This is a genomic window from Micromonospora sp. WMMD1076 (assembly GCF_029581475.1).
Taxonomy (GTDB): Bacteria; Actinomycetota; Actinomycetes; order Mycobacteriales; family Micromonosporaceae; genus Micromonospora; species Micromonospora aurantiaca.
In genome coordinates this window covers 446,153-558,036 of the sequence record NZ_CP120862.1, presented here as the reverse complement: position 1 = coordinate 558,036, position 111,884 = coordinate 446,153, and the positions used below count along the sequence as shown (strand labels likewise).

The 111,884-nt window shown below is 73.3% G+C and carries 108 protein-coding genes and 1 tRNA gene (2 of these 109 running past the window's edge); 69 read left to right on the top strand and 40 right to left on the bottom strand.

Annotated elements, in window-relative coordinates:
• Positions 1–2,351, bottom strand: the 5' portion of a protein-coding gene (gene eccCa / locus O7622_RS02865; RefSeq protein WP_282311734.1) for a type VII secretion protein EccCa. Its footprint begins 1,588 nt before the window's first position; only the first 2,351 of its 3,939 coding nucleotides appear in the window; it begins with the start codon at positions 2,349–2,351; its stop codon lies off the left edge, out of view.
• 105 nt (positions 2,352–2,456) lie between these two features.
• On the opposite strand from eccCa, the gene eccD reads away from it, so the two are divergent.
• Complete coding sequence (eccD, locus tag O7622_RS02860; protein ID WP_282311733.1) at positions 2,457–3,839, top strand: type VII secretion integral membrane protein EccD; 1,383 nt, start codon at positions 2,457–2,459, stop codon at positions 3,837–3,839.
• A gap of 55 nt (positions 3,840–3,894) precedes the next feature.
• Here eccD and O7622_RS02855 read toward each other — a convergent pair whose 3' ends face one another.
• Positions 3,895–4,401 carry an inorganic diphosphatase gene (locus O7622_RS02855; RefSeq protein WP_013288994.1) on the bottom strand — a complete coding sequence of 169 codons (507 nt, stop codon included), beginning with the start codon at positions 4,399–4,401 and terminating at the stop codon, positions 3,895–3,897.
• A 490-nt stretch (positions 4,402–4,891) separates the two neighbouring features.
• Between O7622_RS02855 and dacB the strand changes: the two genes are divergently transcribed.
• From dacB to tilS, 3 genes are all read left to right on the top strand, one after another.
• Entirely contained in the window at positions 4,892–6,322 is a 1,431-nt protein-coding gene (gene dacB, locus O7622_RS02850; RefSeq protein ID WP_282314014.1) for a D-alanyl-D-alanine carboxypeptidase/D-alanyl-D-alanine-endopeptidase, read from the top strand.
• Positions 6,323–6,388: 66 nt separating this feature from the next.
• Complete coding sequence (locus O7622_RS02845; protein WP_282311732.1) at positions 6,389–7,456, top strand: zinc-dependent metalloprotease; 1,068 nt, start codon at positions 6,389–6,391, stop codon at positions 7,454–7,456.
• A gap of 91 nt (positions 7,457–7,547) precedes the next feature.
• A complete protein-coding gene (gene tilS, locus O7622_RS02840) occupies positions 7,548–8,477 on the top strand; it encodes a tRNA lysidine(34) synthetase TilS (protein WP_282314013.1) in 930 nt (309 codons plus the stop codon).
• Positions 8,478–8,510: 33 nt separating this feature from the next.
• Here tilS and O7622_RS02835 read toward each other — a convergent pair whose 3' ends face one another.
• Positions 8,511–8,639 (bottom strand): hypothetical protein, encoded by a 129-nt coding sequence (locus O7622_RS02835; protein ID WP_282311731.1) that lies wholly within the window; start codon positions 8,637–8,639, stop codon positions 8,511–8,513.
• A 68-nt stretch (positions 8,640–8,707) separates the two neighbouring features.
• Entirely contained in the window at positions 8,708–9,667 is a 960-nt protein-coding gene (locus tag O7622_RS02830; protein WP_282311730.1) for a helix-turn-helix domain-containing protein, read from the bottom strand.
• 150 nt (positions 9,668–9,817) lie between these two features.
• On the opposite strand from O7622_RS02830, the gene O7622_RS02825 reads away from it, so the two are divergent.
• The 4 genes from O7622_RS02825 to folE all read left to right on the top strand — a co-directional run bounded on the left by O7622_RS02825 (position 9,818) and on the right by folE (position 13,777).
• Positions 9,818–9,955, top strand: coding sequence for a hypothetical protein (locus O7622_RS02825; protein ID WP_018786602.1), 138 nt, complete (start codon positions 9,818–9,820; stop codon positions 9,953–9,955).
• Between the two features lie 99 nt (positions 9,956–10,054).
• Complete coding sequence (hpt, locus tag O7622_RS02820) at positions 10,055–10,630, top strand: hypoxanthine phosphoribosyltransferase (RefSeq protein WP_013288988.1); 576 nt, start codon at positions 10,055–10,057, stop codon at positions 10,628–10,630.
• A 433-nt stretch (positions 10,631–11,063) separates the two neighbouring features.
• A complete protein-coding gene (gene ftsH, locus O7622_RS02815; RefSeq protein WP_282311729.1) occupies positions 11,064–13,073 on the top strand; it encodes an ATP-dependent zinc metalloprotease FtsH in 2,010 nt (669 codons plus the stop codon).
• Between the two features lie 86 nt (positions 13,074–13,159).
• The gene (folE, locus tag O7622_RS02810; RefSeq protein ID WP_013288986.1) at positions 13,160–13,777 is read left to right on the top strand and encodes a GTP cyclohydrolase I FolE; all 618 of its coding nucleotides are present in this window, start codon (positions 13,160–13,162) and stop codon (positions 13,775–13,777) included.
• Between the two features lie 53 nt (positions 13,778–13,830).
• On the opposite strand, the gene O7622_RS02805 is transcribed toward folE, so the two are convergent.
• A complete protein-coding gene (locus tag O7622_RS02805; protein ID WP_282311728.1) occupies positions 13,831–14,532 on the bottom strand; it encodes a hypothetical protein in 702 nt (233 codons plus the stop codon).
• Positions 14,529–17,111: an FtsK/SpoIIIE domain-containing protein gene (locus tag O7622_RS02800; protein ID WP_282314012.1), complete on the bottom strand. Its 2,583-nt coding sequence runs from the start codon at positions 17,109–17,111 to the stop codon at positions 14,529–14,531. The genes O7622_RS02805 and O7622_RS02800 overlap by 4 nt, the downstream gene beginning before the upstream one ends.
• 213 nt (positions 17,112–17,324) lie before the next feature.
• On the opposite strand from O7622_RS02800, the gene O7622_RS02795 reads away from it, so the two are divergent.
• Positions 17,325–17,888, top strand: coding sequence for a hypothetical protein (locus O7622_RS02795; protein WP_282314011.1), 564 nt, complete (start codon positions 17,325–17,327; stop codon positions 17,886–17,888).
• Positions 17,889–17,891: 3 nt separating this feature from the next.
• Here O7622_RS02795 and O7622_RS02790 read toward each other — a convergent pair whose 3' ends face one another.
• Genes O7622_RS02790 through O7622_RS02760 form a run of 7 tightly spaced genes read right to left on the bottom strand, consistent with a single transcriptional unit; the run spans position 17,892 to position 26,288 of the window.
• Complete coding sequence (locus O7622_RS02790) at positions 17,892–18,491, bottom strand: hypothetical protein (protein WP_282311727.1); 600 nt, start codon at positions 18,489–18,491, stop codon at positions 17,892–17,894.
• 10 nt (positions 18,492–18,501) lie between these two features.
• Positions 18,502–19,677 (bottom strand): M23 family metallopeptidase, encoded by a 1,176-nt coding sequence (locus tag O7622_RS02785; protein WP_282311726.1) that lies wholly within the window; start codon positions 19,675–19,677, stop codon positions 18,502–18,504.
• Entirely contained in the window at positions 19,674–20,234 is a 561-nt protein-coding gene (locus tag O7622_RS02780; protein WP_282311725.1) for a hypothetical protein, read from the bottom strand. The genes O7622_RS02785 and O7622_RS02780 overlap by 4 nt, the downstream gene beginning before the upstream one ends.
• Entirely contained in the window at positions 20,231–22,174 is a 1,944-nt protein-coding gene (locus O7622_RS02775) for an MFS transporter (protein ID WP_282311724.1), read from the bottom strand. Before O7622_RS02775 ends, O7622_RS02780 begins: the two co-directional genes overlap by 4 nt.
• 1 nt (position 22,175) lies before the next feature.
• Positions 22,176–25,547: an ATP-binding protein gene (locus O7622_RS02770; protein ID WP_282311723.1), complete on the bottom strand. Its 3,372-nt coding sequence runs from the start codon at positions 25,545–25,547 to the stop codon at positions 22,176–22,178.
• 49 nt (positions 25,548–25,596) lie between these two features.
• Complete coding sequence (locus O7622_RS02765) at positions 25,597–25,959, bottom strand: hypothetical protein (RefSeq protein WP_013288977.1); 363 nt, start codon at positions 25,957–25,959, stop codon at positions 25,597–25,599.
• Positions 25,960–25,973: 14 nt separating this feature from the next.
• The gene (locus tag O7622_RS02760) at positions 25,974–26,288 is read right to left on the bottom strand and encodes a hypothetical protein (protein WP_013288976.1); all 315 of its coding nucleotides are present in this window, start codon (positions 26,286–26,288) and stop codon (positions 25,974–25,976) included.
• Positions 26,289–26,646: 358 nt separating this feature from the next.
• Here O7622_RS02760 and folP point away from each other — a divergent pair, with 358 nt between their 5' ends.
• The 7 genes from folP to O7622_RS02725 all read left to right on the top strand — a co-directional run bounded on the left by folP (position 26,647) and on the right by O7622_RS02725 (position 31,322).
• Positions 26,647–27,588 carry a dihydropteroate synthase gene (gene folP, locus O7622_RS02755; RefSeq protein WP_282311722.1) on the top strand — a complete coding sequence of 314 codons (942 nt, stop codon included), beginning with the start codon at positions 26,647–26,649 and terminating at the stop codon, positions 27,586–27,588.
• Positions 27,585–27,944: a dihydroneopterin aldolase gene (folB, locus tag O7622_RS02750; RefSeq protein WP_281588535.1), complete on the top strand. Its 360-nt coding sequence runs from the start codon at positions 27,585–27,587 to the stop codon at positions 27,942–27,944. The genes folP and folB overlap by 4 nt, the downstream gene beginning before the upstream one ends.
• Positions 27,941–28,468 (top strand): 2-amino-4-hydroxy-6-hydroxymethyldihydropteridine diphosphokinase, encoded by a 528-nt coding sequence (gene folK, locus O7622_RS02745; RefSeq protein WP_282311721.1) that lies wholly within the window; start codon positions 27,941–27,943, stop codon positions 28,466–28,468. The genes folB and folK overlap by 4 nt, the downstream gene beginning before the upstream one ends.
• Before the next feature lie 85 nt (positions 28,469–28,553).
• Entirely contained in the window at positions 28,554–29,042 is a 489-nt protein-coding gene (locus O7622_RS02740; protein ID WP_282314010.1) for a DUF3180 domain-containing protein, read from the top strand.
• A gap of 114 nt (positions 29,043–29,156) precedes the next feature.
• On the top strand, positions 29,157–30,383 hold the full coding sequence (locus O7622_RS02735) for an ABC transporter permease (RefSeq protein WP_282311720.1): 1,227 nt from the start codon (positions 29,157–29,159) through the stop codon (positions 30,381–30,383).
• Between the two features lie 61 nt (positions 30,384–30,444).
• The gene (locus O7622_RS02730) at positions 30,445–30,747 is read left to right on the top strand and encodes a hypothetical protein (protein ID WP_269703652.1); all 303 of its coding nucleotides are present in this window, start codon (positions 30,445–30,447) and stop codon (positions 30,745–30,747) included.
• A gap of 83 nt (positions 30,748–30,830) precedes the next feature.
• Positions 30,831–31,322: a hypothetical protein gene (locus tag O7622_RS02725; RefSeq protein WP_282311719.1), complete on the top strand. Its 492-nt coding sequence runs from the start codon at positions 30,831–30,833 to the stop codon at positions 31,320–31,322.
• 2 nt (positions 31,323–31,324) lie between these two features.
• Here O7622_RS02725 and O7622_RS02720 read toward each other — a convergent pair whose 3' ends face one another.
• Positions 31,325–32,317 (bottom strand): ATP-binding cassette domain-containing protein, encoded by a 993-nt coding sequence (locus tag O7622_RS02720; protein ID WP_282311718.1) that lies wholly within the window; start codon positions 32,315–32,317, stop codon positions 31,325–31,327.
• Positions 32,318–32,319: 2 nt separating this feature from the next.
• On the opposite strand from O7622_RS02720, the gene O7622_RS02715 reads away from it, so the two are divergent.
• From O7622_RS02715 to O7622_RS02700, 4 genes are all read left to right on the top strand, one after another.
• Positions 32,320–33,009 carry an ABC transporter permease gene (locus O7622_RS02715; protein WP_013288967.1) on the top strand — a complete coding sequence of 230 codons (690 nt, stop codon included), beginning with the start codon at positions 32,320–32,322 and terminating at the stop codon, positions 33,007–33,009.
• On the top strand, positions 33,006–33,728 hold the full coding sequence (locus O7622_RS02710) for an ABC transporter permease subunit (protein WP_282311717.1): 723 nt from the start codon (positions 33,006–33,008) through the stop codon (positions 33,726–33,728). The genes O7622_RS02715 and O7622_RS02710 overlap by 4 nt, the downstream gene beginning before the upstream one ends.
• A 153-nt stretch (positions 33,729–33,881) precedes the next feature.
• Positions 33,882–34,886, top strand: a complete 1,005-nt coding sequence (locus O7622_RS02705) for a glycine betaine ABC transporter substrate-binding protein (RefSeq protein ID WP_282311716.1) — start codon at positions 33,882–33,884, stop codon at positions 34,884–34,886.
• A 127-nt stretch (positions 34,887–35,013) separates the two neighbouring features.
• On the top strand, positions 35,014–36,747 hold the full coding sequence (locus O7622_RS02700) for a hypothetical protein (protein ID WP_282311715.1): 1,734 nt from the start codon (positions 35,014–35,016) through the stop codon (positions 36,745–36,747).
• Between the two features lie 9 nt (positions 36,748–36,756).
• Here O7622_RS02700 and O7622_RS02695 read toward each other — a convergent pair whose 3' ends face one another.
• Positions 36,757–37,926, bottom strand: a complete 1,170-nt coding sequence (locus O7622_RS02695; protein WP_282311714.1) for an NADH-quinone oxidoreductase subunit D — start codon at positions 37,924–37,926, stop codon at positions 36,757–36,759.
• Complete coding sequence (locus tag O7622_RS02690) at positions 37,923–39,026, bottom strand: SAM-dependent methyltransferase (RefSeq protein ID WP_282314009.1); 1,104 nt, start codon at positions 39,024–39,026, stop codon at positions 37,923–37,925. The genes O7622_RS02695 and O7622_RS02690 overlap by 4 nt, the downstream gene beginning before the upstream one ends.
• Before the next feature lie 193 nt (positions 39,027–39,219).
• Between O7622_RS02690 and O7622_RS02685 the strand changes: the two genes are divergently transcribed.
• The 7 genes from O7622_RS02685 (at position 39,220) to O7622_RS02655 (ending at position 45,990) form a co-directional block, all read left to right on the top strand.
• Positions 39,220–40,149: a Rossmann-like and DUF2520 domain-containing protein gene (locus O7622_RS02685; RefSeq protein ID WP_282311713.1), complete on the top strand. Its 930-nt coding sequence runs from the start codon at positions 39,220–39,222 to the stop codon at positions 40,147–40,149.
• The gene (gene panC, locus O7622_RS02680; RefSeq protein WP_282311712.1) at positions 40,149–40,991 is read left to right on the top strand and encodes a pantoate--beta-alanine ligase; all 843 of its coding nucleotides are present in this window, start codon (positions 40,149–40,151) and stop codon (positions 40,989–40,991) included. The genes O7622_RS02685 and panC overlap by 1 nt, the downstream gene beginning before the upstream one ends.
• 30 nt (positions 40,992–41,021) lie before the next feature.
• On the top strand, positions 41,022–41,453 hold the full coding sequence (gene panD, locus O7622_RS02675) for an aspartate 1-decarboxylase (RefSeq protein ID WP_282314008.1): 432 nt from the start codon (positions 41,022–41,024) through the stop codon (positions 41,451–41,453).
• Between the two features lie 170 nt (positions 41,454–41,623).
• On the top strand, positions 41,624–42,517 hold the full coding sequence (locus tag O7622_RS02670; protein ID WP_282311711.1) for a septum formation family protein: 894 nt from the start codon (positions 41,624–41,626) through the stop codon (positions 42,515–42,517).
• A 61-nt stretch (positions 42,518–42,578) separates the two neighbouring features.
• Positions 42,579–44,279, top strand: a complete 1,701-nt coding sequence (locus O7622_RS02665; protein ID WP_282311710.1) for an L-aspartate oxidase — start codon at positions 42,579–42,581, stop codon at positions 44,277–44,279.
• A 46-nt stretch (positions 44,280–44,325) separates the two neighbouring features.
• On the top strand, positions 44,326–45,222 hold the full coding sequence (gene nadC, locus O7622_RS02660; RefSeq protein WP_282311709.1) for a carboxylating nicotinate-nucleotide diphosphorylase: 897 nt from the start codon (positions 44,326–44,328) through the stop codon (positions 45,220–45,222).
• A 9-nt stretch (positions 45,223–45,231) separates the two neighbouring features.
• The gene (locus tag O7622_RS02655; RefSeq protein WP_013288955.1) at positions 45,232–45,990 is read left to right on the top strand and encodes a type III pantothenate kinase; all 759 of its coding nucleotides are present in this window, start codon (positions 45,232–45,234) and stop codon (positions 45,988–45,990) included.
• A gap of 52 nt (positions 45,991–46,042) precedes the next feature.
• Here O7622_RS02655 and O7622_RS02650 read toward each other — a convergent pair whose 3' ends face one another.
• The gene (locus O7622_RS02650) at positions 46,043–46,789 is read right to left on the bottom strand and encodes a class I SAM-dependent methyltransferase (protein WP_282311708.1); all 747 of its coding nucleotides are present in this window, start codon (positions 46,787–46,789) and stop codon (positions 46,043–46,045) included.
• 93 nt (positions 46,790–46,882) lie between these two features.
• Between O7622_RS02650 and lysS the strand changes: the two genes are divergently transcribed.
• From lysS to O7622_RS02630, 4 genes are all read left to right on the top strand, one after another.
• Positions 46,883–48,391, top strand: coding sequence for a lysine--tRNA ligase (gene lysS / locus O7622_RS02645; protein WP_282311707.1), 1,509 nt, complete (start codon positions 46,883–46,885; stop codon positions 48,389–48,391).
• A 120-nt stretch (positions 48,392–48,511) separates the two neighbouring features.
• Positions 48,512–48,862, top strand: a complete 351-nt coding sequence (locus tag O7622_RS02640; RefSeq protein WP_013288952.1) for an Lsr2 family protein — start codon at positions 48,512–48,514, stop codon at positions 48,860–48,862.
• Between the two features lie 516 nt (positions 48,863–49,378).
• Positions 49,379–51,919: an ATP-dependent Clp protease ATP-binding subunit gene (locus tag O7622_RS02635; protein WP_282311706.1), complete on the top strand. Its 2,541-nt coding sequence runs from the start codon at positions 49,379–49,381 to the stop codon at positions 51,917–51,919.
• Positions 51,920–52,231: 312 nt separating this feature from the next.
• A complete protein-coding gene (locus O7622_RS02630; protein WP_282308945.1) occupies positions 52,232–53,704 on the top strand; it encodes an NF041680 family putative transposase in 1,473 nt (490 codons plus the stop codon).
• 8 nt (positions 53,705–53,712) lie between these two features.
• Here O7622_RS02630 and O7622_RS02625 read toward each other — a convergent pair whose 3' ends face one another.
• On the bottom strand, positions 53,713–54,612 hold the full coding sequence (locus O7622_RS02625; protein ID WP_282311705.1) for an A/G-specific adenine glycosylase: 900 nt from the start codon (positions 54,610–54,612) through the stop codon (positions 53,713–53,715).
• Between the two features lie 96 nt (positions 54,613–54,708).
• Between O7622_RS02625 and O7622_RS02620 the strand changes: the two genes are divergently transcribed.
• The 3 genes from O7622_RS02620 (at position 54,709) to O7622_RS02610 (ending at position 56,654) form a co-directional block, all read left to right on the top strand.
• Positions 54,709–55,221 (top strand): ACT domain-containing protein, encoded by a 513-nt coding sequence (locus tag O7622_RS02620; RefSeq protein ID WP_282311704.1) that lies wholly within the window; start codon positions 54,709–54,711, stop codon positions 55,219–55,221.
• On the top strand, positions 55,218–55,781 hold the full coding sequence (locus O7622_RS02615) for a peptide deformylase (protein ID WP_091047297.1): 564 nt from the start codon (positions 55,218–55,220) through the stop codon (positions 55,779–55,781). The genes O7622_RS02620 and O7622_RS02615 overlap by 4 nt, the downstream gene beginning before the upstream one ends.
• A 105-nt stretch (positions 55,782–55,886) precedes the next feature.
• A complete protein-coding gene (locus tag O7622_RS02610; RefSeq protein ID WP_282311703.1) occupies positions 55,887–56,654 on the top strand; it encodes a hypothetical protein in 768 nt (255 codons plus the stop codon).
• Positions 56,655–56,662: 8 nt separating this feature from the next.
• On the opposite strand, the gene disA is transcribed toward O7622_RS02610, so the two are convergent.
• The 4 genes from disA to O7622_RS02590 form a co-directional block, all read right to left on the bottom strand.
• The gene (gene disA / locus O7622_RS02605) at positions 56,663–57,853 is read right to left on the bottom strand and encodes a DNA integrity scanning diadenylate cyclase DisA (RefSeq protein ID WP_030502855.1); all 1,191 of its coding nucleotides are present in this window, start codon (positions 57,851–57,853) and stop codon (positions 56,663–56,665) included.
• A 129-nt stretch (positions 57,854–57,982) separates the two neighbouring features.
• Entirely contained in the window at positions 57,983–59,431 is a 1,449-nt protein-coding gene (radA, locus tag O7622_RS02600) for a DNA repair protein RadA (protein ID WP_282311702.1), read from the bottom strand.
• Positions 59,432–59,534: 103 nt separating this feature from the next.
• The gene (locus O7622_RS02595; protein ID WP_282311701.1) at positions 59,535–60,278 is read right to left on the bottom strand and encodes a hypothetical protein; all 744 of its coding nucleotides are present in this window, start codon (positions 60,276–60,278) and stop codon (positions 59,535–59,537) included.
• 141 nt (positions 60,279–60,419) lie between these two features.
• Positions 60,420–61,250, bottom strand: a complete 831-nt coding sequence (locus O7622_RS02590) for a UbiA family prenyltransferase (RefSeq protein ID WP_282311700.1) — start codon at positions 61,248–61,250, stop codon at positions 60,420–60,422.
• 45 nt (positions 61,251–61,295) lie between these two features.
• On the opposite strand from O7622_RS02590, the gene O7622_RS02585 reads away from it, so the two are divergent.
• The 4 genes from O7622_RS02585 (at position 61,296) to O7622_RS02570 (ending at position 65,118) form a co-directional block, all read left to right on the top strand.
• Positions 61,296–62,054, top strand: coding sequence for a methyltransferase domain-containing protein (locus O7622_RS02585; RefSeq protein WP_282311699.1), 759 nt, complete (start codon positions 61,296–61,298; stop codon positions 62,052–62,054).
• Positions 62,055–62,094: 40 nt separating this feature from the next.
• Positions 62,095–63,261: an acyl-CoA dehydrogenase family protein gene (locus O7622_RS02580; RefSeq protein WP_282311698.1), complete on the top strand. Its 1,167-nt coding sequence runs from the start codon at positions 62,095–62,097 to the stop codon at positions 63,259–63,261.
• Positions 63,262–63,417: 156 nt separating this feature from the next.
• The gene (locus tag O7622_RS02575; RefSeq protein WP_282311697.1) at positions 63,418–64,476 is read left to right on the top strand and encodes a type III polyketide synthase; all 1,059 of its coding nucleotides are present in this window, start codon (positions 63,418–63,420) and stop codon (positions 64,474–64,476) included.
• A gap of 39 nt (positions 64,477–64,515) precedes the next feature.
• On the top strand, positions 64,516–65,118 hold the full coding sequence (locus O7622_RS02570; protein WP_282311696.1) for a hypothetical protein: 603 nt from the start codon (positions 64,516–64,518) through the stop codon (positions 65,116–65,118).
• Between the two features lie 96 nt (positions 65,119–65,214).
• Here O7622_RS02570 and O7622_RS02565 read toward each other — a convergent pair whose 3' ends face one another.
• Entirely contained in the window at positions 65,215–65,910 is a 696-nt protein-coding gene (locus tag O7622_RS02565) for a hypothetical protein (protein ID WP_282311695.1), read from the bottom strand.
• 328 nt (positions 65,911–66,238) lie between these two features.
• Here O7622_RS02565 and O7622_RS02560 point away from each other — a divergent pair, with 328 nt between their 5' ends.
• A complete protein-coding gene (locus O7622_RS02560) occupies positions 66,239–66,724 on the top strand; it encodes a CarD family transcriptional regulator (RefSeq protein ID WP_013288937.1) in 486 nt (161 codons plus the stop codon).
• Positions 66,725–66,777: 53 nt separating this feature from the next.
• Positions 66,778–67,473, top strand: coding sequence for a 2-C-methyl-D-erythritol 4-phosphate cytidylyltransferase (gene ispD / locus O7622_RS02555; protein WP_282311694.1), 696 nt, complete (start codon positions 66,778–66,780; stop codon positions 67,471–67,473).
• Between the two features lie 7 nt (positions 67,474–67,480).
• Here the strand turns inward: ispD and O7622_RS02550 are convergent, their stop codons facing one another.
• Entirely contained in the window at positions 67,481–68,587 is a 1,107-nt protein-coding gene (locus tag O7622_RS02550) for a hypothetical protein (RefSeq protein WP_282311693.1), read from the bottom strand.
• A 165-nt stretch (positions 68,588–68,752) separates the two neighbouring features.
• Here O7622_RS02550 and ispF point away from each other — a divergent pair, with 165 nt between their 5' ends.
• A complete protein-coding gene (gene ispF, locus O7622_RS02545; RefSeq protein ID WP_282311692.1) occupies positions 68,753–69,235 on the top strand; it encodes a 2-C-methyl-D-erythritol 2,4-cyclodiphosphate synthase in 483 nt (160 codons plus the stop codon).
• 37 nt (positions 69,236–69,272) lie between these two features.
• On the opposite strand, the gene O7622_RS02540 is transcribed toward ispF, so the two are convergent.
• Positions 69,273–69,803, bottom strand: coding sequence for a hypothetical protein (locus O7622_RS02540; protein ID WP_282311691.1), 531 nt, complete (start codon positions 69,801–69,803; stop codon positions 69,273–69,275).
• A gap of 191 nt (positions 69,804–69,994) precedes the next feature.
• Here O7622_RS02540 and O7622_RS02535 point away from each other — a divergent pair, with 191 nt between their 5' ends.
• The 3 genes from O7622_RS02535 to O7622_RS02525 are packed head-to-tail and all read left to right on the top strand — an operon-like array spanning position 69,995 to position 73,575.
• Positions 69,995–71,347 (top strand): BTAD domain-containing putative transcriptional regulator, encoded by a 1,353-nt coding sequence (locus tag O7622_RS02535; RefSeq protein ID WP_282311690.1) that lies wholly within the window; start codon positions 69,995–69,997, stop codon positions 71,345–71,347.
• 50 nt (positions 71,348–71,397) lie between these two features.
• A complete protein-coding gene (locus tag O7622_RS02530; protein WP_282311689.1) occupies positions 71,398–72,489 on the top strand; it encodes a tetratricopeptide repeat protein in 1,092 nt (363 codons plus the stop codon).
• Positions 72,490–72,534: 45 nt separating this feature from the next.
• Positions 72,535–73,575, top strand: coding sequence for an NAD(P)-dependent alcohol dehydrogenase (locus tag O7622_RS02525; RefSeq protein WP_282311688.1), 1,041 nt, complete (start codon positions 72,535–72,537; stop codon positions 73,573–73,575).
• A 55-nt stretch (positions 73,576–73,630) separates the two neighbouring features.
• Here O7622_RS02525 and O7622_RS02520 read toward each other — a convergent pair whose 3' ends face one another.
• Entirely contained in the window at positions 73,631–74,797 is a 1,167-nt protein-coding gene (locus O7622_RS02520; protein WP_013475032.1) for a homogentisate 1,2-dioxygenase domain-containing protein, read from the bottom strand.
• A 94-nt stretch (positions 74,798–74,891) separates the two neighbouring features.
• Between O7622_RS02520 and O7622_RS02515 the strand changes: the two genes are divergently transcribed.
• The 5 genes from O7622_RS02515 (at position 74,892) to O7622_RS02495 (ending at position 79,256) form a co-directional block, all read left to right on the top strand.
• The gene (locus O7622_RS02515) at positions 74,892–75,758 is read left to right on the top strand and encodes a hypothetical protein (protein WP_282311687.1); all 867 of its coding nucleotides are present in this window, start codon (positions 74,892–74,894) and stop codon (positions 75,756–75,758) included.
• On the top strand, positions 75,755–76,954 hold the full coding sequence (gene fahA, locus O7622_RS02510; RefSeq protein WP_282311686.1) for a fumarylacetoacetase: 1,200 nt from the start codon (positions 75,755–75,757) through the stop codon (positions 76,952–76,954). Before O7622_RS02515 ends, fahA begins: the two co-directional genes overlap by 4 nt.
• Positions 76,955–77,131: 177 nt before the next feature.
• Positions 77,132–77,341 (top strand): DUF397 domain-containing protein, encoded by a 210-nt coding sequence (locus O7622_RS02505; protein ID WP_282311685.1) that lies wholly within the window; start codon positions 77,132–77,134, stop codon positions 77,339–77,341.
• A 111-nt stretch (positions 77,342–77,452) separates the two neighbouring features.
• The gene (locus tag O7622_RS02500) at positions 77,453–77,935 is read left to right on the top strand and encodes an SRPBCC family protein (RefSeq protein ID WP_282311684.1); all 483 of its coding nucleotides are present in this window, start codon (positions 77,453–77,455) and stop codon (positions 77,933–77,935) included.
• Positions 77,936–78,002: 67 nt separating this feature from the next.
• Positions 78,003–79,256 (top strand): PQQ-binding-like beta-propeller repeat protein, encoded by a 1,254-nt coding sequence (locus O7622_RS02495; RefSeq protein ID WP_282311683.1) that lies wholly within the window; start codon positions 78,003–78,005, stop codon positions 79,254–79,256.
• 121 nt (positions 79,257–79,377) lie between these two features.
• Here O7622_RS02495 and hisC read toward each other — a convergent pair whose 3' ends face one another.
• The 4 genes from hisC to hppD all read right to left on the bottom strand — a co-directional run bounded on the left by hisC (position 79,378) and on the right by hppD (position 83,582).
• Positions 79,378–80,481, bottom strand: coding sequence for a histidinol-phosphate transaminase (hisC, locus tag O7622_RS02490; protein ID WP_282311682.1), 1,104 nt, complete (start codon positions 80,479–80,481; stop codon positions 79,378–79,380).
• Complete coding sequence (locus O7622_RS02485) at positions 80,478–81,488, bottom strand: RDD family protein (RefSeq protein WP_282311681.1); 1,011 nt, start codon at positions 81,486–81,488, stop codon at positions 80,478–80,480. The genes hisC and O7622_RS02485 overlap by 4 nt, the downstream gene beginning before the upstream one ends.
• 173 nt (positions 81,489–81,661) lie before the next feature.
• A complete protein-coding gene (locus O7622_RS02480) occupies positions 81,662–82,366 on the bottom strand; it encodes an RDD family protein (protein ID WP_282311680.1) in 705 nt (234 codons plus the stop codon).
• Positions 82,367–82,376: 10 nt separating this feature from the next.
• On the bottom strand, positions 82,377–83,582 hold the full coding sequence (hppD, locus tag O7622_RS02475) for a 4-hydroxyphenylpyruvate dioxygenase (protein WP_282311679.1): 1,206 nt from the start codon (positions 83,580–83,582) through the stop codon (positions 82,377–82,379).
• Between the two features lie 140 nt (positions 83,583–83,722).
• Here hppD and O7622_RS02470 point away from each other — a divergent pair, with 140 nt between their 5' ends.
• The 6 genes from O7622_RS02470 (at position 83,723) to O7622_RS02445 (ending at position 90,032) form a co-directional block, all read left to right on the top strand.
• Positions 83,723–84,211, top strand: a complete 489-nt coding sequence (locus O7622_RS02470) for an Lrp/AsnC family transcriptional regulator (RefSeq protein ID WP_013288920.1) — start codon at positions 83,723–83,725, stop codon at positions 84,209–84,211.
• Positions 84,212–84,332: 121 nt separating this feature from the next.
• Positions 84,333–85,769, top strand: a complete 1,437-nt coding sequence (locus O7622_RS02465) for a PQQ-binding-like beta-propeller repeat protein (protein WP_282311678.1) — start codon at positions 84,333–84,335, stop codon at positions 85,767–85,769.
• Positions 85,770–85,845: 76 nt separating this feature from the next.
• Complete coding sequence (locus O7622_RS02460; protein WP_282311677.1) at positions 85,846–87,513, top strand: fumarate hydratase; 1,668 nt, start codon at positions 85,846–85,848, stop codon at positions 87,511–87,513.
• 312 nt (positions 87,514–87,825) lie between these two features.
• Positions 87,826–87,981 carry a hypothetical protein gene (locus tag O7622_RS02455; RefSeq protein ID WP_282311676.1) on the top strand — a complete coding sequence of 52 codons (156 nt, stop codon included), beginning with the start codon at positions 87,826–87,828 and terminating at the stop codon, positions 87,979–87,981.
• A complete protein-coding gene (locus O7622_RS02450; RefSeq protein ID WP_282311675.1) occupies positions 87,969–89,378 on the top strand; it encodes a class II fumarate hydratase in 1,410 nt (469 codons plus the stop codon). The genes O7622_RS02455 and O7622_RS02450 overlap by 13 nt, the downstream gene beginning before the upstream one ends.
• A 54-nt stretch (positions 89,379–89,432) precedes the next feature.
• Positions 89,433–90,032 (top strand): GNAT family N-acetyltransferase, encoded by a 600-nt coding sequence (locus O7622_RS02445; RefSeq protein WP_282311674.1) that lies wholly within the window; start codon positions 89,433–89,435, stop codon positions 90,030–90,032.
• Here the strand turns inward: O7622_RS02445 and O7622_RS02440 are convergent.
• A complete protein-coding gene (locus O7622_RS02440) occupies positions 89,996–90,544 on the bottom strand; it encodes a CGNR zinc finger domain-containing protein (protein WP_282311673.1) in 549 nt (182 codons plus the stop codon). The two genes, O7622_RS02445 and O7622_RS02440, sit on opposite strands and share 37 nt — an antisense overlap.
• Before the next feature lie 72 nt (positions 90,545–90,616).
• Between O7622_RS02440 and O7622_RS02435 the strand changes: the two genes are divergently transcribed.
• The 3 genes from O7622_RS02435 (at position 90,617) to O7622_RS02425 (ending at position 94,051) form a co-directional block, all read left to right on the top strand.
• Positions 90,617–91,579 (top strand): EamA family transporter, encoded by a 963-nt coding sequence (locus O7622_RS02435; protein WP_282311672.1) that lies wholly within the window; start codon positions 90,617–90,619, stop codon positions 91,577–91,579.
• A complete protein-coding gene (locus tag O7622_RS02430) occupies positions 91,576–92,274 on the top strand; it encodes an HAD family hydrolase (RefSeq protein WP_282311671.1) in 699 nt (232 codons plus the stop codon). The genes O7622_RS02435 and O7622_RS02430 overlap by 4 nt, the downstream gene beginning before the upstream one ends.
• An 88-nt stretch (positions 92,275–92,362) precedes the next feature.
• Positions 92,363–94,051 carry a S8 family serine peptidase gene (locus O7622_RS02425; protein ID WP_282311670.1) on the top strand — a complete coding sequence of 563 codons (1,689 nt, stop codon included), beginning with the start codon at positions 92,363–92,365 and terminating at the stop codon, positions 94,049–94,051.
• 128 nt (positions 94,052–94,179) lie between these two features.
• Here O7622_RS02425 and O7622_RS02420 read toward each other — a convergent pair whose 3' ends face one another.
• Positions 94,180–95,316: a hypothetical protein gene (locus O7622_RS02420; RefSeq protein WP_282311669.1), complete on the bottom strand. Its 1,137-nt coding sequence runs from the start codon at positions 95,314–95,316 to the stop codon at positions 94,180–94,182.
• Positions 95,317–95,699: 383 nt separating this feature from the next.
• On the bottom strand, positions 95,700–96,347 hold the full coding sequence (locus O7622_RS02415; protein ID WP_282311668.1) for a helix-turn-helix domain-containing protein: 648 nt from the start codon (positions 96,345–96,347) through the stop codon (positions 95,700–95,702).
• 63 nt (positions 96,348–96,410) lie between these two features.
• Between O7622_RS02415 and cysS the strand changes: the two genes are divergently transcribed.
• Both cysS and rlmB read left to right on the top strand, forming a co-directional pair.
• Positions 96,411–97,826, top strand: coding sequence for a cysteine--tRNA ligase (cysS, locus tag O7622_RS02410; protein WP_282311667.1), 1,416 nt, complete (start codon positions 96,411–96,413; stop codon positions 97,824–97,826).
• Entirely contained in the window at positions 97,826–98,941 is a 1,116-nt protein-coding gene (gene rlmB, locus O7622_RS02405) for a 23S rRNA (guanosine(2251)-2'-O)-methyltransferase RlmB (protein WP_282311666.1), read from the top strand. Before cysS ends, rlmB begins: the two co-directional genes overlap by 1 nt.
• Before the next feature lie 57 nt (positions 98,942–98,998).
• On the opposite strand, the gene ugpC is transcribed toward rlmB, so the two are convergent.
• Positions 98,999–100,090 (bottom strand): sn-glycerol-3-phosphate ABC transporter ATP-binding protein UgpC, encoded by a 1,092-nt coding sequence (gene ugpC / locus O7622_RS02400; RefSeq protein WP_282311665.1) that lies wholly within the window; start codon positions 100,088–100,090, stop codon positions 98,999–99,001.
• Between the two features lie 365 nt (positions 100,091–100,455).
• On the opposite strand from ugpC, the gene O7622_RS02395 reads away from it, so the two are divergent.
• From O7622_RS02395 to O7622_RS02380, 4 genes are all read left to right on the top strand, one after another.
• Positions 100,456–100,532, top strand: a tRNA-Thr gene (locus O7622_RS02395).
• A gap of 149 nt (positions 100,533–100,681) precedes the next feature.
• Positions 100,682–100,816, top strand: coding sequence for a hypothetical protein (locus tag O7622_RS02390; RefSeq protein ID WP_282311664.1), 135 nt, complete (start codon positions 100,682–100,684; stop codon positions 100,814–100,816).
• Complete coding sequence (locus O7622_RS02385) at positions 100,798–101,100, top strand: VOC family protein (RefSeq protein ID WP_282311663.1); 303 nt, start codon at positions 100,798–100,800, stop codon at positions 101,098–101,100. Before O7622_RS02390 ends, O7622_RS02385 begins: the two co-directional genes overlap by 19 nt.
• Before the next feature lie 64 nt (positions 101,101–101,164).
• The gene (locus O7622_RS02380; protein WP_282311662.1) at positions 101,165–101,776 is read left to right on the top strand and encodes a histidine phosphatase family protein; all 612 of its coding nucleotides are present in this window, start codon (positions 101,165–101,167) and stop codon (positions 101,774–101,776) included.
• Positions 101,777–101,849: 73 nt separating this feature from the next.
• Here the strand turns inward: O7622_RS02380 and O7622_RS02375 are convergent, their stop codons facing one another.
• Positions 101,850–102,302, bottom strand: coding sequence for a hypothetical protein (locus O7622_RS02375; protein WP_282311661.1), 453 nt, complete (start codon positions 102,300–102,302; stop codon positions 101,850–101,852).
• 170 nt (positions 102,303–102,472) lie between these two features.
• On the opposite strand from O7622_RS02375, the gene O7622_RS02370 reads away from it, so the two are divergent.
• The 3 genes from O7622_RS02370 (at position 102,473) to O7622_RS02360 (ending at position 106,384) form a co-directional block, all read left to right on the top strand.
• The gene (locus O7622_RS02370) at positions 102,473–104,869 is read left to right on the top strand and encodes a M4 family metallopeptidase (RefSeq protein WP_282311659.1); all 2,397 of its coding nucleotides are present in this window, start codon (positions 102,473–102,475) and stop codon (positions 104,867–104,869) included.
• A 77-nt stretch (positions 104,870–104,946) separates the two neighbouring features.
• Entirely contained in the window at positions 104,947–105,714 is a 768-nt protein-coding gene (locus O7622_RS02365) for an enoyl-CoA hydratase/isomerase family protein (protein ID WP_282311658.1), read from the top strand.
• Between the two features lie 58 nt (positions 105,715–105,772).
• Entirely contained in the window at positions 105,773–106,384 is a 612-nt protein-coding gene (locus O7622_RS02360; protein ID WP_282311656.1) for a hypothetical protein, read from the top strand.
• Here O7622_RS02360 and O7622_RS02355 read toward each other — a convergent pair.
• Positions 106,359–106,910, bottom strand: coding sequence for a peroxiredoxin-like family protein (locus tag O7622_RS02355; protein ID WP_282311655.1), 552 nt, complete (start codon positions 106,908–106,910; stop codon positions 106,359–106,361). The two genes, O7622_RS02360 and O7622_RS02355, sit on opposite strands and share 26 nt — an antisense overlap.
• 69 nt (positions 106,911–106,979) lie before the next feature.
• Here O7622_RS02355 and O7622_RS02350 point away from each other — a divergent pair, with 69 nt between their 5' ends.
• The gene (locus tag O7622_RS02350) at positions 106,980–107,603 is read left to right on the top strand and encodes a TetR/AcrR family transcriptional regulator C-terminal domain-containing protein (protein WP_282311654.1); all 624 of its coding nucleotides are present in this window, start codon (positions 106,980–106,982) and stop codon (positions 107,601–107,603) included.
• Between the two features lie 75 nt (positions 107,604–107,678).
• On the opposite strand, the gene O7622_RS02345 is transcribed toward O7622_RS02350, so the two are convergent.
• From O7622_RS02345 to O7622_RS02330, 4 genes are all read right to left on the bottom strand, one after another.
• Positions 107,679–108,119, bottom strand: coding sequence for an HNH endonuclease (locus O7622_RS02345; protein ID WP_282311653.1), 441 nt, complete (start codon positions 108,117–108,119; stop codon positions 107,679–107,681).
• A gap of 214 nt (positions 108,120–108,333) precedes the next feature.
• Positions 108,334–108,792, bottom strand: a complete 459-nt coding sequence (locus tag O7622_RS02340) for a hypothetical protein (RefSeq protein ID WP_282311652.1) — start codon at positions 108,790–108,792, stop codon at positions 108,334–108,336.
• Positions 108,793–109,333: 541 nt separating this feature from the next.
• Entirely contained in the window at positions 109,334–110,878 is a 1,545-nt protein-coding gene (locus tag O7622_RS02335; protein ID WP_282311651.1) for an FAD-dependent oxidoreductase, read from the bottom strand.
• A gap of 198 nt (positions 110,879–111,076) precedes the next feature.
• Complete coding sequence (locus O7622_RS02330; RefSeq protein ID WP_282314007.1) at positions 111,077–111,556, bottom strand: MSMEG_6728 family protein; 480 nt, start codon at positions 111,554–111,556, stop codon at positions 111,077–111,079.
• Between the two features lie 88 nt (positions 111,557–111,644).
• Here O7622_RS02330 and O7622_RS02325 point away from each other — a divergent pair, with 88 nt between their 5' ends.
• Positions 111,645–111,884, top strand: the 5' end (the start) of a protein-coding gene (locus tag O7622_RS02325; protein WP_282311650.1) for an NAD-binding protein. It continues 1,545 nt past the right edge of the window; 240 of the gene's 1,785 nt are visible here — the first part of the coding sequence; it begins with the start codon at positions 111,645–111,647; its stop codon lies beyond the right edge, outside the window.

Genomic DNA, 111,884 nt, shown 5'->3' with positions numbered 1-111,884 from the left:
TCGGCGCCGACCGGGCCGAGCAGCTCGTCCAGGGCGGGCGAGGCGTCCAGCGGCGGCAGCCACACCTGGTGCGCGGGCGGGCCCTGCCCGGCCAGCCGGTCCACGAGCAGGTCCAGCAGCGTCTCGCCGCTGTCGTCCTCGGCGGGCAGGGCGACGGGCGCGGGCAGCTCGGGCGCCGGGACCAGGTGGGTGGAGAACGCGAGCACACGCGCCTCACCGGCGTCGGACGCGCCCGCCCCGCCGCCGCGGCGGCGGACCGCGCCGGAGACGTACGCGGCCTTGAACCGGGCCAGCGGGTCGGTGCCCGAGCGCAGGTAACCGTGCCCCGGGCTGCGCGGCAGCTCGTGCGCGTCCGGCACGCCCAGCACCGTCCGGGACTCCAGCGCCGAGAACGTCCGCAAACCGATCCGGTACGACAGATGCGTGTCCAGCCCGCGCAGCCGCCCCTCCTCCAGCCGCTGGCTGGCGAGCAGCAGGTGCACTCCGAGCGACCGGCCCAGCCGGCCGATCTGCACGAACAGGTCGATGAAGTCGGGCTTGGCGGACAGCAGCTCGGAGAACTCGTCGCAGATCAGCAGCAGCGACGGCAGCTGGGCCAGCGGCGAACCGGCCGCCCGTGCCCGCTCGTAGTCGCGCACGCTCGCGAAGTTGCCGGCCCGGCGCAACAGTTCCTGCCGGCGCATCAGCTCCCCGTTGATCGCGTCCACCATCCGGTCCACCAGCGGCAGCGCGTCGGCCAGGTTGGTGATCACGGCGGCGGTGTGCGGCAGCCGCCCGAACGGCGCGAACGTGGCGCCGCCCTTGAAGTCGACGAGGACGAAGTTGAGCTGCTCCGAGCTGTGCGTGGCGGCCAGCCCGAGCACGAGCGTGCGCAGTAGCTCCGACTTGCCCGAGCCGGTCGCGCCGATCAGCAGGCCGTGCGGGCCCATGCCGTCCTGCGCCGACTCCTTCAGGTCGAGGTCGATCGCCCCGCCGTCGGCGCCCACCCCGATCGGCACCCGCAGCCGGTCCCGCGCGGCCCGGGGCGCCCAGCCCTGCTCGGCGGTGAAGCTCTCCGGGTCGCCGAGACCCAGCAGCTCGGGCAGGCCCAGCTCGGCGCCGGGCGGCGCGTCCGGTCCGCGTACCGTGCCGGCCAGCCGCAGCGGCGCGAGCCGCCGGGCCACCGCCTCGGCGTCGGCGGGCGCCAGCGCGTCGGCGGCGCCCACCTCGGCGTGCCCCTCTGCGGAGTGCGAGTGCAGCCGGCCGTCGACCAGGTCGAGCAGGAGCGCGTACCGGTCGAGCAGCCGGGGCGGCGGGGTGTCCAGGTCGAGCACCGTGACCGCGTCGATGCCGCCGTCACCGGCCAGGTCGGTCGCGCCGGTCAGGTCGCCCCCGTCGAGCACCACCACGACGTGCGGCCCGTCGGTCGCGGTGCCGTGCGGGCTGAACCGGGACCGGGTGCCGAGCACGTCGTCGAGCAGCCGTTCCAGGTCGGCGGCGGAGCTGGTGACCAGCCGCACCGGGCCCAGCGCGTCGGTGCGCGCCGGGTGGTGGGCGTGCGGCAGCCACTTCACCCACTCCCAGGCGGTCCGGCGTTCCGGCCCGGCGCAGACCGCGATCAGCAGCTCGTCCGGCGCGTGGAAGACGGCGAGCTGGGTGAGCACCGCCCGGGCCAGCGCCTGCGCGGCGGGCGATCCGGCGCCGCGTACCGGGCCGGCCGGACCGCGCACGAAGACCCGGGCGAAGCTGCGCAGCGACAGCGCCACCGGCAGGTCCGGCACCACCGAGTACGCGTCCAGGAAGCGCCGCAGCGCCCCGGCCGTCATCGGCTCCAGCTCCTCCAGCGGGCGGGTGACCGGCGGGACCAGCGGGGTGGCGAGCGTCTGCGGGCCCACACCGACCCGGACCACGGCGAAGTCCGGGTCGCCCGGCCGGCGCTCCCACACCCGGTGACTGTCGACAGTCGACCAGAGCCGCCCCGGCTCCGGATGGCGGTAGGACAGCCCGGCGCGCTGGGCGCCGGCGGTCTCCCGTACCCGGCGCCGGAGCGTGGCCAGGTGGCGCAGGTACTCCCGGCGGGCGGCCATCAGCTCGGACTTCTTCGGCCCGGCGCTGCCCCAGGTGGTCACCAGCATCGCCAGCGAGGAGAGGCCGAACATGCCGCCCACCACGTACGAGTAGGCCCCGCCGCCGCGGCCGAACATCATCGCCATGGCCACCGTCCCGCCGAGCATCGGCAGCACCATCAGCGCCTGCTGCCAGCGCCCACCGGTCGCGGCGGGGATCTCCGGCGGCGCCTCGACGGGCAGCTCACCGACCGGGATCTCCGGTGCCGGGCGGCGTGGCGGCCGCTTGATGACAACAGTGGACACTCACCCTCCCCGAAAGTGGCTCTGGGTAACCCGAGCCTGGCTCATCGTAGGTAAAGTCCTCTCGTCCGTCAGCCCACTCCCGCCGCCCGATATGGAGATGCCTCGATGACAAGCGGGCTCGCCCGGGTCACGATCAGCGCGCCCAGGAGGCGGGTCGACGTGGCCCTACCGGAGCAGGTGCCCCTGGCCGAGCTGCTGCCCGAGGTGCTCCGGCACGCCGGTGAGGGGCTGGCCGACGACGGGGAACGGCACGGCGGGTGGGTGCTGCGCCGGACCGACGGGGCGGTGCTGGCCACCGCCCAGGCGCTGCTGCCGCAGGGCGTCCGCGACGGCGAGGTGCTGCATCTGGTGCCGGCCCGCGCGCAGTGGCCCGAGTTGGAATACGACGACGTGGTCGAGGCGATCGTGGACGGCGCCCGGCGCCGGGGCGCCGCCTGGTCGGGTCACGCCACCCGGGCCGCCGCGCTCGCGGGCGCCGCCGTACCCCTGGCCATCGGGCTGGTCGCCGTGGTCGCGGGCGGGCCGGGCGCACGCGGCTGGCCGGTCGCCGCGGCGGTCGCCCTGATCCTGGTGCTCACCGCCACCGCGGCGTCCCGGGCGTACGGGGACGGCCCGGTCGGCGCCACGCTCGGCGGGTACGCGCTGCCCTGGGCCGCGGCGGCCGGCGCGCTGGCTGTCACCTCCGGCGACCCGGTCGGCCCGATCCCCGGCCTGCGCTGGGTGGGCGCCCCGGAACTGCTGCTCGGCTCGGTGGCGCTGCTGCTGGTGGCGGTGCTCGGCCTGCTCGGCGTGGCCAGCCGGTCCCGCGTCTCCGTGGCCGGGGTGACTGTCGGCGTGGCAGGCGTGGCGGCCGCGCTCGGCGGGCTGCTGCTCGACCCGGACGGCACCGCCGCGGTCCTGCTCGCCGTGCTGGTGTTCGCGCTCGGCGGGCTGCCGTTGCTGGCCATCCGGGTCGGCAAGCTGCCGCTGCCGCCGCTCACCCTGCCCAGCCCGGCCGGCACCCGGGACCTGCCGGACCGGGGGCGGGTACACGCGGCGGTGGCCCGCGCCGAGGAGGTGCTCACCGGGATGCTGCTCGGCCACGCGGTGCTCGCAGTCGGTGCGGTCGCGGTGCTCGTCTCCGACGGGCGTACCGCCGGGCTGCTGCTCGCCGCCGTCGCCTGCGGGGTGCTGCTGCTGCGCTCCCGCCTGTTCGTGGCGGTACGGCACCGGGTGCCGGCGATCGTCGCCGGGCTGACCGGGTTCGCAGTGCTCGGCGTGGTGCTGGCCGAGCGGGCCGGTCCCGGTGGCCGCCTGGCGCTGACAGTGGGCGGGCTGGCCCTGGCACTCACGGCGGTCACCGCCGGAGCCACGTACGCCCGGCGCCCGGTCTCCCCGTACCTCGGCCGGCTGGCCGACCTGACCGACACCGCGCTCGTGGTCGCTGTCGTGCCGGTGGCCTGCGCGGTGCTCGACCTCTACGACCGGGCCCGCGACCTGCTCGCCTGAACACGCGGAGGCCCGGATCGCGAAGCGCGACCCGGGCCTTGGGCGAGCGTGGGCGTCAGTGCAGCGTCTCGCCGCGCTCCTCGGCCTCCTTGGCGCGCCGGTACGAGGCGGCGATCTCCGCCTCGGCCTCGACCCGGCCCACCCAGGTCGCGCCCTCGACCGACTTGCCCGGCTCCAGGTCCTTGTAGACCTCGAAGAAGTGCTGGATCTCCAGCCGGTCGAACTCGCCCAGGTGGTGGATGTCGCGCAGGTGCTCCTGACGCGGGTCCTCGTAGGGCACGCAGAGGACCTTGTCGTCGCCGCCCTTCTCGTCGGTCATCCGGAACATGCCGATGGTGCGGCAGCGGATCAGGCAGCCCGGGAACGTCGGCTCCGGTACCAGCACCAGCGCGTCCAGCGGGTCGCCGTCCTCGCCCAGGGTGCCCTCGATGAACCCGTAGTCGGCCGGGTACTGCGTGGAGGTGAAGAGGGTGCGGTCCAGCCGGATGCGGCCGGTCGCGTGGTCTACCTCGTACTTGTTGCGGTGACCCTTCGGGATCTCAACCGTGACGTCGAAATCCATCTTCCACGCTCCCTCGTCTGCCCACGCTGGCTAACGGAAACCAGCGGCTCACCCCCGGCGCGGGGTGAACGCCCCCCGTCGGCTCCGGCCGCCGCATAGTGTTCGGACCGAAGTAGTGTCGCCCAAGGCGATTTCGAGCGGGGAGGAGGGGGCCGTGGGGAGGGAAGATTCACACTACCGCCCCGAGAGGGTTGACGGGCGCGGGTCCGCCGGTTCCGGTTCCGGCGGGGCCACCGGGCGGGTGTCCGTCCCCGGTGCGAACATCCCCCATCGTCCGGCTCCGGCCACCGGGTCCGCCCGCGTCGGCCCGCCGCAGCACGGCTCCGGCCCGGCGAGCGGCTCGGCCCGGGTCGGCCCGTTCCACGACCCGACGGCTCCGCTGAACTGGCCCGGCGCGCCGGACCCGATCCCGGTCAGCCCGCCGGTCCCGCCGGTCGGCGCCGCGCCGCCCGTACCCTCCGGGCCGCCCCCGGGCCGGCCGCGACGCCGCCTGCGGCTCGTCGCGGCGCTCGCCTGCGTGCTCGTGCTGGCCCTGGCGGTGGCCGGGCTCGCGGTGCTGCGCCCCGGCCCGGTCGCCGGGTGGCTGGGCGACGACGACAGCACGGGTACGGCGGTCGCCGCGCCGCCCGAGCCCTCCCCGCAGGCCGTGCTGGCCGGGCCGGACGGCAACGCCCCGCTGCCCACCGAGGCCGGCATCCGCTCCGCCCTGGACCCGCTGGTCCGCGCCGCCGCGCTCGGCGACCGGGTGCACGTGTCGGTGGCCGACGTGAGCACCGGCCAGGCGCTCTACGGCACCGGCCAGGACACCCCCACCGTGCCCGCCTCGGTGACCAAGCTGGCGACCGGTGTGGCGGTGCTCGCCGCACGCGGCCCGGCCTACCGGATCCCGACCCGTGCGGTGGCCGGGGCCAACCCGGGCGAGGTGGTCCTGGTCGGCGGCGGTGACCCCACGCTCGCCGTGGACAAGAACGGCTTCTACCCGGGCGCGGCCCGGCTGGACGACCTCGCCGCCCAGGTGCGCGACGCGCTCGGTGGCACCGCGCCGACCAAGGTGATCGTCGACTCGTCGCTGTTCAGCGGCCCGGTCTTCGAGCCCGGCTGGGACGCCGACATCCCCACCGGCGGCTTCGGCGCGGCGATCACCGCGTTGATGACCGACGGCGCCCGGAAAGACGCCGCGGAGGCGCGGCGCACCGCCGAGGAGACCAACCACGCCGCCGAGCGGGTGCCGCAGCCCGACCTGACCGCCGGCCGGCAGTTCGCCAAGCTGCTCGGCCTGACCGGTGGCGCCGCCCAGGTGACCCGGGGCACCGCCCCGGCCGCGTCCGGCGGCTCGGGTACGGCCCCGGGCGCCGAACTCGGCACTGTCGAGTCCCTGCCGATGATCCGGCTGGTCGACATCATGATCAGCGACAGCGACAACGTGATCGCCGAGGCGATGGCCCGCCAGGTGGCGCTCGCCAAGGGCAAGCCCGGCTCGTTCGCCGGCGGCGCGGCCGCAACCGACCAGGTGCTCGGCGAGCTGGGCCTGCCCGCGGGCGAGATCAGCCTGGCCGACGGCAGCGGGCTGTCCCGCACCAACCGGATCAGCCCTTCGCTGCTCACCGACCTGATCACGCTCGCCGGCAACGGCAGCCACCCCGAACTCGCCGCGATCTTCGGCGGCCTGCCGGTCGGCGGCTGGTCCGGCACGCTCGACGAGCGCTACCGGGCGGCGGCCACCCGCGCCGGAGCGGGCGTCGTCCGGGCCAAGACCGGCACGCTGAGCGGCGTCAACGCGATCGCCGGCACGGTGACCACAGCCGACGGCCGGCTGCTCACGTTCGCCGTGCTCACCGACCGGACCCAGGGCTCGCTGGACGACACCCGCGCGGCGCTGGACCGGATCAGCTCCGCGCTCGCCGGGTGCGGCTGCCGCTGACCGACGGGCGTCGATCGGCCCGCGCGAGCCCGGGTGGGGGTGTTCCGGCGCGGGTACGGTGGGTTCATGGCGCAGTTCGTGGACTGGGATCTGGCCGCCGCTACCGCGGGGGCGCTGAGCAAGTCGGGCCCCCGGGTGTCGTACGCCGAGGCCACCGACGTGGTCGGCGACCTGCGGCGGCTGACCGACGAGGCGGCCGGTCACGTCGCCGACTACACCGGCCTGCGTGCGCAGGTCGCGCACCCGCCGGTACGCGTGGTCGACCGCCGGGACTGGGCGGCGGCGAACATCGCCGGGCTGCGTGAGGTCGTCTCCCCGCTGGTCGAACGCCTCTCCGGCGACAAGCGGCCGGGCGCGCTCACCGAGGCGATCGGCTCCCGGGTAACAGGTGTGCAGGCCGGCACTGTGCTGGCGTACCTCTCCGGCCGCGTGCTCGGCCAGTACGAGGTCTTCGCCGGCGACCCCGGCCAGCTGCTGCTGGTGGCGCCGAACATCCTCGAGGTCGAGCGGAAGCTCGGCGCCGACTCGCGCGACTTCCGGCTCTGGGTGTGCCTGCACGAGGTCACCCACCGCACCCAGTTCACCGCAGTGCCGTGGATGCGCGCGTACTTCCTCGGCGAGGTGCAGGCGTTCGTGGACGCCTCCCAGGGCGGCGAGCACCTGCTGGAGCGGCTCCGCCGCGGCGTGGCCACGCTCTCCGACGCGGTCAAGGACCCGGAGAGCCGCGCCAGCGTGCTCGACATCGTGCAGACGCCGGCCCAGCGCGCCGTGCTGGACCGGCTGACCGCGCTGATGACGCTGCTGGAGGGTCACGCCGAGTTCGTGATGGACGGCGTCGGTCCGCAGGTCATCCCCAGCGTCGAGTCGATCCGGGCGGCGTTCAACCGCCGCCGCGAGTCCGGCAACCCGCTGGAGAAGGCGATCCGCCGGCTGCTCGGCATCGAGGTCAAGATGCGCCAGTACGCCGAGGGCCGCAAGTTCGTGCACGGCGTCGTCGACCGGGTGGGCATGCAGGGCTTCAACAAGATCTTCTCGTCCCCGCTGACGCTGCCCCGCCTCGACGAGCTGGGCGACCCGGCCGCCTGGGTGTCCCGCGTACACGGTCCCGCCGGTGCCACCCCGCCCGTCGGCTGATCCGGCCGGTTCGGCTGATTCCGGCGCTCGGTCGCGCCACTCGCCGTCGCCCGCTCCCGCCGTCGCCGCCGTACGGCTCGCCGTCCGCCGGGTGCTGACCGGCCTGCCCGGCACCGGTCCGGTGCTGGTGGCCTGCTCCGGTGGGGCCGACTCGCTCGCGCTCGCCGCCGCCACCGCGTTCGTGGCCCCCCGGCTCGGGCGGCCGGCCGGCCTGGTGACAGTCGACCACGGCCTGCAAGCCGGGTCCGCCGCACGGGCCGAGTCGGTCGCCGGCTGGGCCCGCGCCGAAGGGCTCGACCCGGTCGACGTGCTTCCGGTACGCGTGGACGGCCGGCCCGGCGGACCCGAGGCGGCCGCCCGCGAGGCCCGGTACGAGGCGCTGATCGCCGCCGCCCACCGTCACGACGCAGCCGGTGTGCTGCTCGGGCACACGCGTGACGACCAGGCCGAAACAGTCCTGCTGGCGCTGGCCCGGGGCGCCGGACCGCGCGGGCTGTCCGGCATGCCGGAGCGGCGCGACGTCGACGGGGTACCCCTGCTGCGCCCGCTGCTCGACGTCCCGCGCGCCGATACCCGCGCCGCCTGCGAAGCGCTCGGACTCGACCCGTGGGCGGACCCGCACAACACCGATCCCGCGTACGCCCGGGCCCGGGTCCGGGCCGACGCGCTGCCGGCACTCGCCGACGCGCTCGGGCCGGGGGTGGTGGCGAACCTGGCCCGGACCGCCGGACTGCTCGCGGCCGACAACGCCGCGCTCGACGCGCTCGCCGACGCCGCGCTCGCCGACGTCCGGACCAGGGAGGGCGGACTGTCCGTAGCCGGGCTCGCCGAGTTGCCGGCCGCCGTCCGTACCCGGGTGCTGCACACCTGGGCCCGCGAGCTGGGCGCGACACCGGCCGCGCTGTCGCACAGTCACGTGGCCGCGCTGGACGCCCTGGTCACGGCGTGGCGCGGACAGGGCCCGGTGCACCTACCCGGCAACCGTCAGGTACGCCGCCAGGCAGGCCACCTCCTGCCCTGACCGCCGCCCTCTCTTCCTCCTCCACCCCGCTGATCAAGGCTTCTGGCTCACTTCCCGCCCCCAGCCCGCAAACTCCTTGATCACCGCTCCAGGGGGCCGGCCGGGGCCGTTGATCATGAAGTTGACGGGGAGAAAACGGGCGGAAAGCACGGTCAACTTCATGATCGACGGGGTGGGGCGGGGTGAGGGCGGCGCGGGCGGGGCGGGGGCGGCAGCGATGTGGGGTGGGGTCAGGTGGTCTGGCGGTCTCGGAAGGTGGTGCGGTAGGCCAGCGGGGTGGTGCCCACGCGGCGGGTGAAGTGGTGTCGCAGCGCTGCCGCGTCGCCGAAACCGGCCTGCTCGGCGACGCCCTCCACGCTCAGTGACGTGTCCTCCAGCAGGTGCCGGGCCAGCAGCACCCGCTGGTTGGTCACCCAGTCGTGCGGGGTGGTGCCGGTCTCGGCGCGGAACCGGCGGGCGAACGTACGCGGAGCCATCCCGGCGCGCGCCGCCAGCTCGTCCACTGTCACCTGTCGCCGCAGGTGTCCCATCAACCATTCCAGCACCGGTTCCAGTGTGGGTGCCTCCGGCGCCTTGGGGATCGGCGCCTCGACGTACTGGGACTGGCCGCCGTCGCGGTGCGGCGGCACCACCATCCGGCGGGCCAGCCGGGTCGCCACCGCGGAGCCGTGCTCCTGGCGTACCAGGTGCAGGCAGGCGTCGATGCCGGCGGCGGTGCCGGCGCTGGTGAGCAGCCGGTCGTCCTGCACGTAGAGCGAGTCGCACTGGACCCGGGCGGCCGGGAAGCGCTGCTGGAGTTCGTCGGTGTACCGCCAGTGGGTGGTGCAGTCGCGCCCGTCGAGCACGCCCGCCTCGCCGAGGACGAACGCGCCGGCGCAGACGCTGAGCAGCCAGGCGCCCCGGTCGGCGGCGCGGCGCAGCGCGGCGAGCACCGGCTCGGGCACCGGGGTGCCGTCGGCGTGCGCGGGCACCGCCACCAGGTCGGCGTCCTCGACCGCGCCCAGGCCGGCGGTGGGGGTGAGCAGGAACCCGGAGCGGCTGCGGACCGCGCCGCCGTCGGCGGTGCAGACGTCGAACCGGTATCCGGGGAAGCCGTCGGCGGTGCGGTCGGTGCCGAAGACCTCGGCGAGCACGCCGAGTTCGAACGCGGCGACGTGATCCATGGCGATGACGGCGACCGAGCGGAGCATGTGACGAGGGTAACCCGACAGGTGGCAGGAAATCGATGCCCGGTGACATTCCTGCCACTGTCCGGATCGGTCGGTGGCTCGCAGAATCAATGGTGTCCGGTGCGCACCGGCGGCGAAAACAGTCTCAACCATGCGAAAGTGAGCGCCGCCATGACCGTTCTGCTGCTCCTGCTCTTCCTGCTTCTTCTCGTCGGCGCCAGCGCCTTCGGGTTCACCGCCGACACCCGCGACTCGGCCGACTGGAAGCCGAGCGACGACGGGCAGCGCTGGCGCTCCCGTACCTGCTGAGGTGATTTATTCAGTTCGCGCCGAAAATCCCCGGCGGGACCGCGCCAAAAGGGGCGGCCCCGCCGACGGCGGCGCCGGGGCGTACGGCAGGCTAGGAGCATGGCTGACGGCTCCTGGTACGACGCCGACATCGACCACGTGATCATCTCGGAGGCGCAGATCCGCGACAAGACCGCGGAGCTGGCCAAGCAGGTCTCGGCGGACTACGCCCACGTCGAGGACGGCCTGCTGCTCGTGTGCGTGCTCAAGGGAGCGGTCATGTTCATGGCCGACTTCGCCCGCGCGCTGGGCCGTCAGGGCCCGCCCGCCGAGCTGGAGTTCATGGCCGTCTCGTCCTACGGCCAGGGCACCACCTCGTCCGGCGTGGTCCGCATTCTCAAGGACCTGGACCGGGACATCGCCGGCCGCCACGTGGTGGTCGTCGAGGACATCGTCGACTCCGGCCTGACGCTGTCCTGGCTGCTGCGCTACCTGGAGTCGCGCTCCGCGGCGAGCGTCGAGGTGGTCGCGCTGTTCCGCAAGCCGGACGCGGTCAAGGTGCAGGTCCCGGTGAAGTACGTCGGGTTCGACATCCCCACCGAGTTCGTCGTGGGCTACGGGCTCGACTTCGGCGAGCGGTACCGCGAGGTGCCCTACGTCGGGGTGCTCAAGCCCGAGGTGTACGCGCGGGCCTGAGGGGTTGCCGAGCCCTTCGTCAGTTGACATTCAGCGGGCTCTCAGTCTCCCGGTCTACGGTGGGAGCCGGTGACGTGGAGGCACCCTCCACGCCCGGCCCCTCGAACCGCGTGACCGTGCGGTGTGGGCGGACCGGGTGGGAGCTCCCCGCCACGCCGGCTCAAACCCGGGTTCGCCCTACGCGTAAGTGCCGGGCTCGCAGGCTCGCTCGTCGCGCGCGCCGAGGTTTCGAATGTGCGCGACTGCGGGGCTCGCAGGCTCACTCCTCGCGCGCACGGTGTACCGTCGAATGACCGTGGTGCGGCAGTTTGCGTGCCCCGGGGGTCGGGGCGGCCCGCACGGCGGCCCCGGCCGCCGCTCAAGGCGGCGACACCATTCAGACGGTCAGGACGTCGATCAGGAGGATGCGGGCGCCTCGGCACCCGACTACAGCATGGAACGTACGCGTTTCTTCCGCCGACCGGTGGTCTGGATCATCCTGGTCATCCTCGGCGCCGTTGTGCTCAGTCAACTGTTCACCGCTGGTCCCAGCTACCACCGGGTGGACACGTCCGTCGCGCTCGACCAGCTCAACAAGGGTGGCATCGACAAGGTCGTCTTCCAGGACAAGGAGCAGACGCTCCAGCTCGACCTGAAGGACAAGGCCAAGTTCGACGGCGACACCACCACTGACAAGATCGAGGCGCAGTTCCCGTACGAGGTCGGCGGCCAGGTCTGGAACCAGGTACGCGAGGCCGAGGCGGCGGACCGCATCACCGGCCCGGTCGACACCAAGGTGTCGTCGGACAGCATCTGGGTCAGCCTGCTGGTCAACCTGCTTCCCATCGCGCTGCTCGTGCTCCTGCTGCTGTTCTTCATGTCGCAGATGCAGGGCGGCGGCTCCCGGGTGCTCAACTTCGGCAAGTCCAAGGCGAAGATGATCACCAAGGACACGCCGAAGACCACCTTCGCGGACGTCGCGGGTGCGGACGAGGCCGTCGAGGAACTGCACGAGATCAAGGACTTCCTGCAGAACCCGGCGAAATACCAGGCCCTGGGCGCCAAGATCCCGAAGGGCGTGCTGCTGTTCGGCCCGCCCGGAACCGGTAAGACGCTGCTCGCCCGCGCGGTGGCCGGCGAGGCCGGGGTGCCCTTCTACTCCATCTCCGGCTCCGACTTCGTCGAGATGTTCGTCGGTGTCGGCGCCAGCCGCGTCCGCGACCTGTTCGAGCAGGCCAAGTCGAACGCCCCGGCGATCGTCTTCGTCGACGAGATCGACGCGGTCGGCCGCCACCGTGGCGCCGGCATGGGCGGCGGTCACGACGAGCGGGAGCAGACACTCAACCAGTTGCTGGTCGAGATGGACGGCTTCGACACCAAGGGCGGCGTCATCCTGATCGCCGCCACCAACCGGCCGGACATCCTCGACCCGGCGCTGCTACGCCCGGGCCGGTTCGACAGGCAGATCCCGGTCGACGCGCCCGACATGGAGGGCCGCAAGGCGATCCTGCGGGTGCACGCCAAGGGCAAGCCGTTCACGCCCGACGTCGACCTCGACGCGGTCGCCCGGCGTACCCCGGGCTTCAGCGGCGCCGACCTGGCCAACGTGATCAACGAGGCCGCGCTGCTCACCGCTCGTAAGGAGCAGCGGGCGATCACCAACGACTCCCTGGAGGAGTCGATCGACCGGGTGATCGCCGGTCCGCAGCGCCGGACCCGGGTGATGAGCGACCAGGAGAAGAAGATCACCGCGTACCACGAGGGTGGGCACGCGCTGGTCGCCTGGGCGCTGCCGCACGCCGCGCCGGTGCACAAGGTGACCATCCTGTCCCGGGGTCGCTCGCTGGGTCACACGCTCGTCCTCCCGACGGAGGACAAGTACACCCAGACCCGGGCCGAGATGATCGACACCCTGGCGTACGCGCTGGGTGGCCGGGCGGCGGAGGAGCTGGTCTTCCACGAGCCGACCACCGGCGCCGGCAACGACATCGAGAAGGCCACGCAGCTGGCCCGCGCGATGATCACGCAGTACGGCATGAGCTCCAAGCTCGGTGCGATCAAGTACGGCACCAGCGGCGACGAGCCGTTCCTCGGCCGGAACATGGGCCACGAGCGGGACTACTCCGACGCGGTGGCCGCCGAGATCGACGGCGAGATGCGCGCGCTGATCGAGCTGGCCCACGACGAGGCCTGGGAGATCCTGGTGGAATACCGGGACGTCCTGGACAACATGGTCCTGGAGCTGATGGAGAAGGAGACGCTCTCCACCGCCGACATGGCCCGGATCTGCGCTCGGGTGGTCAAGCGCCCGCCGATGGCGCCGTACCACGGCTTCGGCAAGCGCCAGCCCTCCACCGAGCCGCCGGTGCTCACGCCGGCCGAGAAGGAGGCGCTGAAGGCGCAGGCCCAGGCCGACGGTGCCTCGGTCGGCGGGGCCAGCAACAACTCGGACGGTACGCACTGAACAGCGATCCGACGACGGCCGGCTCCCAGCACAGGGAGTCGGCCGTCTCCGCGACCGAGCCCGACGGGGACGACGCGCTCGACTACGTGGCCGCGCGCCTGATCAGCGGCAAGCTCACCGGTGGCCCGGTGGAGGACAGCGTCGACCTCGCCCGGATCGAGAAGGCGGTCCGCGAGATCCTCATCGCGGTCGGCGAGGACCCGGACCGCGACGGCCTCCAGCAGACGCCCGCCCGGGTGGCCCGCGCGTACGCCGAACTCTTCGCCGGCCTACGGGTCGACCCCGCGCAGGTGCTCCGCACCACGTTCGAGGCCAACCACGAGGAGCTGGTGCTCGTCCGGGACATCGACGTGATGAGCCTCTGCGAGCACCACCTGCTGCCGTTCCGGGGCAGCGCGCACATCGGCTACATCCCCGGCCCGGACGGCCGGATCACCGGCCTGTCCAAGCTGGCCCGGCTGGTCGAGGTGTTCGCCCGCCGGCCGCAGGTGCAGGAGCGGCTCACCTCGCAGATCGCCGACCTGCTGATGTCCAGCCTCGCACCGCGCGGCGTGATCGTGGTGCTGGAGTGCGAGCACATGTGCATGGCGATGCGCGGCATCCAGAAGTCCGGCGCGAAGACCATCACGTCCGCCGTGCGCGGCGGCCTCCAGAACGACGCGAAGTCGCGGGCCGAGGCGATGGCGCTGATCATGGCCCGCTGACTCCGACCGGCATCGACGGCCGCGTACCCCCGCCCGGGAGGGCGCGACCGTCGTCAGTCGGGCAGCATGGCGAGCAGCAGACCGGCGGCGGTGAGCACCGCCGGGACCAGACAGACCAGGGCGCCGAAGCGGGGTGTCCGGTCCACCCGGTCGGTGGGCCGGGGCCGGAAGACACGCCCCACCGCGAGCCAGCCCAGCATGAACGCGACAGCCGGCAGCGGCAGCCCCACGAGCAGCGCCAGCACCGTCACCGGCCCCGGCCCGGTGACCGCGTACAGCACCAGCTGGAGCAGCGGCACCACGAGCGCCAGCGGCCCGTACACCAGCAGGTTGCGGGGCCGGGCCGGCCACCGGGCCAACCGCGGCAGGCCACGCGCGCCCAGCGTGTCGTCCGCCGCGTCCGCCCAGTCCCCGGCCGCGCGCAGCGCCGCCAGCACCGCCGACGGCCCGCCCGCCATCGACCGGGCCGCCTCGGTCACCTCCGGCGGCGTCGGGACCAGCGACATCGCCGGTACGCCCAGATCACGCAACCGGGACTGCTGCGGCGCCAGTCGTTCGCGTACCGCGGTCAGCTCCTCGCGGGCCGCGGCCACCGACCGTGCCTGCTCGCCGGCGGCGGTGGCCGCCGCCCGGCGTACGCCGTCGAGCGCCCGCGCGGCCGCGACGTACTCCGACCAGGCCGACTCGGCGGGGTCCGTCACAGTGGTCGGCCCACCCGAGCGGGGCCCCGGTACGGCCGTGCCGGTCTCACTCATGCCGCCCCCTCCCCGGCGCGGTCGGTCGCCCGCGGGCCCGGCTCGATCCGCGCGGTCGCCACCTCGGTCGTGCCGAACGGCACGAAGACAGTGCCCTGCTCGTCCGGGCCGTCCCAGAGCACCGCGCGTCCCGGCCGGGGCCGCCACCAGACCGGGCGGTCGAAGAGCTGCTCCAGCCGGCCGCCCGGAACGTCGGTGACCGCCACGGCGGTGAGCTTGTCCACCTCGCCCTCCGGGCCGAGCAGTCCGGCCAGCGGTGCGGGTGTCCGCCACCAGCCGAGCAGGTGCCTCCCGGCGGGCGGGCCTTCCAGCAGCAGCGTCCGCAGCAGGTCGGGCGGCAGCTCGGTGGCGTCCGGCACGTCCAGCCCGAACACCACCAGGTAGCCCGGCTCGTCCGACTCCACGGCGGTCCGCAGCCCGGCCGCGTCGACGGTCTCCACCCGGTGGCGTCCGGCCAGCTCGGCGGCGAGCACCCCGGCCGGCTCGGCCGACCCGTTCGCCAGCGGCGCCAGCACGAACCGGGCCGCGCCCGGATGCGCTGCCGCCGCGCTGCGGACCGCCGTGGCCAGCAGCCGCTCGGCCTCCTCGTCCCGCCCCAGGACGGCCAGGTTCCGCCCCGCGCCCGGCCCCAGCGGCACCGTCACAGTGGACCGCCGCACGTCCACCGCCCGGCCCAGCAACGCGGCGGGCGCGTGGGCCCGCCCGGCCAGCGCGGCCCGGTGCCGCGGATCGTTGGCGAGCAGCGGGCGGGCGTACCCGGCGAAGACCACAGGTGGCGTCGCCGACTCGCCCCGCGCCTCCCAGAGCCGTCGCCGCAGGCCGGTCAGGACCTCCGGATCCTCGTACGGATCCGGGAAACGGATCATCCGCTCGTGCCCCCGGGTGGCGCCGCGCGGACCGCCCAGACCACCCGCCGTGTTCACCACCGCGCTGCCCACCGGCAGCCCGGCGGCCGAGTCGTTCGCCGGCTCCAGCACCGCCGAGCCGCCGGGCAGCGCCACCCGCACCGGGAACTGGCCGAGGAGCGGGTCACGCGGACCGCCGATGCCCAGGTCACCCTCGCCGGCCAGCACCAGGTGGATCCCGTACGACCGGCCGGCGCGGGCGAGCGCGTCCAACCGGGCCAGCAGGTCGGCGGCGAGCCGGTCCCGCTCGCGCAGCGCCAGCGGGAAGTTGTCGACCACGCAGACGATCCGGGGCAGCGGCTGGTGCTGCCGCAGCTCGGTGTAGCGCTGCCCGCCGGCCCGCCGGGACGCCTCCTCGCGGCGACGCCGCTCCGCCTCCAGCTCGCCGAACAGGTCGGCCACGTACTCCCGGTCGGCCGCCATCCCGGTGGCGCGCACCTGCGGCACCCAGGAACGGTCCCGCTCGGTCTGGAGGAACTCCACGAAGGACTCGCCGTCGGCCAGATCGGCGAGGTAGAGCGCCAGTTCGTCAGGGCCGTACCGGGCGGCGAGGCCGAACAGGGCGTCGGTCAGGAACGCCGACCGGCCCGCCTGTCCCCGGCCGCTGACCAGCCAGTGCGGAGTCAGCTCGGTGAAGGACAGGCTGACCGGGCGCCCGGCGGCATCACCCACAGTGGTGCTCAGCCCGTCGGCCGAGCCGGCCGTCCAGAAGCCGTCGGCCGGCAGCAGGTCATGCAGGGAGAGGCGGGAGCCGTCCTCGATCTGCCGGGTCAGCCGCGCGCACACCTCCGCGACCAGATCGGCGGGCGGATCCTCGTCGAGGAACACTGGCGAGTTCAATCCGCCCGGCGGCTCGGCGCCGGGACTGCTGAAGCCGGCGCCGGGCAGGTCGCCGACCAGCGCGTACGCGGTGCGGACAGTGACCGCTGTGGCGCGCGGGAGCGGGCTGCCGTCCGGCCAGCCGGCAAGCACCAGATGCAGCCCTGCGTGCGGCCCGCCCTCGGCCAGCCCGGCGAGCCGGTCCAGGTCGGCGGTGGTCGTACCCTCGGGCAGCACGGCCACCACGAGCAGCAGCGTCCGGTCGTGCCCGCGCTGCCGGGCCGTCCCGGCCGCCACCCACTGCTCCGCCTCGGCGAGCACCGCACGCATCCCGGCGAGGTCGGTGGCGGGCGGCGGCAGCAGGCCGGCGTCGGCGAGCGGCGCGTACCCGGCGAACGTGGTACCGGAACCGCCGTCGACCGCGCGCGCCAGCAGCGCGCCCGCCGGGGTCGCGGCGAACACGCGCAGCAGCAGCGCGCGGAGCAGCCCGGCCACCCGGGCGTCGGAGGCGTCGGCGTCGAGGCTCACATGGCCGCTGCCGAGCAACGGCACCAGCGCGGGGAAGCGGGCGTCGTCGAGCGGCGCCGCGGTGCCCACCCGGACCAGCGGCGGCAGACCGTCACCGGGAGGCGTCGTCGCGCTCAGCGACTCCGGCGGCCCGCCGGCCCAACCCGGCGCCGCTACTTCTGCAGCCGCCCGCAGGCGCTCGGCCAGCTCGTACTGCCGGTGATGGTCGGCCGGCGCGGGCCGGATCTCGTCGAGGATGCCCGCCGCCGCCGTCGCGGCGGCCTCGGCCCGGCGGTGCAGCGCGGCGGCCCGGCCGGCGCGCGCCTTCGGAGTCGCCACCGCGTCCACCTCTCTTTCCGAGGCCGACATGTCCTCCCCGAGGTGTGACGGTAACCCAGGCGGCGGCCGTCCACCGGGATGTCGGTCGGCGCGGTGAGCTGGTCGGCGGTGAGCAGCCTCACCCCGCGGCCGGTCGGCATCCGCCCGGCGGTTCGCCACGATCCGCCGGTTCCAGGCATTGGGTACGCGAGGCGCAGCCGATAGCCTCAGGAGGTGGAATCAGTGCAGCCCCCCGCCGGTTCCCAGGTGTCCCGAGTACCGGCGCAGCGGACCCCGCCGGAGCAGTTGGCGCCCCCCGCGCCCGCTCCCGCCCCGGTACGCCCCAAGCGCCCGGTGCGCACAGTGCTCGCTGTCGTCGCGGGAGTGCTGGCGGTGCTGTGCACCGTCGGCGGTGTGGTCGGGTTCGTGCTGTACGACCGCGCGACCGCCCCGGACCGAAGCGCCCCCGACGTGGTCGTGGCCAACTACATTCGGGCCTACCTGATAGATCGAAACGACGCAAAGGCTCAGGAGTTCACCTGTAATGACAGCCAAGGGCTCGGTGAGATGCGTGATCTCAGGGCTGAGTTGGAGCGGCGCGAGGCCACCTTCGGCGTGTCGATCAAGGTGAGCTGGGGGCCATTGCTTCAGGCCGAGAATGGATCAGGCGAATCGGTTACCACGACGCTCGCCATCGCTAGCTCAAGGGATGGCCAATCGGTAAGCAGTCGTCGAGAGATTTGGCGGTTCGACTTGGCGGATAACAAGGACGGCTGGCGCGTCTGCGGGGCGAGTAAGGTCGGTTGACACCTACTCAAGCCAGAGCAGGTGTACCGGCACTTCCAACGTGGTCGGCGCCTGGCCGCGCCAGGCCCACCGGTACCACTCCAGCTCCGGGGCCACCCGCACGCAGATGTCGCCGTCCGCGCCGGAGTAGGTCTCGGTGACGGCACGCAGGTCGCGCCGTTCCACACCGTTGTCCACGTGCACCACGCGCCGCCCGGTCACCGCGTCGGCCTCGAACACCGGCGTGGGCGGCCGGCGTTCGGGCACGTCCAGCGAGACCAGCCGGAGACCCGGGGCGGTCGCACCGGCTGCCGGACGCCGTTCGCCGATGGTCTCCACCCAGACCCGTTCCACAGGCACCAGCGGTGCGAACACCTCCACCTGCTCGGCCTCGGCCCGGTACCACTCCTGTTCCGGGATCACCGGTACGTAGGTGCGGCTGCCCTGCACGACCCGCTCGTCGGCCCGCAGGTCGCCACGCCAGCCGAGACCGGGCAGGCCGACCAGCACGCGGCGGCCGCGCAGCTCGATACCGCCGGTGGCGGGCACGGTCTCCACCGGCCGGGGCGGCAGCGGCGCCCAGTCCGGCCGGTCGGCGAACGGGTCGGGCAGGGGGTTGCTCATCCGCCCGGCCTCACCCGGTCTCGCCGAGGGGCGCGCCCCGCTTACGCATGAAGGGCACCGGGTTCTCCGCCCCGTTGCTGGACCGGTCGCCGTCCTTGTGCACCTCGAAGTGCAGGTGCGGACCGGACGAGTTGCCGCTGCTGCCGGAGAGCCCGATGACCTCGCCCGCCTCGACGGCCTGACCCGGCACCACGTGGGGCCGTTCGACCATGTGGCAGTAGCGGGTGATGAACCCGCCCGCGTGCAGGATGTCCACGAACCATCCGCAGCCGCCCTTGTCCGGCCAGCCGTCCCGGTCGCAGTCCCGCTGTCCGGAGCGGTCGGGGTCGCAGCGGGCCACCAGCACCCGGCCCGCCGAGGCGGCGTGGATCGGGGTGCCCTTCGCGGCGGCCAGGTCCACGCCGTGGTGGCTGGGACGGGCCGTGGTGCGGAAGCCGGAGACCACGCCGCCGGGCAGCGGGGCGGTCCAGCCGGAGGCGGCGATCCGGTCTCCGGCGGCGGCGTCGCACACGGCCTTGCCGGCGATCTCCACGGTCCGGGCGGCGCCGCCCGCGAGCGCGTCGACGATGCGTCCGGCCAGCTCCTCGTGCTTGGCGTAGGCGTCGGGGTAGGCGCTGACCTGGACCCGCTGCGCCACGACGGTGAGCGGGCGCTGCTGCCAGTTCGGCACCTTCTCCATCTTCTGGTAGAACTTGCGGGCCGCGTACGACGGCGTCATCCGCTGCTCGACGCTGCCCCATCCGGGCCGTTGCTGGAACAGGCCGAGCGAGTCGTGGTCGGCGCCCACCCCCTCGTGCGGCAGCGCGAGCGACGCGGGGACGGTGCTGTTGGCGAGGTTGCGCAGCGCTGACTCCTGCATCGCGGTGGCCAGCGCGATCACCCAGCCGCGTGCGGGGAGCTTCATGTCCTGGCCGACCTTGATGATGACCGCGGCGTTGCGCAGCTGGCGCTCGCCGTACTCGGCGAAGCGCGGCATGTCGCCGGTCAGGTTCACCTGGTAGGCCGGGTCACAGTTCAGGGCCGCGAGCTTCGGGTCGTCCTCGTCGCCGCCCAGTTCGGTGAGGAGGAAGGCGCCGGACCCGCCGACGCAGCAGAGCAGGGCGAGCACGCTCGTGACGGCTGTGGCGATCACGCCCAGGCGCAGCTTCCGGCGGACCTGTCCGGCGACGGCCGGGCCGGTGGTCACGACCGCTCCCAGTCGATCGCGTCCACCAGCCAGGGCCCGTCCGGTGCGACGAGTTCGAGCCGGAGCGTGCCGTTGTCCAGCGGAACCAGGGCCTCCACGAAGGACTCGGTGCGGGGCCGGAGCGTCGGGGCGCCCGTGGTCCTCCGTGCGGGCACGGTCTCCGGATCGGCGCCCGTCATCTTCTCGGCCAGCGCCGGGGTGGAGAGCGGCCGCAGGCGGGCCTTCCAGGCGTCGCCGCTGCTGCCCGGCCCGCTCAGCCACGCGGTGGTGAACCGGCCGGCGACCTGCTCCGGCGTGTCCTCGCCCGGCCGGGTCTTCGGGGCGACGGCGGCCGGCGGGCTGGCGAGCACGCCGTCGTCACCGGCCTCCGGGTCCGCGGTGCTGATCGGCTGGGTGGGGCGGCCGGTCAGGCCGAGGCCCGAATCGCCGGGTCCGCCGACGAGGCGGGCCGCGCCGATCACCCCGAAGACCAGCGCGGCGATCACCAGGGCGATGCCGAGCCTCGACCGGAGAACCCGGGCGAAGAGGAACTCCAGGGCGCGTCGCACCGGACTCACCGGGCCTCGGAGCGGATGCGCGGCGCCGGCCGGGCCGGTGCGGTGCCGCGGCCCGCCGAGTCCGGCCGGTAGACGGCGTAGGAGGGCGCCTCATCCGGCACGTCCGGCCCGGTCCAGGTCGACGGTGCGCGCCGGGGGCGGGGCGTGCCGCCGCGACGCTCACCCGGCCGTCCGCTCGCGGGCGCCTGCTCCGGCCGTTCCCGCCCGTCCGGTCGCTTCCGTTCGGCGGGTGTGGCGCTGTGCGCCGGATCCTCGTGCCGGGCCTCCGGCCGGAGACTGCGCTGGTCGGCCGTGACGGTGCGGCGCTTGCCGATCGCCGGTTCGTTGGTGCCGCCGGGCTCGGCCACGTCCAGCCGCGCGGCGATCCGCATGTCCCGGAAGAAGCGGCGGTGCCAGGAGCCGGCCGAGCTGACCGCCTCGCTGCTGTCCTTGCCGCCGAGCTGGGTGATCCGGCGGTACGGCCGCAGCAGCAACCAGCCGACCACACCGCAGAGCCAGACCAGTACCACCTGGAGCCAGCCGGGCAGCGTGGCGGTGTTCATGATCAGGTCGACGGCGAAGAGGTAGATGGCCGCGCCGGTGCCGAAGATGGCGATGTTGAAGACCGCGGCCACCACCGCGTTCGCCAGCCGCCGGAGCCCGGCGCTGGCCGGGCGCATCAGGCCGACAGTGCCGAGGATCGGCGCGGCGATCACCGCCCAGCGGAAGATCAGGAAGCCGAGCAGCACCAGCAGCGACGCGGTGAGGTCGAACATGGCGAACAGCACCGAGGCCAGCACCGCGATGAACCCGGCACCGATCCGGTCCATGTCCCGCGTGCCCTGGAGGTACTCGTACGCCTCCGGGTCCTCGGTCTTGATCTGCTCGGCGACCTTGGCCCACTGCTGCTGCTTGGCCTTGATGACGACGTCGCGGGTGGCCGGGTTGGACCGGATCGACGCCGATTCGTCCCAGGTCAGCGACTTTGCGTCGTAGAGGGCTTGGCCGTACTTCTTCGCGGTCTCGCTGTCCGCCGAACCGAGTACACCGCGCAGCCAGTTCCGGTAGAGCATCGTCTCGGTCGCCGTGTCGCTCGCGCGCACGGCGGGGGGACGGTGATCCTTGCACGCCTGCGGATTCGGGTCGTCACACTGGCCTGGCGGGGTGTCCTTGGTAGACGGACCGACCGCATCGTGCACCACGCCCAACGTGGTGATCAGCGTGTTGTCGGCGATGTTCGCGGACTTGACCGGCCATGCGGCCAGCGCGGTCACCGCCACCATCACCAGCAGCGCCCAGCCCGCAGTGGTCATCGCGTTGCTCATGTCCGACTGGCGGGACCGCCAGAGCAGGTAGAGGCCGACCACGCAGACGGTGATGATGCCGAAGACGCTGAACACCTTCTGGTAGACGGCCTTGGTGGCCTGCTCCACCAGCGGGTCGGCCCAGCTCCACATCGTGCGCGGATCCCAGGCGCGCTCGCGCAGCGCGTTCGAGGCACCGATCACCGCGTTGGCGAACATGAACTCGCCGTTGGCGACCATCGTCGTGAAGCGGTAGTCCGGATGCAGCACGGAGGAGGCGCAGCCGCCGTCCACGTCGTACGTGTTGTAGCTGTACCCGGCGTACCCGTAGTCGCTGTAGAGGCCCTTCGGGCCGGGCTCCTTCGCCGAGTCGGGCCGGGACGCGAACCAGCCGGCCAGGCCCGAGTCCGGCGCGGCGGGCACCGGCGCGTTGCGGCACTCGACCTGGTCCTCGCTGACCGCCTTGAGCCTGCCGACGCAGGACCGGAAGTCGGTCTGCCACTCCTTGGTGCTGCACAGCTCGGCGCGCGCCTGGGTGACCGGCGCGGCGGCGTACGCGGGTGTGGCCGCCCCGATCACCGGCCAGGAGATCGTGGCCCCGGCGAGTACGCCGAGCGCGAGGAGGAGCGCCGCGATCCGTGCCCGGGCCCTCGCCATGTCACGCCTCCAGATCAGCCAGGACGGTCGGCAGTATCCCGGCGGCCTGGGCGACCGCTGCGGGGGTGGTGTCCAGGTGCTCCAGCAGCCCGTCGACGTACGACACGTCGACCCGGACCTTCTGCACGCGCCCGTCGACGTCGCGCATGACGAACTCGCGGAAGCCGAGCCGGTTGGCCGATCCGCTGTCCGCCTGGGAGAGCGAGGCGAGTGTCGCTTCGTACCCGTCGTCGACAGGCACCCGTAGCAGCCGCAGCGCCTCGGAGGCGATCTCGCTGTCCTCGGCGATCCGGCCGACGAAGACGGTGGAGACGAGGTTCTGCACGTCGAGGCCGAGGATGTCCTTCGGGTTCTGCGAGGCGACGAGCGCCGCCAGGTTCCACTTACGGGAGTCGCGGGCGAGCCGGACCAGGAACGAGCGCCCGGACCGCCAGCCCTCCATGAAGTGCGCCTCGTCGAGGCCGACCAGTTTCCGGGAGGACATCGACCCGCCGTAGCAGCGGCGTACGGCGAGCCGGTGCGCGGTGTGCAGCATCGGCAGCGCGAGCGCCTCCTCGGCCGACCAGTACTCACGCTCGATCTTGAGGTCGGGGAGCCGCAGACCGGCCATGGTGATGACGGTGAGCGCGGCGTCGGCGCCGAGCAGCCCCTCCGGCGGCCGGCCGAAGAAGAGCATGGCCAGCGGCATCTCGGCGGTGTCGAGCAGCAGGTGCGCCAGCTCGCGGCCGGCGTCGTCGTCGAGCCCCTGGAGGCAGGTCACCACGTCGTCGAGCGTGGAGGTCTCCTCGGCCGGCACCTGGCGTACGGCGTGCCGGAACAGCGTGGCGGTGGACGCCTCCCGGGCCACCTGCGGCGGCACCAGCATCATGCAGATGTCCTGCACCAGCATCCGGCGCTCGGCGCGGGCGTTCGACACGGCGATCTCGAACTCGCGGTCGCCCGCCGGACCGGCGCCGAACTCGCTGCGCAGCGGCGTCGGGATCAGCGCGTACGGCGCGAGCGTGCCCTGTTCCGAGCCGGTCAGGTTGAGCACCCGGGAGTACGGGGCCAGCTCGGGCATGGCGCAGAGGCGGGCCAGCGGGCCGGACGGGTCGAGCAGCGTCACCTGCACGCCGCGGCGCGCGGCCAGGTAGCCGAGCGCGCCGAGCAGCGTCGACTTGCCACCGCCGGGTTCGGCGACGAAGACGGCGAGGCCGGAGCGCTCGCGTACCTCCATCGGGAAGTGCAGGTCGAGGAAGACCGGGCGGCGGCAGGTGCCGGCGGTCCGCCCGATCAGGTCGCCGCGCCGGTCGCCGACTGTGGACGCGGCCTGGGGCAGCGCGGCGGCGAGCAGGTTGACGGGCATCCGCCGGACGTAGCCGGTGTTGGCGATCGGCTCGCCGGGGATGAACTCGCGGGCCAGCCAGTCCTGGTTCTTCGGATGCTGGAGCGAGATCCGCAGCTCGCGGGAGTAGAGCTGGATGAGCCGCCGGGCCCGTTCCATGCACTCCTCCCGGGTACGGCCGCCGACCGCGATCCGGTGCCAGCCGTGTGCCCGGGCCGAGTCGACGGGCAGGCCGGTGGTCATCTCGTCGCCGATCACCAGCGCGCGCTTGGCCAGCCGCTCCAGCTCGGGCGGGGCGTCGATGCCGTGTTCGGCGTAGTCGAGCTGCTGGGAGCGGATCATCCGGAGCCGGTGTTCGAGGTTCCGGAAGGAGTCGTTGGGGCCGAGGATGTCGACCCGGGTGGACAGCTCCATCGGCCACGGCAGCCGCTCGTGGAAGTGCAGCCAGGGCTCGTGCCGCTCGGGGATCTCCAGCGGCTCCATCCGGCCGACCGCGAGCACGGCGACGTGGCGTTCCTCGCTGGTCATCCGGTTGACCAGCTTCACCGTGGAGCCGTACGGGGTGCGGTAGCGCTCGACCTGTTCGGTGAGGGCCAGCAGGTCGCCGCGTTCCCACCGGCCGTTGGTGATCGGGGACAGGACGCCGGGCGGCGCCATGCACAGCGCCACCGAGCGGTAGAGCAGCCACTCCAGCTCGGGCGCGGTGACCCGGCGCCCGCGCATGCCGAACGCGCCGAGGACCTCGTCGAACTGCTCGACGGTACGGCTCAGCCGGCGTCGCTCGCCGTCGGCGGTGCCCCGGCCGAACGTGCGGAGGAGTCGTTCGGTGAGCGAGTCGCCGAGCGACCGGCGGGCGAACGTGACACCGAGGTAGGTCTGGCCCTCGGCGTGGTTGACCGCCATCAGGTGCCGCTGGGCGGCGACCAGGTGGTCGGCCCAGCCGGTGGTGCCCGGTACGTCGGGCAGCGGCGCGGCGGTGTGCGCGTCGATGGTGCGGGCCCACTCGTCGGCCGGGAAGGGCCGGGTGGTGCGGCGCAGGTGCAGCCGGAACCCGGCGAGTCCGGCGTACTGCTCGGAGATCGCCGAGAGCAGGGCCTCGCGTTCGGCGTCCGGCCGGAACGCCCACCGCACCTCGGGCAGCCAGTACCAGGCGGTGACGGTGTTGGGGGTGAAGGTGAGGTGCCCGGCGATCTCGGTGATGGCCAGCTCGACCGACGGATCCCGGTCGCCGAACTTGATCTTCGGGGCGCGGACCCGGACCGGCTTGGTCGGCCGGTTCCGGCGTTCCGGCGTGCGCTGCCGGGGCGGCGTCACCTCGCGGTGCGCCGGACGGCCGACCTCACGCGACGGTGCCGCGCCGGTCGCGATCGGCTCCGCCGCAGTGACATCCGGTTCGCGGTAGCCGGTGGGCGCGGGGGCGGGGATCGGCGGGGGCGGCGGGAGCGCCGGCTCGGGCTCGGCCGGGGGGCGGAGCGCCGGCAGCCGGTCACCGGCCTGCTGCGGCACCCGGCTCCGGGACGGCGGCGGGGCGAGCGCGGCCGGCGGGTCGGGCCGGGGCGGCTCGACCGGCAGCGGCGCGGGCTCGGGCCGGGGGCGCCCGACCGCGCGTACCCCAGGGGTCTGCTCGCGGACCGGTGGCTCCGGTTCGGCCCGGGGTGCCGGCTCGACCGGCACGGCGGGCTGGTGCGGGATCGGCAGGGGCTCGCGGCCGACGCCGCGGCGGGGTGGCGCCACCACCGGCTCGACCGGTGCGGGCGGCGTGGACGCGGCGGGCCGCCGCCGGGGCTGCGCGCCGCCGAACAGGTCGAGGAAGGGGGAGTCGATGTCGCCGTCGGGGCGTACGGGCTCGCGCGGGTTCTTCGGTCGCGGCGGCTGGAACACGCCGACGCGGCCGTGCCCGGGGCTGGTGACGAGCGCGCTGTCGAGGACGACCTCGTCCAGATCCTCGTCCGGTGGGTAGTCGAACGATCGCGCACGGTTACCGTTGGGCCCGGCCGGGCGCCCGGCCGGGCGCCCGGCCGGGGAACCCGGCGTGGAAGAGCGACTCATGCGACCGCCTCACCCGCGTCGTTCGTCTGCACGGTTGTCGTACGCCCGGTCATGCCAGTTCCTCCCGGATCCTGATCCGGCTCGCGACGAGCCGCGGATCCCGCTGCTCGGTGGCCGGTTCCCGGGTGCGTCGCCAGTCGGTCAGCGCGGTCCGGATGACCATGCGCGCGGGCCGGTCCGGGTCGACGTACCGGAAGATGAACGAGGTCGTCACGATCGCCAGTGAGATCTCCCAGGCGGGGAACAGTTCGACCTGGAGCGTGAACAACCAGTGGATGAACATGTAGAGGGGTACGAGCAGCATGAACAGGCCGTACTGGGCGTACGGCAGGTGGACGGGAAGGGTGTACCCGGGCGGCCCCAGGTAGACGAGGCGTGCCCGGTAGATGTCGTCGTCGGTGCGCAGCCGCATCGTCGCCCAGCGCCCTACTCGAAGATCAGGTTGATCAGGTAGTCGCCGACGAAGAAGAGTGTTGCCGCTCCGGCGATGAAAGCCAGGCCGATGATGGCGATGGCCGAGCTGGTCAGCACCTTGGAGATCTCACCCCGGCTGGCCCGGCCGATGAAGATCACCCCGAGGACCGCGAGCAGGATCGGCGCGATCTTGCTGGCGAAGAAGGTGACGACGTTGTCGGTGTCGATGCCCTTCGGTGCCGGCTCGGCGAGTGGAGTCGACGCCAGGGTGTGGAGCGCGTGGTCCACGGCACTGGACGCCGTTGCCATGAGCTCGATGGCGATCACTGGAAACCTCCCCAAGGTCGCGGCCGGCGGCGCCGCGTTGGTGCAAGTAGGCAAGCCTGGCGGGATGGTGCTCGTCAGAGACAGCGCCGTCAACGCTGAGTCCGTCACCCACCACGCAGAGTGGTGAGTTTTGGGGGGATTCTTCCCGCTTCGGCCCTCCCTCCAGGCTTCGCCATCTCGATGCTGGGCAATTCCAAAGCGTACGGCCCGGCCACCTTTGCGACAAGCCGTGAAGAGTCGACCTCCGACGACCTGGATGACCGATCGTACACCTGTTCCAATGCGCACGTCAGGGGCACCGCGTCGCGCGTTCGCCCGGCGGCCGGAAGCCCTGCCGGCGAACGGTACTGTCGGGTCCGTGACCGATCTGGTACGGGCGGAGACCCCGATGGTGATGGGCGTCCTCAACGTCACGCCCGACTCCTTCTCCGACGGCGGCAGATACGCCGATCTGGACGCGGCAGTCGCACACGGGGTGCGACTGCGCGGGGACGGTGCCGACCTGGTCGACGTGGGTGGCGAGTCCACCCGGCCCGGCGCCGAGCGGGTCGACGCGGAGACGGAGACCGCCCGGGTGCTGCCTGTGGTCCGCGAGCTGAGCGCCGCCGGCATCCTCGTCAGCATCGACACCAGCCGCGCCCGGGTCGCCGAGGCCGTTCTCGCCGCCGGCGCGTACGTGGTCAACGACGTCTCCGGCGGCCTCGCCGACCCGGACATGGCCCGGGTGGTCCGCGACGCCGGCTGCCCCTGGGTGCTCATCCACTGGCGGGGGCACTCGCGGGGGATGCGTGAGCTGGCCACGTACACCGACGTGGTGGCCGACGTCCGGGACGAGCTGAGCCGGCGCGCCGACGCCGCGCTCGCCGCCGGGGTGGCCGCCGACCGGATCATCGTGGACCCGGGCCTGGGCTTCGCGAAGACAGCCGCGCACAACTGGGCGCTGAGCGCCCGCCTGCCCGAGCTGGTCGACCTGGGCTTCCCGGTGCTGTTCGGGGCCAGCCGCAAGTCCTACCTGGGCCGGCTGCTCGCCGACCCGGCCGGCGAACCCCGCCCCACCGCCGGGCGGGAGGCCGCGACCGTCGCGACGAGCGTGCTCGCCGTCGCGGCCGGCGCCTGGGGGGTACGCGTGCACGACGTCCGCGGCACCGCCGACGCGCTCGCCGTCTGGCGTGCCACCGGCAGCCCCCGGCTCGCCACCGTGACCGGCGCCCGGCCGGCGGCCGCGCCGCGGACCGCAGCGGCCACCGGCGGCACCCGGCCGGCGCAGGCGGCCGCCGGCACGAGCGGAGGCGACAGATGAGCGACCGGATCGAGCTGACCGGCCTGCGCGCGCACGGCCGCCACGGCGTCTACGACTTCGAGCGCGCCCAGGGGCAGGAGTTCGTGGTCGACGCGGTGCTCGAACTGGACCTGGGCCCGGCCGCGCGCTCGGACGAGGTGACCGACACCGTGCACTACGGCGAACTGGCCGAACGCCTGGTCGCGGTGGTCACCGGCGAGCCGGTGAACCTCATCGAGACACTCGCCGACCGGCTGCTCGCGGTCTGCCTGGCCGAGCCGCTGGTGGCAGCCGCGACGGTGACCGTGCACAAGCCGGAGGCACCCATCCCGCACGCGTTCCGGGACGTCGCAGTCACGATGCGGCGTACCCGATGACCCGGGCCGTGCTGTCGATCGGCAGCAACCTGGGCGACCGCCTCGACCACCTGCGCGGCGCGGTGGCCGCGCTCGGCGACCGGGTGCTTGTGGTCTCCGGTGTCTACGAGACTCCACCGTGGGGGGACGCCGACCAGCCCGCGTACCTGAACGCGGCGCTGATGGTCGCGGACCCGGCGGCGACGCCGGAGGACTGGCTGGCCCGCGCCCGGGCCGCGGAGGCGGCGGCCGGGCGCGCCCGCGAGCCGCAGCGACGGTACGGGCCGCGCACGCTGGACGTGGACGTCATCGCGGTCTGGGACGACGCCGGCGAGCCGGTGCTCCGCGACGATCCCGAGCTGACGGTCCCGCACCCCCGGGCCCATCTGCGCGCCTTCGTGCTGCGCCCGTGGATCGACATCGAGCCGCACGGCCGGCTGCCCGGGCACGGCTGGCTGACCGACCTGCTCAACGCCGAGCCGCTCGCCGGGGACGCCCTGGAACTGAGCCCGCGACCCGATCTGACGCTAGAGTCGGACACATGACCCGGTGGATCGTGGCCCGGCAGTGGCGAGCTGAGGAGGTGCGGTGAGCACCGACCGCTCCCCGCAGGGGCCCGACCGCTTCCGGATGGGTCCGACCCGGGCCTCCACGCTCGTGGTGGCCGGCCTGGCCGCCGCCGCGGTGGCCTGGCTGCTGATCAGCTGTTTCTACTACGACTTCGCGCCCGACCTGCCCTGGCTGCCGGTGATCACGCTGGCCGGGCTGGCCGTGCTGGAGGGCTACGCGGCGGTGAACACCAGGGGCCGGATCGAGCGGCGGCCCGGCCGGGAGCCGGTGAATCCGCTGCTGGTCGCCCGGTTCGTGGTGCTGGCCAAGGCGTCCGCGCTGGCCGGGGCCATCTTCGCCGGCTTCTACGCCGGGCTGACCGGCTGGCTCTTCGTGGAGCGCACGAACGCCGCGATGGGTGACCGGCCCGCCGCGCTCGGCGGCCTGATCGCCGCGCTGGCGCTGGTCGCGGCCGCGCTCTGGCTGGAACGTTCCTGCCGCGTGCCGGAGCAGGAGGACGACGAGGACCGCGAGCCGGGCGACCGGGAGACGCCCCGCGGGCGTCTCTGAGGGTTCCCCCCACCCCGGCCCGGCGGTACCGTCCCTGGCGACCGGAGAGCGACGGCCGCCACCGGTCCGCCCGCCCGTGGGCCGGACGCGGCCACCTGGGGGAGGCGCGAGCCAATGGCGTACGACGAAGCGGGCCGGACAGCGCCGCCGGAGACGTCGTCCGGGGTGCCCGCTGCCGTACTGGAGAACGTCTTCGACGACCCGGCCCACGGCGAACCCGGCCGGGACCGGATCGGGGTGCACGTGCTCTGGGAGTTCGTGCTGCTCGCCGGCTTGGTCGCGATGGCCTGGCTGCTCTGGCGGGAGGACGCGGACGCGCTGCGCGGCGGCGCCCTGAAGACGCTGCTCGTCGACGTCGCAGCGCTGGGCCTGCTCACGCTCGCCGCCGGCCTGAGCCTGCGGGCCGGCGCGGTGAACCTGGCGATCGGCCCGGTCGCGCTGGCCGCCGCGCTGCACTTCGCCGAGCAGGGCGACCGGGGCATGCGGGAGGCGCTGCTGCCGGCGCTGGCGGTGGCGGCGGCGGCCGGGCTGGCGCTCGCCCTGGCCGTGGTGGTGCTGCACGTGCCCGGATGGGCGGCGAGCCTGGCCGGGGCGGCCGGTGTGATCGTCTACCTGGAACGGCGGACCGCCCCGGTGACTGTCCAGGGTGACTACGACCCCCGTCGCAGCGCGTTGTACTTCTTCGTCGGCTTCGCCGCGGTCGCCGTCCTCGGTGGCCTGTTCGCCGCGATGAAACCGGTACGCCGGCTGATCGGCCGGTTCCGACCGGTCGCCGATCCGGCCCGGCGGCGCGGCGTGGCGGCCGCCACGGTGACCGCGCTGGCGCTCGTCGGGTCCACCGTGCTGGCGATGCTCGGCGGCGTGCTGATCGCGGCGAACGGGGACGGCCAGGTCGCGCCCGGCACCGGACTGGACTGGACCGTGCTGGCGGTCGGCACGGTCATGCTCGCGGGCACCAGCGCGTACGGGCGGCGCGGCGGCATCTTCGGCACCCTGTTCGCGGTCTGCCTGGTGGTGGTGTTCCTGGCCTGGACCGTGCCGCACGGCTGGACGGTCAGCCGGTGGGCGCTGGGCGGCGCCGTGCTCGGCGTGGGCCTGCTCGTCACCCGGCTGGTCGAGACGTTCGGCCGTCCCCGTCCGGCGCTGCCGGGTCCGCCCGGCCCGGTCCGCCCGGCCCCGGACGGCGCGCTGAGCGGCGGCTGGACGATGACCCCGCCGCCCGAACCGGCGGACGCCTGGCCCTCGGTGCTCCCGGTACGCCAGCACGACACCCCGGTGGAGGCATGGGAGGCCCCGCGCTGGGACAACGAACCCCGGCGCTGGGACGCCGACGACCGCTGACCCCGGCGGTGGCCGTGCGTCCGGCGAGCCCGGACTGATCTCTCCGGTTAGGCTCGGCGGCATGACCGATACTCCTGCCCCCGGCGGCCGCACCTTCGACGAGCTCGACAAGCTCTCCACCGAGGAGCTGCGCGAGCAGGCGTTCAACCTGGCGCGCGAGCGCCGCGACGTGGGCTTCTTCTGGTCGGTCCTGCGGCACTTGCCCAACGCCGACGAGGCCGCCGCGCTGGACGGCGCACCGAACTCGATCGGCCCGACCATCGACGAGGCGAACGCGCTCTGGCGTGAGCTGACCGGGCACGGCTACGACGAGTCCGCGCCGCTGCTGCGCGCCGCCTTCATCGACTACTTGATGAAGCACTGAGGTCGATGACTGCCCGCCGGCCGACGGCGGCCGACCGGTTGCGCAGGTTTGCCCGGCGGGACCGGCCGGGAACTGACCGCCGCATGGCTCTGAGCAACCGCCCCCGCACCGTCTCCCGGTACGGCACGGCCGCCGGCACCGGCACGCTCGCCGCGTTCCTGCTCGTCGCCGTCGGCGGCAGTCCGATGTACGTGGACTGGGCGCAGCGGGGCACCGACCCGACCGGGGCGGGTGGCTGGTTCCTGCGGCTGCTCGCCTGGCCGTCCTGGCGGTGGCACGCCGACGAGGGCGTGTTCGCCACCAACCTGCGGGCGATCCTGCTGATCGTGCTGGCCGCGGCGCTGCTGTACCTGCTGCCCGGCCCGCAGGTCGACCGCGTGACGTCCTCGGGCAGCCAGTTCCTCTCCGGCTGGGGCGCGTACGCGCTCGCGGGCGGGCTCAGCGCCCTGCTCGCCACGCTCCTCGGCCTGCACGGCTCGCTGTTCGCCGCGTTCCAGGCGGCCAGCACCGGCGTCACGTACGGCTTCTTCGCGGGCTGGATCGTCGGACTGGCCAGCCTCGGCGGCCGGGCCTGACCTCAGTCCACGGCGCCCAGCGTCAGCAGCCGGGTCCGGGCGAGCAGCCCCACCCCCCGGCCCTCCTCGGTGACCACCGCGTGCTCCGCGCCGGAGGTGAGCAGCGCGCCGAGCGCGTCGTACGCCGAGTCGCCGAGCGCCACAGTGGGCAGGCCGGTGCCGCCGTCGGCCGGGAGCGGGTCGAGCACCGCGCGGGTCACCGGGGTCACGGCGAGCCGCCGGATGCCCCGGTCGGCGCCGACGAACTCGCGGACGAAGTCCGAGGCGGGCGAGCCGAGCAGCGCGGCGGGCGTGTCGTACTGCTCCAGCCGGCCGCCCTCGGACAGCACCGCGATCCGGTCGCCGAGCCGGACCGCCTCGTCGAGGTCGTGGGTGACCAGCACGATCGTCTTGCGTACCTCGGCCTGCAACCGCAGGAACTCCTCCTGCAGGCGGGTCCGGACGATCGGGTCCACCGCCGAGAACGGCTCGTCCATCAGCAGCACCACCGGGTCGGCGGCGAGCGCCCGGGCCACGCCGACCCGCTGCCGCTGCCCGCCGGACAGTTCGTGCGGGTACCGCCGGCCGAACTGCGCCGGGTCCAGTCCGACAAGTTCGAGCAGCTCGCCGACCCGGTCCCGGGTCCGCTGCTTCGGCCAGCCCAGCAGCCCCGGTACGGTCGCCACGTTCGCGGCGACGGTCTGGTGCGGGAACAGGCCGACGTTCTGGATGACGTACCCGATGCGGCGGCGCAACGCCACCGGGTCGACCCGGGTGACGTCGTCGTCGCCGAGCAGGATCCGCCCGTCGGTCGGCTCGATCAGCCGGTTGATCATGCGCAGCACCGTCGACTTGCCGCAGCCGGAGGGGCCGATCAGCACCACCAGCTCGCCGGCGGCGACCTCCAGGCTCAGCTCGCGTACCGCCTCGGTGCCATCCGGGTAGCGCTTGCGGATGCCCTCCAGCGTGATCGACGCCGCGCCGCCTCCGGCGGTGCTTCCCGGGGTACCGTCCACGTGTGTCCCTCCACCTGAGCTACCGGGCCGACCCGGGCAATCCGTGGTTCTCCTGGCAGTACGTGCGGGACAACTCTGACACGATCCTCGCCGCGCTGCGGGAGCACACCTGGCTGACCGCCCGCGCCGTGGTGATCGCCGCGCTGGTGGCGTTGCCCCTCGCCGTGCTCGCGTACTGGTTCCGGTCGCTGTCGGCGCCCATCCTGGCGGTGACCGGGGTGCTCTACACCGTCCCGTCGCTGGCGTTGTTCGCGTTCCTCGCGCCGTACCTGGGCATCGGTGCGATCACCGTGCTCACCGTGGTCGCGCTGTACGCGCTGCTGGTCATCGTGCGCAACGCGCTGGCCGGGCTGAACCAGGTACCACCGGAGGTACGCGAGGCCGCCGAGGGCATGGGGTACGGCAGGTGGGGCCGGCTGTTCCGGATCGAGCTGCCGCTGGCGCTACCCGGCATCCTCACCGGCGTACGGCTCGCGACCGTGTCCACTGTCGCGCTCGTCACAGTCGGGGTGGTGGTCGGCCGGGGCGGGCTCGGCCAGCTCATCTTCGCGGGCTTCCAGAACAACTTCTACAAGGCGCAGATCATGGCCGGCACGGTGCTGTGCGTGCTGCTGGCGCTGGTGCTCGACCTGGTGCTCGCGGGCGTGGGCCGCCTGCTCACCCCCTGGCTGCGCGGGAGGTCCGCCCGGTGAACCCCGTCGAGCAGGCAGTCGTCTGGCTGAACGACCCGCTGAACTGGACCAACCCTGGCGGCGTGCTGGACCGCCTCGGCGAGCACCTGAGCATGTCCGCGCTGGCGGTGCTGCTGGGCTGCCTGGTGGCCTGGCCGATCGGGCTCTGGCTCGGGCACAGCGGCCGGGGCGGCGGGCTGGTCCTGCTGGTCTCCAATGTCACACTGGCGATCCCGACGCTGGCGCTGCTGACCATCCTGCCGCTGACGTTCCTCGGCTTCGGCCGCCCGGCCGTGGTGGTGGCGCTCGCGGTCTTCGCGGTCCCGCCGCTGCTGGCGAACGCGTTCACCGGGGTGCGGCAGGCCGACCCGGAGGCCCGGGACGCGGCCCGGGGGATGGGCCTGTCCGGCGGGCAGGTGCTGCGGCGGGTGGAGCTGCCGCTCGCGGTGCCCTACCTGGCGGCCGGCTTCCGCACCGCGGCGGTGCAGGTGGTGGCCACCGCCGCGCTCGCCTCGTTCGTCAACGGCGGTGGGCTGGGCCAGATCATCCGGGCCGGGTTCGGGCTCGACATCGCCGCCGGTGGCGGCCAGATCATCGCCGGCGGTGTGCTGGTGGCCGGGTTGGCGCTGCTCGTCGAGGGGGTGCTCGCGCTGGTGGAGCGGGTGGTCACGCCGCGCCCGCTGCGCCGGGAACGCACGCGGGCGAACCGCCGCGCGACGGCGGCGACGACCGGCGATTGAGCCGTCGGTGACGATCGGATGACGAAAACCGCTCCGAGTTTGTCGGTCGGGTCCGGAGGATATTGGCTGGAGTCGCGGGTGGCCGTCCGGATCGCCCGTCGGACACGCGGCCGGCCCGAGGGGTCGCGCCGGGACACGGAAGGCGGGCACTGAATGCGCGCGCGTACGACACTGGCCGCGGGGGCGCTCGGCGCACTCACCGCGGCTGTTCTCCTCACCGGCTGCGGCGACGCCGGCTCGTCCGGCACCGACGCGCCCGAGCAGGGCGCCTCGGGCGCGGGCTGCGCTCCGGTGGCCGGCGACCAGCTCGTCGTCCTGACCGACGACAAGAAGCTCCAGGACACCGACAACGTCATCCCGGCGATCAACGCGAAGGCGGCCACGCCGCAGCTCGTCGCCGCGCTGGACAAGGTCTCCGCGAAGCTCGACACCCCGAAGCTGATCCAGCTCAACCGGGCGGTCGACGTCGACCGCAAGACGCCGCAGGTCGCGGCGCAGGAGTTCGCGTCCGCGAACGGCGTGACCGACGGGATCGAGAAGGGCCCGGGCGGCCAGATCACGGTCGGCGCCGGCAACTTCAGCGAGAGCCAGACCATCGCCGAGCTCTACAAGATCGCGCTCACCGCGGCCGGCTACCAGGTCGAGGTGCAGACCATCGGCAACCGGGAGCTCTACGAGCCGGCCCTGGAGAAGGGCCAGATCCAGGTCGTCCCGGAGTACGCCGCCACGATGGCGGAGTTCCTCAACACCAAGGCCAACGGCAAGGACGCCCAGCCCGTCTCGTCGCCGGAGCTGGACAAGACGGTCGCGGCGCTGAAGACCGAGGGTGACAAGGCCGGTCTGGTCTTCGGCCAGCCGTCCCAGGCGCAGGACCAGAACGCGTTCGCGGTCACCAAGGCGTTCGCCGACAAGTACGGCGTGTCCACGCTCTCCGACCTGGCCGCCAAGTGCTCCGGCCAGGCCACAGTGCTGGCCGGGCCGCCGGAGTGCCCGCAGCGGCCCAAGTGCCAGGCCGGTCTGGTCGAGGTCTACGACTTCAAGGCCGGCTCGTTCAGCTCGCTGGACGCGGGCGGCCCGCAGACCAAGAACGCGCTGAAGACCGGCTCGGCGAGCGTCGGCCTGGTCCTCTCCTCCGACGCGGCGCTGGCCACGAGCTGACGCACCACCGCCGGCCGGCGCCACGCGTGCCGGCCGGCGGCATGGCTGCCCTGTACGACGGGCCGCTCATCGAGTGGTGGTGCCGACCCGTTCCCCTCCGGTGGAACTCTCGGTACTCTGCTCAGCCATGCCAGCCTCGGTCGCGCCCGCCGACAAGAGCACGCCCACCCTGCTCACCGTCCTGTTCTGGGTCGGTGTGGGGCTGGCGCCCCTGGCCGCGCTCATCCTGCTGATCGCCGACGGCAACGGCTCGCTCCGGTTCGGGGCCGTTCTGGCGATCCTCGCCGTCGTGCTCATCGGTCTGTCCATCGCGCTTCGGCCGGAGAGCGGTCCCGGGGGTGCGGCGTCCGAGGAACTGCGCGAGGAGTTGGCGCAGCTCCGGCGCGAGCTGCGCGCCGAGATCGTGGCCGCCGCCCAGCGCGGCAACCAGGCGCTCGACCAGGCACGACGGGCCGAGGAGGTGGCCGGGGCGGTACGGCACCGGCTCGACGCCGCCGCCGCCGGAGTGGCCGCCACGCCCGCGTCCGCCTCGGCGTCTCCCTCCGCGTCGGCGCCGGAGCGCCCGAGCGGTGCGGCAAGGGTGCCGGTCACCGGCACGCCCGACGATGGCCGGGCGCACCCGGCCGGCCGGGACGACGACGAACCGGCACGGACCGGTCGGCACGACGCCGAACCGGCGGCGCGGGCCACCGTACGTCCGGACCGGCCCGCGAGCGGGGTGTACGGCGCGGCGCGGGTGTCCGACCCGGTGGCCCGGCCGGAGACCCGCCCGGTCGGCGTGGTCCACCACACCGAGACGGTGCACGTCACCACCCGGCACACGATCGTCGGCGGTGGTGAGCCGACCGGCACCCGGTACGGCGGATTCCCCGGCGGCTGGCCGGACGAGGACCGGTCCCGGGGCGCGGACCCGGCCGGCCACCGGCACGCGGGACACCGCGACCCGGGCCGGGACGACCGGTCGGGCCGCCGAGCCGGGTCGGACGACGGCGGTTGGGGTGCCGGGTCCGGCGACGACGGGCACTCGTGGGCCGACCCCGGGCGTCCCGGTGCCGAGCATCCGTGGGCGGGTGTCGGCCGGGCCGCCGCCGGGGAACCGGGCTGGGCCGGGCGTACCGCAGGGGAACCGGGCTGGTCCGGGCCCTCAGCCGGGGAACCGGGCCGGTCGGGGCGTACCGCCGGGGGTGGCTGGTCGAGCGACCAGGGCCGGTCGGCGGCGGAGGAGCAGCGGCCCTGGTCCGGCGGCGGTGACGACCGGGCCGGCCGGTCGGCGGGCGCCTGGCCCGCGGCCGCAGCGGGCGTACCGGACGTGCCGCCCGGCCGGGCGGGCACCGACGGCGACCAGTGGTCCGAGATGCGTGCCGGCAACCGGTGGGCAGCGGTCCGTGACGACGGCACGGGCCGGGAGGTCCGCCTCGGGGAGCGGCGGGCCGCAGTGCACGCCGACGGTGGCGGCACGGAGTACCGGGTCGAGGACCGGTGGGCCTCGGTACGCGGCGGTGGACCGGACGCGAGCGGACCGGACGGACCGGACGCCCGCTGGCCCGGGGAGAGCCACCCGGCGCTGCCGGCCGGTGGGGTGCCGGTGCCGCAGGAGTGGCGGCCGCCGACGCAGCGCAGCGCACAGCCGGAGTGGCGTCAGCCACCCCCGGAATGGCGTCAGCCGGAACCCGAGTGGCGCCGATCGGAACCGGAGTGGCGCCAGCCCGAGCCGGAGTGGCGCCAACCGGAAGCGCGGCAGGCCGAGTCGCAGTGGCGTCGGCCCGAGCCGGAATGGCGGCCGGCGGAACCGGAGCGGCGCAGCCCGGAGCGCGGTGGACACGGCGAGCCGTATCGGGACCCCGCCGACCGCTGGCGCTGACCCCGCCGGCTACTTGTCGATGTCGCCGACCACGAAGAACATCGAGCCGAGGATGGCGATCAGATCCGGCACCAGGCAGCCGGGCAGCAGCGACGACAGCGCCTGCACGTTCGCGTACGAGGCGGTGCGCAACTTGAGCCGCCACGGCGTCTTCTCGCCCCGGGACACCAGGTAGTAGCCGTTGATGCCGAGCGGGTTCTCGGTCCAGGCGTACGTGTGCCCCTCGGGCGCCTTCAGCACCTTCGGCAGTCGCGTGTTCACCGGCCCGCTGATCCGGTCCACCCGGTCCAGGCACTGCTCGGCGAGGTCGAGCGAGACGTACACCTGGTCGAGCAGCACCTCGAAGCGGGCGTGACAGTCACCCGTGGTCTTCGTCACCACCGGCACGTCGAGCTGGTCGTAGGCCAGGTACGGCTCGTCGCGACGCAGGTCGAGGTCGAGCCCGGAGGCGCGGGCGACCGGCCCGGACGCGCCGAACGCGGCGGCGTCGGCGGCGGACAGCACACCGACCCCGACGGTACGGGCCAGGAAGATCTCGTTGCGCCGGATCAGGTTGTCCAGGTCGGGCATCCGGCGGCGCACCTCGGCGATGGCGGCGCGTGCGCGCCCGGTCCAGCCGGACGGAACCTCCTCCTTCAGGCCGCCGACCCGGTTGAACATGTAGTGGATCCGGCCGCCGGAGACCTCCTCCATCACGGCCTGGATGGTCTCCCGTTCCCGGAACGCGTAGAACATCGGCGTGATCGCGCCGATCTCCAGCGGGTACGAGCCGAGGAACATCAGGTGGTTGAGCACCCGGTTCAGCTCGGCCAGCGCCATCCGCAGCCAGGTGGCGCGCTCCGGCACCTCCATGCCCATCAGCCGCTCGACAGCGAGCACCACGCCCAGCTCGTTGGAGAACGCCGAGAGCCAGTCGTGCCGGTTCGCCAGCACGATGATCTGCCGGTAGTCGCGTACCTCGAAGAGCTTCTCCGCCCCCCGGTGCATGTAGCCGACGATCGGTTCGGCGGCGACCACCCGCTCCCCGTCGAGCACCAGCTTCAGCCGCAGCACGCCGTGCGTCGAGGGGTGTTGCGGCCCGATGTTGAGCACCATGTCGGTGCCGAGCTGCTCACCCCCGGCGCCGGTACCGACTGTCAGCTCGCGGAGGTCGGCGGCGTCCGTGGTCATGCCCGTCATCGTGCCACGACCGCGTCGAGCGCGACGCCGACCGGCTGCCGCAGCCACAGGTGCCCGCCGAGCCCGGCCGGGTCGGTCAGTTCGGCCGCCGCCGACGCCGCGGCCAGCGCCCGCAGGTAGCCGGCCGGGTCGCGACCGGCCAGGCTCAGCGGCGGTCGCCCACCGTCGGCCCCGAGCGCCAGCAGCGCCTCCCGCTGAGAGACCAGGGAGTACGCGCACCGCGCGACCCGCTCACCGGCGGAGGCGACCGAGTCCATGGCGACGTGCGCCGTCACGTCGCAGGAGCCGTCCGGGACCGGCGGCACCTGCCGCCCACCCCGATACCCGGTGAGCGTCCCGTCGGCAGGACGCGAGTCCCGCAGATGCCCGTAGTCCACGGCGAGCGCCAGCCCTCGCGCCACCTTCCCCACAGCCCCGGCCCAGGCCAGATCCCGCGACCACCCGATCTCCGCCCTCCCTCCGACCCCGCCTCCGCCTCCGCCGACGTCGGTGATCAAGGAGTTCGTGTCCTGATCCGGGCCCTCCGCCGACACAAACTCCTTGATCAACGGGGTGGGAGCCGGGGTGGGAGTCGGGGTGGGCGGCAGGGGCAGGGGCGGGGGCGGGGGCCACCAGTGGGTCAGCCAGGTGGCGTCGGTGGGGGTAGGGGGCGGTCCGGCTGTCTCCTGGCCGGTTTTCGGGTCCACCAGGAGGAGGCGCCAGCCCGACTGGGTGTGGACCGCCACGTCGAGGGGGACGTTGTCCAGCCATTCCGTGGCCAGGAGCAGGCCGGTGATGTCGTCGGGGATGTCGGGGCGCCAGTCGATCTCCGGCGGCAGGTCCGGCGGGCGGGCCGACAGCTCCACAGCCACCGGGTGGATCCGGGCGGCCAGCTCGGGTGCGGCCTGCGCCAGCAGCGCCCGGAGCAACTCGCCCCGGCCCGCGCCCACGTCCACCACGTCCAGCCGGTCCGGGTGCCCCAGCGCCGCGTCCACCGTCTCGAGCTGCCGCAGCACGCACGCGGCGAAGACGGGCGAGGCGTGCACACTCGTGCGGAAGTGCGCGGCGGGCCCGCCGCCGGAGACGAAGAAGCCGTCCGGCCCGTACAGCGCCCGCTCCATCGCGTCGCGCCAGCGCAGCGGGGAGGTCACCGGGCCGACCCTACGGGACGTACCCGAACGGGCGGTTTGCCCGCCACCGCAGCTGCGGCTTCCGGCGGTCGGTGAAGGTTTTCACACCTTCTTGTTTCGGGTCTGTCACCCGGGCGCATACTTGCCATCGACCGGTACCCCCTTCGAGGACTGGATCGCTGCCATGAGCGCACCGCTGCGCCCCCGGGCCACCGCTGCCCCGCTCGTCTTCCCGCGTACCCTCGCCGTCGGCGTCCTCGGCGCCGGCCGGGTCGGCGCCGTGCTGGGCGCGGCCCTCGCCGCAGCCGGTCACCGGGTGGCCGCCGCATCCGGCGCCTCGGGTGCGACGAAGGCCCGGATGGCGCTGCTGCTGCCGCAGACCCCGCACCGCTCCGCGTCCGCCGTGGCGCGCGCCGCCGCCGACCTGCTGATCGTCGCGGTCCCGGACGACGCGCTGGCGGGCGTGGTCGCCGACCTGGCCGCGAGCGGCGCGCTGCGCCCCGGCCAGGTGGTGGCGCACACGTCCGGCGCGCACGGGCTCGCCGCGCTGGCGCCGGCCGCCGCGGCGGGCGCCCGGCCGCTCGCGCTGCACCCGGCGATGACCTTCACCGGTACGCCGGACGACCTGTCCCGCCTGCCCGGCATCTCCTACGGGGTGACCGCCCCGGCCGAGCTGCGCCCGTTCGCGGCCCGGCTGGTGGCCGACCTGGGCGGCGTACCGGAGTGGGTCGGTGAGGCCGACCGGCCGCTCTACCACGCGGCACTCGCGCACGGCGCGAACCACCTGGTGACGCTCGTCAACGAGGCCGCCGACCGGCTGCGCGACGCCGGTGTGGAACGGCCGGAGAAGGTGCTCGCCCCGCTGCTGCGGGCAGCGCTGGAGAACGCGCTGCGGCTGGGCGACGACGCGCTCACCGGCCCGGTGTCGCGTGGTGACGCGGGCACCGTACGCCGGCATCTGGACCGGCTGGCGCGGACCGCGCCGGAATCCGTACCCGCGTATCTGGCGTTGGCACGACGGACGGCGGACCGTGCCGCCGCCGTCGGCCGTCTTCGCCCGGCGGACGCGGCCGCGCTGCGCAACGTGCTCGACGGAATCGAGGTGGCGGCCTGATGGCCGAGGTGCTGCACACGCGCAAGGAACTGGCGGCGGCCCGCGAGGCGATGGCCGGGCCGGTCGGCGTGGTGATGACCATGGGCGCGCTGCACGACGGGCACGAGGCGCTGCTGCGGGCCGCCCGCGAGCGCGCCGGTCACGTGATCGTCACGATCTTCGTGAACCCGCTGCAGTTCGGCCCGAACGAGGACTTCGACCGCTACCCACGCACGCTCGACACCGACCTGGAGATCTGCCGCCGGGCCGGGGTGGACGTGGTGTTCGCGCCCTCGGTGACCGAGATGTACCCGGAGGGCCGCCCGACGGTGCGGCTCGACCCGGGTCCGCTCGGCGAGGACCTGGAGGGCCTGAGCCGTCCCGGCTTCTTCCACGGCGTGCTCACGGTGGTCATGAAGCTGCTCCAGCTCACCCGCCCCGACCTGGCGTTCTTCGGCGAGAAGGACTACCAGCAGCTCACCCTGGTCCGCCGGATGGTCCGCGACCTCGACGTGCCGACCGAGATCGTCGGCGTGCCGACCGTACGGGAACCGGACGGGCTGGCCATGTCCAGCCGCAACCGGTACCTCTCGGCGGAGGAGAGGCGGACCGCGCTGGGCCTGTCCGCCGCGTTGCGGGCCGGCGCGGCGGCGGCCGAGCGGGGTGAGGACGCCGGCGCGGTGCTGGCCGCCGCGCACCGGGCCTTCGACGCGCCGGACGCCCGCCTGGACTACCTGGTGCTCACCGACACCGAGCTGGAACCCGGCCCGGTCGCCGGCCCGGCCCGGCTGCTGATCGCGGCCTGGGTCGGCGCCACCCGCCTGATCGACAACACGGCGATCCACCTCGCGCCGCGTCCCTGAACCCCACCACGAATGCGGAAAGGCATCCCGATGCTGCGGACCATGCTCAAGTCGAAGATCCATCGGGCCACCGTGACCCAGGCCGACCTGCACTACGTCGGCTCGGTGACTGTGGACGAGGACCTGCTCGACGCGGCGGACCTGATCCCCGGCGAGCAGGTCGCGATCGTGGACATCACCAACGGCGCCCGGCTGGAGACGTACGTGATCCCGGGCCTGCGGGGCAGCGGCGTGATCGGCATCAACGGCGCCGCCGCGCACCTGGTGCACCCGGGTGACCTGGTCATCCTGATCTCGTACGGGCAGATGGACGACGCCGAGGCCCGCGCGTACCGCCCGCGGGTGGTGCACGTCGACGCCGACAACAAGGTCGTCGACCTCTCGGCGGACCCGACGACCGCAGCCCCCGGCACCGCCGGAACCCCCATCCCCAACCCCCTGGCCGCCGCGTCTCGCCGTTGATCTTGCAGCTTCGGCCCCTCTGCCACCCCTTTTGAGCGCTTTGTCGGGGCGGTTAGTGCAAGATCGAGGGGGCGGGCGGGCGGGAAACGCGGTCTGTCACCGGAACGTCATTTTCGGCTACCCTGGGCGGACCGTCGGGATTCGACGGTCGTCGGCTGGGGGAGGCCGCGATGCGCCGTGCGATGAGCTTCCTGGTCGCCGCGATGGTCGCGAGCGCCGCCCTGGCCGGCTGTGCCGGGGCCGGCGGTCTGGACGGCGACCTCACCGACGACTGGGCCGCGATGGCCGCCCCCGGGCCGTTCACCCCGGTGGCCGGGGTCTGCCAGGTCGCCGACTTCACTCCGAGCGTCGGCCTGGCCGCGTACGCGCCGGTCGGCTGCGAGCTGCCGCACCGGGTGGAGACCGTGCACGTGGGGGCGTTCACCGCCGACCGGCCCACCCCGCCGCCGCTCACCTCACCCGAGCTGCGTACCGCGTTCACCGACTGCGACAAGCGGGCCGCCGGGTACGTGGGTGACGACTGGCGTGCCGGGCGGCTGCGGCTGGCGGTGGCGGTGCCGACGGGCGCCGGCTGGACGGCGGGCTCCCGCTGGTACCGGTGCGACCTGACCGAGTTGACCACGGTCGAGGCGGCGGCCACCGTGGTCACCCGGACGGGCAGCCTGCGTGACGCGCTCAAGGCGCCCTCCCCGCTGCGGCTGGGCTGCCAGCGCTCGGTGCGGGACACGAACCGCGTGGAGCGGCTCAACCCGGTCGACTGCGCTGTCGCGCACGACGCCGAGTTCGTCGGTGTGTGGGCCGCGCCTGACCGGCCGTACCCGAAGAAGCCGGAGGACTGGGTTCCGCTCTACGACGGCTGCTTCGGCGTGATCGCCCGGTACGCCGGGGTGCCCGCCGACGGGCTCCTGCGCTACCGCAGCGACGTGGTGGTCCGTCCGCCCGCTGCCGGTCGCTGGGCGGTCGGCGACCGGGGCGTGCGCTGCTACCTGTGGCTCAGCGACCGTAGGGTGACCACCTCACTGAAGGGCGCCGGACCGGCCGGCCTCCCGCGCCGGACGAGGTAGCGGACCGCACTCGTCACGCCCCCCGCGCCCGAGCCGAGTGCGCTTCGGGTTGACTGTGCTCATGGACCTACCGACCGTCGACCTGCCGGCGCTGCCCCGGCTGCTCGCCGCGCCCGCCCCCGGCTGGGTGGAGACGACAGACGTGATCGTGGTCGGCTCCGGCGTGGCCGGGTTGACCGCCGCGCTGCACCTGCGCGAGGCCGGCCTGCACGTCACGGTGGTCACCAAGGTCGACATGGACGAGGGCTCGACCCGCTGGGCGCAGGGCGGGATCGCCGCCGTGCTGGACCCGGCGGACACCCCTGACGCGCACGCGTACGACACGGAGGTCGCCGGCGTCGGCCTCTGCGACCCGGCGGCGGTCCGCGCGCTGGTGGCCGAGGGCCCGACCCGGCTGCGCGAGCTGATGCGGATCGGGGCGGAGTTCGACCGCAACCCGGACGGCTCGCTGATGCTGACCCGGGAGGGCGGCCACCGGGCCGACCGGATCGTGCACGCGGGTGGCGACGCCACCGGTGCGGAGGTGCAGCGGGCGCTGCACGACGCGGTCCGCCGCGACCCGTGGATCCGGCTGGTCGAGCACGCGCTGGTGCTGGACCTGCTGCGCGCTCCCGGCGACGGGCCGGGCGGGCTCGGCCCGGCCTGCGGCATCACGCTGCACGTGCTCGGCGAGGGCAGCGAGGACGGCGTCGGCGCGATCCTCGGCCGCGCGGTGGTGCTGGCCACCGGCGGCATGGGCCAGGTCTTCGCCGCCACCACCAACCCGGCGGTCTCCACCGGGGACGGGGTGGCGCTGGCGTTGCGCGCGGGCGCCGCCGTCACCGACGTGGAGTTCGTCCAGTTCCACCCGACCGCGCTGATCGTGCCGGCGGGCGGCCCGGGCGCGGGGCTGGCCCAGCAGCCGCTGGTCTCCGAGGCGCTGCGCGGCGAGGGCGCCCACCTGGTCGACGGCGACGGCAAGCGGTTCATGGTCGGCCAGCACGAACTGGCCGAGCTGGCGCCGCGCGACGTGGTCGCCAAGGGCATCCACCGGGTGCTCCTCGCGTCCGGCGCGGACCACGTGTTCCTGGACGCCCGGCACCTGGGCGGCGACTTCCTCGCCCGGCGGTTCCCCACCATCGTGGCGTCCTGCCTGGCCATCGGCGTGGACCCGGCGACCGACAGGATCCCGGTCGCGCCGGCCGCGCACTACGCCTCCGGCGGCGTTCGGACCGACCTGCGCGGCCGTACCTCCATCCCCGGCCTGTACGCCTGCGGCGAGGTCGCCTGCACCGGCGTGCACGGCGCGAACCGGCTCGCCAGCAACTCGCTGCTGGAGGGCCTGGTCTTCTCCCGCCGGATCGCCGAGGACATCGCCGCCGGGCTGCCCGAGCAGGCCCGCCCGGCGGAGACCGGCGCCTGGGTGGGCGGCCCGGGCGCGCTGGTGCCGGCGTCCGGCACGGCGGAGCTGCAACGGGCGATGACGCGGGGCGCCGGCGTGCTCCGGTCGGCGGACACGCTGGAGGCCACCGCCGCCACGCTCACCGGGCTGGGCGCGGGCCGGGGCGTGCCGCGTACCGCCGACTGGGAGGCGACGAACCTGCTGACAGTGGCGTCGACGCTGGTCGCGGCCGCGTACGCGCGCCAGGAAACGCGGGGCTGCCACTGGCGGGAGGACTTCCCGACGGCCGACGAGCGGTGGCTGGGCCACCTGGTGGCCGAGGTGGGCACGGACGGCATTGTGGCCGAGCGCTGGGAGGCGACCAGTGAGCGCGAGGAGTGAGCCGGTCTTGCGAGCCCCGCAGTCGCGAACGAAGGAGGCACAGTTCATGAGGGAGTCGACGGAGCGGGCGCTGCGGGACGGCGGTCTGGACCCGGAGCGGGTCCGGCGCGTCGTCGTCGACACGCTGCACGAGGATCTGGGGCCCGACTTCCTCGACGTGACGAGCGCGGCCACCATTCGGGACGACCAGCACGACACCGCCGATCTGGTGGCGCGCGCCGATGGCGTGGTGGCCGGGCTGCCGGTCGCCGCCGCCGTGTTCGAGCTGGTCGGCGAGGTGACCGGCGCGGGGCGTACGGTCGAGGTCTCGCTCGTCGCAGGCGACGGGCAGCGGGTGGCGCGCGGCGACGTGCTGGCCACCGTGACCGGGCCGACCCGGCTGCTGCTGACCGCCGAGCGGACGGCGCTGAACCTGCTGTCCCGCATGTCCGGGGTGGCGACGCACACCCGGGCCTGGGCCGACGCGCTGGCCGGCACGAAGGCGACGGTGCTGGACACCCGCAAGACCACGCCCGGCCTGCGGGCGCTGGAGAAGTACGCGGTCCGGGCCGGTGGCGGCACCAACAAGCGGATGGGCCTGTACGACGTCGCCATGATCAAGGACAACCACAAGGTCGCGGCGGGCGGGATCGCTGCCGCGTTCCGCCGGGTCCGGGAGGCGTTCCCCGACGTCGCGGTGCAGGTCGAGGTGGACACGCCGGCCGAGGCGGTGGAGGCGGTCGAGGCGGGGGCGCGGTTCCTGCTGCTGGACAACATGACCCCGGCGCAGCTGCGCGAGGTGGTGGCGTCGGTGGGCGACCGGGCGGAGCTGGAGGCCACCGGCGGGCTGACGCTGCCGATGGCCGCCGAGTACGGCGCGACGGGCGTCGACTTCCTCTCCGTCGGCGCTCTCACCCACTCCTCGCCGATCCTGGACATCGCCCTCGACCTGCGTGACGTCTAGGCTGCCGCTGTGCTGCTCTGCATCGACATCGGAAACACGAACACCGTGCTGGCGACCTTCGACGGCGACAAGCTGGTGCATTCGTGGCGGATCAAGACCGATGCCCGTTCCACAGCGGACGAGCTGGGCCTGATGTTCCGCGGACTGCTCGCCGGGGACGCGGTGGAGATCACCGGCGTGGCCGCCTGCTCGACAGTGCCGGCCGCGCTGCGCTCGCTGCGCACCATGCTCGATCGGTACTACGCCGACCTGCCCAGCGTGATCGTCGAGCCGGGCGTCCGGACCGGTGTGCAGCTCGCCATCGACAACCCGAAGGAGGTGGGCGCGGACCGGGTGGTGAACACGCTGGCCGCGTACACGCTCTACGGCGGGCCGTCGATCGTCGTCGACTTCGGCACCACCACCAACTTCGACCTGGTCAGCAGCCGAGGGGAGTTCCTCGGCGGGGCGTTCGCCCCCGGCATCGAGATCTCCTTCGACGCGCTGGCCGCCCGCGCGGCCCAGCTGCGCAAGGTGGAGGCGACCCGCCCGCGCTCGGTGATCGGCAAGAACACCGTCGAGTGCCTCCAGGCCGGGCTCTACTTCGGCTTCGCCGGCCAGGTGGACCGGATCGTCGAGCGGATGTCCGAGGAACTGGGCGGCGTGAAGGCGGTCATCGCCACCGGCGGCCTGGCCTCGCTGGTGCTCGGCGAGTGCCACACCATCACCCACCACGAGCCGATGATCACGCTGATCGGCCTGCGGATGGTCTACGACCGCAACGTCTGAGGTGCAAGGAAGGGCCCCCTGTTAACGCCTCCGGTAGAGCAGGGGCCCCTTCTTAACGCCGCCGCGCCCGGAGCACCATCGTGCGGTACGGCAGCTCCACGGCGTCCCGGCCGGCCAGGTCGGGGTGGCCGGCGAACAGCTCCGCCAGCTCCGCATCGACCCGCCGCCGCTCGTCCGCGCCGGCGGTCAGCCAGTACGAGCGGGTGTGCAGCATGCCCACCACCTCGTCCGGCGTGAGCGTGGTGGCGTGCGCGAACTCGCCCACCTCGACAGCGGTGAAGGCGGCGCCGAAGTCCGCGTACCGCTGGGTCACGTCGCCCGCGTTGTCGCCGAGGTGGGCGATCCGGGTCAGCTCCGCCACCCAGCCGACCCGCTCGTCCCGGATGTTCCAGACCGGCGCGAACGTGCCGCCCGGGCGCAGCACGCGGGCCACCTCGGCGTGCGCCCGCTCCCTGTCGAACCAGTGGTAGGCCTGCCCGACCAGCACCGCGTCCGCCGACCGGTCCGGCAGCGGCACCGCCTCGGCGCTGCCGGCCAGCGCCGTCGTGCCAGGCGTGGCGTCGGCCAGTCGCGCCCGCATCCCCGGATCCGGTTCCACGGGTACGACCTGCGCCACCGGCCCGGTCAGCGCCAGCAGTCCCCGGGTGAGGATGCCGGTGCCGGCGCCGAGGTCCACGACCTGCGCGTCGTGCAGCCCGTCCAGCGCCCAGCGCAGCGCAGCCTCCGGATAGCGGGGACGGAAACGGTCGTACTCGGCCGCGGCCGCGCCGAACGAGAGCGCCGCAGTGGGGTCGGTCATGGCGGGCAGGTTATCCCGTAACGGCCGCCACGGCGCTTGAGTACGCTCATGTGCTGACCCCGCCGATGTCCCCAAGGCCTGAGGAAGCGTGCCGTGACCGAGCAGAACGTCCTGCCAACAGACCCCGCCGACGACCTTCCCGAGCAGATGAAGGTCCGCCGGGAGAAGCGGGACCGGATGCTCGCCGAGGGCGTCGAGCCGTACCCGGTGGGTTTCCCGCGGACCACCACGCTCGCGCGGCTGCGGGAGCGCTACGGCGACCTGCCCACCGACACCGCCACCGGCGACCGGGTCTCGGTCACCGGCCGGGTGATCTTCATTCGCAACACCGGCAAGCTCTGCTTCGCGACGCTGCGGGACGGCGACGGCACCGAGGTCCAGGCGATGCTCTCGCTGGACCGGGTCGGCGCCGAGCGGCTGGGGGACTGGAAGCGTCTGGTCGACCTCGGCGACCACGTGGGCGTGACCGGCGAGGTGATCACCAGCCGGCGCGGCGAGCTGTCCGTTCTCGCCGAAGAGTGGGCGGTGACCGCCAAGGCGCTGCGTCCGCTGCCGGTGGCGCACAAGCCGCTCAGCGAGGAGTCCCGGGTCCGCCAGCGCTACGTGGACCTGGTGGTCCGCCCGCAGGCCCGGCAGATGGTCCGCACCCGGGCCACCGCCGTCCGCAGTCTGCGCGACACCCTGCACGGGCAGGACTTCATCGAGGTCGAGACGCCGATGCTGCAACTGCTGCACGGCGGCGCGGCGGCTCGCCCATTCGTGACCCACAGCAATGCGCTCGACACGGATCTGTATCTGCGAATCGCGCCGGAACTGTTTCTCAAGCGTGCGGTGGTCGGTGGCGTGGACCGCGTCTTCGAGATCAACCGCAACTTCCGTAATGAGGGCATCGACTCTTCGCACTCGCCCGAGTTCGCGATGCTGGAGGCGTACCAGGCGTACGGCGACTACCACACGATGGCCGAGCTGACCCGAAATCTCGTACAGCGGGCCGCAGTGGCGGTCGCCGGCTCGGCGGTGGTGACCCACGCCGACGGGCGTGAGTTCGATCTGGGCGGCGAGTGGCGGTCGGTGACGCTGTTCGGTGTTCTTTCCGAAGCGCTCGGTGAGGAGGTCACCGTCCGCACCGAAAGGGCACGCCTGGTCGAGTACGCGGACAAGATCGGTCTCTCCGTCGACCCGAAGTGGGGACCGGGCAAGCTGGCCGAGGAGTTGTTCGAGGAACTGGTCGTGCCGTCCCTTCAGGCGCCGACGTTCGTCATGGACTACCCGGAGGAGACCAGCCCGTTGACCCGGGCCCACCGCAGCGAGCCGGGCCTGGCCGAGAAGTGGGACCTCTACGTGCTCGGATTCGAGCTGGGCACCGCGTACTCGGAGCTGGTCGACCCGGTCGTGCAGCGGGAGCGGCTGGTGGCCCAGGCGCAGCTCGCGGCGCGCGGCGACGACGAGGCGATGCGCCTGGACGAGGACTTTCTCCGAGCCATGGAGTACGGAATGCCGCCGTCCGGCGGCATGGGAATGGGAATCGACCGGCTGCTGATGGCACTGACGGGGCTCGGAATTCGGGAAACGATCCTGTTCCCGTTGGTCCGGCCCGAGTAGGCGCTCCCCGCAAGCCTTCTCCGTCTCGTTACCCCGTCCTATTGACGGAACAAGCGCCGGGCGGGTTATCGTGCTCGGTGTATTGCAGGAGTACAACCCTGCTCGAAAGGAATGTGGGACGTGGCCAAGCAGATCATTCACAAGCTGGTCGATGACCTGGACGGCGGGGACGCTGACGAGACCGTCAAGTTCGCGCTCGACGGCGTGCAGTACGAGATCGACCTCTCCGCCTCCAACGCCGGGAAATTGCGCGACGTATTCGCGCCGTACATCGCGAACGGAACGAAGGTCGGTCGCGGGGGTGTGGTCGTCGGTGGCCGGGCCGCTCGGGGCCGGGGCGGCGCGACCGCCGACCGCGAGCAGAACCGGGCCATCCGCGAGTGGGCCAAGAAGGCCGGCAAGGACATCTCCGACCGGGGCCGGATCCCGCAGGAGATCGTGGACGAGTACCACGCGAAGGCGGGGCACTGACCCCAACCCTCGTCACGGGCGACGCGGCGCCGGCCCGGAGTGCCACTCCGGGCCGGCGCCGCCGTCCGTACCGGGGTCACGGTTGCGCCCCGCCGTCCCGTTCCCGTCGTCCCTGTGCCGGATGTCCGGTCCGGCCCACAGTGCCGCCCCCGCTCGCGGCGGACGGGAAGAATTCCCCGCCGGGTGCGGTTGTCCACAGGCGGTGGAGACTTCGTCCACAGGCTGTGGACGACCCGGCGGACGCATCTGTTGCCGCCTCCGGTCCACTCGGCCGGCCGTTCGGGTGCCGGTCGAATTTCGCTCTGCGCGTACAGGCAGGGGCCCCGGAACACCTCCTGAGCGTGGACGGTTGTCAGAAACGACGTCGGAACGGGCATTCGCGGGGGCACACGACCTCAGCGAAGACGGTCCGCGGCGATAGAGTAAGGAGGCACGGACGCCCGTCCCGGACGTCCGCGCACCGGCCCCGCCGAGATCTGACCATCAAGGCGCACGGCACGTGAGGAGCACGAGGGCATGTTCGAGCGGTTCACCGACCGAGCGCGACGGGTTGTCGTCCTGGCCCAAGAAGAGGCCCGGATGCTCAACCACAACTACATCGGTACGGAACACATCCTGCTGGGCCTGATCCACGAGGGTGAGGGTGTCGCGGCCAAGGCCCTGGAGAGCCTCGGTATCTCCCTGGAGGGCGTGCGCCAGCAGGTCGAGGAGATCATCGGCCAGGGCCAGCAGGCGCCGAGCGGGCACATCCCGTTCACGCCGCGGGCCAAGAAGGTGCTGGAGCTGTCGCTGCGCGAGGCGCTGCAGCTCGGCCACAACTACATCGGCACCGAGCACATCCTGCTCGGCCTGATCCGCGAGGGCGAGGGCGTCGCCGCCCAGGTCCTGGTGAAGCTGGGCGCCGACCTGAACCGGGTGCGCCAGCAGGTCATCCAGCTGCTCTCCGGCTACCAGGGCAAGGAGCCGGCGGCCGCCGGTGCCGCCCCGGGTGAGGCCGCGCCGTCGACCAGCCTCGTGCTGGACCAGTTCGGCCGTAACCTGACCCAGGCCGCCCGCGAGGGCAAGCTCGACCCGGTCATCGGGCGCGAGAAGGAGATCGAGCGGGTCATGCAGGTGCTGTCCCGCCGCACCAAGAACAACCCGGTGCTGATCGGTGAGCCCGGCGTCGGCAAGACGGCCGTGGTGGAGGGCCTGTCCCAGAAGATCATCAAGGGCGAGGTGCCCGAGACGCTGAAGGACAAGCAGCTCTACACGCTCGACCTCGGTGCCCTGGTCGCCGGTTCCCGTTACCGCGGTGACTTCGAGGAGCGCCTGAAGAAGGTGCTCAAGGAGATCCGCACGCGCGGCGACATCATCCTGTTCATCGACGAGATCCACACCCTCGTCGGTGCGGGCGCGGCCGAGGGCGCGATCGACGCCGCCAGCATCCTCAAGCCGATGCTGGCCCGTGGTGAGCTGCAGACCATCGGCGCCACCACGCTCGACGAGTACCGCAAGCACCTGGAGAAGGACGCCGCTCTGGAGCGTCGTTTCCAGCCGATCCAGGTGGGTGAGCCGTCGCTGGCCCACACCATCGAGATCCTCAAGGGCCTGCGGGACCGCTACGAGGCGCACCACCGCGTCTCCATCACCGACGCCGCGCTGGTCGCCGCCGCCACGCTCGCCGACCGGTACATCTCCGACCGGTTCCTGCCGGACAAGGCGATCGACCTGATCGACGAGGCGGGCGCGCGGATGCGCATCCGCCGGATGACCGCGCCGCCGGACCTGCGCGACTTCGACGAGCGCATCGCCCAGGTGCGCCGCGACAAGGAGTCCGCGATCGACGCGCAGGACTTCGAGCGGGCCGCCCAGCTGCGCGACACCGAGAAGCAGCTGCTGGGGCAGAAGGCTCAGCGGGAGAAGGAGTGGAAGGCCGGTGACCTGGACGTCGTCAGCGAGGTCGACGACGAGCAGATCGCCGAGGTGCTCGGCAACTGGACCGGCATCCCGGTCTACAAGCTGACCGAGGAGGAGACCTCGCGCCTGCTGCGCATGGAGGACGAGCTGCACAAGCGCGTCATCGGCCAGGAGGACGCGGTCAAGGCCGTCTCGAAGGCGATCCGGCGTACCCGCGCCGGCCTGAAGGACCCGAAGCGCCCCTCCGGCTCGTTCATCTTCGCCGGTCCGTCCGGTGTCGGTAAGACCGAGCTGTCCAAGGCACTGGCCGAGTTCCTGTTCGGCAGCGAGGACGCCCTCATCCAGCTGGACATGTCGGAGTTCCACGACCGGTACACGGTGTCCCGGCTCGTCGGTGCCCCTCCCGGCTACGTCGGCTACGACGAGGGCGGGCAGCTGACCGAGAAGGTGCGTCGCCGGCCGTTCTCGGTGGTCCTCTTCGACGAGATCGAGAAGGCCCACCCGGACGTGTTCAACACGCTCCTCCAGATCCTGGAGGACGGGCGCCTCACCGACGGCCAGGGCCGGATCGTGGACTTCAAGAACACGGTCATCATCCTGACCACCAACCTCGGTACGCGTGACGTCGCCAAGGCGGTGTCGCTGGGCTTCCAGGCCTCTGAGGACTCCGAGTCGAACTACGACCGGATGAAGCAGAAGGTCAACGACGAGCTCAAGCAGCACTTCCGGCCCGAGTTCCTGAACCGGATCGACGACACCATCGTCTTCCACCAGCTGCGTCAGCTAGAGATCCTGTCGATCGTCGACATCATGATCGCCCGGATCGAGACGCAGCTGCGGAACAAGGACATGGGTCTGGAGCTGACCGACAACGCGAAGAAGTACCTCGCGAAGAAGGGCTTCGACCCGGTGCTGGGCGCGCGGCCGCTGCGCCGCACGATCCAGCGCGACATCGAGGACAACCTGTCCGAGCGGATCCTGTTCAACGAGCTGACCCCGGGTCAGATCGTGGTCGTGGACTGCGAGGGCGACCCGGAGGACATCGACAAGTCCAAGCTCGTCTTCCGGGGCGCGGACCGGCCGGACGCCGTGCCGGACGCGGTTCCGGCGGACCTCGGCGGCACCGCCGCCACCGGCGCGGACGACGCCGCCGCATAAGGTCCGGGCACAGATCAGGGCGACGGCCCCGGTAGGCGAAAGCCACCGGGGCCGTCGCCTGTCCATCTCCACCCGTCCACCCACCCACCCCGCCCTCCCCCTCTGTCCCCGTTGATCATGAAGTTGACCGCACTTGGCGTCCCATTTGTCGCCGCTAAGTTCATGATCGACCGGGGCGGGGCGGGGCGGGGGCGGTTAACTTGATCTTTAACCTGTTGGGCGGTGGCGTCGACCCCGGCTGATCATGGTGACAGCCCTTGATCGATCATTCCTCTTGTCTAGGGAAGAAGATCGCAAACCAAGGGCTGTCTGGTGATCAGTGTGCATGATGCCGGTTCGAGCGGTGAGGTCGGGCGGCTGGCCGCGTTCCGGCGTGAGTTCCACGCCTGTCTTACCGCTCGTGGGGATGCGTTGTTCGAGCTGGCCGACGCGCTGTTGTGCGCAGGCGCGCCGGTGCGGTCTCTGGTCGAGTTGTCGCTGGTGGGTGAGCACCGCCGCGGTCACGGCTCGCTGTACGCGGCGTTGAACTGCGGCCGGATCGACATCGAGCGGCTGCGGACAGCGGTGGCGGCGGTGCCGCTGCCGCGGGCCGCGGACGGGCGGATCGTTTTGGCGGTGGACGTGACCTGCTGGCTGCGGCCGGAGGCGCATACCTGCCCGCAGCGGGTGCTGTGTCACACCTACGGGCGCGGCAAGGACACCCACATCGGGGTGCCGGGCTGGCCGTACTCGTTCGTCACCGCCCTGGAGGCCGGGCGCACCTCGTGGACCGCGCCGTTGGACGCCCGCCGGCTGGCGCCCGGCGATGACGCTGCCACGGTCACCGCCGGGCAGTTGCGGGACGTGGTGCGACGGCTGATCGCTGCCGGGCAGTGGCAGCCTGGTGATCCGGATGTGTGGATCGTCGCGGACGCCGGATACGACGGGCCGCGGCTGGCGTTCCTGCTGGCCGACCTGCCGGTTCAGGTTCTGGTGCGGATGCGTTCCGACCGGGTGCTGCGCCGGCCCACGCCACCCCGGCTGCCGGGCACCACCGGCCGCCCACCAAGGCATGGCGGCGAGTTCATCTTCGGTGACCCGGCCAGTTGGGGCGACCCGGCCGTCGCCACGACCGCCGACACCCGCCTCTACGGCACCGCGACCGTCCGGGCCTGGCGCCGGCTGCACCCCAGGCTGACCCATCGCACCGCGTGGGCCGCCCAGCACGGCCCGCTGCCGATCATCGAGGGCACCGTGATCCTGCTGACCGTCGACCGGCTGCCATCAGGTGCCATCGCGAAACCGGTCTGGCTTTGGTGGTCGCAGCCGGAAGCCACCGCCGCCGAGGTCGACCTGCTCTGGCAGGCGTTCCTGCGCCGCTTCGACATCGAACACACCTTCCGCATGCTCAAGCAAACCCTCGGCTGGACCAGCCCGAAATTGCGCGATCCGCACGCCGCCGACCGTTGGACCTGGCTCGTGTTGGCCGCCTATACCCAGCTGCGCCTCGCCCGAGGCGCCGTCGGCGACCTGCGCCGGCCCTGGGAACGCCCAGCGTCGCCCGAGCGGCTCACGCCCGCCCGCGTCCGGCGAGGGTTTCGGCACCTGCGCGGCAAAGCCGGCAACCCCGCCCGCGCGCCGAAACCGTCCCGACCAGGACCCGGCCGACCACCCGGACTACGCAACCGCCACCCGGCAACCCGCCACGACGTCCACATCGTCACCGCCGCTACCAGCACAAAGCCGAAAGGCGGCACAAAGAAAACGAAGACTTCGAATAACCCGAGGCCACGCCGCACAGGTTAAAGATCAAGTTAGGGGAGGGGGACGGCTGGGCCGTCGCCGGCCAGGCGGAACGACTCATCGCCCACCGGTTCCACCAGGCCGTCGGTGACCAGGCCGGCCAGCGCCCGCGCCCGCTGGACGTCGTCGTGCCAGACCTGGTCCAGCCGCTGGTGCGGCACCGGGCCGGTGGACTCCCGCAGCACCGCGAGCAGCAGCCCGCGTACCTGCCGGTCGGTGCCGGCGTAACGCTGCGGCCGGCGGGTCGGTCCCGTGGGGGCGGCCTGTCCGGAAGCCCGCCAGGCACAGCTCGACTCGACCGGGCAGATCGCGCAGCGCGGCGAGCGGGCGGTGCAGACGACGGCGCCGAGTTCCATGAACGCGGCGCTCGCGAGCGCGGCGGCGGCCGGCTCGATCGGCAGCAGTTCCTCGGTGGCGACCAGATCGGCCGGGCGGGTGGTGGGGCCGGCGTCGGGTTCACCGGCGATCGCCCGGCACACCACGCGCCGGACGTTCGTGTCGACCACCGGGTGCCGCTGCCCGTACGCGAACGCGGCGACCGCGCGGGCCGTGTACGTGCCGACGCCCGGCAGCGCCAGCAACTGGTCGAGCCGGTCCGGCACCACGCCGCCGTGGCGCTCCACGATCGCCACCGCGCACTCGCGCAGGCGTACCGCCCGGCGGGGGTAGCCGAGCCGCCCCCACATCCGGATCGCCTCGGCCGGAGTGTCCGCGGCGAGCGCGCCCGGCTCGGGCCAGCGGGCCAGCCACGCCTCCCAGGCGGGTACCACGCGGACCACGGGGGTCTGCTGGAGCATGACCTCGCTGACCAGGATCGCCCAGGCGCCGATGCCGGGCTTGCGCCAGGGCAGGTCGCGGGCGTTGCGCTCGTACCACCGGCTGACCTGGGTGGCGAATGTGGGATCGGGCATCGCGCCGCCGATCATGTCACGGCTGTCTTTCCCGCAGGTTGGGCGGGCCGGGTGGCCGGGCGCGATCGATCATGGGCGACGGGGCAGAATGTCCGGATGGACGAGCTCGCGATCACCGTCATCGGCCGGGACCGGCCGGGCATCGTGGCCGACGTCGCGGAGGTCCTCGCCCGCCTCGGCGCGAACCTCACCGACTCGACGATGACCCGGCTGCGGGGACACTTCGCGATGACCCTGATCTGCGTGGGCCCGGCCGCCGCCGACGTCGAGGCCGCGCTGGCCCCGCTCGCCGCCGACGGGCACCTGCTGGCGACCGTACGCGCGGTCACGCCCGACGGCGGCAGCGAGCCCACCGGGGAGCCGTACGTGCTGGCGGTGCACGGGGCCGACCGGATGGGCATCGTCGCGGCCATGACCCGGGTGCTGACCGACGCGGGCGGGAACGTGACGGACCTGAGCACCCGGCTCACGGGTTCGCTCTACGTGGTGGTGGCCGAGGTCGAGTTGCCGCCCGGTGTGTCGGACGAGGTGGCCGGCCGGCTCACCCGGGTCGCCGCGGAACTGGGCGTGGGGGTCAGCCTCCGCCCGGCGGACACGGATCTGCTGTGACCGGGCCGGAGTACGCGGGCCTGGGCGGCTGGACCCCGGAGAAGCTCGGCGTCCCCGGTGCGGTACGCCCGGTGGTCACCGCGCCGGAGCCGGTGCTGAGCCGGCCCGGCCCGGAGGTCGACCCGACGTCCGCCGAGGTGGTGCGCCTCGCCGCGGACCTGGTGGCCACGATGCGCGTCTCGCCCGGTTGCGTGGGACTGGCGGCACCGCAGGTCGGGGTGAGCGCGCAGGTGTTCGCGGTGGACGTCACGGGGCATCCGAAGGCGGTCACCGTGCACGGCACGTTCGTGCTCTGCAACGCGCGCGTGGTGGAGGCGTCCCGGTGGAAGGCCGGGCGGGAGGGCTGCATGTCGGTGCCGGACCTGACCGGCGACGTGAAGCGGGCCAGCCGCCTGGTGGTCGAGGGGGCCCTTCCCGGCAGCGGCGAGCCGGTCCGGCTGGTGACGGACGGCTTCGAGGCGCGGGCGCTCCAGCACGAGATCGACCACTGCGCGGGGCTGCTCTTCCTCGACCGGGTGGCGGGCGCGCACGCGATCTACCAGCGCAAGGTCTACCTCTGACGGTGGCCGTCGGAATCCAGTGTGGACGACAGTGGCCGTACGGCGGCGGGTTCCCGGCGCGTCGGACCGGCGAGCCGTGCGCCGCGCGGCTACGGTAGGCGCATCATGCGTCTGACGGTCGGCCCCCTGCCCCCTGCCGTGTACTGGCGGCGTCGTGCCGTCGTGCTCGGAGCGGGGCTGCTCTTCCTGATTGTCCTGCTGTATTCCTGCACCGGTACGGATCGCAACACCGGCGCGCCGGGCACCGACCCGTCCCCGACCGGTTCCGCCGGGGCTCAGCCCGGCCCGTCCGGCTCGGTGCTGACTCCGCAGTCGGGCAGCCCGTCACCGACACCGGGTGACGCCGGCGGCGGTGGCGCGAACAACGGCGGCGGGAACGATGGCGGCGGGAATACGGGCGGGAACGACGGCGGGGGCGCGAACGACGGCGGCGGCACCGGCAACGGTGGCGCGACCGGTCAGCCGGTCTCCGGCGACGGCACCTGCACCGACTCCGAGCTGCTGGTGACGCCGGTGGCGGTGCCGCCGACCGCCCAGCGGGGCACCGTGGTCACGCTGCGCCTCAAGGTCAAGAACGTGTCGAACCGTACGTGCAGCCGGGACGTCGGCGCCGACCTCCAGGAGCTGTACGTCAAGTCGGGCGCGGAGAAGATCTGGTCGTCGGACACCTGCGGCACCGGCAAGGGCTCGGACGTGCAGTCGTTCACGCCGAACTTCGAGCGCTCCTGGGAGCTGGGCTGGAACGGCCGGCTGGACAACAGGTGCGCGAGCGGGCTGGCCAGCGGCGACTTCGCCGCGATCGGCGCGTACCAGGTGTTCGCCCGCGTCGGCACCAAGATCAGCGAGCCGGTGAAGCTGACCATCACCGGCTGAGCGGTCGGTCAGACGTACCGTTCGAGGATGCTGGCCTCGGCGAGCCGGGACAGGCCCTCGCGGACGCCGCGGGCGCGGGCGTCGCCCACGCCCTCGACCGCCTGGAGGTCTTCCACGGTCGCGCCGAGCAGCCGCTGAAGGCTGCCGAAGTGCACCACCAGACGGTCGACGACGGCGACCGGCAGCCGGGGCACCTTCGCCAGCAGGCGGAACCCGCGCGGGCTGACCGCCGCGTCGAGCGCGTCGGAGGCGGACGGGTAGCCGATCGCCTTCGCCACCGCGACGAGGTCGATCAGCTCGGTGGCGCTGAGCAGATCGAGTTCTACGAGTGCCTCGTCCAGGGTGCGCGACTTGCGGCCGACCGGTAGGTAGTCGCGGATGACCAGGGTACGGTCGGCGTCCACGCCGGCCATCAGCTCGTCGAGCTGGAGCGCCAGCAGCCGGCCGTCGGTGCCCAGCTCCACCACGTAACCGGCGATCTCGTCGGCGATCCGCCGGACCATCTCCAGTCGCTGCACCACGGCCACCGCGTCGCGGACGGTGACCAGGTCTTCGATCTCCAGCGCGGAGAGCGTGCCCGAGACCTCGTCCAGCCGCAGCTTGTAGCGCTCGAGCGTGGCCAGCGCCTGGTTGGCGCGGGACAGGATCGCGGCTGAGTCGTCGAGCACGTGCCGCTGGCCGTTGACGTAGAGGCTGATGATCCGCATCGACTGGCTGACCGAGATGACCGGGTAGCCGGTCTGCCGGGCCACCCGCTCGGCGGTGCGGTGCCGGGTGCCGGACTCCTCGGTGGGGATGGACGGGTCGGGCATCAGGTGCACGCCGGCCTGCACGATCCGGGTGCCGTCGCTGGAGAGGACGACGGCGCCGTCCATCTTGCACAGCTCGCGGACCCGGGTGGCGGAGAACTCCACGTCCATCGGGAAGCCGCCGGTGCAGATCTGCTCGACCACCTTGTCGTAGCCGAGCACGATCAGCGCGCCGGTGCGGCCGCGCAGGATCCGCTCCAGACCGTCCCGCAGGGCGGTGCCCGGAGCCATCAGGGCGAGGTTGGCGCGCAGCGGGTCGCCGCCGGCCCCGCCGCCGACGCTTCCGTTGACGCTCACGCTGATGGCACGAGCGGGGTTGCCGCTCACGGCGCCGGTACGGGCGTGCGGCGTCGCCGTTGCGGGCTTGGTGGCATCGCGGTCGATCGGCACGGGCACAGTCTACGGACTGCCATGCGGTGGGTGCTCTCGTGGTTACTGTGATGTGTCACGATGCCCGGCTCGGGCGGGTCGGCGCGGCCTGCGTGGCCTGCCCGGAAACGCCCGGCGGATCCCACCGCGTCACTCCGCCGAGGCACGCGCGGCCGCCTGGAGGGCGGCACGCACGTCAGTGACCTCTATCACGCGCATGTTCTCCGGCCCGGCGCCGCTGCTCTCCGGCCCGCACCCGGGCGGCACGAGGGCCAGCCGGAAGCCGAGCCGGGCAGCCTCGGCCAGCCGCCGGGGCACCGCGCCGACGCGGCGGACCTCGCCGGTGAGGCCCACCTCGCCGATGGCCACCAGATGCGGGTTGAGCGCCAGGTTGAGCCCGCCGGAGGCGACAGCGAGCGCCACCGCCAGGTCGGCCGCCGGCTCCACCACCCGGATGCCGCCGACGGTGGCGGCGAAGACCTCCCGGTCGTGCAGCGTGAGCCGCTCGGTGCGGCGCTGGAGCACCGCGAGGACCATCGCCAGCCGGGCGCTGTCGAGGCCGGAGACGGTACGCCGCGGCGAGCCGGCCACCGTGGCACCGATCAGCGCCTGCACCTCGGTCACCAGCGCCCGGCGCCCCTCCATCGCCACCGTCACGCAGGTGCCCGGCACCGGTTCGGAGTAGCGGGTCAGGAACAGGCCGGACGGGTCGGCCAGGCTGCTGATGCCGCCCTCGTGCATCTCGAAGCAGCCCACCTCGTCGGCCGCACCGAACCGGTTCTTCACGCCGCGCACCATGCGCAGCGAGGAGTGCTTGTCGCCCTCGAAGTGCAGCACCACGTCGACCAGGTGCTCCAGCACGCGAGGACCGGCCACCTGACCGTCCTTGGTGACGTGCCCGACCAGCACGGTGGCGATGCCGCGCTCCTTGGCCACCGCGACCAGGGCGGCGGTGACCGCGCGGACCTGGGTGACACCGCCCGGCACGCCCTCGGTGCCGGTGGTCGAGATGGTCTGCACCGAGTCGAGCACCAGCAGCCCCGGCTCGACCGCGTCGAGGTGGCCGAGCACCGCCGACAGGTCGCTCTCGGCGGCCAGGTAGAGCTGGTCGTGCAGGGTGCCCATCCGCTCGGCGCGCAGCCGCACCTGGCTGACCGACTCCTCGCCGCTGACCACCAGCGACGGGCTGCCGGCCCCGGCCGCCCACTGCTGGGCCACGTCGAGCAGCAGCGTCGACTTGCCCACGCCGGGCTCACCGGCGAGCAGCACCACCGCGCCGGGGACCAGCCCGCCGCCGAGCACCCGGTCGAGCTCGCTCACACCGGTGGGACGGGCCCGGGCGGGCGCGGCGCTGATCGTGGCGATCGGCCGGGCCGGCTCGGCCGGCATCCGCGAGCTGACCACCCGGCCGGAGACCATCGGGCCGGTGACCGTGCACTCGACCACCGAACCCCACTCGCCACACTCGGGGCACCGGCCCACCCACTTCGGGGGCTGGTGGCCGCAGGCGTCGCACTCGTAGGCCGGGCGGGGTTCGCGGGTGGCGGCGCGACCGCGGCCGGCGCCGGCACGGGAGGGGGTCGATCGGGGCGAGGTCACCACCGGACGCTAACCGGCCCGTACGACGAAAGCCCACCCGGAACGGCGACACCGCCGGCGTGGCGCCGGCCACGGCGGCGGTGCCGACGGAAGGAGGGGGAGGTCAGTGGCCGCCCTCGGCGCCGCCGTCCTCACCGGCGTGCTCACGCGGGTTCACGATCTTCGACGGCGTGGCCTCCGGGGTCAGCGGGATGCCGATCGGCGCCGGGGTCTTGACGACCTTGCCGTCGCCGAAGTCGAAGGTCAGGTCGACCTGCTGGCCGACGAGCAGCTTCTCGTTCAGGCCGACGAGCTGGAGGAACCGCGGGTTGCCGGCGTTGAGCTGGGCGTAGCTGAGGGCCGGGATCTCGATCCGGGCCGGCTGACCGGCGGGCGCGGGCTCGCTCGGCGACGGGCTGGCCGACGGCGATCCGGTCACCTCCAGCGACTGGCTCGGCGACGCGCTCGGGTCGCTCGCGGTCGGCGAGGTGGTGACCGGCTCCGTGGGCGAACCGGTCGGGGTGGCCGCGCCGCTCTCACCCGTGCCGGAACCGGTGAGCACGATCTCCCGCGCGCTGTCGGTGGTGACGGTCACGGTCACCGGCTTCTCGCTGTCGTTGTAGATCACCACGTTGACCGGTGCGTTCGACCCGGCCTCGTAGCCCTTCGGGCCCGGGAACTGCACGTAGAGCCCGCGCACCTTGAAGAGGTCGTCGGAGGTCTGGACGTTGACGCCCTGTACCGACGGGATCTTGTTGGCGGTCTCGGAAATCTGCCCGGCGCCGCACCCGGACAGCAGCAGGCTCGCCGCCGCCGTGCCGGCCAGCAGCAGGGCCGGCCCCCGGGAACCCCTGATCGAGCGCGTCACGTCGGTCCTCCTCGTCACGATCCCCGCCCGGTCGACCACCGGGCACGGGGTGGCCATACCCGCGCAGACCGCGCTCCAGGGTAGTTGGAGCTGATCGAGGCCCGCACGCGGACCCGGCAATGCCACCCCGGAGTGGACCCCTCAGACCACCCGGCCGCTCGTCACCAGCAGCACCACATCGATGAGCGCCACCACCAGCACCGCCCGGAAGGCGGTCGCCGAGCGTCCGGCTGTCGCGCGTCCCGCGTACCAGCCGACCGCCGGCACGGCGACGGCGGCGGCGACCGCCGACAGGCCGGTCCACGACGGCGGCCCGGGCGGGCCGAGGACCAGCGCGACGGTGGCCGCGAGCAGCAGCCCGGCGGCGGCCAGGCGGCTGCCCACCGGCCCGAGCCGGTGCGGCAGGCCGCGCACCCCGGTCCGGGCGTCGTCGGCCAGGTCCGGCAGCACGTTCGCGAAGTGCGCGCCGGCGCCGAGCAGCGCGGCGGCGGCCACCAGCCAGGCCGGGGGCACCGGTGAGCCGGGCAGCGCGAGCACCACGAACGCGGGCAGCGCGCCGAACGAGACCGCGTAGGGCAGCACCGACACCGGTGTCGACTTCAGCGGCCGGTTGTAGAGCAGCGCGGAGACCAGGCCCAGCGTGGCGCAGGCCGCCGCGGCCGGACCGCCGGCCAGCGCCAGCACCGGCACGGCGGCGGCGGCCACCGCTGTGGCCCGGGCCAGCGCCGGCCGGGCGACCTCGCCGGTGGTCACCGGTTTGTCGGTACGCCCCACCGCGGCGTCCCGGTCGGCGTCGATGAGATCGTTGCTCCACCCGACCGCGAGCTGGCTGGCCAGCACCGTCAGCGCCACGGCCACGACACCCGCAGCGGAGTGCCCGACGCCGGCGGCGAGCAGCGCGGCGACCACCGTGACCGCCGCCGCGGGCTCCGGATGGCTCGCCCTGACCAGCCCTAACACCCGTGTCGACATAAGGGAAGTCTGGTCGTTACCGGGCAGTCGTGCCACGCTCGACGCATGCCCGACGCGTCGCCGGTGTCCACTCCGTACCGGGTGCTGCCGCCGAACGACCCCCGGCAGTACGACGACCTGGCCGGCGAGTGGTGGCGGCCGGACGGCGCGTTCGCGATGCTGCACTGGCTGGCCCGGGCCCGGGCGGCGCTGGTACCAGCGGCGTCCACGCCGGACGACCTGCTCGTCGACCTGGGCTGTGGCGCCGGGCTGCTGGCGCCGCACCTGGCCGGCAAGGGTTACCGCCACATCGGGGTCGACCTGACCCGCTCCGCGCTCGACCAGGCCGCCGCGCACGGCGTGACAGTGGTCCAGGCCGACGCCACGGCGGTGCCGCTGGCCGACGGCTGCGCGGCGGTGGTCTCCGCCGGGGAACTCCTGGAACACGTGCCGGACTGGCGGCGGGCGGTCGCCGAGGCGTGCCGGCTGCTGCGACCGGGCGGCCTGCTGGTGCTGGACACGCTCAACGACACGCTGCTAGCCCGGCTGATCGCTGTGGAGCTGGGCGAACGGCTGCCCACAGTGCCGCGCGGCATCCACGATCCGCGGTTGTTCGTCGACGCCCGCGCGCTGGTCCGCGAGTGCGCCCGGCACGGCGTGTCGCTGACGGTGCGCGGGGCCCGGCCGGAGCTGGGCGGCACGCTGGCCTGGCTGCTGCGTCGCATGCGCGGCGGCGCCGACCGTCCGGGCAGGACCGAGCCGCGCATCGTGCCGACCCGGTCGACCGCGGTGCTGTACCAGGGCTGGGGGCGCCGGGGCGGGTAGCCGGGGCCGCCCGGGGTAAAGGACGCGAGAAGGGGGCGACATGACTGTGCACGCGCTGGAGGCGGCCCGCCGGTTGGCGCCGAGACTGGCCGCCCGCGCGGCCGAGCACGACCGGGACGGCTCGTTCCCCGTGGACGACTTCGCGGACCTGCGGGCAGCGGGGCTGTTCGGCCTGATGGTGCCGCCCGAGCTGGGCGGTACGGGCGCGAGCTTCGCGGAGTACGCCGCCGTCGCCACCGAACTGGCCCGGGGCAACGGCGCGACCGCGCTGGTGTTCAACATGCACGCCTCGGTCACCGGCGCGCTGGGCGCGGTCACCGAGGAACTGGCCGAGGCGCTCGGCGTACCGGACGAGGCGCTCGCGGCGCGGGACCGGCTGCTGCGCGCAGCGGCCGACGGCGCCTGGTACGCGGTGGCGATGAGCGAACGCGGCGCCGGCGCCCGGTTGTCCCAGCTCAGCACCGTCTACGAGCCGGTCGAGGGCGGCTGGCACATCAAGGGCAGCAAGACGTTCTGCTCCGGCGCCGGTCACCCGGACGGCTACCTGGTGGCCGCCCGCAACGCCGCCGACCAGTCCGTGGTGTCGCAGTTCCTGGTCCCGGCCGGGGACGGGATAACCGTCGAGCCCACCTGGGACTCGCTCGGCATGCGGGCCACCTCCTCGCACGACCTGCACCTGGACGTGACGGTCCCGGCCGACCGGCTGCTCGGCGGCGTCGAGGGGCTGGCCCTGGTCGTCGCCCAGCTCATGCCGCACTGGCTGGTGGCGAGCTACGCGGCGGTCTACGTCGGCGTGGCCCGAGCCGCCATCGACGCCGCAGCCGAGCACCTCAACGCCCGCAACCTCGCCGGTCTGCCCGCGGTGCGGGCCCGCCTGGGCCGGGCCGACGCGGCTACAGCCGCCGCCGAACTGGTGGTCACCGAGGCGGCCCGCCGGGTCGACGAGGCACCCGGCGACGCCGAGACGAACCGCTGGGTGTGGCGGGCCAAGCTGCTCGCGGGCACCACAGCCGCCGAGGTGGCGGCCTCCATGCTGGAGGCGGCGGGCACGTCGGCGACCCGGCGCGGGCATCCGCTGGAGCGGCTCTACCGGGACGCCCGCTGCGGCTCGCTGCATCCGGCCACGTCCGACGTGTGCGCCGACTGGCTCGGCATCGCCGCGCTGGGCGGCGACCCGGACCGGGACAGCGCGCTCCCTCGTTGGTGAGCGCGAGGAGTGAGCCGGTTTTGCGAGCCCCGCGGTCGCGAACGAAGAGCGGCACGGTGAGCGCGAGGAGTGAGCCGGTTTTGCGAGCCCCGCAGTCGCGAACGAAGAGCGGCACGGTGAGCACGTCGGGTGCGAGAGGTGAGGGAGGGCTTAGGGGTGGGGGACGTGGGCACACCGGTGATCGCGGGTCTGGGTACGGCGCAGCCGCCGGCCGCGATGCAGGACGAACTGTGGACGGGCTTCTTCGCGGGGCACTTCCAGGGGAACACCAGGGCGCTGGCCGAGCGGATCTTCGCGAATTCGGGCGTCACCCGGCGGCAGGCGGCGGTCAACCCGCTGCTGGAGGACGTCTCGGAATGGCCGACCGAGCGCCGGATGCGCCGCTACCAGGTCGAGGCGCTGCCGCTGGGCAAGGAGGCGGTCAGCCGGGCACTCACCGCCGCCGGTCTGGACGCCGCCGACATCGGACTTTTCGTCGTCTGCTCGTGCACCGGGTACGCCACCCCGGGGCTGGACATCCTGCTCGCCCGGGACCTCGGCATGTCGCCGAGCACCCAGCGCATGTTCGTCGGGCACATGGGCTGCTACGCGGCGCTGCCCGGGCTGGGCGCGGCGAGCGACTTCGTCACCGCCCGGGGGCGGCCCGCGCTGCTGCTCTGCGCGGAGCTGACCAGCCTGCACATCCAGCCGCCCGGCGCCCGGGTGGACACCCAGCAGATCGTCTCCCACGCGCTGTTCTCGGACGCCGCGGTCGCCGCCGTGGTCGTCCCCGGCGGCCGGGGGTACGCGCTGCGCGAGGTCACCTCGGTCACCGACACCTCCACCGCCGACCACATGACGTGGGACGTCACCGACACCGGTTTCCGGATGGGGCTGTCGCCGAAGGTGCCGCAGGTGCTCTCCCGGCACGTACGGACGCTGGTCGACGAGCTGCTGGCGCGGCACGGGTGCGAGCGCTCCGACGTGGACGGCTGGGCGGTGCATCCGGGCGGGCCGCGGATCCTCAACGTGGTGGAGCGTGAGCTGGCGCTGCCGCCGGACGGGCTCGCCGCCTCCCGGGGGACGCTCGCCGAGCACGGCAACTGCTCGTCCCCGACGGTGCTGCTGATCCTGGACCGGCTGTGGCGTGCCGAGCCGTCGCCGCCGCGCTGGGTGGTGATGCTCGCGTTCGGGCCGGGACTGACGCTCTACGCGGTGCTGCTGGAACGGGTCTGACGGCTCGCCCCACCCGTGCCGCGCGGATACGCTGCCGTCATGGCCTCCGACGAGCGGGACGGGCGGGTACCGCTGACCGTCCTGACCGTCCTGGCACTGGTGGCCGGCGCGGCGTGGTGGCGGTCGGCGGCACCGGAGCCGGGTGCGGCCCCGGCAGCCCCGGCACCGGCCACGAGTGCCGAGCCGATCGCCCGCACCTGGCGGGTGGACCCGTCGACCGGCGACGCCTGGCCGGCACGACCGGGGCGCGACCCGGCGCCCAGGGCACTCCGTGCGCCGGCCACCGAGCCGGACCGGTCGGTGGTGATACGGATCGAGGACGACGGCACCTCGCGTGTGCTCCAGGTGTCGCACGTGGTGTGGCGGGAGACGTCCGACCTGACGCCGGGCGGGCCGCCCGTCGTACGGCAGGTGAACCCCTCGCGGGGCGACTACTACCGGCTGTCGGTGAGCTGCTCCGGGGACGGATCGATCGCCGTGCAGCTCTCCGGCACCGGGACGGGCGACGCGCGGCGGTTCCTCCGGTGCGGCGGGCGGCTGGAGCTGCCCTTGCTGGGCGGCACCGGCGCGCTGGTGCTGGTGCGGTTCACCGGTGTACGCGGCCGGGCCGAGCTGAACGCCCGGCTCGAAGCGCTCTACTGACAACGGTCGCGCGTCTGGTGCCGGCGGCTCACCGGCCCCGCTCACGTCCTCGGGCCGGCGTCCCGGCCGCCCGGCCGGCGCTCCCGGACCGGCCTGTCAGCCGCCCAGCCGGGCCAGGTCGGCGCCGTAGTCCGACAGCGGGCCCAGCTCCGGCACCACCCGGACCAGCGAGCCCTGCCGATCCACGAGCACCGCGGCGGCGGTGCCGGGGTGGGCGGACAGGTGCAGGTAGGAGCGCAGGCCGCCGGCCGGGTCGCCGAGCGGGCGTACCCCGGGGACGCTCGCGGGTCCGGCGCTGCGGCCCTCGGTCACCGTGACCACAGTGACGCCGGGCGGGGCGGCGCGGGCCGCGGTGCCGACCTGCTCGGCGCAGGCACAGGCGTCGACCAGGATGATCATGGCGGGCAGCAGGCTGCGCAGCGGTACCGGCGTGTCGTCCGCGCCGACCAGGTCCAGCGCGGGCAGCGGGCTGACCGGTTGCGGCGCGGTGGTGGAGCGGGGGAGCACAGTCGGCGCGCCCGACCGGGTGGTGGTACGCGGCCAGGTGACGGCGGCCAGCCCGGCGAGCGTGACAAGCACCGACACGAGCAGGATCAGCACCGGCAGCCCGAGGCGGGCCGGACCGGCACGGCGGCCGGAGCCCGGTCGCGTGCGGCGCAGCTCCCGGCGGACCTGCCGGGCCTCGTCGGCGAGCGCCGAGGCGTCGTCCGGGACGACCACCCGACTCCACTCCGGGGGCAGGCCGGGCAGCCCGTCCGGCGGCACCTGGCCGTCAGCGTCAGGCACGCCCATCGGACCCCCAGGAACGTCTCGGTGAGCGGACGTCACGTCCCTCACCAGCGTCCCGCACCGGCCGCCGTAACGCCACACCTGGGCGCGGACGGGATTGCGGAGCTACCATGGGAGGAGCGCATAGCCCTAGATCTGGATGCTTCCGTCACCCCTTACCGGGTTGTCACGTGTTCCTCACGGAGCGTGTCGAAAGCATCGGTTTGACCGCCTGTCAAGCTGAAGAAATACCTCTCACAGGGCCCCTGAGCTGCGCCAACGATCAGGACAGCGGTGAGACATCGGTGCCTGAGCGTGTTACCCTAGACACAGCGAAAGGGGTTTCGAACCTATGGTTTTCAGTGTCGGCGAGACCGTTGTTTACCCCCACCACGGGGCCGCACTCATCGAGGCAATCGAGACTCGGGTCATCAAGGGCGAGCCCAGGGAGTACCTCGTCCTGAGGGTCGCACAGGGTGACCTGACGGTCCGGGTGCCCGCCGAGAACGCCGAGATCGTGGGTGTGCGCGAGGTGGTTGGCGAAGAGGGCCTGGGCAAGGTCTTCGACGTGCTCCGTGCACCACACACCGAGGAGCCGACCAACTGGTCGCGGCGTTACAAGGCGAATCTGGAGAAGCTGGCCTCCGGTAACCCGCTGAAGGTGGCCGAGGTCGTCCGCGACCTGTGGCGCCGGGAGCGGGAGCGGGGCCTGTCGGCGGGCGAGAAGCGGATGCTCGCCAAGGCTCGTGACATCCTCGTCGGCGAGGTCGCGCTGGCGGAGAAGAGCACCAAGGACGAGGCCGAGACGCTGCTCGACAAGGTGCTGACCGAGGCCTGATCCACGCCTCTGCCTCTACCCACCCCGCAGCGAACGAATCCGAGGACCGCGACGTGACCGCGCAGCTCAATCCGCGCGGTGACGTCGCGGTCCTCGTTCCTGCGGCCGGTGCCGGGGTACGCCTCGGGCCCGGCGCCCCGAAGGCGCTCCGGTTGCTCGCCGGCGAGCCGCTGCTGGTGCACGCGGTCCGCCGGATCGCCGCCGCGCCGTCCGTGCACACGATGGTGGTGGCCGCGCCGGCGACCGAGGTCGAGGCGGTACGCGCGATGCTCGCCCCCGTGGCCCCGGTGACGGTGGTGCCCGGTGGCGCCGAACGCCAGGAGTCGGTGGCGGCGGCCCTCGCGGCAGTACCCGCCGGTCCGGAGATCGTCTTGGTGCACGACGCGGCCCGCGCGCTCACCCCGCCCCACCTGGTCGAGTCGGTGGCCGCGGCGGTCCGCGACGGGCACGACGCGGTGATCCCGGTGCTGCCCGTGGTCGACACGATCAAAGAGGTCGACGCGACCGAGCGGGTGCTCGGCACGGTCGACAGGTCCGCGTTGCGGGCGGTGCAGACGCCACAGGGTTTCCGCCGGTCGGTGCTGATCGCGGCCCACCGGTCGGCGGGTGACGCGCTGACCGACGACGCCGGGCTGGTCGAGAAGCAGGGGATCACGGTGACCTGCGTACCCGGCTCGGAGCTGGCCCTGAAGATCACCCGCCCGTTCGACATGGCCTTGGCCGAACACCTGCTGACCTCCGGCGCCTGACCGCCCCTCATAAGTCGGCGGTGGATCGCGCCCGGCGGAGGCGGTCTCGGACGACGTACCGCTGGCCCTGCGTGAAGGCGCTACCTCTGCCTCGGCCGTGGTGCGGGATCGGCGTCGGTAGCGTCAGGTGGCCGGCCGATCCCGGCGCCGTGAGTCCGAATACCTGATAACGCCCTTCGGTCCACCCGTTCTTGCGGCTGACCTCGATGATGTCGGCGAGGAGAGCGTCGCGCCGTTCGCCCGTCGCTCGGAGCCGGTTCACCTCACCGACCGTCCAATCGACGTTGTCGAGCCGGAAGAGGATCTTGGGCACCTCTGGAAGGATCTGGCGCTGAGAGTAGAAGGCCAGATGATCCACTGGTTGAAACGACCTGCCCGCCTGGCAGACGTACGCTCGCGCCGACTGGTAGAGCCCCCATGCGTTCTTGGCGGGGACCACCACCGTGTCGTTGCGGGCGGTCGGACGCAGCCGATGTACCTCGGTCACCCGCTCGATCTTCCTGAGCCAGCGGGCGGCATCCGGGTCGGCCCACGCGACGACATCGATCATCTGACTGAGGCGGAACGGCACGTCGGTGGCGAGAAGTGAATCATGATGGGCAAGTCGGTTGCGGAACACCCGGAGAGCGTTCATCGCGCTGGCGACGTCGTGGCGCTTGCCAGACGAGTACGGGAAGGCGCGGTGCAGGGCCTCCCGCCACAGTTGCTCGTGCTCCGAGCCCAACATCGAGACCCAGAAGCCGAAACTCAAGCCCGCGATGATCTGGTCGCGAGTCTCCTTCCGGGAATGTTCCCGACGCAGGCGCGCGCGGACCTCGGAGACGTTCCGGTCGATTCCGTCCTGCACCTGGCGCTTGCCGCTGACCGCCAGGAGGAACCAGGGGATGCCGCGGTCCGGCTCGTTGAGGTGCGCCCTCATCTCCCGATCGATCGCGTTTCGGGTGACGATCTCGACATAGTGGAACGCCTCGAATGACGCACCCGTCAGGGCGACGCTCCACTCGTACAGCTCACAGGCCTTGTTTTCGTCGCCACCGGCGGCAGCCAGATAGGGGTGGAACCTGCCCGGGGAGATCCAGTGGTGCACCGTTCGCGCGTGGGGGTGTGGTGTCACGGACTGGATGCTAAGCGTGACGGTCGCGGGGGGATTGCCCGCCGCGCCGACGGCAAGAAAGAGCCCCAGGCGCTTGCACGAGGCAGAGGCGACACTGGGGCGTACGAGGACCAAACCTAACCACGACCCGGGCCGCCGTCAAGGCGCGACGCGTACCCTCTGGTCATGATCGTTCCTCGGGTGGCTGTCGGCACCGACGTGCACGCGTTCGCGGCCGGGCGGCCCTGCTGGGTCGCGGGCCTGCACTGGCCGGACCAGGACGGCCTGGCCGGCCACTCCGACGCCGACGTGGCGGCGCACGCCGCCTGCAACGCACTGCTCTCCGCCGCCGGTCTCGGTGACCTGGGCGCGAACTTCGGCGTGGACCAGCCGGAGTGGGCCGGTGCCTCCGGGGTGGCGCTGCTGACCGAGAGCGCACGCCGGGTACGGGCGGCGGGCTTGCGGATCGGCAACGTGTCGGTGCAGGTCGTCGGCAACCGCCCCAAGATCGGTTCGCGCCGGGAGGAGGCGCAGCGGGTGCTCTCCGAGGCGGTGGGCGCGCCGGTGACCGTCTCCGCCGCCACCACCGACGGCCTCGGCTTCACCGGGCGCGGGGAAGGGCTGGCCGGGGTCGCAGTGGCCCTGGTCTACGAGGCTCCGGCCGACTGACGCGGTGACCGGGGACGCCGGTCACCGCGTCAGTCGATCAGTCGACGTCGGTGCAGACGTTGTGGGTCGTGCCGTGGAGCATCGTGATGGTCTTGTCGAAGGTGGGGGAGAACTCCACCCGGAACCGGCCGTCGACGATCCACAGCCCCTTCGGCAGCGTGCCGGCGTTCTCCCGGAAGCCGAGCAGCACCGGCCCGGTCACGTACCAGGTCATCGAGCCGTCGGTGCGGTAGACGACGAGGGCGGTGCCGCTCGCGTCCGCCGTCGAGGTGGCGCCGGTCGCCAGGTTCGTCACCCGGTTGATCAGAGCGCCGGTGAACAACTCCCGCTTCGGCGCGCCGTCCGGGTAGGTCTCGATCGTCAGCTTCCGCACCTCGTCCACGATCGGCTCGACCCGTACCGCGAACTCGCATCGTGCGCCGGCGGGCATCTCGAACGGCGCCTGGGGCGCCGGTTCCCAGGCACCCGGGGCGGGATGCCGCTCCGGCGCGGCGGACGCCGAGCCTGGTAGGGCCGCGACCACCGCTGCCACGACGCTCGCCACCGCGATGCTCATCCTGAACCGCATGCTCCACTCCATTCGTCGCTGGTCCGGATCCCTCGCTGGTCCGGGCGGCGAGCATCGCCGGGGCCGCTCACCACCGGCTCACCGCGTCGGGCGGCAACAGCCGAGCGGGCGGACCCGGCCGGCCGGGTTCCTCACCACGCGATCACCGCCGGGCGACAACCCCGGGCTCGGGCCGACCCGTCCTGTTCGGTATGGAGTTCCGCCTGCTCGGGCCGTTCGAGGCCCGCCACGACGGCCGGCCGGTCGAGGTCGGCAGCCGGCGCCAGGAGCGTTGCCTGCTCGGGGTGCTGCTGCTCGACGTCGGCCGGGTGGTGCCGACCGACCGCCTCATCGACCTGCTCTGGAACGGCCGGCCGCCGGCTACGGCCCGGGGCGCGGTGCAGACGTACATCGGGCGGCTGCGGGGCTCGCTCAACCCGTACGGGGTGCGGATCAGCACCCGGGGCGAGGGCTACGTGGTGGAGGAGGACGGGCACCGGGTCGACGCCGACGAGTTCGCCGAGCTGGTCCGGGCGGCCGGGCGGACCGTCGATCCGGCCGAGCGGGTGCGGTCGCTCGACCGGGCGCTCGCCCTCTGGCGCGGGCCGCTGCTCGCCGACGCGGCGGACGACGAGCTGCGGGACCGGCTGCACGGCACGGTCGAGGAACTTCGCCTGGTCGCCGTGGAACTACGGGCCGAGGCGCAGCTCGCGCTGGGCCGGCACACGCGGGCGGTCGCCGACCTGATGCCGCTGGCCGCCCAGCACCCGACGCGGGAACACCTCGTGGCGGTCCTGATGACCGCCCTCTACCGGGGCGATCGGCGGGCCGACGCGCTGCGCCTCTACCGCGCCACCCGGGACCTGCTCGCGGCCGACTTCGGCGTCGAGCCGGGGCCCCGCCTCCGGGAGGTGCAGCGCCGGGTGCTCGCGGGCGACGACCGGCTGGACCGGGCCGCCCGGCCGATGCACGAGATCCGGGTCGGCGACGAGAGCCTGCCGTGGAGCGTGGGCGGCCACCCGGCCCTGGACTTCTGCAACACCCTCGCCGGGTGGGGCCACGAGCCGCCGTTGCCCGGCGCCGAGTGGCTGCGCGGCTACCGGACCCTTGCCGTCTGGGCCGGCCACGTCGGGCTGGTGGACGAGGTCTCGACGAACCGCCTGCTGCACCTCGCACGCCGTGACCCGGTAGCGGCGGAGGCGGTGCTCGACGATGCCCGTACGCTCCGCGCCGCGCTCTACGCCAGCCTGGTCGGCCCGGACGACGGACCGGCCTTCGAGACTGTCGCGCGGGCCGCCGAGGCCGCCGCCCGTACGCTCGTCTTCCGGCGCGAGGCAGACGGACGCGGCAGATGGTGGCCGGACCTGGCGGCCGGGCTGCGGCTGCCGGTGCACGCCGCCGCGTTCAGCGGCGCGCAGCTGCTCGCCGATCCGGCCCGCTTCACGGTACGGGTCTGCCCGGACCGGCGGTGCGGGTGGCTGTTCCTGGACGAGAGCGGGCTGCGCCGGTGGTGCAGTCTGGGGACGTGCGGCGGCCGGGCGGGCGCGTCCTGCCGGAGCGCCTGACGCCGGGCACCCTCGGCGCACTGTGGGTCCGGGCGGATACGCTCGCCGGGATGCCGAGTGACGCCGCCCCCGACCAGTCCGCCGCTGACGGTTACCTGCAACGCGCCCACCTGCTCGCCGAGCTGGGGCGCTACGACGAGGGGATCGGCGAACTCACCGCGCTGATCGCGACCGAGCCGGCACACGTGCCCGCGTTGACCATGCTGGCCCGGATGCACCTGGCCGCCGACCGGCCGTCCGAGGCGCTCGCCGCTGCCGAGGCCGCAGTGGCCGCCGCAGGCGGCCCGCCCGCCCCTGAACCGCCTGCCTTGGGGACGCCGGCTGCGGAGGCGTCCACCAGCGACACGCCCGGCGCGGTGCCACCCGCTGCCGGGGAGGTCGTGCCGGCGCTCGTGGCGCGCGGGTTCGCCCTCCTCGACCTCGAACGCTGGAAGCCCGCCGCCGCCACCGCCGACGAGATCCTGGCGCGTGCGCCGGGTGACGCGTACGCGCAGCGCAGTGCCGCCGCCGTCCTCTCCGCGTCCCGCAACGGGCAGGCGGCGCTGGACGCGGCGTGGCGCGGGGTGGAGCTGGCCCAGGACGAGCCGGAGGCGCACCTGGTGCTGGGCCTGGTCGCGGTGCGGCTGCAACTGTTCGACCTGGCCGAGCGGGCCTACCGGGAGGCGCTGCGGCTGGACCCGGAGCTGGGCGAGGCGGGGCAGGACGTGGGCGTGGCCCGGCTGGAACGCCACCGGTACGCCGAGACGCTGGAACACCTGACCGCGCTGGCCGACCTGCCGGTGGCGCGTCCCGACCCGGCGCGGACCGTGGACGACGGCATCCGGCGGCTCCTGCTGTCGGTGGCCGGCTGGTCGCTGCTCGCGAGCGTGCTGGTCGCCGCGCTGGCCCCGGCCTCGTCCGGCGCGTCCCGGCTGTTCGCGGTGCTGGCTGTGGCCGGGACGGCGGTGCTCCTGCGGCGCCCGGCGACGTGGCGGCCCGGACTGCGGGAGGCGACGGCACGCGGCCTGGTCGTGCCGGTCTACGCGGCCGCCGCCGCGGTGGTGCTGCTGCTCGTGTACGCGCTGGTCGGCGGCCCGTTGCCGCTGGTCGGAGCGATCACCGCGTCGGTGGTGGCCGGATTCACCGCGTTCGCTCGCCGGTGAGAGGGTAGGAGGACCGGAAACACCGGCTGAAGGAAGCGGGAATCAGTGCTCACCGTCAACGCCTACGCGGCGACGTCCGCGACCGAACCGCTCACTCCGACCACGATCGAGCGGCGGGATCTCGGACCGGACGACGTTCTCGTCGACATCAGGTTCTCCGGCATCTGCCACTCCGACATCCACACCGCGCGTAGCGAGTGGGGCCCGACCCGCTACCCGATCGTGGTGGGCCACGAGATCGCGGGCGTGGTGCGGGAGGTCGGCTCCGCTGTGACGAAGTTCGCCGTCGGCGACCGGGTCGGCGTCGGCTGCCTGGTCGACTCCTGCCGGGAGTGTGACAACTGCGGCAAGGGCCTGGAGCAGTACTGCCTGAAGGGCAGCACCGGCACGTACGGCGGGGTGGGGCGGGACGGCGAGCCGACCCAGGGCGGCTACTCGCAGGCCATCGTGGTCAGCGAGGACTTCGTGCTGCGCATCCCGGACGGCATCGGGCTGGACGCCGCCGCGCCGCTGCTCTGCGCCGGCATCACCACGTACTCGCCGCTGCGGCACTGGAACGCCGGGCCGGGCCGCCGGGTGGCGGTGATCGGCATGGGCGGTCTCGGCCACATGGCCGTGAAGCTGGCCCACGCGATGGGCGCCGAGGTGACGGTGCTGTCCCAGTCGCTGAAGAAGAGGGAGGACGGGCTGCGGCTCGGCGCCGACCACTACTACGCCACCTCCGACGAGGACACGTTCACCGAGCTGGCCGGCTCGTTCGACCTGGTCATCAACACCGTGAGCGCGACCCTCGACATGGACGCGTACCTGCGGCTGCTCGCCGTGGACGGGACGCTGGTCAACGTGGGCGCCCCGGAGAAGCCGCTGTCGGTGCACGCGTTCTCGCTGATCCCGGCCCGGCGGTCGTTCGCCGGGTCGAACATCGGCGGCATCGCGGAGACCCAGGAGATGCTCGAATTCTGCGCCGAGCACGGGCTGGGCGCCGAGATCGAGGTGATTCCGGCCGAGAAGATCAACGAGGCGTACGAGCGGGTGCTCGCCTCCGACGTGCGCTACCGCTTCGTCATCGACGCGTCCACGTTCTGACGACCGCGTGCGAAGGGGCCGCGTCCGTGCCGGGCGCGGCCCCTTCTCGCGTACGTCAGGACTTGCGCGCCCAGGTCCAGGCGTAGCCGTCGTCCTCGCAGTCGGCGGCCGCGTCGCAGAGGTCGAGCGGGCGGAACGTGTCCACCATGACCGCCAGCTCGTCGAAGAACTCCGCACCGATCGAGCGCTCAGCCGCGCCCGGCTGGGGGCCGTGGGTGAAGCCGGACGGGTGCAGCGAGATCGAGCCCTGCTCGATGCCGGAGCCGCGCCGGGCCTCGTAGTTGCCGCCGGTGTAGAACAGCATCTCGTCGGAGTCGACGTTGTGGTGGTTGTACGGCACCGGGATGGCGGCGGGGTGGTAGTCCACCTTGCGCGGCACGAACGAGCAGATCACGAAGTTCGGGCCCTGGAACGTCTGGTGCACGGGCGGCGGCTGGTGGATCCGCCCGGTGATCGGCTCGAAGTCGTGGATGGAGAACGCCCACGGGTACATGTGCCCGTCCCAGCCGACCACGTCGAACGGGTGGTTGGCGTAGACGTACCTCGTCCAACCGCGCCGGTGCTTGACCAGCACCTCCACCTCCTCGCCGTCGACGAGCAGCGGGGTGTCCGGGCCGCGCACGTCGCGCTCGCAGTAGGGCGCGTGCTCCAGGAACTGCCCGCGTACGGAGAGGTAGCGCTTGGGCGGCCCGATGTGGCCGGACGCCTCGACGGCGAGCAGCCGGGTCGGTTCGTCGCCGGTGGGCACCAGGCGGTGGATGGTCGAGGTGGGGATGACGACGTAGTCGCCCGCCACCGCGTCGAGCACGCCGAACGGCGACTCGACCCGCATCGACCCGGCCTCCAGGTAGAGGCAGTGGTCGCCGGTGGCGTCGCGGAACAGCGGCGACGGCCGGTCGGCGAGCACGTAGGCGATGCGTACGTCGTCGTTGGCGAGCAGGTACTGCCGGCCGAGCACCGGGTCCGCGCCGGTGCCGTCGAGCTTGTGCGTGCGCAGGTGGCGCGGCTTGAGCGGCAGGTTCGGCACGCGGGTGACTGTGGGCGGGGCGTACTCCTCGGCGGCGAGGATCGCGGTCGGCGCGTGCCGGTGGTAGAGCAGCGACGAGTCGGAGGAGAAGCCCTCCTGGCCGACCAGTTCCTCCGCGTAGAGCGTGCCGTCGGGCTGGCGGAACTGGGTGTGGCGCTTGCGCGGCACATCGCCGACGCTGCGGTAGTACGGCATCTCGCCTCCCGATATGTCCCGTTCTCCGGCCGGTGGCGTCCGATAATCGGACGCTGTTGTCCGTTCCTCGTAGCGTCCCGTACATTCTTGTCTCGTGTCAACGCAGGTGCCCTGCCTCCTCTCCGGCCTGGTGGACGACGCCGCGGTCTTCCCGCCCGGCAACGCCGCGCTGCCCGACGCGGTGACCGCGCACCGCACCCACCGCACCGCCTGGTACGCGGACATGGTCGGTCCGCTGCTGCTGCCCGCCTCGGAGATCCAGCGCGGGTCGCTGAGCGGCCTGGTGGACCCGGCCGGGGGCCTGGTGATCGGCCTGATCGGCGACACCGGCCTGGATCAGATCCCGCAGGCGCTGGACGCGCTCGCGCCCGACGGGGTGAGCGCCCGGCAGATCGAGGCGCCGGTCGCCAAGCGCGGCGAGGACCCGCAGCCCGGGCTGTCCGAGCTGATGACGCTCGCCGGCCGGCTCGACGGCGCTGCCGTGTACGCGGAGATCCCGCTGACCTTCGGGCTGATGGGCGCGCTCGACACGCTCGCCGAGGCACGCGCCTCCGGGCTGCCGGTGGCCGCCAAGTTCCGCACCGGCGGGCTCGCCGCCGAGTTGTTCCCCACCCCGGTCGAGCTGGCCGCGGTGATCTGCGCGTGCCGGGACCGTAAGCTGCCGTTCAAGCTCACCGCCGGGCTGCACCACGCGATCCGGCACCGCGACCCGGAGACCGGCTTCAACCACCACGGTTTCGTCAACGTGCTGGGTGCCACGCTCGCCGCCGTCGGGGGCGCCGAGGTGGACGGCGTGGCCGAGCTGCTCGCGGCCACCGACCCGGTACGGGTGGTCGAGCCGGCCCGGGCGCACCGCGACGCCGAGCGCCCGCTCTGGGTCGGGTACGGCTCGTGCAGCATCTCCGAACCACTTACCGATCTGATCCGGCTGGGGCTGGTGAACGGAGGCTTCGAGGCATGAGCTGGGTTCCGGGTGTGGCAGGGTCGCCGTACGGGGTGACGAACCTGCCTTACGGCGTGTTCCGGCACGGCGGAGGCGAGCCGCGCGTCGGCGTCCGCATCGGTGACTTCGCGCTGGACCTGGCCGGCGCGGAGGCCGCCGGTCTGGTGCTGGCCGGCGGCGCGCTGGGCCGGCCGACGCTCAACGCCTTCATGGCGCTCGGCCGCCCGCAGTGGACGGCGGTTCGGCAGCGGGTGGTCGAGCTGCTCACCGAGCCGGAGCACCGTCCGGCGGTCGAGCCGCTGCTGGTGCCGCTGCGCGAGGTCGAGATGGCGCTGCCGTTCGAGGTGGCCGACTACGTCGACTTCTACTCCTCCGAGCACCACGCCTCGAACGTCGGGCAGATCTTCCGGCCCGGGCAGCCGCCGCTGCTGCCGAACTGGAAGCACGTGCCGATCGGCTACCACGGCCGGGCCGGCACCGTGGTCGTCTCCGGCACCCCGGTGACCCGCCCGACCGGCCAGCGGGCGAGCGCGCAGGGCCCGACCACCGGCGCCTCGGTCCGGCTGGACATCGAGGCCGAGGTGGGCTTCGTGGTGGGCGTGCCGAGCCGGCTCGGCGAGCGGGTGCCGGTGGCCGACTTCGCCGGCCACGTCTTCGGCGTGGTGCTCGTCAACGACTGGTCGGCCCGGGACATCCAGGCGTGGGAGTACCAGCCGCTCGGACCGTTCCTCGGCAAGTCGTTCGCCACGTCCGTGTCGGCCTGGGTGACGCCGCTGGAGGCGCTGTCCGACGCGTTCGTGCCCGCGCCGGATCAGGACCCGCCGGTGCAGGACTACCTGCGCGACACCCCGCACCTCGGGCTGGACCTGACGCTGTCGGTCGAGTGGAACGGCGAGCGGGTCGCCGAGCCGCCGTTCGCCGGCATGTACTGGACCCCGGCCCAGCAACTCGCGCACCTCACCGTCAACGGCGCGTCGCTGCGTACCGGCGACCTCTACGCCTCCGGCACCGTCTCCGGTCCGGAGCGCGGCCAGGTCGGTTCGTTCCTGGAGCTGACCTGGGGCGGAGTCGAGCCGGTCAAGTTCGCCGACGGCAGCGAGCGGACGTTCCTGGAGGACGGCGACACGGTGACGATCACCGCCACCGCGCCCGGCCCGGACGGCACCACAGTCGCGTTGGGCGAGGTCACCGGGACGATCCTCCCGGCTCGCTGAGATCCGACCTTCCGAACCGGCCCCGGTCGCACCCGATGTGCGACCGGGGCCGTTTCCTTCGGCGTTGATCGCTCCGGATCACCTACGCCCCGGCCGGTGGCTCCCGGTCGAGCCGGGCGCCGCCCGCGGTGCCGGGCCGGGGCGTACCCGCGGAAGCCGAAACAGGAAGGACCGAGCATGACCGAGTTGACCGGTGCCGTCTGGCGCACCAGCAGCCGCTCGAACGATCAGGGTCTCTGCGTCGAGGTGGCGACGAACGTGGTCGCCGCGCACGGCGTGGTGGGCGTACGCGACTCGAAGGACCCGGACGGTCCGGCGCTCGCGGTGAGCCCGCCGGGCTGGGCCGCGTTCGTCACCGCGCTGCGGGGCGGCGGGCTCCGCGGCTGACCGCCCTTGCGCCACACCGGTGCCCCGGCCGGGGCACCGGTGGTGGAAATGTCACCGGGAGGCTCCCCGTTTCCGGTCACGGCCCGTACCGTGTACGACACGGGAGGTGCCATGTCGACGGTGACGGTTTCCGCATTCATCGAAGCGCAGAACGCCGATCTGTGGCGGCTGCTCACCGACCTCCCGGCCCGCGCCGACTGGCTCTCGGCGGTGGACGCGGTCGAGGTCCTCGGCGCCGGCGGGTTCGGGCCGGGCACCGGGTGGCGGGAGACCCGCGTCCGGCCGGACGGCGGCACCGAGCCGGAGGAGTTCGAGGTGATCGAGGCGGTCGCGCCCGGCCGCCTGGTGCTCGGGTCGCGGGGCGCCGGCGCCGACTACCGGATCACCTGGACGCTGCGCACGGTCGAGCGGCGGCGGCGCGGCTGCACCGAGGTCACGGTCGAGCAGGAGGCGGTGCCGACCCGGGCGTACGGGCGGGTGCTGGCCCTGATCCTCGGTGGCCTGGCCGCCCGCGCGGTCGAGGGCGCACTCCGGCGTGACCTGGCCGACCTGGCACTCGCAGCCGGTCCCGCCCGGTCCACCGAGGCCGCCTGAGCCGACCCGGCCGCTCCCCGTACCCGGCCCGCACGCGGCCGGTAGGGTGCCGGGGCGGAGGTGACGGATGGCGAAGGCCGCGAGGCGGCGGGCCGTGGTGGCGCTGGTGGCGGTGCTCGCCGTCGCGGCGTCGGTCGCCGTGGTCGTCCGGGTGCTGGCGCCCGCCGAGGTCGACACACCGGCCCGGAAGCCCTACCCGGCGGCGCCCGCGCCGACCGCCGGGGTGCTCGCGCGGCTGCCGGTGGCACCGCTCGTCGTGGACGGCCGGCTCCGCGTCTACGCGGGCACCCGTCAGGTGTACGCGGACCAGCCGGTCACCGGACGGCACCGGGTCACCCCGTTCTGGTCCTTCCGCCGCTGGCCGGCGACGCTGGTCGGAGTGCTCGCCGAGGGCACCACAGTGGTCAGCCGCTGGTCCGACGGGAAGCTGGTGGCGCTCGACGCGCGTACCGGACGGGTGGCCTGGCGGGCCGACGGCCCGCAGCCGGAGTCCGTGCCGGAGCCGCGACGCACCTTCGCCGCCACGGTCTGGGATCCGGCCGGGCTGCACGTGGCGCGCACTGCGGACGGGCGGAGCGTGCTGCTCGCGGCCGGTCCGGGCGGGCTCGGCGGCTACGACCTGGCTGACGGCCGCCGGCTCTGGCGCGCGGACGTGAGCCGGGGTTGCCGGTCCGACGTGGGCACCACCGCCAGCGGTGAGCTGGTCGGCGTGGAGCGCTGCGACGGTCCGGCCGCGGTCGAGCTGCGGGACGCGGCGACCGGTACGGTGCGGACCCGCTGGCGGCCGCCGGACGCGCCGGAGCAGCTCGTCGTCACGCCGGTGGGCTGCCGCGACGGGTACTCCGGTTGCCGCGGGCTGCGTACCGCCGGGCCGGACGGCGCGGACAGCCGGGGCTGGCTGGTGACCGACCCGGGTGAACCGGCCGCCGCGCCGGGCCTGGACCACCCGGACACGGTGCTCGACGGTGAGCGGACGGTGGACACGTCCGGCCCGGTGGTGGTCGGGCGCTCGGCGCGTACCGGCGAGGAGCTGTGGCGCCGGGCGGACATCCATCCGGCCCGGGTGCTCGCGGCCGAGCCGGGGCGGGTGCACCTGCTGACCGACCGGCGGGAACTGGTCACCGTCGACCCGCTCACCGGTACGACCCGGTCGAGTTTCGTGCTCGACCTGGGCCGGGACGGGATCGGCTGGCGGCCGGGCCGGGCGTACGCGGTGGACGGCTACGTCGCTGTGGAACGGCTGCGGGAGAAGGCCGCTCCGGAGGACGACGACCAGGGCTACTTCCTGATGGCCGAACCGGTGCTGTTGGCGGTGAGCTGATCTGGCGAGTCAAGCCCAAAAACGGACAAAAGCACCTATAGTCCTCTTGTCTGATCGGTCGGACGAAGACGCCCGGCGCCGGTCCGTAGGGGGTTGACGGACCGGCGCCGGGCGCGCCCGGTCAGGCCGGCGCGGCCTCGGCGGCGGCCAGGAACGCGTCGTTCTCGGCCGGGGTGCCGATGGTGACCCGGACACCGTCGCCCGGGAACGGGCGGACGATCACACCGCGCGCCTCGCACGCCCGGCCGAACTCCACCGCCCGCTCGCCCAGCGGCAGCCACACGAAGTTGGCCTGGCTGTCCGGCACGTCCGGGACGAACTTGCGCAGCGCCTCGGTGACCCGGTCCCGCTCGGCCACGACCAGCGCGCAGCGCCGCTCCACCTCGCCGGCCTGCGCCAGCGCGGCCAGCGCGCCGGCCTGGGCGGCCATGCTGGTGGAGAACGGGGTGACCACCTTGCGCACGGCGGCGGCCACCTCCGGCGCCGCGACCAGCCAGCCGATCCGCAAACCGGCCAGACCCCACGCCTTGGACAGCGTGCGCAGCACCGCCACGTTCGGCCGGTCCAGGTAGGTCAGGCCGTCCGGCACCTCCGGGTCGGTGACGAACTCCCGGTACGCCTCGTCGATCACCACGAGCACGTCGTCCGGCATCGCGTCGAGGAAGCGGTCCAGCTCGGCCCGGCGCACCGCCGTACCGGTGGGGTTGTTCGGGTTGCAGACCAGGACCATCCGGGTCCGGTCGGTCACCGCCGCCGCCATCGCGTCCAGGTCGTGGCCGTGGCCGGCGTCGTTCGGCACCCGCACGCTTGTCGCGCCGCTGGTCGCCGCGATGATCGGGTACGCCTCGAAGGAGCGCCACGAGTAGAGCAGCTCGTCACCGGGCAGGCAGGTGGCACGGACCAGGTGCTCGGCCAGCGCCACCGAACCGCAGCCGGTGGCGATCCGGTCGGCGTCCACGCCGTACCGCTCGGCGAGCGCCTGACGCAGCGCCACCACGCCCATGTCCGGGTAGCGGTGCGAACCGGCCACCGCCTCGGCGACCGCCTCCACCACGCCCGGCAGCGGACCGTACGGCACCTCGTTGCTGGCCAGCTTGATCGCCTCGGCCAGGCCCAGCTCCCGGGCCAGGTCGGCGGGGCTGCGGCCGGGCACGTAGTTGGGCAGCGCGTCCAGGTCGGCGCGGGTGAGCCGCAGCGCAGGCTGGTGGCGTCCGGTCTCGGTCATGGGGTGTCTCCCGGGGTGTCGGCGCTCTCGGGCGGGGCGGTACTGGTGTCACGCTTGCGGGGGAGCTGGACCACCACCGTCTGCGCCCGCTTGTCGTGCAGGGCCTGGCGCAGCGGGTGGTCGAACAGGGGCGAGATCGCATCGATGAGCTGGAGCAGCAGACCCAGTCCGCAGCAGTACCAGAGCAGCGTCGGCAGGCCGAGCGTGCTCCAGCGCCGGGTGGCCCGGCCGAAGCCGAGCGGCTGGTCCGCCTCGACCGGCAGCGCGCGGACGCCCATCAGCCGCTTGCCGAAGGTCTGACCGCGCGCCGCCATCGACGGCACCTCGTACGCGTACCAGAGCGCTGTGGCGATCACCAGAATGGCGATCTGGAGGCCGCCGGCCTGGTCGTCGATCTGGGGCAGCCCCTCGGTGGACGTGTCGCCGTTGAGCGCCCGGCGCACCGACTCGCGCAGGTACGGGGAGACCGCCTCGACGTAGCGCCAGACGAACCAGCCGTTGACAACGGCGTTGAGCAGGAACACCACGCCGAAGTCGATCAGGCGCGCGACCAGCCGGGCACCGTACGACGCGAGCGGCAGTCCGTGCGGGCGCGGGATCGGCTGTGCTCCCGGCCAGTGCGGGTACGGCCAGCCCGGCGGCGGTCCCTGCATACCCGGCCCGGCCGGTCCCGGTTGCCCGGGCTGCCCGGGCTGACCCGGCCACGGGTTCACCTGACCCGGCTGCCCCGGCCACGGGCCGGGCTGCCCCGGCTGTCCCGGCCACGGGGTCGGTGCGGCCGGCGGGCCGGACGTCGGGGTCGCCTCGGGCCGGCCGCCGGGACCGGAGGCCTGCTGGTCGGCGGCGGGCGTCGCGGCGGCCGGCGCGGGCTCGGGTTCGGCGGCCGGCGGGCCGTCGGGCGGGGTGACGTCGACCGGGATCGGCGCGCCGATCCAGCCCTCGCCGTCCCACCACCTGCGGGTCTCCGTGTCGGCGGGGTCGACGTACCAGCCGGGTTCCAAACTCACGATGCCGTCCTCATTCGCGACTGCGGGGCTCGCAGACCCGGCTCACTCCTCGCGCTCACGATGCCGTCCTCATTCGCGACTGCGGGGCTCGCAGACCCGGCTCACTCCTCGCGCTCACGATGCCGTCCTCATTCGCGACTGCGGGGCTCGCAGACCCGGCTCACTCCTCGCGCTCACGGGCCAACCTTAACGACGACAGTCCCGGCGAACTTGTCGTGGAGGCACTGCTGCCAGGGCTTGTCCCACAGTTGCCAGAAACCGTCGAGGTAGCTGAGGAACGGAACGAACATCCCGCCGGCGAACTCGACGACCCAGCGCTTGCCGAGCATGCCCCGGCTCAGCACGGCGTCCGGCTGCACCGGCACGATCCGCAGCTTCATCACCTTCTTGCCGAGCGTCTGCCCGGTCCGGCGGGCGTACTCGACGTGGTAGACCCAGTAGAAGACGAGCATCAGCAGCAGGACCCCCAGCTCGGCGGCGAGCAGCGGCAGGAACACGCTCGTCCAGACCTCGACCGGGTCGGGGCCGTTCGGTCCGGTCTGCTCCAGCTCGTCGATCATCCGGAAGAAGACGAGGAAGAACACCGGCAGGAACAGCACCATCATCACCGCCGTGGCGACCGCGGTGTCGATCAGGTAGGCGAGCAGCCGGTCGCCGAAGCCCGCCAGCGGCTGCCCGTTCGGCGCCACCGGGGGCGGGACGGGCCTCGGGGCGTACCCGGGTGGGGGGTAACCGGGCGGCGGGTAACCGGGCGGGCCTGCGTACCCCTGGGGAACGTGCTGTGCGGGCACCGCCGGTCCGCCGGGCGGCGCGAAGCCGCCGCCCGCGGGTGGAGGACCGGCGGGCGGCGGCGTCGGGTTCGGAGGAGGCTGGGTCACGCGGACAGTGTTACAGGTTCCCGCGCTTCTCCTGCTCGCGCTCGATCGCCTCGAACAGGGCCTTGAAGTTGCCCTTGCCGAAGCCGAGCGAGCCGTGCCGCTCGATCAGCTCGAAGAAGACTGTGGGACGGTCCTGCACCGGCTTGGTGAAGATCTGGAGCAGGTAGCCGTCCTCGTCCCGGTCGACCAGGATCTTGCGGGACTGAAGCTCCTCGATCGGCACCCGGACGTTGCCGATGCGGGCGCGCAGCTCCGGGTCCTCGTAGTACGAGTCTGGGGTGTCCAGGAACTCGACGCCCGCGGCGCGCATGGCGTCCACGCTGGCGAGGATGTCGTTGGTGGCCACGGCGATGTGCTGGGCGCCGGGGCCCTGGTAGAACTCCAGGTACTCGTCGATCTGCGACTTCTTGCGGGCCACGGCCGGCTCGTTGAGCGGGAACTTCACCTTGCGGGTGCCGTTGGCGACGACCTTGCTCATCAGCGCCGAGTAGTCGGTGGCGATGTCGTCGCCGATGAACTCCGCCATGTTCGAGAAGCCCATGACGCGCTTGTAGAACTCGACCCACTCGTCCATCCGGCCCAGCTCCACGTTGCCGACCACGTGGTCGACCGCCTGGAAGAACCGCTTCGGCTGGATGCCGGCGTCGATCATCGGCTGCCGGTCCACGATCGGGCCGCGGGCCACGAACCCGGGCAGGAACGGGCCGGTGTAGCGGGACCTGTCGACCAGGCTGTGCCGGGTGTCGCCGTACGCGGCGATGGACGCCATCCGCACGGTGCCGTGCACGTCGCTGACGTCGTGCGGCTCGACCAGGCCGGTCGCGCCCTGCGCCACGGCGTGCGCGTACGCGGCGTCCACGTCCGGCACCTCCAGCGCGATGTCGGAGACGCCGTCGCTGTGCTTCGCCACGTGCTCGGCGCCGTCGGCGTCCGGGCGGACCGCGCCGGTCAGCACGAAGCGGGCCGAACCGCTGGTCAGCACGTACTGCGCGTGGTCCCGGTAGCCCTGCTCCGGCCCCCGGTACGCCACGCACGTCATGCCGAACGCGGTGGAGTAGTAGTGCGCGGCCTGCTTGGCGTTGCCCACCAGGAAGTGGACGTGGTCCATGCCCTTGACCGGGAACGGGTCGCGGGTGATGTCGTGGTCGACTGCGCCGACGAGAGCGTCGACGTCGACCTCCTCGGTCGACTGGGGTCGGTCGATCGCCTGGGTCATGGGTGCCTCCCTCGCGTACCGGCCGGCCTCGTGGGCCGCCGTGGATGTGCTCTTCCGGCGAGGATCTACGGACCGCATCGAGTTGGGCAACAGTTGACGTAATTCCTGGTCAGGTTGTGCATTCGGTACCGTCGGGCACCATGAACACTGGTCAGGATGTACAGCTCGACGAGCTGGACGCTCGCTTGATCGAACTGCTCGCGGAGGAGCCCCGGATCGGCGTGCTGGAGTGCTCCCGCCGCCTCGGCGTGGCCCGCGGCACGGTCCAGGCCCGGCTCGACAAGCTCGTCGGCCGGGGCGTGGTGACCGGGTTCGGGCCGGACATCACTCCCGCCGCGATCGGCTTCGGGGTGACCAGCTTCGTCACGTTGGAGATCAGCCAGCGGCACGGCCACGACCAGGTCACCGCGCACCTGGCCGCGATCCCCGAGGTGCTGGAGGCGCACACCATCACCGGCTCCAGCGACCTGCTCTGCCGGATCGTCGCCCGGTCGAACACCGACCTCCAGCGGGTCATCGACCAGATCGTCGCCTCGGAGGGCATCCGGCGCGCGTCCACCATCATCGCGCTGGCCGAGCAGATCCCGTACCGGACGCTGCCGCTGGTCCGCTCCGCCGCCCGCGGGTAAGGAAGGGCCCCCTGTTAACGCCTTCGGAGGTGGAAGGGCCCCTTATTAACACCCCGGACCACCCAAGAAGCGCCGCGACACGCACCGCACGCGGCCCGGGGGACCGGTGATCGTCGCTACCGTGTGCGGTGTGAAGGGCCTAGGGGTACGCGGCTGGTTGCTGCTCGGGCTCGTCACCGTGGTCGTACTCGCCGCGACAGGCGTCTGGAACCCGTTCCCGGCGCTCTGGGACTGGGTCGACCGCAGCAAGCCGATCAGCGAGCCGGACGTGGTCTGGCAGCAGCGCGTCGGCGGCACGCCGCGCAGCGTCACCATCGCCGGCGACACGGTGATCGTCGAGCAGCGCACCCGCATCGAGGCGCGCAACCTCGCCGACGGCGGCCAGTTGTGGGAGCGCAAGGCCGACTGGTCGGCGGTCGCGGGCAGCGGCCGGGAGTCGGTCGTCGCCGTGGGCCGGCTGCTCGACAAGGGGTACGAGGTGCTCGACCCGGCCAGCGGCGTGACCCGCCGCCGCGACGACCGCGCGATTGCCGTCTGGACCTACCGGAACCTGCTGCTGGACGCGTACTGCGTGCAGGCCACCGACTGCACGCTGCGCGCCTGGGAACCGCGCGGCACCGCTCCGCTGTGGAGCGCGTTCCTGCCCGGTGTGCACAGCGGCGTGCTCGCCGACAACCCGGAACTACTGGGTACCCGGCGGCTCGGCGCCACCCGGATCGACGGCGGGGTGGCCGGGCCGGAGTCCGTCCCGCCGCTGCTCGGTTTCCCGGTCGACGGGCGGGTGCACGTGGTGGACACCGCCACCGGCCGGGTGCTCCAGAACGTCCAGCCCGGCCGCGAGGAGCGGCTCGCGGTGGTCGGTGGCCGGCTGCTGCGGATCGCGGCCACCTCCCGCGACGGGAGCTGCTACTACGCCGTGACCGCAGTGGACCCGGCCACCGGTCAGCAGGTGTGGCGGCGTGCCGGGATCAACCTGCGCACCGCCGACTACGCCGGCTGCGTGCAGCGGGAGGATCCGCAGGGCGGGCGCAACGTGATCATCGGGGTCGCCCCGGACGGGCGTGAGACGGTGCTCGACGGGTACGACGGCCGGCTGCTCCAGGTCGGCGCGGACGGCGAGAAGCTGCTCGCCGTGGACGACCGGTACGCCGTGGTGCGCAGCGCCGACAAGGGCTCGCTGCTGGGCCGGGAACTGTCGGCCGATCGGACGCGCTGGACCCGGCCGGCGGGCGGCAAGAGCGGTGCGGCGCTCACCCCGTACGCGGCGGTGATCAGCGAGGAGAAACCGTCGCGGCTGATCGCGGTCGAGCCGCGGGAGGGCCGGGTGCTGGTCGAGCTGCGTACCTCGGCGAACGCGCTGGCGGTCGGCCCGAATGGCATGATCATCGGCGAGGGGCGGGAGATCGGGTACGTCCGCTGGGGCGCCGGCACGGGCGAGGCGCCGGGGCCGGGCCAGGACGGCGCGCCGGTGGCGCCGGACCCCGGAGGCAGCTGGCGACCGCCCAGTGACCAGGGAAGTTGCGGACCGAAACGGGAACTCTGCGCCGACGGCAAGTGACAGCGGGTGAGAGCGTCGTCCCAGGACCCACCTGCGGGTGCCACCGATCGACGGCTCTGCCCTAGGCTTTTCGGTCATGAGCAGTGCCGCCGCCTTCTCGTACGCACCCCTGCTGCCGACCGGTCCCGACCAGACCGAATACCGCCTGGTCACCGACGAGGGCGTGGACGTCGTCAACGGCCCCGGAGGCCGCCGGTTCCTCACGGTGGATCCGGGCGCGCTGACCGCGCTGACGGCCGAGGCGATGCACGACATCGCCCACTTCCTGCGCCCGGCCCACCTGGCTCAGCTCCGCGCGATCATCGACGACCCGGCGGCCTCGCCGAACGACCGCTTCGTCGCGCTCGACCTGCTGCGCAACGCCAACATCGCGGCCGGCGGTGTGCTGCCGATGTGCCAGGACACCGGCACCGCGATCGTGATGGGCAAGCGCGGCCGGCACGTGCTCACCGACGGCACCGACACGGAGGCGATCTCGCGCGGCGTCTACCAGGCGTACACCCGGCTCAACCTGCGCTACTCGCAGCTCGCCCCGCTGACCATGTGGGACGAGCGGAACACCGGCAGCAACCTGCCCGCCCAGGTGGAGCTGTACGCCGAGGACCCGGACGGCCACGCCGACGCGTACAAGTTCCTGTTCATGGCCAAGGGTGGCGGCTCGGCCAACAAGTCCTACCTCTACCAGGAGACCAAGGCGCTGCTGAACCCGACGCGGATGATGCAGTTCCTGGAGGAGAAGCTGCGGCTCATCGGCACCGCGGCCTGCCCGCCCTACCACCTGGCGATCGTCATCGGCGGCACCTCCGCCGAGTACGCGCTGAAGACCGCGAAGTACGCCTCCGCGAAGTACCTCGACGCGCTGCCCACCGAGGGCTCGATGAGCGCGCACGGCTTCCGTGACCTGGAGCTGGAGGCCGAGGTGCTGGAGCTGACCCGCAACTTCGGCATCGGCGCGCAGTTCGGCGGGCGCTACTTCTGCCACGACGTACGGGTGGTCCGGCTGCCCCGGCACGGCGCCTCCTGCCCGGTGGCGATCGCGGTCTCCTGCTCGGCCGACCGGCAGGCGGTGGCGAAGATCACCCCGTCGGGCGTCTGGCTGGAGCGACTCGAAACCGACCCGGCGCGCTACCTGCCCGACGTGACCGACGAGACGCTGGAGACCGAGGAGGTCGTCCGCGTCGACCTGAACCGGCCGATGGACGAGATCCGGGCCGAACTGTCGAAGTACCCGGTGAAGACCCGGCTGTCCCTGACCGGTCCGCTGGTCGTCGCGCGGGACATCGCGCACGCGAAGATCGCCGAGCGGCTGGACGCGGGCGAGCCGATGCCGCAATACCTCCGCGACCACGCGGTCTACTACGCCGGGCCCGCGAAGACCCCCGAGGGCTACGCCTCCGGCTCGTTCGGCCCCACCACGGCCGGCCGGATGGACGCGTACGTGGAGAAGTTCCAGGCGGCCGGCGGCTCGATGGTGATGCTCGCGAAGGGCAACCGGTCCGCCCAGGTCACCCGCTCCTGCCAGGCCCACGGCGGGTTCTACCTCGGCTCGATCGGCGGCCCGGCCGCCCGGCTGGCGCAGGACTGCATCAAGCACGTCGAGGTGCTCGAATACGCCGAGCTGGGCATGGAGGCGGTCTGGAAGATCGAGGTGGAGGACTTCCCCGCCTTCATCGTCGTCGACGACAAGGGCAACGACTTCTTCGCCGAGGTCACCAAGCCGGTCCTCACCGTCGGCCGGCGCTGACGTCGGACGTACACGAGGGCGCCCGGGACGGTCCGGGCGCCCTCGGCGTGTTCGTCATGCATCGGCCTCCTCGGATGTCGTCACCGACAACCGGTGAGGAGTCTGTGCGCCGTCGCTACCGGATCGCTATCGCCTCGCCGCGCCGCTCGGTGACCGCCGGGCTACGCTGCTGGAAGTCGCATGGCGGCTGGCGAGGGTGGCGGCGGATCCGCGGCACACCTCGAGCGCGCTCGGGCACCTCGGCATGATCCGGCACCGGCTGGGTCACACGGTGCCGGCCCGCCGGCCGCTCCGGGCGGCGCTGCGCCTGAAGTGGAGCACCGGTACGCCGGTCGGGCGCTGGCGCTGTTCCGCCAGGTCGAGTCGCCGGACCGGCGGGAGACCGAGAGACTGCTGGCCGAGCTGGGCCGAGGGCCGCGCCGCTTTCCCTGCACACCGACCGGCGGCGCGGCAGGATGGAACGCGTGACGACTCCAGAGGCGACCGGCTACCGGATCGAACGCGACTCGATGGGCGAGGTGGAGGTGCCCGCCGAGGCGCTGTGGCGGGCGCAGACCCAGCGCGCGGTGCAGAACTTCCCGATCTCGGGGCGCGGGCTGGAACCGGCCCAGATCAAGGCCCTGGCCCAGATCAAGGGGGCGGCGGCCCAGGTGAACGGTGAGCTGGGGGTGATCGACGCGGACGTGGCGCAGGCGATCGCCACCGCTGCCGCGCACGTGGCCGAGGGCGGCTACGACGACCAGTTCCCGGTGGACGTGTTCCAGACCGGCTCCGGCACCTCGTCCAACATGAACACCAACGAGGTGATCGCCACCCTCGCGAGCCGCGAGCTGGGCCGCGACGTGCACCCGAACGACCACGTCAACGCGTCACAGTCCAGCAACGACGTCTTCCCCACCTCGATCCACCTGGCCGCCACCCAGTTCGTGGTGGAGGATCTGATCCCGTCGCTGAAGCAGCTCGCGGGCGCGCTGGAGGAGAAGGCGGCCGAGTTCGAGACGGTGGTCAAGGCCGGGCGTACCCACCTCATGGACGCCACGCCGGTCACGCTCGGGCAGGAGTTCGGCGGGTACGCGGCGCAGGTCCGCTACGGCGTCGAGCGGCTGGAGTCGGCGCTGCCCCGGCTGGCCGAGCTGCCGCTGGGCGGCACCGCCGTCGGCACCGGCATCAACACGCCGCTGGGCTTCGCCGACCGGGTGATCGGCAAGCTGAGGGAGTCGACAGGGCTGCCGCTGACCGAGGCGCGCAACCACTTCGAGGCGCAGGGCGCCCGGGACGCGCTGGTGGAGACGTCCGGCCAGCTTCGTACCATCGCGATCGGTCTCTACAAGATCGCCAACGATGTACGCTGGATGGGCTCCGGCCCTCGCGCCGGGCTGCGTGAGCTGCGCATCCCCGACCTCCAGCCGGGGTCGTCGATCATGCCGGGCAAGGTGAACCCGGTGGTGGCCGAGGCGATGCGGCAGGTCTGCGCCCAGGTGGTCGGCAACGACGCGGCGGTGGCCTTCGCCGGGTCGCAGGGCGACTTCGAGCTGAACGTGATGCTCCCGGTGATGGGCCGCAACCTGCTGGAGTCGATCAAGCTGATCGCCGCGTCCAGCCGGCTGTTCGCCGAGCGGCTGGTGGCCGGCCTGGTCGCTGATGCCGAGGTCTGCCTGGCGTACGCGGAGGGCTCGCCGTCGATCGTCACCCCGCTCAACCGCCACCTCGGGTACGACGAGGCCGCCTCGGTCGCCAAGGAGGCGCTGGCCAAGCAGGTGTCCATCCGCGAGGTGGTGATCGCCCGGGGGCACGTCGACTCGGGCAAGCTCACCGAGACCCAGCTGGACGAGGCCCTGGACCTGCTCCGGATGACCCACCCCTGAACCGGCGCCGGTAATTGCCTCGACCCGTCACAGGGGGCGCGGCATGATCCGACAGTGCGTGACGACGGCGGCGTGTTGCTGGAGACCGCGCGGCTGACGCTGCGCCGGTTCACGATGGACGACGTGGACCGGCTGGTGGCGCTGGACGCCGACCCGGAGGTCATGCGCTTCCTGACCGGCGGCGCGCCGACCCCGGCCGCGACGTACCGGGACGAGGTGCTGCCCCGGCTGCTCGCGCAGTACGCCCGGCATCCCGGGCTCGGCCGCTGGGCGACGCTCGACCGGTTCACCGGCGAGTTCCTCGGCTGGCACTCGCTCGACCCGTCCGACGACGGCGCCGAGGCGGAGCTGGGCTACCGGCTGCGCCGCGCGACGTGGGGACACGGGCTGGCCACCGAGGGAGCGCGGGCGCTGGTGCGGCACGCGTTCGGCACGGTCGGCGTCCGCCGGGTGTGGGCCCAGACGATGGCGGTCAACGACCGCTCCCGCGCGGTCATGGCCCGCGCCGGGTTGCGCTACGTCCGCACCTTCCACCTGGCCTTCGACGACCCGATCCCGGGTACGGAGCACGGCGAGGTGGAGTACGAGCTGCGCCGCGACGCCTGGTCCGCGACCCGTCAGGAGTGGGACGCGGCGGCCTTGCGGGCCCGGTAGGCGCTCACCGCGGCCCGGTTGCCGCACCCGGCGTCGCAGAACCGGCGCGACCGGTTCCGGGACAGGTCGACCAGCACGTTGTCGCAGTCGGGATGGTCGCAGTGCCGCAGCCGGCTCAGCTCGCCCATCCGGACCAGGTCGGCCATCGCCATCGCGGCCTCGACCGCCATCCGGGTCGCCAGCGGCGCGTCCCGCGGCACGGCGTGCAGGTGGTACGGCTCGTCGTCGTGCCGGACGAGTTGCGGCAACGCGTGCGACTCGCGCAGCAGCGCGTTGACGATCGCCACCACCTCGTCGGTGTCGGCGTACCAGATGCGGCGCAGCCGGGGCCGCAGCGCGCGGACCTGGCGCAGTTCGGCGTCGGTGTGCTCGTGCCGGCCGCTCCACCCGTGAGCGGTGAAGAAGGCGTCCAGGGCGGCCACGTCGGGCAGCCCTTCCCGGTCGTCGCCGGCGGTGTTCACCAGCGCGGCGACGCTGACCAGCGCGCATTCGGTGTCATGAGCGAAAAGCAACTTGACTCCTGTCGGAGGCTACGCCTAGCGTCATTAGCATAACCTCCCTTGACTCATGACCAGGAGATGTCGATGCGTGAACGGTCCGGCGTCGGGCTCGGCCTGGCACTGCTCTCCGCGATCACGTTCGCCACCTCGGGCACCTTCGCCCGCCCGCTGATCACCGGCGAGTGGTCGGCGGTCGCCGTGGTGATCGCCCGGGTCGGCATCGCCGCGCTGGTGCTCGCCGTCCCCGCCGTGCTGGCGCTGCGCGGCAGGTGGACCGTGCTGCGCCGCAACGCGGGAAGCGTGGTGCTGTTCGGGCTGCTCGGCGTGGCCACGGCGCAGGCCTGCTTCTTCAACGCGGTCCGTTACCTCCCGGTCGGCGTGGCGCTGCTGCTGGAATACCTCGGCATCGTGCTCGTGGTCGGATGGATGTGGCTGGTCCACGGGCAGCGCCCCCGGCTGCTCACTGTGGCCGGCTCGGTCATCGCCCTGTGCGGGCTGGTGCTCGTCCTCGACCTTACCGGCGCCGGACGACTCGACCCGGTGGGCGTGCTCTGGGGTCTCGGCGCGGGCGTCGGGCTGGCCGGATACTTCGTCATCGCCGGCCGGATCGACGCGGGCCTGCCCTCGGTGGTGATGGCCAGCGGCGGCATGGCCGTCGGCGCGCTGGCGCTGCTGCTGCTCGGCGGCCTCGGAGCGCTGCCACTCGCGGCCGGCACCGCCGACGTCACCTTCGGCGGGCACCGGGTGAGCTGGCTGGTGCCGATCGCCGGGCTGTCGCTGATCGCCGCCGTGGTCGCGTACCTCGCCGGTGTCGCCGGCACCCGGCTGCTCGGGGCGCGACTGTCCTCCTTCGTGGGTCTGACCGAGGTGATGTTCGCGGTGCTGATCGCCTGGCTGGTGCTCGACGAACTGCCCAGCCTGATCCAGTTGGCCGGCGGCGTGCTCATCCTCGGCGGCGTCGCCCTGGTCCGGGCCGACGAACTGCGCGGCACACCATCGGTGCCGGAGACGACGCCGGCCGAGCGGGTGCTGACCGGCGACCGATGAGCGGGCCGCGCGGCGCCGTCGTCTTCGACGCCGACGAGACACTCGTCGACCTGCGCCCGGCTGTCACCGGCGCGCTCGTCGCCGTACTCGACGAGATGCGGCGGCGGACCCCGACGGCGGCCGCAGTGGCGCTCGCGGACCTGGAGGGGGACTGGGGTGCGGTCTTCGGCGCGCTCAGCGCCGCTCCGGTGCAGGAGATCCGGCGGGCCGCGCTGGCCCGTTCGCTGGCCCGGGCCGGGCTGGAGGCGGACCTGGACGAGTTCGCGAAGTTGTTCTTCGCCCGCCGGTACGCGCTGAGCCGCCCCTTCCCCGACGTGCTGCCCGCGCTGGCGGCGCTGCGCCCGCACCAGGTGCTGGGCTTCGCCACGAACGGCAACAGCCGCGCCGAACGCTGCGGCCTCGCCGGGCAGTTCGCCTTCGAGGTGTACGCGCACGAGGGCGGCCTGCCCAAGAAGCCGGCGCCGGAGTTCTTCGCGGCGGTGGTGGCGGCCTCCGGGCTGCCCGCCGCGCGCATCGTCCACGTCGGTGACTCGCCGGAGCACGACGTGGCCGCCGCCCAGCGGGCCGGACTGCGTGCCGTCTGGCTCAACCGGGCCGGACTCCCCCGCCCACGCGGGCTCGAACCGGACGCCGAAGTCTCCACACTTGCCGGACTGTCCACGGTGCTCACCACCTTGACGAACGCGAATGCCTAGTTGCGGCCGATAACGGACGTCGATCTGGCGGAACCCGCTCCCGTGATGTGGGATGACACCACGTCCCTCAACGAGAGGATCTGATGTGGTGAGCAAGCGCTTCACCGTCGGCGCGGTCGCGGCTGCGGCCTCGCTGGCACTCACGGTGACCGGTCTGAGCATCCCGGCGAACGCCGCGCCGTCGGAGTTCCGGACCTTCACCGTGCTGGCCGAGAGCGGCGTCTCCACCGACGCCGCGGTCGCCGCGATCACCGCCGCCGGCGGCAAGGTCGTCGCCCGCACCGACGACGTCGGCCTGTTCCAGGTCACCAGCGACCGGGCGGACTTCGCCAGTCGGGCCACCGCGGCCGGCGCGCTGGTCGGCGCCGCCGAGGAGAAGGCGATCGGCCGCAAGCCGAAGCTGGACCGGGTCGAGCAGGAGCACCTGCTGGCCGCCGCGGCGACCAAGGGCAAGGCCGCCAGGAACAACGGCAAGAAGATGGACCCGCTCGACGACAAGCTCTGGGGTCTGGACATGATCCGGGCCGACAAGGCCCGCAAGATCGAGCCGGGTGACCGCCGGGTCACAGTCGGCATCCTGGACACCGGCGTCGACGCCAGCCAGCCCGACCTCGCGCCGAACTTCAACTGGGCGCTGTCGCGCAACTTCGCCCCGGACATCCCCGAGGTCGACGGCCCGTGCGAGGTGGCGAGCTGCCTCGACCCGGTCGGCACCGACGACGGCGGGCACGGCACGCACGTGGCCGGCACCATCGGCGCCGCCGCGAACGGCTTCGGCCTCTCCGGCGTGGCCCCGAACGTCTCCCTGGTCGAGCTGAAGGGTGGCCAGGACAGCGGCTACTTCTTCCTCAACCCCGTGGTGAACGCCCTGGTGCACGCGGGCCGCTCCGGGCTCGACGTGGTGAACATGTCCTTCTACGTCGACCCGTGGCTCTACAACTGCACCGCCAACCCGGCCGACTCGCCGGAGGCGCAGGCCGAGCAGCGCACCGTCATCGAGGCCATGAAGCGGGCGCTGAACTTCGCCCACCACAAGGGCGTCACGCTCGTCGGCTCGCTCGGCAACAACCACGAGGACCTGGGCGCGCCCCGCACCGACGTGAGCAGCCCGGACTACGGCGCCGACCCGTACCCGCGTCCGATCGACAACGCGACCTGCTGGGACCTGCCGGTCGAGGGCCCGCACGTGATCGGCGTGTCGTCGGTCGGCCCGTCCGGCAAGAAGGCCGACTACTCGAACTACGGCACCGAGCAGATCTCGGTGGCGGCGCCGGGTGGCTGGTTCCGGGACGGCTTCGGCACCGACACGTACCGCACCGACGCCAACATGATCCTCTCCACGTACCCGAAGAAGGTGCTCCAGGAGGAGGGGTCGGTCGACGAGAACGGCAACATCGTCGCCGGCTTCGAGAACTCGGTGTTCAAGCAGTGCACCGCCAAGGGTGAGTGTGGCTACTACACCTACCTCCAGGGCACCTCGATGGCGTCCCCGCACGTCTCGGGCGTGGCGGCGCTGATCGTGAGCAAGCACGGCAAGAAGCAGGGCCGCAACGGCTACGGCATGGCGCCGAACCTGGTCGAGCAGCACCTCTACCGGACGGCGGCCGAGCACGCCTGCCCGGAGCCGCGGCTGCAGAGCTACACCAACGAGGGCCGGGACGCCGAGTTCGACGCGTACTGCGCGGGCTCGCTGAACTTCAACGGCTTCTACGGCTACGGCATCGTCGACGCCTACGCCGCGGTGAAGACCCCGGTCAAGCCGAACGTACGACCGTAACGACCGTTTCCCCGAGGTGGCGGTGTCCGGAGTTCCCGGACGCCGCCACCTCGGCGTTCCGGTGTGCCGCACGGCGGCGGGTGTCACGAGGGCTGGCGGGTCTGCGGCTGGTGGGGCGGCGGGCGGTGTCACGGGCGCCACCCCCGGGCCACCAGTGCGGCGCGGATTTCCCGCACCAGGGCGGGGAACTCCTTAAGCAGACGGCGGCCGGTCACGTGCAACACCAGCCAGCCGGCCGCGACGAACTGGTTGAGCCGCCGCCGGTCGAGGTGCATCCGGTCCGCGTCGGAGTGCCACTGACCGTCGTACTCGACGGCGACCCGGAACTCCGGCCAGGCCAGGTCGGGGTGCAGGATCAGGCCGGTCGACGCACGCACCGGATACTGGGCCACCGGGCGGGGCAGGCCGGCGAGGACGAGGCGTACCCGCAGGTGGGACTCGGGCGGGGACTGGGCCAGCCCGTCGGTCAGGCCGAACACCCACGCCGCCCGCCGCCCACCGGGGCGGCAGGCGTTCCGGGCCGCCTCGCTCGCCAGCGCCGAGCGGTTCACCGAACCGGTACGCAGCAGTCCGTCGACGATGCCGACCGCCTTGACGGGATCGACCCAGACCGCTGTCTCCCAGGCACAGGCGGCCGGCTCGGTACGGGGCGGCGGCCCGGCCAGGATCATTACCGCGCCGGGGGACGACTCCGTGAACGGGTTCGATGCGGCGGTTGAAGCCGGCGGGGCGGCCGGGCCGCGCGGTCTGGGCCCCCTGCGGGAGTCGGCCGGACTCGGCGATCTGGTCCGGCCCGGTGTGCCCGGAAGGCGGTCCCCCGACGGCGGTGCTGCGACGGGCGACCCGGTGCCTGCGGGTGGGCTCGTTCGCTCGGGTGCGGCGCTGCCCACGGGAACCAGGAGGCCGCTGCGTGTGCTCGACATCGGGGCGTGGTGCACCCGGACACCTGGCTGGGAGTCGGCCCGGACCGTGGCCGGCAGCAGGACGTGCACGTCGTCGGTGTAGTCGGCGGCGTGCTCGACCCCGTGCAGGTAGGCCGCCGACGGGCCGGCGATCGCCGCGCCGGGTGGCATGCGCAGCAACGCCGCGCGGCAGGCCAGCGCGTGGTCGCGGTCGAGCCGCGCGTCGGCGTAGACGTCCTGCCGGAGCCGGATCCAGGACGCGCCCCGCAGATGGTGCCGGGACAGCAGCCCGCGCCGGATCGCTTCCGAGCCTCGGAAGACCTGCCAGGCCAGCTCCGGTGGTCGATGAGGATGAGGTGGCATGTGACGAGCGTGGCGGTGCACGGGTCGAAATCGGTACCCCTGTGGACAGCCGTAGCCGTGCCGCCCGCCGCGCCCTGTGGACAACCCCCGACCGGCCCTGTCCGTGTGCTATGGCCCTCGATCTGCGCTTGATCGACTCCACCTCGGGTAGGTGGCGGTGTCCGGGCCGTGTTGATGCAGCTACTTCGCCGATCTGGCGTGCGGGTGTGTGGAGAAGGGCGGGTTCCAGCTGGTTCGCCGAGCTGGCGTGCGGGCTCTGGGGTGGGCTGGGCCGGTGTCTCGATCTGCGCTTGATCGACTCCACCTCGGGTAGGTGGCGGTGGCCGGGCCGTGTTGATGCAGCCACCTCGCCGAGCTGGCGTGAGGACCTGCGAGAAGGCGGGTCAGGAGAGCGCGGCGGCGACCGCCTCGGCCGCGGCGGTGACCTGGGCGCCGACGTCCGCCACGTCGAGCGGGGTCAGCGACACCACCCCTACGCTGCCCTCCAGACCCGGCACACCGAGCACCGGTGCCGCCACCCCGTACGCGCCTGACTGAAGCTCGCCGCTGGTACTCACCGGCCCGGGATCGCCGGCCCGCCCGGCCAGTACCGCCCGGCCGGCGGCGCCCCGCGCAAGCGGATGCCGGGTGCCGGTCCGGTACGCGACGTGGAACGACGTCCAGCTCGGCTCGACCACCGCGAGCGCTACCCCCTCGCCGCCCTCGACCACCGTGAGGTGGGCGGTCGCCCCGGTACCCTCGGCGAGCCGGCGCAGCGCGGGCAGCGCCCCCTCGGCCAGCAGCGGCTGGGCGCGGCGGGCCAGGTGCAGCACGCCCACGCCGATGCGCAGGCGGCCCTCGCCGTCACGCCGGAGCATGCCGTGGCCGGTCAGTGCGCCGACCAGCCGGTAGACGGCCGCCCGGCCGATGCCCAGCCGGTGCGCCGCCTCGGTGACTGTGAGCCCGCCCGGCGCGTCCGCGACCAGGTGCAGCAGCCGCAGGCCCCGGTCCAGGGTCTGTGCCGTCTCTCCCGTGCGCGCCGCCGTGTCCACAGCACGCAGCGTACGACCCGGCTCCGGCCAACCCGGAAATGTGCGGACGGCTACCCTTGTGAGGTGACGCTACGCCTGTATGACACCGCCACCCGATCGGTGCGGGACTTCGTCCCGCGGGAAGCCGGCAAGGTGGGGGTCTACCTGTGTGGTCTCACGCTCCAGGCCCCGCCGCACATCGGTCACCTTCGCTCCGGCGTCAACTACGACGTGCTGCGCCGATGGCTGCTGAGCAAGGGCTTCGAGGTCACGTTCATCCGCAACCTGACCGACATCGACGACAAGGTCCTGGCCAAGGCGATGGAGCAGGACCGGCCGTTCTGGTCGATCGCGTACGCGAACGAGCAGATCCTCACCACCTCCTACCGGGCGCTGAACGTGCTCCCGCCCACGTACGAGCCGCGGGCGACCGGGCACGTCCCGGAGATGCACGAGCTGATCGCCCGGCTGATCGAGACCGGCCACGCCTACCCGGCCACCGACGGCTCCGGCGACGTCTACTTCGACGTGGCCTCCTGGCCCGCGTACGGCTCGCTGTCCGGCCAGTCCCCGGCGGACATGCAGTCCGCCGGCGACGCCCCCGACCGGGGCAAGCGGGATCCGCGTGACTTCGCGCTCTGGAAGGGCGCCAAGCCGGGCGAACCGGCCGACGCCTACTGGCCGTCGCCGTGGGGCCGCGGCCGGCCCGGCTGGCACATCGAGTGCTCGGCCATGTGCTGGCGCTACCTCGGCCCCGAGTTCGACATCCACGGCGGCGGGCTCGACCTGACGTTCCCGCACCACGAGAACGAGATCGCCCAGTCGCAGGCCGCCGACCTGCCGTTCGCCCGCTACTGGGTGCACCACGGCCTGCTCGGCATCGGCGGCACCAAGATGGGCAAGTCGCTCGGCAACACGCTCGACCTCGACTACGTGGCCTCGCTCGGGGTCCGCCCGGTCGAGCTGCGCTACTACTACGTCGCCGCGCACTACCGGTCCCGCATCGACTACTCGGAGGACGCGCTGCGCGAGGCAGCCGTCGCGTACCGGCGGATCGAGGGCTTCGTGCAGCGGGCGGCCGAGCGGGTCGGCCCGGGCCGGCCCGGCGACCTGCCGGCCGGGTTCGTGGCCGCGATGGACGACGACCTCAACACGTCGGCGGCGCTGGCGGCGCTGCACGAGGTGGTCCGCGACGGCAACACCGCGCTGACCGCCGGGGACGATGTGACCGTCCGCACGACGCTGGCCGCCACCCGGGCGATGCTGGATATCCTCGGCGTCGACCCCCTGGACCCGGCCTGGACCGGCGGCGGCCGCACGGACGACCTGCGCGGCGTGGTGGACTCCCTGATCGCGCTGGCCCTGGAGCAGCGCGCGCAGGCCCGCAGCCGCAAGGACTGGGCTGCCGCCGACGCCGTACGCGACCAGCTCAAGCAGGCCGGCGTGGTCGTCGAGGACACCCCCCAGGGCCCGCGTTGGACTATTGGAGAGCAGGACTGATGGCCGGCAACTCGCAGCGCCGTGGCCGGCGACTGACGCCGAAGGCGGGCGCCCCCAAGGGCACCGGTGGCAAGAACAAGGACTCGCTCGCCGGGCGGGGTCGCACGCTGCCCGCCGACGAGCGGCCCTGGCACAAGGCGTACTCGGGCACCGAGAAGCTGCCCCAGCGCACGGCCTGGAAGCAGGACAAGGAGCGCCGCGCCGCCGCCGAGGAGGGCCGCACGCCCAAGATCGGCCAGCCCGGCACCAAGGACACCACCTGGGGCAAGGGCAGCCGTGCCGGTGTGCCGCTCAAGGGCGGCAAGGGCAAGCCCGGCGGCCGGGGCGGTCCCCGGGTCGCGCCGGGCCGCAAGGCCAACCCGGCGAAGGACAGCCCCGAGCTGCTGGTCGGGCGCAACCCGGTACTGGAGTCGCTGCGCACCCAGGTGCCCGCGACCGCGCTCTACACCGCGCAGGGCATCGACGTCGACGACCGGGTCAAGGAGATCGTCCGGACCGCCGCCGACCGGGGCATCGCGATCCTGGAGGTCAGCCGCGGCGAGCTGGACCGGATGACCGGCGGGGTGCTGCACCAGGGCGTCGGCCTCCAGGTGCCGCCGTTCGCCTACGAGCCGTTCGACGACCTGGTCGCCGCCGCGCTGGAGCAGGCCGCCCCGCTGCTCGTCGCGCTGGACGGCGTCACCGACCCGCGTAACCTCGGGGCGGTCATCCGGTCGGCCGCCGCGTTCGGCGCGCAGGGTGTCTTCGTACCGGAACGGCGTGCCGCCGGGATCACCGCGACCGCCTGGCGGACCAGCGCCGGCGCGGCCGCGCGCGTGCCCGTCGCCCAGGTCACCAACCTGACCCGGTCGCTCAAGGCGTGCAAGGAGGCCGGCTTCGTCGTGGTCGGCCTGGACGCCGACGGACAGACCGACCTGTACGACCTGGAGGCCGCAGTCGGCCCGCTCGTCGTGGTGGTCGGCTCGGAGGGGCGCGGGCTGTCCCGCCTGGTCGGCGAGACCTGCGACCTGACCGTCAGCATCCCGATGGTCTCCGACGTGGAGTCGCTGAACGCCAGCGTGGCCGCCGCGGTCACGCTCGCCGAGGTCGCCCGCCGCCGGTCCGTCGAGGCCTGACCGAGAGCAACGAGAAGGGGCGGTCCGCCGTGGCGGGCCGCCCCTTTCTCGCGTACGTCAGATCCGCTGGCCGGTGGCGGCGTGGAAGACGTGGCTGCGGCCGGTACGCGGCCTGACGAACACGGTGTCACCCATGTTCGGCATGCTGCGCCGGTCGGTGCGGACCACGAACCGCTCGTTGTGGCCCTCCAGCGCGGCGTGACCGTAGACGTTGGCGTCCGAGCCCAGGTCCTCGACCAGCTCGACCACGACCGGCATGCCGCCCTCGGACGGGCTGACCAGGTCGCAGTCCTCCGGGCGGAAGCCGACGGTGACGTTGCCGTCGCCGCCCTCGGCGCGGGCGGCCTCGACCTGCTCGCGGGTCAGCGGCACGATCATCTCGGCGAACGCGCCGCCCTGGTCGGTCAGCTTCACCGTCTTGATGTTCATGGCCGGAGAGCCCATGAAGCCGGCGACGAAGACGTTGGACGGAGTGTCGTAGAGCGCCCGCGGGGTGTCCACCTGCTGGAGCACGCCGTCCAGCATGACCGCCACCCGGTGACCCATGGTCATGGCCTCGACCTGGTCGTGGGTGACGTAGACGGTGGTGACGCCCAGCTTCGCCTGCAGCGAGGCGATCTGGGTACGGGTCTGCACGCGCAGCTTGGCGTCGAGGTTCGACAGCGGCTCATCCATGAGGAAGACCTGCGGCTCGCGGACGATCGCGCGGCCCATTGCGACACGCTGGCGCTGACCGCCGGAGAGCGCCTTCGGCTTGCGGCTGAGGAACTCCTCCAGCTGGAGCAGCCCGGCCGCCTCCTTGACCCGCCGGTCGATCTCCGACTTCGAGGTCTTGCGCAGCTTGAGGGCGAACGCCATGTTCTCGTACACAGTCATGTGCGGGTAGAGGGCGTAGTTCTGGAAGACCATCGCGATGTCGCGGGCCTTCGGCGGGAGGTGGGTGACGTCCCGGTCGTCGATGTAGATCGCGCCGTCGTCGACGTCCTCCAGGCCGGCGAGCATCCGGAGGCTGGTGGACTTGCCGCAGCCGGACGGGCCGACCAGGACGAGGAACTCCCCGTCACCGATCTCGAGGTCGAGCTGGTTGACGGCGGGGCGCTCGGTGCCCGGATAGATCCGGGACGCCTTCGCGTAGGTGACCGTAGCCATGATGGAGCGCTTCCTTTCACCGGCAGGAACGTGCCGGACGATCCGAGTGAAGGAGCGACCGGCGCCCAAGGCACCGGCCGACGGGGTCGTCGCTCAGGCAGCCGAGGCCGACCGGAGTGTCGTCCGTGTCACTGCACGGTAAACGGCTTTCGCGATCGTGCCAAGACGTGGCACGTCGGGTGGGACGGATGGCATGCGCATAACGGTCAGGAAGGCACTGGGAGGCATCAATCTCCCCGCCCGTGAGCGCGGCCCGGCGATGATCCATCGGTCGTACCGGTCGGGATGCCGACGTTTTCCGTGCTCGGGAGCCCTGCGAGGCGGGAATTCCGGGGCTCAGTCGCTATGCTGAGCCCGACGCACGCGCCCCTGTAGCTCAGCTGGCCAGAGCACTCGCCTTGTAAGCGAGATGTCGCCGGTTCGATCCCGGCCGGGGGCTCCAATTCCATCAGGTATTTCGCGGCGGCAGCCGTCGCGAGGCGGCCCGGTGCCGAGCTGCTTCGCGAAGGCGTGGATGCGCCCGAGCTCCGCGGCGGGACTGCGCAGTTTCGGATAAGCGGCAGGTCGGGGCGCTGCTCTGGCGTCGTCGGCATGACGATGACTTCGACTTCCCGCTCCCAGATCTACGTGCTCGACCAGGACGAGGCGCTCGACTTCTACGTCGGCAGGCTCGGCCTGGAGGTCAGCACCGACCAGGATCTCGGTTCATGCGCTGGCTCACCGTGAACGTGCCGGGTGACCCGGGCCGGGAGATCCTGCTGGAGAAGCCAGGCCCGCCGGCTCTGGACCCGAAGACGGCCGAGCAGGTCCGGGAACTGCTCACCAAGGGCGCAGCCGGCGGTTTCCTGTTCTTCACCACCGACGACGCGCACCAGACGTACGCGGACCTGGTCGCGAAGGGCGTCGAGGTGACCGACGAGCCGACCGACCGGCCGTACGGCATCGACTTCGGCATCCGTGACCCGTTCGGCAACCGCCTCCGGATCGGGCAGATGCACCAGCGCCCGTGACCGGCGGGCCACCCGGGCGGCGCTCGGCGGGCTAGTCTCGCGGTCCCCGACCGTGGAGGTGCCGATGCCCACCCGCCTGCTCTACCTGGTCCGTCACGGCGAGCAGGACCGGCCGGAGGAGGAGGCGGACACCGGACTGTCCGCGCGCGGCCGCCGACAGGCGACACTGCTGGGCGAGCGGCTGCGCGGGGCCGGGCTCACCGCCGTACACCATGGGCCGGCCCGCCGGGCCGCGGAGACCGCCGCGCTGGTCGCGGCGTCGCTGCCGGGTGTTCCGGTACGCGAGGACGACCGCGCCGGCGACCACATGCCGCACGACACCGACCCGGCCGGCCTGCCCGAGCGGTACGCGGCGTTCCTGGCCGGCTTCACCGAGCGGGAGCGGCGCGACGGGCCGCGCGTGACAGCGGAGGCGGTAACCCGGTTCGCCACCGCCCCCGCTGAGGGCGACGTACGCGAGCTGGTCGTCACCCACAACTTCCTGGTCGCCTGGCTGGTGCGGCACGCGCTGGAGGCGCCGGAGCGCCGGTGGATCGGGCTCAACCACCAGAACTGCGGGTTGACGGTGATCCGCTACAGCGCGGCCGGGCCGCCGACGCTCGTCGCGCTCAACGACGTCGCCCACCTGCCGCCCGAGCTGCGCGCCACCGGCCTGCCCGACGACTACCGGTTCTGACCGGGCTCAGCCGAGCAGCCCGCAGGTCACCGGCCACAGGCGGTGTCACAGCGGCGACGGTTCGAAACCCCCGTCAGCCGGTGGCGCGGGTGAGCAGGTCGACCACCTCGGCGGTGGCCGCGGGTGGGGTGGCCTGCGGCGGGCAGTCCACGTACCCGACTGTTGCCGTCCCGACGGTGAGCCGGTAGGTGAACGCGTCGGCGCACATGGTGGCCGGAACGGTGACGGCGGCCTCGGCGGCCAGCCGGGGGTCGGCGGCGAGCTGCCGCAGCCGGGTGAGGTCCGCCTCGGCGAGTTGCCCCTCCGTCGCGGCGCCGGCGCGGTCGGTTCGGGTCCAGTGGCCGTCCGGGGTGACCCGGAGTGTGTCGGTCAGCCCGGCGATGCCGCCCGACTTCACGAGCACGACCTCGGTGGCGGGCAGCGCGGTGACCTGCGGAAGCGTCGCGGGTGGGGCGTCGGTGCGGGCGCAGCCGACGAGCGGGACGAGAAGGGCGGCGACGGCCGCCACGGCTGAGGCAGCTCTCATACCCGATCGGACGCGCGACGGGACCACCCGGTTCCGGCCCACCGTTCCTCCTCATCCGTTCGGTCAATGTCTCCGGCGGGATCTCGCCAGCCTCTTTCACGTTCTTCGATGTATCGCTATATCTACATCAGTGACTACCCCCGTCACAACTTCGCCTTCCAGGAGGGCCCGTGAAAAGATCCGTCGCCGCCGTCAGCGCAGCGCTGCTCACCAGCAGCGTGCTGGCCTGCGTCACCACCTCGGCGCAAGCGGCAACGCCAACCGCCCCCAGCCCCGAGACCTCTGCCGCAGCCAACGCCGCGAGCCTGCTGCGCGCCAACCCCGGCGTCGTACAAGGCGCCGGCGGTGAGGCCTATCAGGCCGTCCGCACCAAGGTCGACCCCTCCGGGGCCGCGCACACCCGCTACAGCCGGACCTACCAGGGCCTGCGGGTGTACGGCGGTGACTTCGTCATCCACACCGCCCCGAACGGCACCATGACCGGCGCGTCGGTCAGCCTCTCCGCCCCGCTGACCCTGAGCACCACCGCGAAGGTCGGCGCGGACGCGGCCAAGGCCAGCGCCCGCAAGACGTTCTCCGGGTCGCTCACCTCGGTCGGCGCGCCGGAACTGTTCGTCGACGCCAGCAGCGGCAAGGGCCGCCTCGCCTGGGAGACCGTCGCGACCGGCTGGAAGGCGGACAAGCAGACGCCGTCGAAGCTGCACGTCATCACCGACGCCACCACCGGCAAGTTGATCGGCTCGTACGACGAGATCGAGACGGTGGCCGGCACCGGTGAGGGCATCTACACCGGCTCGGTCACCATCGACACCACGCTCTCCGGCAGCACGTACCAGATGATCGACCCGGTGCGCGGCAACGGCCGTACCTGCGACATGAACAACGGGACCTCCACCTGCACCACGTTCACCGACGCGGACAACGCGTGGGGCAACGGCGCCACCTCGAACCGGCAGTCGGCAGCCGTGGACGCGCACTTCGGCGCCGCCAAGACGTTCGACTACTTCAAGAACGTGCACGGCCGCAACGGCATCTTCGGCAACGGCCAGGGCGTGCCGAGCCGGGTGCACTACGGCAACAACTACGTCAACGCGTTCTGGGACGGCTCCCAGATGACCTACGGCGACGGCTCGGGCAACTCCCGTCCGCTGGTCTCGCTCGACGTGGCCGGACACGAGATGAGCCACGGCGTCACCGAGGCGCTGGCCGGGCTGGTCTACTCCGGTGAGTCCGGTGGCCTCAACGAGTCCACCAGCGACATCTTCGGCAACATGGTGGAGTTCTACGCCGCCGCGCCGAGCGACCCGGGTGACTACCAGGTCGGTGAGAAGATCAACATCAACGGCAACGGTACGCCGCTGCGCTACATGTACAACCCGTCGCTGGACGGCTCGTCCGACTCCTGCTGGTCCACCAGCACGAAGAACAAGGACGTGCACTACTCCTCCGGTGTCGGCAACCACTTCTTCTTCAACCTCGCCGAGGGCACCGGCGCCACCGCGTACGGCACCTCGCCGGTCTGCGGCTCGGCCCCGGCGGTGACCGGCATCGGCCGCGCCAAGGCGGAGAAGATCTGGTACCGGGCGCTCGACGTGTACTTCACCTCGAACACCTCGTACGTCAACACCAGCAACCCGGCCAACACCGCCCGCGCGTACACCCTGCGGGCCGCGACCGACCTGTACGGCAACTGCTCCACCGAGTACAAGACCGTCCAGGCGGCGTGGACCGCTGTGAACGTGGCCGGCAACGACGCTCCATGCAGCTCGACCGGCAACGACTTCTCCGTCTCGCTCTCGCCGACCGCCGGGTCGGTCACCGCGGGCGGCTCGGTCTCCGCCACCGTCGCCACGTCCACCACCAGCGGCACCGCGCAGACCGTGACGTTCTCCGCGTCCGGCCTGCCGACCGGCGCCACCGCGTCGTTCAGCCCCGCCTCGGTGACGTCGGGCGGCTCGTCCACGCTCACCATCTCCACCAGCTCCGGCACGCCGGCCGGCACCTACTCGGTGACCGTCACCGGCAGCGCGGCGTCCGGCGCGAAGACCGCCACGTACTCGCTGACGGTGACCGGCACCGGCGGCTGCACCGGCGCGGGCCAGAAGCTCGGCAACCCGGGCTTCGAGTCCGGCAACACCGTCTGGGCCTCCACCTCCGGCGTGATCGGCCAGTACGGCTCGCAGGGCCAGCCGACCCGCACCGGTACCTGGAACGCCTGGCTGAACGGCTACGGCAGGACCCGCACCGACACGCTGTCGCAGTCGGTGAGCCTGCCGTCCGGTTGCTCCGCGTACACCTTCTCGTTCTGGCTGCACATCGACTCGGCCGAGACCACCAGCAGCGTCCAGTACGACAAGCTGAACGTGCAGGTGCTCAACTCGTCCGGCTCGGTGCTGGCCACGCTGGCGACCTACTCGAACCTGAACAAGGCCAGCGGCTACAGCCAGAAGTCGTTCTCCCTGGCGGCGTACGCCGGGCAGACCGTCACCCTGAAGTTCACCGGCACCGAGGACGCCTCGCTGCAGACCTCGTTCGTGCTCGACGACACCGCTGTCAACGTCTCCTGACCTGACCGCCCGACCCCGGGGCCCGGCGGCCACCCCACGCGGGTGGTCGCCGGGCCCCGCCCGTTACCGTCGGACCCATGTCCGACGCGGAACTGACAGTCACCCTGGACGGCCCGGTGGCAACTGTCGTCATCCACAACCCGGCCCGGCGCAACGCCATGACCCCGGCCATGTGGCGGCAGCTCCCGGTGCTGCTCGACGGCCTGGAGGCCGACCCGGCGGTACGGGTGCTGGTGCTCACCGGCGCGGGCGGCACGTTCTGCGCCGGCGCCGACCTGGGCGATTTGGACGAGCTGCTGGCAGCCGGTGACGGCAGCATCGCGGTGGCCGCCGAGGAACGGCTCGCCGCGTTCGGCCGCCCCACAGTCGCCGCGATCGAGGGTGCCTGCGTGGGCGGCGGCTGTCAGCTCGCCGTCGCCTGCGACCTGCGCCTGGCCTCGGCGGACGCGCGGTTCGGCGTACCCCCGGCCCGGCTCGGCCTGGTCTACCCGGCGCCGACCACCCGCCGGCTGGCCGCGCTGGTCGGACCGTCGGCCGCGAAACACCTGCTGTTCACCAGCGAGCTGGTCGACGCCGAGCGGGCGCTGCGGATCGGCCTGGTGGACGAGGTGCTGCCGGCCGGTGAGCTGGCCGGGCGGGTGGCGGCGCTGACCGCCACCATCGCCGAGCGGTCCCGGCTCACCGTGACCGCCGCCAAGGAGATCGTGGACGGGCGTGCCGACGCCGACCGGCTCGCGTGGTGGCACGTGCAGGTGCGGGACAGCGGCGAGGCCCGCGAGGGTGTGGCGGCCATCAACGAGCGCCGGCCGCCGCGCTTCGGCTGGACCCCGCCCGCCACGCGCTGACCGCCGTTTGACCGGCACCCCCGGCGGGTACGTCCGGCTGTCGGAACGGGGGGCCATCGTGGACGGTGGGCGAGAACGTGAAGCGATCCGGCGTGGACGCCGCCGGTTCCGGCTGCTGCTGGTCGGCGCGGTGGTGGTGTTCGCGCTGGTGTCGCTGCTGGTGGGGTTGATGGCGGGCGGCGTCTTCCCGAGCACCTGGCTGGAACGCGGTGACCCGCCCGGCTGGCTGGAGGTGACCGGCCTGGTCCTTGCGGCGCTGGGCCTGGGGCTTGAAATCGTCGCGCTGGTCCGCATGGTCCGCAGCGGCAGCCACCGGGCCGACCGCGAGTCGCGGCTGTGGGCCGTCAGCCTCCGCCGTCGCCGGGAGTTGGCCCGGGCCGTCCGGCGGGGCGTGGTGGACTCCGCGGATGACCTGCCGTGGCTGCGCGTCACCGCCGCGCAGATGATCCGGCAGCGGAGGTTCGTCCCGATGATCGGGGGTCTGGTGACGATGAACCTCGGCCAGTTGCTGCTCAGCCTCACCCCGATGTGGTTCGTCCTGTTCGGCGTCAGCGGGGTGATGTTCGCGCCCGCCTGCTGGCAGATCCTCCGGGACGCGCCGCGGGCCGAGGCGTTCCTGCGGGAACACCCCGGCGATCCGGCGGTCACCGCGCCGACCGGCTCCCGCTGACCTGGGCCAGCAACTCGTCCACCGACCACTGGTCGGAGGCGTGTTCGCCGTGCTTCTCGGCGAGCACCCGCCCGTCGGGCGCGATCAGGAAGTCGGCCGGCAGCCCGAGCCGGCCGCCGTGCGGGGAGGTGGACGGCAGTCGCTCCCGGCCACGCAGGACGTGCCAGGTGCCGGTCACCACGGCACGCAGGATCGGCAGCCAGGCGCGTGGGTCGAGCAGCGACCGCCGCGCCGACTCCACGCCGAACTCCCGGTAGAGCCGCCGGTCCGGATCGGCCACAACGGCGAACGGCAGGTCGGTGACGTGCTCGCGCAGTTCGTCGGCGGGGGAGTGGAAGAGCACCACCTCGCGTACGCCTGCGGCCTCGATCTCGGCGTGGCGGCGCACGATCGAGCGCAGGTGGAGGTTGCAGACCGGGCAGCCGGCGAAGCGTCGGAACTGGAGGTGGACCAGGCGGTCCGGATCCGGCAGGTCGATTCCGGTGCCGGTCACGCTGGTCAGGTGGCGGGGGGTGACGACGTCCATGCGCGCTCCCGTTGTAGGCGTACGACGTACTCCTACAACCGTAGGCGTATCCTGTACGCTGTCAAGGCCATGCCCCGCCCCCGTTCACTGACCCCGGCCCGGCTCGCCGACGCGGCGCTCGCGGTGCTCGACCGGGACGGCCTCGCCGGTCTCACCATGCGCGCGGTCGGCGCGCAGCTCGGCACCAGCACGATGGGCCTCTACCGCTACGTCGCCGACCGGGACGAACTGGAGGCGCTCGTCGTCGAGCGGGTCCTCGAACGGGTGGACACGCGGCCACCGCTCGACGTCCCGTGGCCGGACGGCATCCGGGATCTGGTCGATCGCGTACGCCGCGCGGTCGGCGCCCATCCGGCAGTGGTGCCGTTGCTTCCCGCGTACCGGCACCACTCGCCGGCGATCCTGCGCTGGGGCGAGGCGGTGCTCGCGGTACTGACAGGTGCCGGCTTCACCGGCACCGGACGGGTGATCGCGTTCCGCGCCCTGCTGGGCTACGTGGTCGGCGCGATCCAGATGGAACACCTCGGCGCGCTGTCAGGCCCCGGAACGGCTGTCATCGCGGCGCTGCCCCGCGACGAGTTCCCCCTGCTCGCCGCGACCGCGTGCGAGGCCGGCGCGGTCGGACCGGAGGACGAGTTCGGTGGCGGGCTGGGCCTCCTGCTCGACGGGCTGACCCGGCGTCTCGACAGCTAGGCACCTGTGGTGGGACCGGCGGGCGCGGCGCCGGGGCTTACCCCGACACCGCCCCCTGTGCCCGCCGGCCGTCCGTCACCGCGCCAGTGCGGCCCAGCTCGGCGTCGTCGGCTCCCGCCGCAGCGGCATGCCCGCCTCGGCCGGGGTCCGGTCGCCTTTGCGCTGGTTGCACGCGTAGCAGGCGGCGGTGGTGTTCCCCCAGGTGTTCCGGCCACCGCGCGAGCGGGGCAGGATGTGGTCGATCGTGCTCGCCGCGCCGTCGCAGTAGGCGCACTTCCGCCGGTCGCGCGCCAGCACCCCGGCCCGGGACCAGGCCGGGCCGGCGCTGAACCGCCAGCGGGTCACCACGTACCGGACGAGGCGGACCACACGCGGCAGCGGGAAGACGCCGATCGCCCGGTCGGGCTCGGCCTCGTGGATCTCGGCGACCCGGCGGCAGAGCATCCGGATCGCGTGCTTGACGGTGACCCGGTGCAGCGGGCCGAGGTCGGCGTTGACGACGAGGACGGCGTCCACCGGGTTCTCCCTTCACGATCGGTGGTACGGCGACGAAAAGCCGCCCGGTCCACGGGGACCGGGCGGCGACGACGGGGACGCGAGACGCGTCAGTCGTGCCCTCCGGGCCAGGGACCGTGTTCCCGGCAGCCGTCGCCGAGCAGCCACGACGTCATCGTGGTGGCGTATCGCAGCGACATCGACGGCTCCCGGAGCGGTGGTTGACCTTGCGCGCTCACGGTAGATCGATCCGGGAACCGTGGGCAACGCATTTCGATCCGTCGTCGGCGGGCCGCCGCTGCCGTCCGGCCCGCCCGGCGCACCTCGCGGTGGTGAGCGGCCGGTCGATCCGGGCGCTCATCTGCACCACCAGCTCGCTGTCCAGCAGCGGGCGGTTCACCTCGGCCGCCACCGACAGCGTGGGCGTGGAGATCGAGCGCCAGATCGCGGTGAGCCCGGCGCCGAGGCCGACGAGCGCCACCGCCGCCCGGGTGGTGGGGGAGCCGGCCGCCGCGGCCGCGCTGACCCCGACGACCGCCAGCAGCACCACCAGCAGAGGTGCCAGCACCGGCCAGAAGATCCCACGGGCAGCCTGCGCCACCAGCTTCCGGTCCCGGATGACGACGTTGCGGGCGACCACCGCCCAGTTCTTCTCGTCCAGCAGGTCGCGCGGGTGCAGGCCGCCGGTCAGCACGTCCTGCCACAGGTCGCCCTGGTTGGTCGGCGTCGCCGCGCCGCACGGTGTCGGCGAGCGAGCGCCCGAGCCGGTACGCCACGCCCACCCGGTGGTTCGTCGCCATCGTCCAGCGCAGCACGTCGATGTTGAGGTCGTCGAGCGCACGCAGCAGCGTTTCCCGGCCCGCCCCGGTGGCGTCCCGGGCGGCGGCGGTGGACGGCACCGTACGGCCCGCAGTGGTCAGCGGCGCGATCTGGGCCAGCGCGACGTCCACGCCGTCGAGGTACATGCCGAGCCGGTGCCGCCCGGCCAGCTCGGTGAGGTTCGACAGCTTCGGCGGCGCGGGCGCCGGCCGGTGCCCGTCCCCGGTCAGGTCGGCGGTCTGCGCGTGGTGGTAGGCGTCCGCCATGGACCAGCCGAGTCGCAGCGCGGTGACCACCGCGGTCCGTTCGTCCCGCGGTGTCCCGTGCTCCTCGTCGCGCCGATCCCGCGTCGCGGTGCTCACCGCCCGACCTCCCGTGTCACCGGATCAGTCGAGCGTAGAGCCAATTTCACGCGTCTATGACCGTTTCGTCTCAGCCTTGCCGGCCAGCAGGCCACGCGGCCGGATCGACCGGACCGGCTCGGCCGCCGCGCCCTCGGCACGGAGGATGTGGTTCGCGGCGATGATCCCGGTGGCCGCCGACCGTTCCATCAGCGCGCTCGGGAACCCGGTGCGGATGCCGTCCCCGGCCAGGTAGAGGCCGGGCGCGTCGGTCTCCACCCCCGGACGCCAGGCGTGGCTACCAGGCGTGAACGCCGGCGCCTGCGCCTCGACGCGGGCGCGCAGCTCGCGTACCCAAAGGTCGGCCACCTCCGGCCAGAGCGCGGTCAGCTCCCGCAGCATCCGGGCGGCCAGCTCGTCGGCCGGCACGTCCGGCTCGCAGGCGTACGCGTGCAGCTCCACCACCGAGCCACCGGTGCGCTCGGCCCAGCGGCGAGGCTCGTCCTCCAGCCGGTGGTAGAGCGTCACCGAGTCCAGCGTGGGCTGCCGGGAGACGCCGCTGAACACCGCGCGGTCGGCCCGGACGTCCCCGTCCATCCAGTAGCGCGCCACCGCGTACGGCGGTCCGGGTCTGCCGAACGCGGGCATCCGCGCCACCAGCTCGGGCGCCGCCGCGACCAGGCCGGGCGAGGCGCCGACCAGCGCGGCGAGCGCCGGCGGGTCCACCGCGAGCACCACGTGCGGCGCCTCCCAGGCGTCACCGTCCGCGTCGGTCACCCGCCACCCCGCCGGGGTACGGTCCAGCCGGGCCACAGCCACGTCGGTCAGCACCCGGCCGCCGTGCTCCTCCACGTGCCGGGTCAGCGGCTCCCAGATCGCCGTGCCGTAGTCCCGGTCCGGGCAGTCGAAGGCCAGCCCCTCCGGGTTGCCGAGCAGGTAGAAGTGGAACTGCGCGATCATCTCGGCGGCCGACATCTCCGCCTCGTGGTTGAAGAACGAGTGCGAGAAGACCTCGAACAGCATGGCCCGCGCCCGGTCCGGCAGCCGCAGCGAGGTGAGCAGATGGTCGGCGGTCCGCTCGTCGAACTCCTCGTAGGTGCGTACCGGGTCGTAGGTGAGCAGCGGCAGCGCCGCGTCCCGGTCCATCGCGCGCAGGTCGGCCAGGCGCAGGCTCGGGCTGCGCAGCAGCAGCGCCAGCAGGTTCGCCGGCGGCGCGGGCGGCAGCTTGCCGAACTCCTCGGTGGGCCACTGCTCGGACAGGATCGGGTAACCCGGGATCGGCTTGAGGAAGCCCAGCGCCGGATCGACCCGGCGCAGGATCGACCGCCAGTTCCAGTACTGCCGGAAGAACGCGTGGAAGCCGTGCTCGTTGCGCTGGACGCCGTCGGACAGTTCCTCCGGCCAGGCGCCGAGCCGCCCGCCGAGGTGCGGCGCCGCCTCCAGCACCGTCACCGCCACGCCGCGCTCGGCCAGCACCACAGCAGCCGACATGCCGGCGATGCCGCCGCCGACCACCAGCGCCGGGACCGGTCGCGGCACGCGGTCGGCGCCACCGCCGCCCGGGTCCACCACGTGCTCGCGTACGCCGATCAGGCGACCTACCACTTGCGACAGACCCACGGGGCCATCCTCCAGTCGGTGGTCCTCCCAGTCTGCCCGAGGTGAAAGGAAGGGGCCCCTTTTAACGCATACGGATGTGCGGGGCACCTTCTTAACGCCGCGTCACCCCCTGCGCCGCGTGCGCCGCGGGGGTGCGTGGGCGAGGTGTTAACAAGGGGCCCTTCCTCTACCGGAGGCGTTAACAAGGGGCCCTTCCTTTCACGGCAGGCAGCGGCGGGGGCGGTCCGACGGGGGCCAGACGTACTCCAGGTCGGGGGAGACGTCGGCGAACAGCTGTGCATAGTGGCCCGGATCCTTGCGCAGCAGCGACGACCGGTGGCTGCGGTGCAGGTCGTCGCGGCCCAGCCAGGGCGGCAGCTCACCGGCGGCGGCCAGCTCGTCCTGGGTGCGGATCACCGAGATGCCGCAGGCGGTGGCGAGGTCGGTGGCGAGCGTGCCGGCGCAGGTGTCGGCCCGGCCCGGCTCGCACCACACCGCGCACATGTCCAGCCCGTACCGGGTCAGCGCCTCCTCGTACCCGGCCCACATCTTCACCGCGGGATGGTTGCGCCAGCCGTAGTCCGGCCGGGTCAGCCCGCGCAGCACCTGGATCGCCTCCACACGCTGCTTGCCCAGCCGCTTCTGGTCCAGCGTGCGCGCGCTGGCCAGGAAGTCCGGATACGGCAGGAACGTCTGCATGCCGGTTGCTCTACCCGTACCCGCCCCCGCCATGCGTCCATGATCGCCGGGGCTGCGCGGATCGCGAGCGGCTGACTACGATCCGGACATGGCCGAGCCACTGCGCGACCGCGCGCGCCGCGCGACCGGCTGGCGGCTCCGGATGAACGGTGACGAACGCCCCCACTACGTGGTCTGCGGCTCCGACCCGCTCGCCTACTGGGTGGTCCGGTCGCTGCTCGCCACCGACAGCGCCGACGGCCAGGTGCGGGTCACGCTCGTGGTGCCGGGCCGCCGCCGGTCCGAGGGCCCCGACGGCCGGGACGTGCCGGGGGTACGTGTGGTCACG

What these genes read in the sequence shown, in the direction of transcription:
- O7622_RS02530 (WP_282311689.1), top strand. Translation starts at nt 71,398, where the DNA reads ATGCCGAGTGACGCCGCCCCCGACCAGTCCGCCGCTGACGGTTACCTG.
- O7622_RS02380 (WP_282311662.1), top strand. Translation starts at nt 101,165, where the DNA reads ATGCCCACCCGCCTGCTCTACCTGGTCCGTCACGGCGAGCAGGACCGG.
- O7622_RS02470 (WP_013288920.1), top strand. Translation starts at nt 83,723, where the DNA reads ATGAACACTGGTCAGGATGTACAGCTCGACGAGCTGGACGCTCGCTTG.
- O7622_RS02385 (WP_282311663.1), top strand. Translation starts at nt 100,798, where the DNA reads ATGCGCTGGCTCACCGTGAACGTGCCGGGTGACCCGGGCCGGGAGATC.
- O7622_RS02670 (WP_282311711.1), top strand. Translation starts at nt 41,624, where the DNA reads ATGCGCCGTGCGATGAGCTTCCTGGTCGCCGCGATGGTCGCGAGCGCC.
- ugpC (WP_282311665.1), bottom strand. Translation starts at nt 100,090, where the DNA reads ATGGCTACGGTCACCTACGCGAAGGCGTCCCGGATCTATCCGGGCACC.
- eccD (WP_282311733.1), top strand. Translation starts at nt 2,457, where the DNA reads ATGACAAGCGGGCTCGCCCGGGTCACGATCAGCGCGCCCAGGAGGCGG.
- O7622_RS02830 (WP_282311730.1), bottom strand. Translation starts at nt 9,667, where the DNA reads ATGCTCCGCTCGGTCGCCGTCATCGCCATGGATCACGTCGCCGCGTTC.
- O7622_RS02685 (WP_282311713.1), top strand. Translation starts at nt 39,220, where the DNA reads ATGAGCGCACCGCTGCGCCCCCGGGCCACCGCTGCCCCGCTCGTCTTC.
- rlmB (WP_282311666.1), top strand. Translation starts at nt 97,826, where the DNA reads ATGGCCGGCAACTCGCAGCGCCGTGGCCGGCGACTGACGCCGAAGGCG.
- nadC (WP_282311709.1), top strand. Translation starts at nt 44,326, where the DNA reads ATGAGGGAGTCGACGGAGCGGGCGCTGCGGGACGGCGGTCTGGACCCG.
- panD (WP_282314008.1), top strand. Translation starts at nt 41,022, where the DNA reads ATGCTGCGGACCATGCTCAAGTCGAAGATCCATCGGGCCACCGTGACC.
- folK (WP_282311721.1), top strand. Translation starts at nt 27,941, where the DNA reads ATGACCCGGGCCGTGCTGTCGATCGGCAGCAACCTGGGCGACCGCCTC.
- O7622_RS02775 (WP_282311724.1), bottom strand. Translation starts at nt 22,174, where the DNA reads ATGGCGAGGGCCCGGGCACGGATCGCGGCGCTCCTCCTCGCGCTCGGC.
- O7622_RS02565 (WP_282311695.1), bottom strand. Translation starts at nt 65,910, where the DNA reads ATGGGCGTGCCTGACGCTGACGGCCAGGTGCCGCCGGACGGGCTGCCC.
- O7622_RS02625 (WP_282311705.1), bottom strand. Translation starts at nt 54,612, where the DNA reads ATGCCCGATCCCACATTCGCCACCCAGGTCAGCCGGTGGTACGAGCGC.
- O7622_RS02520 (WP_013475032.1), bottom strand. Translation starts at nt 74,797, where the DNA reads ATGCCGTACTACCGCAGCGTCGGCGATGTGCCGCGCAAGCGCCACACC.
- O7622_RS02735 (WP_282311720.1), top strand. Translation starts at nt 29,157, where the DNA reads ATGGCGTACGACGAAGCGGGCCGGACAGCGCCGCCGGAGACGTCGTCC.
- O7622_RS02420 (WP_282311669.1), bottom strand. Translation starts at nt 95,316, where the DNA reads ATGCCACCTCATCCTCATCGACCACCGGAGCTGGCCTGGCAGGTCTTC.
- O7622_RS02535 (WP_282311690.1), top strand. Translation starts at nt 69,995, where the DNA reads ATGGAGTTCCGCCTGCTCGGGCCGTTCGAGGCCCGCCACGACGGCCGG.
- hpt (WP_013288988.1), top strand. Translation starts at nt 10,055, where the DNA reads ATGGCTGACGGCTCCTGGTACGACGCCGACATCGACCACGTGATCATC.
- O7622_RS02855 (WP_013288994.1), bottom strand. Translation starts at nt 4,401, where the DNA reads ATGGATTTCGACGTCACGGTTGAGATCCCGAAGGGTCACCGCAACAAG.
- O7622_RS02845 (WP_282311732.1), top strand. Translation starts at nt 6,389, where the DNA reads ATGGCGCAGTTCGTGGACTGGGATCTGGCCGCCGCTACCGCGGGGGCG.
- O7622_RS02770 (WP_282311723.1), bottom strand. Translation starts at nt 25,547, where the DNA reads ATGAGTCGCTCTTCCACGCCGGGTTCCCCGGCCGGGCGCCCGGCCGGG.
- ispF (WP_282311692.1), top strand. Translation starts at nt 68,753, where the DNA reads ATGATCGTTCCTCGGGTGGCTGTCGGCACCGACGTGCACGCGTTCGCG.
- O7622_RS02505 (WP_282311685.1), top strand. Translation starts at nt 77,132, where the DNA reads ATGACCGAGTTGACCGGTGCCGTCTGGCGCACCAGCAGCCGCTCGAAC.
- O7622_RS02725 (WP_282311719.1), top strand. Translation starts at nt 30,831, where the DNA reads ATGGCTCTGAGCAACCGCCCCCGCACCGTCTCCCGGTACGGCACGGCC.
- fahA (WP_282311686.1), top strand. Translation starts at nt 75,755, where the DNA reads ATGAGCTGGGTTCCGGGTGTGGCAGGGTCGCCGTACGGGGTGACGAAC.
- folB (WP_281588535.1), top strand. Translation starts at nt 27,585, where the DNA reads ATGAGCGACCGGATCGAGCTGACCGGCCTGCGCGCGCACGGCCGCCAC.
- O7622_RS02805 (WP_282311728.1), bottom strand. Translation starts at nt 14,532, where the DNA reads ATGAGTGAGACCGGCACGGCCGTACCGGGGCCCCGCTCGGGTGGGCCG.
- O7622_RS02350 (WP_282311654.1), top strand. Translation starts at nt 106,980, where the DNA reads ATGCCCCGCCCCCGTTCACTGACCCCGGCCCGGCTCGCCGACGCGGCG.
- ftsH (WP_282311729.1), top strand. Translation starts at nt 11,064, where the DNA reads ATGGAACGTACGCGTTTCTTCCGCCGACCGGTGGTCTGGATCATCCTG.
- O7622_RS02365 (WP_282311658.1), top strand. Translation starts at nt 104,947, where the DNA reads ATGTCCGACGCGGAACTGACAGTCACCCTGGACGGCCCGGTGGCAACT.
- O7622_RS02620 (WP_282311704.1), top strand. Translation starts at nt 54,709, where the DNA reads ATGGACGAGCTCGCGATCACCGTCATCGGCCGGGACCGGCCGGGCATC.
- O7622_RS02375 (WP_282311661.1), bottom strand. Translation starts at nt 102,302, where the DNA reads ATGAGAGCTGCCTCAGCCGTGGCGGCCGTCGCCGCCCTTCTCGTCCCG.
- O7622_RS02355 (WP_282311655.1), bottom strand. Translation starts at nt 106,910, where the DNA reads ATGGACGTCGTCACCCCCCGCCACCTGACCAGCGTGACCGGCACCGGA.
- panC (WP_282311712.1), top strand. Translation starts at nt 40,149, where the DNA reads ATGGCCGAGGTGCTGCACACGCGCAAGGAACTGGCGGCGGCCCGCGAG.
- O7622_RS02690 (WP_282314009.1), bottom strand. Translation starts at nt 39,026, where the DNA reads ATGGAGCGGGCGCTGTACGGGCCGGACGGCTTCTTCGTCTCCGGCGGC.
- O7622_RS02635 (WP_282311706.1), top strand. Translation starts at nt 49,379, where the DNA reads ATGTTCGAGCGGTTCACCGACCGAGCGCGACGGGTTGTCGTCCTGGCC.
- O7622_RS02765 (WP_013288977.1), bottom strand. Translation starts at nt 25,959, where the DNA reads ATGCGGCTGCGCACCGACGACGACATCTACCGGGCACGCCTCGTCTAC.
- O7622_RS02590 (WP_282311700.1), bottom strand. Translation starts at nt 61,250, where the DNA reads ATGTCGACACGGGTGTTAGGGCTGGTCAGGGCGAGCCATCCGGAGCCC.
- O7622_RS02705 (WP_282311716.1), top strand. Translation starts at nt 33,882, where the DNA reads ATGCGCGCGCGTACGACACTGGCCGCGGGGGCGCTCGGCGCACTCACC.
- O7622_RS02435 (WP_282311672.1), top strand. Translation starts at nt 90,617, where the DNA reads ATGCGTGAACGGTCCGGCGTCGGGCTCGGCCTGGCACTGCTCTCCGCG.
- O7622_RS02665 (WP_282311710.1), top strand. Translation starts at nt 42,579, where the DNA reads ATGGACCTACCGACCGTCGACCTGCCGGCGCTGCCCCGGCTGCTCGCC.
- O7622_RS02650 (WP_282311708.1), bottom strand. Translation starts at nt 46,789, where the DNA reads ATGACCGACCCCACTGCGGCGCTCTCGTTCGGCGCGGCCGCGGCCGAG.
- O7622_RS02560 (WP_013288937.1), top strand. Translation starts at nt 66,239, where the DNA reads ATGGTTTTCAGTGTCGGCGAGACCGTTGTTTACCCCCACCACGGGGCC.
- O7622_RS02330 (WP_282314007.1), bottom strand. Translation starts at nt 111,556, where the DNA reads ATGCAGACGTTCCTGCCGTATCCGGACTTCCTGGCCAGCGCGCGCACG.
- O7622_RS02700 (WP_282311715.1), top strand. Translation starts at nt 35,014, where the DNA reads ATGCCAGCCTCGGTCGCGCCCGCCGACAAGAGCACGCCCACCCTGCTC.
- O7622_RS02790 (WP_282311727.1), bottom strand. Translation starts at nt 18,491, where the DNA reads ATGAGCAACCCCCTGCCCGACCCGTTCGCCGACCGGCCGGACTGGGCG.
- O7622_RS02730 (WP_269703652.1), top strand. Translation starts at nt 30,445, where the DNA reads ATGACCGATACTCCTGCCCCCGGCGGCCGCACCTTCGACGAGCTCGAC.
- hppD (WP_282311679.1), bottom strand. Translation starts at nt 83,582, where the DNA reads ATGACCCAGGCGATCGACCGACCCCAGTCGACCGAGGAGGTCGACGTC.
- O7622_RS02390 (WP_282311664.1), top strand. Translation starts at nt 100,682, where the DNA reads ATGACGATGACTTCGACTTCCCGCTCCCAGATCTACGTGCTCGACCAG.
- O7622_RS02695 (WP_282311714.1), bottom strand. Translation starts at nt 37,926, where the DNA reads ATGACGGGCATGACCACGGACGCCGCCGACCTCCGCGAGCTGACAGTC.
- O7622_RS02495 (WP_282311683.1), top strand. Translation starts at nt 78,003, where the DNA reads ATGGCGAAGGCCGCGAGGCGGCGGGCCGTGGTGGCGCTGGTGGCGGTG.
- O7622_RS02585 (WP_282311699.1), top strand. Translation starts at nt 61,296, where the DNA reads ATGCCCGACGCGTCGCCGGTGTCCACTCCGTACCGGGTGCTGCCGCCG.
- O7622_RS02740 (WP_282314010.1), top strand. Translation starts at nt 28,554, where the DNA reads ATGGGTCCGACCCGGGCCTCCACGCTCGTGGTGGCCGGCCTGGCCGCC.
- O7622_RS02450 (WP_282311675.1), top strand. Translation starts at nt 87,969, where the DNA reads ATGGAACGCGTGACGACTCCAGAGGCGACCGGCTACCGGATCGAACGC.
- O7622_RS02460 (WP_282311677.1), top strand. Translation starts at nt 85,846, where the DNA reads ATGAGCAGTGCCGCCGCCTTCTCGTACGCACCCCTGCTGCCGACCGGT.
- O7622_RS02500 (WP_282311684.1), top strand. Translation starts at nt 77,453, where the DNA reads ATGTCGACGGTGACGGTTTCCGCATTCATCGAAGCGCAGAACGCCGAT.
- O7622_RS02430 (WP_282311671.1), top strand. Translation starts at nt 91,576, where the DNA reads ATGAGCGGGCCGCGCGGCGCCGTCGTCTTCGACGCCGACGAGACACTC.
- hisC (WP_282311682.1), bottom strand. Translation starts at nt 80,481, where the DNA reads ATGACCGAGACCGGACGCCACCAGCCTGCGCTGCGGCTCACCCGCGCC.
- O7622_RS02835 (WP_282311731.1), bottom strand. Translation starts at nt 8,639, where the DNA reads ATGAAGTTGACCGTGCTTTCCGCCCGTTTTCTCCCCGTCAACTTCATG.
- O7622_RS02540 (WP_282311691.1), bottom strand. Translation starts at nt 69,803, where the DNA reads ATGCGGTTCAGGATGAGCATCGCGGTGGCGAGCGTCGTGGCAGCGGTG.
- O7622_RS02825 (WP_018786602.1), top strand. Translation starts at nt 9,818, where the DNA reads ATGACCGTTCTGCTGCTCCTGCTCTTCCTGCTTCTTCTCGTCGGCGCC.
- O7622_RS02570 (WP_282311696.1), top strand. Translation starts at nt 64,516, where the DNA reads ATGGCCTCCGACGAGCGGGACGGGCGGGTACCGCTGACCGTCCTGACC.
- O7622_RS02580 (WP_282311698.1), top strand. Translation starts at nt 62,095, where the DNA reads ATGACTGTGCACGCGCTGGAGGCGGCCCGCCGGTTGGCGCCGAGACTG.
- O7622_RS02610 (WP_282311703.1), top strand. Translation starts at nt 55,887, where the DNA reads ATGCGTCTGACGGTCGGCCCCCTGCCCCCTGCCGTGTACTGGCGGCGT.